The following is a 112,720-nucleotide window of genomic DNA, read 5'->3' as shown; positions in this document are numbered from 1 at the left end:
CCACGGCAATCACCTTCAGCGTACGTCCGAGCGCGCCCGGTTGTAGCGGCTCCGGCTTGTCGACGTACACCACCGCCCAGGCATCGTGCTCATCGCCGTACAGCGTGCGGTCACCGCTCAGCGCACGCATTTCCTCCGCGTTGCGCCACGCGGCCACAGCCTGACTTTCACCCAGCGTCAGCGTCGCGCGCGGATAGCGCTGTGCCAGCGCGGCAAGTTCATGGGCGAGGTAAGCAGCAAACTCCTGCGGCGTCACCCGGCCGCCGCGCTCAATAAACAGCGCCTGCGGCGAGTAACAGCCGGCCTGGTCATAGCGCATCACATCGTAAGCCACCTGACGCGCCAGCGCCGTACCGCGCCGCACGTCCAGCGCCGACCGCGCCACCATGCCAAAACTGATTTTGTGGCCATGCGGCAGAAAGCGCGTGGCTGGCGGCAGACGCCGCTGCATCGCCGTCAGCGCGGTTTCTCCGCCATAAGCCATCACCACGTCTGCCTCGCGGAACCACTGCTGCTCAGTGCGTTCATCACCGCCCTGCCACCATACAACGGCCAGACAGTCGCCCAGCTGCGGATCGATCTCCGCCAGCAGCTGGGCGAACCAGCCCGCCATCAGCGGCTCAGCGCTCGCTACTTTGCCCACGCTTCCCGCCTTCACCAGCAGGCCGGCAATCAGGCTCCACAGCGACAAACCCGGCACATTGCCGGCCCAGATCTGCAGCAACAGCTGCGGACCAAACGCGCGGGCAAAGCCGCCTTTTGGCCGCGGCTGAAAATCGTCCAGCATCTGCACGTTGCCGAAATCCTCCGCCAGAAAACGCCGCAGCTGCGGTTCACGGAAGGTTTTGAGATAGCCGGTTAAACCGAGCCGCAGCATCTCGGCGTCATAGCCGGTAACCAGCGGCAGCAACCGCTCCGCCTGCTGGCGCAACGGGTGCGAACGGTCAAGCAGGCGCGCGATGGCTTCATCAATCAACGCAGTGATGCGCGCTACGCTCAGGGTGTGCAGGTAGCGGCGCGCGTTATCGCGTACGCTGGCCGCCAGCGTGGCAATCTGCGCCTCGGACAGCACCGGCACGCACACTTCCAGCGCGCTGCCCACATGGCCAAAGTGCAGGCTGTGCCACGCCACCTCGCTGTGGCGGATGCCCGGCAGATGGCCGGCATACACTTTCATGCCCGTGCCTGCGCAGCAGCGAGAAACGATTCCATCGCCAGCGAGCAGCCTTTGGCATCCGCGCCTGCGACGCGGCCCAGCAGCTGAAACCCGCCGGGCACCATCACGCCGGCATCTTCGGTCAGAATGGCGGAAACAGAATTGAAATGGGCGAGATCGTGATGCACCAGTACGCCTGTCTCACCTTCCGGCACGTCCGCACCGGTCAGCGGATTGACCACGCGCGTGCGGATCCAGTGCGGTCCGGATTTCACCGGCGGGCAGATTTCATTGCCGGCATCGTAAAACTGCGTGCTGAGTTCAGTCATGCCGTACATATTGATGCAGTGCGAACGCGGCACGCCGAGCGTCTGCTGCAGCGCGCTATAAAACGCTTCCGCCGCAACTTCACGCGACTGGCCCTTAAAACCCCCGGTGTCGAGGATGCGGCTGCCCAGCGGCAGCCTGAAACGCCGCTGCTGACGCGCCAGTTCGTCCAGCAGATGGACAAAACTGTAGCTGGCACCCAGCAGGGCATAGGGTTGGCCGCTGGCCTGCGCCTGCTCCAGCGCGGCGATCAGACGCGGCAGTTTCAGCCCCTGCGCATCAACCATTACTTCGCTGTCTGGCGTGCCGCATTCTTGCATCGCCAGCGTCAGATAATGGGCCAGCGAAGAGTTGGGCAGCTCGCTGCTGTGCGGAAACAGGATCGCCATCGGCAGGCGCGGATATCCGGCCATAAAGCGCTGGCGGAAATTGATCAGCATCGAGCGATCGTAAACCGCCAGCGTCGGGTGATAGCTGCGCCCCCGGCCGGTCCCCGTGGTGCCGCTGGTCATAAAGATATGGGGAATCTCCGCCACCGGACGGCAGCTCAGCGTCAGATCTTTAAACGCCGTAATCGGCACCGCCGGAATCTGCCGCCACTGTTTGACCGTCAGCGGCGTGCGGCCGCGCTGGCGGGCGAAGCGGGCGTAAGGAAGATTGTGTTCGAATTGCCACGCGAACAGCTGCAGCGCCAGCTGGTTGAAATCCGCTTCCGTGGTTTCCTGGCGCTGCATAAACGCCAGCAGCGCGGCAATGATTGACGCTTCGGTCATGAAGGTGCCCTCTTTGGACTGCGGCATAACGGCCAGCCAGGGCCTGAGAAATGCGCAGGATTCGCAGAAAGGCGCAAAGAGGGAATGAGGGCGTGCAGTGACCCCGGTTCCACATCCCTACGCCGGTATTAGCCGGATCAGGTTCAGAGGGTCACTACGTTGCCGGCCGTGACAGCCGCGCGGGTAGAATCTCAGCCCTCTAACAGGGCACCCCTTGGAACAAGCTGCATTCTGGGGTCGGAACGGAGGGCATGTCAAGGCGGGAAGGCGCAGACCCCCCGCTTCAGCAACGCGATTATTAACGTGAAATATCACTCACAGGAGCGCGATCAGCCCGGCTGACGCAGGCAAAGCGATCGCTGAGCAGCGGATAGTTTTGCGCATCCGGCAGTTCAAAGTGCCACCATTCGGTGGGCATCCCGACAAAACCGCCGCCGAGCATGATGGCGTTCAGCAACAGGCGATGGCGCTGCGCCTGCTGCGGCACGTTGGGATGGAACGGGTGCGACTTAGCAGACATGTCGTCAAACCCGGTCCCCATTTCCAGAATGTTGCCCGCCTCATCCACCAGCGTCACATCGATCGCCACGCCACGGCTGTGATTCGAGCCCCGCGCCGGTGGCACCACATAATCCGCGTCGGGACAGGCATCCCACAAGTGCCACTGCGCCTGCTGCGGACGATACGCGTCCAGCACCAGCAGGCGAAATCCCGCCAGCCGGGCGATGTCACTGCTGCGGCGCAGCGCGGCGGCGGCATCCGGATGCAGCAGCGCCTGCGCGTCGCGATAAATAGCATACCCGGCGATGTTATCGGCGGTGGCGTACTTCAGATCAAACATCAGGCCTGGCAAGGTGGCAGCCAAATCGATTAATTCAACGTCCTGCACTGTACATCATCCTGTTAATTGTTAGCCGGCAGCGTAAACGGCTGGCGCGGCAGCGTGGTGAGTCGCTCTGCGCCCTGTGCCGTGACGCGCACGGTTTCACTGAAGGCGAGGCCCTGCGCTGAAATATACATGTGAAATACCATGTTTTCCTCCAGTAACCACGGCGCCTGAGGATGAAAACAGCAGCTGAAATCGCTCGGACGCGGGGTGCGCGTATACAGACCCAGCGCATAACCGGTGATGTTGCTGTAATCCTCACGCAGCCCGGCGCTGAGCACCGCCTCACGCGCGACGGCATCCACCGTGCAGGCCGCAACGCCCGGCTTCATCGCCTGCAGCTGGCGATCCTGAATGGCGATCAGCTGTTGTGCCAGCGCCGCGCGCGCCGCAGAGATTTCACCGACAATCAGCGGACGCATCAGGCGCGCGCTGTAGTGCCGCACTTTTGGGATCAGCTCAACGTGCAGCACATCGCCCGCTTGCAGACGCTGCTCATGGCCGCTGGCATGCAAAAAACCGCTATCGCCGCTGGCGATAACAATCGGTCCGGTTTCACCGCTGTCAGCGCCAAGCCGCAGAAATTGTTCCGCCGCCAGCGCGGCGACATCACGCACGCGCCAGCCGCCCTGCACCTGCGCACTCAGCTGGGCCAGCGTGGCATCGGCAATGCCGGCGGCCTGGCGTAAGCTGGCGATTTCAGCCTGAAATTTAACGCTGCGCAACCGGTCGCTGAGACCGCTGACCTCACACCAGCGCACCCCGGGCAGATGGCGCGCCAGCTGCTGCCAGCTATGCACCGTCATGCCGTAGGATGCATAATCAGCCCCCAGTCGCGCCCGCTGATAGCCGCGCCGCGTCAGGCTTTGCGCCACCGCCAGCCACGGATCGTCTTCATCACGGTACGCGTCAATCGCCAGCTGCGGTGACTGCGCGCGGCACGGCGCGGCATCCAGCTGGCGCAGCACCATCCACGGTTCGTCCTGCAACGGCACCAGACAGGCACGATAACGCGTTTCCGACACGGTAAAACCGGTTAACCATGCCAGCAGTTCGCCATGATCGATCAGCATCACCTCAATGTCGGCGGCGCGCATGGCGCTGCGCAGCCGTGACAGCGCGTCGGCGATCATGACGCCGATTCAACCGGCTGGCAGATGTCGAGGATCGCCAGCAAATAGATACGCACCATATCGAGAAACTCACTGATCTCGACGCGCTCGTCCGGCATGGTGTTGTACTTGCCGCCGGGCCCGCACACGATGCCCTCCATGCCCGCATGCTGATACAGGTGCGCCGCATCGGTACCATAGAAGGCGGGCGGCGTGATCACCCCGGTGGGCTGCGGCGTGCCGCGCACAGTCTGCCAGCCGCGATTGACCGCTTGAACAATCGGCGATTCCGGCGACACCTCAAACGGCAGCATGGTGGGTTTATCGCGCAGGCCGTCATCGAACAGCTGCGCCTGCAGACCCGGATAGCGCTGGCACAGTGCATCCAGCAGGGCCTGCAGGTCGGCCAGCACACCATCCACCGTTTGCCCCGGCGCAAAGCGGGCGGAGCCTTTCAGGCGGACAAAATCCGCGACCTGCGGCGGCCGCCACTCCTGCAAATCACGCCCCAGCGCACCGTGAACGGTGCCAATATGGCCACGGTTAATTTTGCGGTGTTCTGCGCTTTTCGCTCCGCTGAAGGTGATGTTATTGATCTGCGGAATCAGTTCAACCGCCGCCGCAATCGCGTCGACCGCCTCTTCACGCTTTGACAGATGGCGCGTATCGCCGGTCAGTTCAATGGTGAACATCAGCGAGCCGGCATGCATGGTCAGTGCCTGTAAATCCGTGGGTTCGGCATTGATGAAATAGTCGGCGCGTACGCCCTGCTCAATCGCCGCCAGCGTACCGATGCCGCCCTGTAACTCGCCGACCACGTAAGTGAGGATCACGTCGCCCCTGAGCTTCACGCCGGCATCAATCAACGTCTTCAGCGCGCAGAAATAGGCGGCATCGCCCGCTTTCATGTTAGAAACGCCGATGCCGTAAATAAATTGCTCGTCGATTTTTCCCGCCCAGGGATCGACGGTCCAGCCTTCGGTGACCGGGTTAGTATCAAGATGACCGTTGAACAGCAGGCTGTGGCCGCCTCCGCTGCCGGCCAGCCGCCCAATGGCGTTCAGCCGATCGCTGGCCACCGGCTGCAGCTCAGTCTCCAGCCCCAGCTGCGCCATCTGTTCTGCCATATAGCGGGCTAATTCGCGCTCGCCCTCGGTGGCGCTGTAACTTTTGTGCTGCACCATTTTTGCCAGGAAAGCGAGGCAGTATTCACGATCGATGTGATGAATTAACTGTTCAGGGTTCATGCGCTTCTCGTTATGCCACGGATTGGGTCAGATCAGGGATGTGCACGGCATCAAGCAGTGCACGGGTGTAAGGATGCTGTGCCTGCGCCCGCATATTCTCGCCGGGCAGCACTTCCACCACATCACCGCGATACATCACCGCCACGCGATGCGCGATCTGGCGGATGAGATTGAGATCGTGGGTGATGAACAGATATGCCGTGCCGTAGCGACGGCGCAGCTCCAGCAGCAGCTCGATAATGGTGGCCTGCACCGACACATCCAGCGCCGCCGTGATTTCATCGCAAATCACCAGGTCCGGCGGGTTAGCGAAGGCGCGTGCAATCGCCACGCGCTGTTTTTGCCCGCCCGACAGCGCGTGCGGATAGCGGCTGGCAAATTCCGCAGGCAGCCGCACTTCCTGCAGCAGACGCGCCACCGCCTGCGCCTCGCTTTCTCCCGGTGGCAGTCCATACAGCCGCAGCGGACGGGCGATAATTTCGCCGACGGTCATGCGCGGATTGAGTGACGCATCCGGATGCTGAAAAATCATCTGCACGCGGCGGCGATACGCCGGGTCCATCTGCGCGCGGCCATATAACGTCGCGCCGCAGAAGTCGATGCTGCCACTGAACGGCACCAGGCCGGTTATCGCCTTGCCGAGTGAAGATTTACCCGAACCGGACTCGCCGACCACGCCGAGAATTTCGCCCTGATGCACCGTCAGCGAAACCGCATTGGCGGCCCGCGTCGTGTTCGCTTCGCGTTTCAACAGCCGATCGAGCACGCCGTGCTGGCCATAATCAATCGTCATCGCCTGCAGGCTGAGCAGCGGCTGACGGCCGGCCGCATCCGCGACCAGCCGATGCTGCGGATCCGGCACCGCGGCAATCAGTTTGCGCGTATACGGATGCGCGGGCGCGCTGAACAGCGTGCGCGTCGCGGCCTGCTCGACGATGCGGCCCTGCTCCAGTACGCACACGCGGTCGGCCACTTTCGCCACCAGCGCCAGATCGTGTGAGATATACAGCGATGCGACGCCGGTCTCGGCGCGCAGTCGCTCGTAGAGATCGAGGATTTGCGCCGAGCTGATGACGTCCAGCGCCGTGGTCGGCTCATCAAAAATCAGGCAGTCCGGCTGGCAGGCGAAGGCGGTAGCGATCAGGATGCGCTGCTTCTCACCGCCGGAAACCTGATGCGGATAGCGCTGCATCATGCGTGCCGGGTGCTTCAGCTCGACATCGCGCAGCAGCGATTCCCCCAGCTGCTGCGCTTCGCGCGCTGACAGCCCACGATGACGGCGCAGCACTTCGGTGACCTGTTCACCCAGCGTCAGCGTCGGGTTCAGCGATGCGCTGGGATCCTGAAAAATCATGCCAAGCTTTTTACCGCGCAGCGCCATCAGTTGGTGCGCTGGCAACTGCAGCAGGCTTTCGCCGTTCAGCCGGATATCACCCGCCTGCTCGCGTGCGTTACTGGCCAGCCAGCGCATGATCGCCCAGCCAAGGGTGGTCTTGCCGGAGCCAGATTCTCCTACCAGCCCCAGCACTTCGCCCGGCATCACCTGCAGGGTGATATCGCGCAGTACCGGCAGCGAATGGCCGCGCGCTAACGCATAATCGAGGCTGTAATTGTCCACCGACAGCACCGGGTTGTGCGGACTCTTCATTTGTGGCTCCCTGGATTTAGCACATCACGCAGGCCATCGCCCAGCAGGTTGAAGCCAATCGCCACCAGCGCGATAGCCAGACCGGGGATCATCATCATCCACGGTGCTTTAAAGAAATAGCTGCGCGCCTCGGACACCATCAGCCCCCACTCTGGCTCGGGCGGCTGCGCGCCGAGGCCGAGAAAGCTCAGCGTGGCAAACAGCATGATGGCGAATGCCACGCGAATGGTGGCTTCCACGATGATCGGCGCGAGAATGTTCGGCAGCATTTCGCGCAGAATGATGTAGTAACCCGCTTCGCCACGCGCGATGGCGGCGCTGATGTAGTCCTGCTGACGCGCCGCCAGCGCCACGCTGCGCGCAATGCGCACCATGCCCGGCACGAAGGCGATGGTGATGGCCAGCACGGCGTTCATGCTGCTCTGCCCCAGGGTGCTGACAATCAGCAGCGCAAACAGCAGGCTGGGAACCGCCATCACCGCATCCATGGTGCGCATCAGGAATTCATCCACATTGCCGCCCAGATAGGCGCTGGCGGTGCCCAGCACCGAGCCAGTAACCATCGCCAGCGCGGTCGCCAGCAGCGACAGCAAAATGGTGGATCGCGCGCCGACCAGCACCCGGCTGAAAATGTCACGCCCCAGCTGATCGGTGCCGAACCAGTGTTCTGCGCTGGGCGGGCGGTAACGCGTCAGGATGGAGATCGCTTCCGGATCAAACGGCGCCACGTGCGCGCCGCCCGCCACCATCAGCAGCGCCAGCAGCAGAATCAGCACACCCGCCGCACCCTGCGGCGAGCGCAGTAATCGTTTCAGTATTTCAGGCATAGGAAATCCGCTTATCGAGCATGACGTAGGCCAAATCCGCGAGGAAATTCACCACGGCATAGGTTGCCGCGAGGATCATCACGCCGGCCTGAATGGTGGGCAAATCGCGCGCCTGTACCGCGACAATCAGCTCCCGGCCAATACCGGGAATGGCAAAAATCTCCTCCACCACCACAATCCCGCCCAGCAGATAGCCGACGTCGAGCGCCACAATGGTGATGGTGGGCAGCAGGCCATTGCGCAGTGCATGGCGCCACAGGATGCGCCGGCGCGACAGGCCTTTCAGCCACGCGGCGCGAACGTAGTCGGTGTGCAGCACGTCAACCATTTCTGAGCGCACCATGCGTGAAACGTGTGCCACCAGAATCAGCGCAACGGTGATCGACGGCAGAATCAGGTGCTGAATACCGCTGATAAAATTTTCGCTGAGCGGCACGTAGCCGGTGGCGGGCAGAATCTGCCAGACATCGGCAAACAGCAGCAGCACCAGCGTGGCGGTGACGAATTCCGGAAACGAGATACCCATGTACGAGATCACGCTGACCAGCACATCGGCGGTCTTACCGCGCCGCACGGCCGCCCAGATGCCGAGCGGAATAGCGATCACCAGCATCAGTAACAGGGCGCACAGCGCCAGCAGCAGCGAGCGCGACAGCGCCGTCAGCAACGTTGGTCCGACCGCCAGGCCATTGCGCATCGACACGCCAAAGTTGCCCTGCAACGCCTGCGTCAGCCAGTGCCAGTATTGCAGCCAGGCGGGCGCATCCAGCCCAAGCCGCGCCCGCACCGCCGCCAGCGCTTCCGGCGTGGCGTTTTGTCCCAGCAGCGTGACCGCAGCATCGGCGGGCAGCAGCTGAGTGATGCCAAACACCAGCAGCGACACCACCAGCAGCGTGTAAATCATCAGCAGCAGGCGTTTAAGCAGGTAACTTGCTGTCACGGTCGCTCCTTACAGGCTGCGCTTTGGCGCGTTAGCGGTCAGCCAGACATGATCGAGGCGGAACACCGCACCGCGCGGATGCAGATGATAGCCCGCCACGTGCTCACGACTGGCAGCCAGCAAATCAAAGAAGGTCGGGATTAATGAGGGCACCTCGTCGTGCATCAGCTGCTGGGCTTTGCCGTACAGCTGGCTGCGCAGCGTTTCGTCATTGGTTTCGCGCGCCGCCATCACCGCACCGTCGAAAGCCGCATTGTTCCAGCGCGTTTCGTTCCACGCCGCTGTTGAGGTATAGAGCAGAGAAAACACCGCATCCGGCGTCGGCTGCATGTTGTAAAAGCCGACGTAGAAATTGCCCTTCTTCCACACCTGATCGAGATAGGTGCTGTGCGCCATGGTCTGCACATTGATACGGAAACCGCCCGGTTTCGCCATCTCCCGCAGGGCAATCCCCAGCTGGGTGCGGGTTGACGGCTTGTCTGAGGCGATAAGCGTTAAATCCAGCCCATTGGGATAACCGGCCTCCGCCAGCAGCGCTTTGGCTTTGCTGTAGTCCAGCGCTTTTTGCGTCAGCTGCGCGTAATACGGATAAGCGGCGTTGATCGGCGTGTCGTTACCCGGCGATCCCAGACCGTCTGCGACAAAATCCACCGATGCCTGACGATCCACGCACAGCGCCAGCGCCTGGCGGACGCGCACATCATTAAAGGGCTTTTGATCGCAGCCCATGTTGACGTTAAGAAACTGGCCGGACGCCACGCGCAGCGGCAGTACGCCCGCCGATTTGGCTAAGCGGGCGAACTCGCTCGACTGCGCACTCAGCATCAGATCGGTATCGCCGGCGATTAGCGCGGAGCTTTCAGCGATAGCGTCGGGATACACCACCACTTCCACGCCATCCAGATACGGCCGCGTGGCGTCGTAATAGTGCGGGTTGCGTTTCACCACGATTTTGCGTTCCGGATCGTAAGACACCAGCTGGAACGGCCCGGCCCCCAGCGAGGCGCTACTCAGCTTGTCGTACTGCCCCTGCGCGATATGCGCCGGGATAATTTTGGCATCCGGATAGGCCAGCATCACCGGCAGATCGGCATAAGGCGCCTCGGTCTCAATCAGGATGGTGTTGTTGTCTTTGGCGCTTACCGTTTTAATCGGGCCGATGTTGTGCAGCGCCGGTGAGGCGTTTTTTGGGTCCAGCAGTGCCTGCAGGCTGGCGACCACGTCCGCTGCGGTGAGCGGCGAACCGTCGCTGAAGCGCAGATCGGGCCGCAGCGTGAAGGTCCACTGGGTTAAGTCGTCGTTCGGCTGCCAGGACTGCGCCAGATCGCCTTCCGCTTTCATCGCCTGCGTCAGGCGGGTTAAGCCGCTATACAACAGCTCTGCCACCAGATATTCCGGATTAACCCGCACCTGATGGGGATTGAGCACGCTAACCGCCTGGTCAACGCTGATGCGCAATACGCCACCTTTACGCGGCGTGCCGCCCGGGGTCGCGCTGGCAACGGCGGCAGCCGAGGCACTGAATGACCAGGGCAGCAGCGCCGCTCCGGTCAGGGCGGTTGAACTGGCGATAAACTGTCTGCGGTTTAACCCTTTCATGGCGCACATCTTCTGTTCCTCGTTGGTTTATTAATTACCCTGGGTTGGCTGAAAATCATTGGCGAGATACGCCAGAATCGACTGCGAAAGTGCAATAACATCTGCCATCGTGGTGTATTCATCGGCGGCATGAATGCGGTTATCGGGACGGGCAAGTCCGCCCAGCAGAATTTCCTGAATGCCGGCCTGCTGCACCCAGCCCATATCCGAGCTGGTGGCGGATCCCCAGGCTTTGAATTCTGCTGGTGGGAAGCCGAAGCCCTGGCTGAGCGCCGCCTGCCAGCGCGGCCAGTGAGGACCGGTGGGATCGGCGACTGGTGCCAGATGGCCAATCAGCTGCAGCGTGACGTCGCTGGCGGCGCTGCCCTGCATCGCCTTATCCACGCACTGCGTCAGCTCCTGCCACACGTCGGCAAACGGCTCTTCCGGCGCATAACGGCGATTAACCAGCAGCTCGAAGCGTTCCGGAATGGTCGAGCCTTTACTGCCGCCGTGCGCGGCGGCCAGCGTCAGTAAGGCGGTGAGCGGCTGGCCCTGATAGTGCGGCGGCGCGGGCATTGCCGAAACCCGCTGTTCCACTTCACCTTTCAGCTGATACAGCGCATTCATCAGCGGAAGCGCGGCCTCAATGGCGTTAATACCCTGCAGCGGATCGCCGGAGTGCGCCGAGCGGCCGCTGACGATAATTTTGATATCGATACTGCCAAAGCAGCCGGCCCAGATGCGCGGCACCGCGCCGCCGTTGAAGCTGAGCAGGTGACCGTGGAATAACTGCTGCTCCGCCAGATAACGAATACCGGGATAAAGGCCGCCCTCTTCATCGGTACAGAGTAAAAACACCGGGTTATAGCGCAGGCGGAGCTGATAGCGCTGCGCGGCCCGCACCGCAGCCAGCGCGGCCACGATGGTGCCTTTCATGTCCGCGGCACCGCGTCCAAACAGCTTATTTTCCGCCACGCTGAGCGCCAGCGGCGGAAAGCGCCAGCCATCACCGGCCGGAACCGTATCGGTGTGAAAGTAGAGATTGCAGTTTTCAGCCGCGCCGGCATCCAGCGCGGCCAGCAGATTCACCCGCTCGCCCTGCGCGCTGCCGTCCGGCGTCTGCCACAGCACGTCGGGCACCGAAACGCGCTGCAGGTTAAAATGCAGCGGCTGCAGCATCGTACTCAGCAGGTCGGCGAATGCTGCGTAACCCAGTCCGGGCGGGAAGCAGGTATCCACCGCCAGCATGCGTTGCAGATCGTCAAGAATCTGCGCCTGATCGTCGGCGATATGGGTCAAAGCGCGCTGTAGTGATGAATTTTCCTGCATAAACTGTTCACTTATTGTATTTCTATATAGTTTATAGATAATGCAAATGAACAGCTGGGGTCAATCGGTAATCGGAAACATGCAAAAAAACTATGACGCGCACGACGTTCCTCAATTCAGTCGCCTGAACGAAGGCGAAGGCGCTCCGCTGTACGAAGTTGTGAAGCGCCATATCAGTGAATCCATCCTGCAGGGCGAGCTGCCGGCGGGCACCATTTTGCCCAGTGAAAACAGTCTGGCGGCAAAGTTCGGTGTCTCGGTCGGTACGGTGCGCAAGGCGCTGGCGGCGCTCACAACGGAAGGGATGCTGATGCGCCGGCGCAAAACCGGCACGGTGGTGACCGGCTGGGCGCCGCTGCATAACCTCAGCCATTTCTTTCACTATTTTCGTCTGCATGACAAAGCGGGCGGTTTGCTACAGTCGGAAACGCGACTGCTGGAGTATCAGCACAGCCGCGCCAGCGCCGACGAGGCCGATAAGCTGCAGATCGCAGCGGGTGACGCAGTGATTCGCCTGAAACGCCTGCGCCGGGTGAAGGGCATTGCGGCCATGCATGAAACGCTGGTGCTCCCTGCCGCGCGTCTGCCCGACTTTCCGCCGGCGGAACAGCTACCGCAGTTGCTGTATCGTTACCTGTTTGAGCAGTACGATGTGCGTGTTGCGGCAGTACGCGAGCAGATCAGCGCCACGCTCGCTACAGAAGAAGATGCCAGCCTGCTGGAACTTGCTCTGCCGCACGCGGTGATGGTGATCGATGAGGTCTCATTTGATCAAAGCGCCACGCCGGTGATTCTTGCACATCACCGTTTCAGCACTGAACATTTTATGTATGTCAATGAGATACGCTGATTATGTAGACGTTTTACTGTAAAGTGTTTCAGATGCGCATCGACGCGCACCTGATTAATTTGCACCAAAACGCAGCGAACGTTGTGAATAACAACCGCTAAGGTGATCTCACTGAACAGGACATTTCCCATGGCAGGACGGCAGCATCATTACCAGATTCACCTTCGCTGGAGCGGCAATCGCGGCGATGGCACAGCTTCTTATACCGCTTACGATCGTGACAGCGAATTACAGGCACCCGGTAAACCGCCCATTTTGCTGAGTGCCGATCCGGCATTTCGTGGGGATAAAACGCGCTGGAATCCTGAGGAATTGCTGCTGGCGTCTGCGGCGGCCTGCCATAAGCTGTGGTATTTACACCTGTGCGCCGATGCCGGCATTGTGGTGGAGGAGTATGAAGATGCTGCCGAAGGGAACATGGTCGAGGGGGCGCGTGGCCGCTTTACCGATATCACGCTGAAGCCGCGCATTAAACTGCGCGACCCAGCGGATGCCGATCGCGCGCGGGCCTTGCATCATCAGGCACACGAAGCCTGCTTCATCGCTAACTCGCTGAATTTTCCGGTAAACTGCGATCCTGAGTTTTTCTGATTATGATGCGCGGGCCAGCGGCGTTTGCCACAGTCGCACGCCGTTGCGCCCGGCGCGCTTCACTTCATACAGCGCTTCATCCGCATGGCGCAGCCAGTCGCTTATCGATTCGGCGCTGACCGCAGGCGCAATACCGATACTGACCGAGCAGCGGAACTCTGCAGAGGCTGGTAAGCGCAGCTGGGCAATCTTCTCTTTTAGCCTTTCGGCCAGTTCCACCACCGATTCATCGCTGGCCTGATGCACGATGACGCCCAGCTCATCGCCGCCAAAGCGCGCCGGAATGTCCTGCTGCCCGACATAGTTGCGCAGCAGCGTCGAGATCTCGGCCAGCAGAAAATCGCCCGCCTCATGACCCCAGCTATCATTGACCACTTTGAAGTGATCGACATCCAGCAACAGCAGATAGCCGCTGCTATCGCCGCGCCGCGTGCTGAGAAACTCACTCTCCAGCCGCCGCTCAAACAGGCGCCGGTTAGGGATTTTCAGGCCGGGATCCATCAGCGCGATGCGCTCCAGTTCACGGTTGCGGGTGCGTAAATGCCAGGTGAGATTGTAGGAAGCCACGCTGAGTACCAGCATGTAACAGGTGGCCAGCGGCAACGTTAGCCAGACGGTTTGCGTGCTGAACGCCAGATGTACGCTGGTGCCATCCAGCAGCCACACCATAATAAACCCGCACAAAAATGCCTGTATGGCGGCAATCAGCTGCGCGCCGCCGCCAGCGGCATAGCGATCCGATGCCAGCACCGCCATGATGATAAAAGAGGGCATCGGGCTTAACGCCATCAGCGCCACCCATATTCCACCGAAGGCGGCATCCAGCGTCAGATTCTGGCGTTCGGTTCCGGTTGAGTCTTCGGCACGAAGCGCACGCTGATACGCCAGCCATGGCCAGAAAAAGGCGTTCACAAACAGCAGTGCGCTGAATGCCAGTCCGCGCTGCATTTCCAGTAACACTGAAAGAATCGGAAAGAAACAGAGGATCGTGCCGAGCTGACGCATGATGAACATACGACGGACGAAGCGTTTTGACCGGCGCTTCAAATGGTTTTCATCAGGCGAGTAGTAATTCATTCACGGGAAAATTCAGTTCGACAAAAATGGCAGTGTATCGGGAAAAAGTCGCCCTGCGGCGACTTTTTTTAAGAATTTTCGCCTTGCACATTGGCGGGCACGTAAATAACAGCGCTTTGCCGCCAATAGCAGCAGCGGCCAGCAGGTGCAGTTCGCTGCCGCTGCGCGTGTTTTTAGTTTACAGCGCCTTGCAAACGGAACTGGCTGACCAGCCGCTGCAGCATGAATGCCTGCTCTTCCAGCGCCTGTGCGGAATGGGATGACGCGCTGACCAGCGACGCATTTTGCTGGGTAGTACCGTCCAGCTCACCTACTGCGCGCGCGATTTGCTCAATGCCGCGGCTCTGCTCATCAGAAGCAGCCGAGATCTCCGCCATGATTTCATTCACGCGTGCGATGCTACTGACAATCTGCTCCATCGTTTCACCCGCGCGCGCCACCTGCTGATGGCCGTTGCTGATACGCCCTACCGATTCGCCAATCAGTCGTTCAATATCTTTCGCCGCTCCGGCACTGCGCTGGGCCAGATTACGCACTTCGCTGGCGACCACGGCAAAGCCGCGCCCCTGCTCGCCGGCGCGGGCGGCTTCAACCGCCGCGTTGAGCGCCAGGATATTGGTCTGGAAGGCGATGCTGTTGATCACCGCAGTAATCTCGGCAATTTTCTTAGAACTATCAGAAATCTCGCCCATGGTGCTGACGACGTTGTGCACCGCGATACCGCCCTGACTGGCGTTATGCGTCGCTTCCGCCGCGATCTGGCTGGCGAGACGCGCATTGCTGGCATTATTTTTCACCGTGGCGGTCAGCTGCTCCATGCTGGCTGCGGTTTCCACCACCGCAGCCGATTGCTGGGCGGTGCGCGACGACAACTCGAGGTTGCCCTGATTTATGGTGCTGGCAGCCTGCGACACATTGCTGACGCTGTGCAGCACCTCGCCAATCATACCGCGCAATCGCGCATTCATGCGTCCCATGGCAGAGGTGAGCTGTCCCAGCTCGTCCTGGCGATGAGTGACAAACTGCGAGCTGAGGTCGCCGCTGGCAATGCGTTCCGCCAGCGCGAGGTTGTGGAACACCGGGCGCGTAATCTGCCGGATAATGGTCCAGGCCACCAGCACGCCCAGCACTATTGCCAGGCTGCCAATCAGCAGCGAGAGCGCCGCTGACCCGTTAGCCAGTTCATCGTTACGCGCCTTAACCAGGGCGATGATCTGTTTGATCGCCGCGCTGCTGTTATCGCCCGCCACTTTGACGGTGTTTTCCGCGCCGCGCAGCTGGCCGTAAATCGCTGCCGCCTGCAGGCTCAAATCTTTAAAACGTTCAGTATCCTGCCATAGCGCGTTGAATCCGCCCTGCTGCTCCGCTGGCAGCTGGGCCAGTAGCGTGTTCATGTCCTGCCCGGCGCGCTGAAAATCATGTTCCAGTTTATTGCGCAGTGCCTCGCTGACGTTGAAGCGCAGCGCCCAGGCCTCTTCGCGGACATTACTGATGGCAAACAGCAGCTGATAAATCTGGTTGGTGACTTCGGGTGTGCTTACGGGGGTCCGGATTAGCCCGGTATAGCGCGACGTCATGTCCTGCTGGCTCAGCGCATCCAGCTGGCTGCGCAGATCGTTGAGCTGTTGGGTTGCCTGGGTCATGGCGGTGATGCTGTGCTGAAAACGGGCAAGATGGCTGGCGACATCGTTGAGCAACCCTCTGGCGTCCGCCGTCCACGGCAACTGCTGGGCCCGCTGCGTCAATTGCTGAGCGTGCGTGACGTAATCCGTCATGGTGTCGCCCGCTTTGTCCTCGCCATACAGATATTTAAGACGATTGATTTTGGCCTGAAAGACTTCAATGTTGATGTCATAAATCAGATTGGTTTTCTGATAGATGTCGTGGATCTGGTTGAATCGTTGCACGCTGAGCGCTGTGGCCAGCGCCACCAGCAGCAGGACGATGCCGAAGCCCGCCGCCAGTTTGCGCGTGATGCGCACATTCCGTAATCGGGAGACCAGTCCCATGTCTCGCTCCTGTCATTGTTGTTTTTGTTGAGTCTGCAGAAGGAGTTATCGGACCGTAACGGGAATTGTTTACTGTTGCGGGGCGAAAATGTGCTGTGTCATTAAAGCGGTATAGTATTTAGCCAAAAGACTCTTTTAAAGCACTTCTCAAAGCGCTAATATCAGTACCATAAAGTGTTAATACACTTCACCTGTTTTCATTATCTAAGCCTGGATACCTCACCATGCCATTTCAGATCCTGTCAAACACCGCTGCCAGTATTACCGATTTAAAGCGTGATCCCATGGGAACAGTGCGTTCAGCGGAAGGGGAAACCATTGCTATCTTAAACCGCAACGAGCCCGCTTTTTACTGCGTTCCACCGGCTGTTTACCAATATCTGATGGAATTAGCAGAAGATGCAGAACTGGGTCGTATCGCTGATGAACGCATTTCTGAATTAGCGGATGCGAAAGAGATTTCGCTGGATGACTTATAAATTAAAGTTCGTTCCTTCCGCTGAAAAGGAGTGGAAGAAACTGGGTCATCCGGTGCGTGAGCAGTTTAAGAAAAAGCTGGCACAACGGCTGGAAAATCCACGTGTCCCCTCAGCACAACTTCACGGACGGAAAGATCAGTACAAAATAAAACTACGTGCTTCAGGCTATCGCCTGGTGTACCTGGTGCAGGATGAAACCATCACTGTCATGGTATTAGGTGTGGGTAAACGCGAAGGCAGCCAGGTCTATGCGGATACGGAATGCAGATTGCCTGAGTAATCTGTTGATAGCAAAGCCGGCGATTTCAGCCTGAAATCGCCAGCCATGGCAGGGCAATTACCAGCGAGTTGCCAGCATATCAATGACGAAACGGTACTTCACCTCGCCCTTCAGCATACGCGCGAAGGCCGTTTCGATCTCTTCACCGGCGATCAGCTCAATATCTGCCGTGATGTTATGCTCGCCGCAGAAATCCAGCATCTCCTGGGTCTCTTTGATGCTACCGATGGATGAACCGCTGATGCTCAGACGGCGAAACACCAGCGGCGTGACGTTCGGCGACTGATGCGGTTGGTCAGGAATGCCGACCAGCACCAGACGGCCATTGGTCTTCAGCGTCGCGAGGTAAGGATCGAGATCGTGCGGTGCCGCCACGCAGTCAATGATGAAATCAAGCGAGGTCTGGCATGCCGCCATCTGCGCGGCATCACGCGACACCACCACGCGCGTCGCACCAAGACGACGTGCGTCAGCGCCTTTTTCCGGCGAGGTAGTAAACAGGGTAACCTCAGCGCCCAGCGCGCTGGCCAGTTTTACCGCCATGTGGCCCAAACCACCCAGTCCCACTACCCCGACGTTATCGCCGGCTTTAACGCCAAAGTGGCGCAGCGGTGACCACACCGTTACGCCCGCACACAGCAGCGGTGCCACGCCCGCCAGCGCCAGATTTTGCGGGATCGACACGACAAAATGCTGATCGACCACCACATGCTGCGCGTAGCCGCCCCAGGTGCTGTCGCCGGTGTATTTATCGATGCCGTTGTAAGTGGCGGTGAAGCCCGCTTCGCAGTACTGCTCTTCCTGCTGCTGGCAGAAGTGGCAGGCACGGCAGGAATCCACCATCACGCCCACACCGACCACATCACCGGCTTTGAAGCGCGTAACCTGAGTTCCGGTCTCCAGCACGCGTCCAACGATCTCGTGGCCCGGCACCAGCGGATAACGACTGACCGCCCACTCATTGCGCGCCATGTGCAAATCGGAATGGCATACGCCGCAGTAAAGAATTTCAATTTTTACGTCCTGCTGCTGCAGCGGACGCAAGGTAATCTGGCCGGCAGCCAGCGGTTGCGCTGCATCCTGCGCCACCAGTGCGTTAATTTTCATGATGCCTTCCTCAAATTCTGATGTGGGCTGAATGAAGGCGGCAGACTATAATCAACGCGGTGCAGAATTGATAGTAGTCACCTTTTGGTGACCATAAAGGAGAGTGCGATGCCAGCCTGGGTTGATGGCAAACTGGTTTTCTATGCGGATTCGCCACCGCGCCGTCTGATGGATCTGTTTTCGGTGAAGTGGAGCACAATGGTGCTGCACGCGTTATATCACTGGCCGGGACAGCGCGCCCGTACCGGTGAACTGCAGCGTAGCCTGCAGGGGATTTCGAAAAAAATGCTGTTTCAGACACTGAAAGAGCTGGAGCAGCGCGGCTTAATTGCGCGTCAGGTTTACGAAGTGATTCCACCGAAAGTGGATTACCGGCTGACCGCGCTGGGGATGACCTTCGCCCGGCCGATTGAGCAGATGTATCAGTGGGGATTAGAAAACCAGGCGGCACTGGATGAGATGGAAGCTAACCTTCGCGCGGCAGGCGGCACGCCGGCGGAAAACGCCCGCCCTGCAGCGTCATCCGCCAGTGAATAACCACGCGCGGGTCGCACACTGTTCGTCGCGGCGCGATTTATCCCACACTAAATAGCGCCGCGGTTCGTGGATCGATCCGGTGACCGTTAACCAAACGGCGTTTCGCGTGCCAGCAGGCGGGCGATGACGTTGAGAGCGCCCTCGTCGTTATTACTTTCCGTCCGATACCGCGCGACGGCTGCCACCGGTGCAGCGGCGTTGGCCATGGCAAAGCTGTAACAGGCCTGGCGCAGCATTTCGATGTCGTTGGCGCTGTCGCCAATCGCCAGCACTTCACAATCATCAATGCCCCACTTCTCCTGCAGCAGCGCGATGCCGTGCGCCTTATGACAGCCGGGAATGATTAAATCGACAAAGCCAAATCCGCTGGAGACCGGATGCATGATGTTTTCAATCGCGTTCAGTTCGCTGTGCAGACGCGCCAGCAGCGCCTCGACACCTTCGTGTGCCAGATTCAGCGAAAACTTGAAAATGGTATCGTCGATATCGTACAGGCTGTCGCGCTTCTCCAGCCGGCGATAGTGATTGGCCAGCATGGCGACCACCTCATCCGGCATTGACTTGTGCACATAAGCCCCGTTGCGACCGCACACCACGGTGCTGATCTCCGGTTCTTTGGCGAGAATATCCAGCACCTGATGAACACGCTCCGGCGCCAGCTCGCCGCAGAAAATTTCTTCGTTGCTGTCGGACACCCAGGCACCGTTTTCAGCCACGAAGGCGATCTCATCTTTGATAGCGGGAAAATAGTGCTGCAACTGATAATACTGATTGCCGCTGGCGACCACGAAACGGATGCCTTTCTCCTTCAGCAGCGCGTACTGGCGCGCAAAACGCTGCGCGTTGTACTGCTTATTATCATCGAGAAATGTCCCATCCATATCCACCGCAATCATTTTTACTGCCATCATGCTCTCCCGTCTCTGTGTGCCGTCAATCCATCCGGCTTTACCAAGGTTTTATCAAGCTTACTCGCGGTGTGGATTAATGAGAATGTGAATAATGAGTTTGTTAACCGCTTTCAGAGATTTCCAGCCCATTTTTTACTGCAATTCGGCCCCTTTTTCTCTGATCCAGGCACAGAACATGTCTGCCATATCGCGTGCGTAAGCCTGAATTTCTGCTGCGCTGCGCGGCGATTCGGAAAAATGCTTGCCGACGTCACCCAGCGTGCTGTTGATTAAATCCGCCGCCCGCGCCACCTCAGCCGCGTCCCGCTGCGGCAGCAGCTGTTGCAGAAATTCGCACATCACATTCTCGCCATTGGCGCGCGCGGCCTGCACTTCCGGCGCATCCCGGTAAAGCGGCGCGGCATCATTCAGTGCGGTGCGCATCGCCGCCTCTTCACACTCCGAGTGCAGGAACGCCCAGGTCAGCTGATGCAAGCGCTGACGCGGCGTGGATGCGCTGTCGCGCAGAATCGAACCCAGCAGATCGCCGGTTCGCTGCCACTCTTCGCTCTGCAGACGGAAAAGGATAGCGGCCTTGTTGGGGAAATACTGGTACAGCGATCCAATACTGACGCCTGCCCGTTCGGCCACGCGGGCAGTGGTAAAGCGCGTGGCACCTTCCTGCTCCAGAACCTGAGTCGCCGCCTGCAAAATGGCTGCCACCAGCTCACTGGATCGCGCCTGCTGCGGCTTTTTTCTTTCAGAAATCTTAGCGTTACGTTGTGCGGCCATCGTCTGCTCCTGAACGCGAATAGTGAAATGCGAGTAATTAATCGTATTCTGTTCCTGACGCAAAATCCACTTTCTGATGCAGGAACCCCGATGATGAACACCCTGACTTCCGCGCCGCTGGCACCGCTGCTTAACTATCTGTTTGAGCTGGCGGATAACATGGCGCATCCCACCAATGAAGCGTTTCGCGTGATGTCCGATGAGGAGCAAACGCGTCTGCTACAGAGCAAAACCGATTACCGCGAACTTTACGGTCATTTAAAAGATGTGCCGCTGGCGGTTTCAAGGGAAACCGGCAAACTGCTGTATATGCTGGCGCGCAGCAGCCGGGCGCAGCATATCGTTGAGTTTGGTACCTCATTTGGTCTCTCCACCCTGCACCTGGCGGCGGCGGTGCGCGATAACGGCGGCGGCCGCATCATCACCAGCGAGTTTGAACCGGGCAAAGTGGCGCTGGCGCGCAATCATTTTGCCGATGCTGGCGTCAGTGACCTGATTGAAATTCGCGTGGGCGATGCGCTGGACACGCTGAGTCAGGACCTGCCAGCCAGCGTTGATATGCTGGTGCTGGATGGCGCGAAGGCGATCTATCCGGAGATTCTGCAGCTGGTGCAGCCCTGGTTGCGTCCGGGTGCCCTGATTGTGGCCGATGATGCCGATTTCAGCCCGGAGTATCTGGAAATGGTGCACGGCAGCCGCCTCTATACCTCGCTGCCGTTTGCTGATGGCGTCGAAGTTTCAATGTGGCTGGGATCGCCGCATCAAGGCGCTTAACAGCGCCACGTTTATGTTATATCGTTACAATCCCGTGCTCTGATTGAGGTTGCTGCGATGAAGGTTACCGTTCCACTGTTAGTGATTGCTTTTGCTTCGGCGAAAGCGGGAGCATTTCAGGCGAATATCGATCCGTTGAAGCTGGCGCTGAAACCGGCTAACGCACTTGCCAGCACCGATCAGGCGCAGCCGCTGGCGATTGCCGAAGCGCACGCGCGCCTGGCGGCGGCGGTGAGCGGCTGTCAGTGTCCGTTCTGCACCCAGATGCGGCTGGTGAATACCGGGTTATGATGATAGGTGCGTCGCCGCACAGCCCGCTGTGCGGCGACGCATCAGTCAAACCATGGCTGGAACGGATCCGGCAACTGTGTCCAGCCGTCTGGCCCCAGCGACATTTCCTCATCGGTCAGTAACGCATGGTGCAGCTGCTGACGCAGCACGGTTTCATCCATATCGATACCGATGATCACCATCTCCTGCCGCGCATCCCCCGTGCCTTCATGCCAGTTTTCGCGGATGTAATGCAGCGTGTCTGCGTCCTGCGGCCAGCGATCTTCAGGCACGCAGGCCCACCACATCCCGGCCAGCCCCTGCCGCGTAACGCCGCCGGCCTGCGACCAGGATCCGGCGTGACGCGGGCGGGTTGCCAGCCAGAAATATCCTTTTGACCGCACCACGCCTTGCATGTGCTGCGTAATCACCTGGTAAAAACGCTGCGGATGGAAGGGACGACGCGCGCGGAAAACAAAGCTGCGGATGCCGTACTCTTCAGTTTCAGGCGTGTGCTCGCCGCGCAACTCTTTCAGCCAGCCGGGGGCCTGTGCCGCAGCATCGAAGTCAAACAGGCCGGTATTCAGCACCTGATCAAGCGCCACCTGACCAAACTGCGCGCGAATAATCCGCGCACGGGGATTGAGCGAGTGCAGAATCGCGGTCAACCGTGCCTGCTCCGCCGCATCAATCAGGTCGGTTTTGTTGAGAATCAGCACATCGCAAAATTCAATCTGATCGATCAGCAAATCGACCACCGTGCGCTCATCCTCCTCGCCGAGCGATTCACCGCGCGATCGGACGCTTTCACTGGAATCATAGTCACGCAGGAAATTGTAGCCATCCACCACGGTCACCATGGTATCCAGCGCCGCCACGGCGGACAGGCTTTGCCCCTCTTCATCGGCAAACGTAAAGGTTTCCGCCACTGGCAGCGGCTCAGAGATGCCGGTCGATTCAATCACCAGATGATCAAAACACCCCTCTTTCGCCAGCCGGTTGACTTCCAGCAGTAAATCTTCGCGCAGCGTGCAGCAGATGCAGCCGTTGCTCATTTCCACCAGCTTCTCGTCGGTACGTGACAACGCCGCCCCGCCCTCGCGCACCAGCGCGGCATCAATATTCACTTCCGACATATCGTTGACGATCACCGCCACGCGGCGGCCTTCGCGGTTGTTGAGAATATGGTTAAGCAAAGTGGTTTTTCCGGCGCCGAGAAAGCCAGAGAGTACGGTGACCGGCAGCCGCCTGAAGCCGCCGTTGGTGGATAAAGCTGACATAATCTCTCCTGAATAATGACATCACGCGCACCTGAAGGGGTGCTGATATTGATATGTTATAACATAACAATATGCAGTGTCATGATCGTCGTGCACTTTTTGTGGGGATTTTGCCTTTCAGGGAAAGCGAACAGCGGGCCGGGCGCCCGCTGCGGGCAATTACTGGTTGTCCGGATAGCTCAGTTCGATGGCATCGTCCGGCAGTTGAGTGAAGGTTTTCACGAGGGTATGGAAATCCGCCACCGGTTTAAGATCGGCAAACTGCTGCGGATAGAGATCCTTCGCGAGGATTTCCATGCCGATAATGTTGTACGGGTGATTGTAGAAGTGATGATATACCCCATACACGCGCCCCTGCTTCACCGGCGCGATTTGCGCCAGCCCGGTGCGCTGCAATAACGTCTGGAACGTGGCACGTACTTCCTGCGGCTGCACGCCGTAACCAAACGGCAGCACGTTGCTGTTTGGCCGCTTTGAACCGGTCATGATGTAAACGTCCGGTTTCATGGCGATGATTTTTTCCAGCGCGACAAAGCCGGCATTGCCTGGCAGCAGTGCCGAACCAATATTTTTGCCGCCGACCGCTTCTACCAGCCCACCCCAGCCATTATGGCTGTGGGTAAAGCAGCAGTTATCGCTGTTACCGGCAATGGGTTCGATAAATACCGTGGGTTTGTTTTTGACCTTCGCAACGGCTTGGGTGATGCGGTCGAAGCGCTGCTGATAAAAATCGGTGTAGGCTTTGGCTTCGCTTTCGCGGTTCAGCACTTTGCCCAGCAGCGTGACGCTCGGGGCGGTGTTTTGTGCCGGATGCAGTTCATAATCGACGAACAGCACCGGGATGTGCAGGTTGTTCAGCGTGCTCAGCACGCCGGATTGTTCCAGCGCCGGCTTAGCGCGCAGCTGCGCAATCATCAGATCCGGTTTCTGCGCCAGCACGCTTTCCAGATTAACCTGGCCCTGATCGCTGAAACCCATATCGACAATTTTTGTCGCTTCAGGCCAGCGGCGCTTCAGCATATCCCAGGTTTGCGTATCCTGCTTTTTCGGCAGATTGTTCCAGGCCACGACGCGTTTAAACGGATTGTCGCGATCGAGCAGCGCCAGCGTCAACACATCGCGGCCATCCTGCAGAATGATGTGCTGCGGTTCTTTGCTGATGGTTTGCGTGTGACCATCCATGTCGGTGACGGTGAGCGGATAGTCAGTCGCGCAGGCTGCGGTTGAGACCAGAATCCCCATTGCCAGTGACAGGCGCGTTTTCATGCCAAAACTCCGTGGTAAAAGAAATAGTTATTATTATCAATTACCTTAACACAACCTTAATCACGGCAAAATAAACCCGACGGCATGGGGTTGTAAGCGAATAATACGGCGTCGGGAGTCCGCCGCATTACGCTGTGGCGAAGCAACGGCTCAGGTGAAATCAGACAATTTCTGCCCGGACGCGATCAGCTCCTGCAACAGCATCTGTCGGCGTTCCGCCGGGGTATCACGGCTGACCATAAAGCAGATCGCCGCAACCGCCTGGCCGCTGCGCGAGCGAATCGGTGCAGCCATACAGCAGGTAAAGCTTTCGGACAGACCTTCGGTCATGCAGTAGCCCAGCTGGCCGGCACGGTGAATCTCTTCAAGGAAGGTCTGTTTATCGAGAATCTGACCGCTGGCCAGCCGATAATCCTCCTCCGGAATCAGGTCGAGAATGGCGCTGTCCGACCAGTTACTCAGCAGCAAACGACCGGTCGCTGTCCAGGTGATCGGCACGCGCACACCGATATCAGAGGTGATCTTGAACGGATGGGCGTTGCTCTCCGACAGCACCACGGTGTATTTGTTACCTTCCAGCATACACAGCTGCACGGTTTCGCCATGACGCGCCACGATCTCAACCATAAGCTGATGTGCACGACGGATCAGATCATTGTGGGCCATGTAATCCGCACCGTAATAGTGCATTTCACGACCGAAAAACACGGCACCTTCCGCATCAAGCTCAACCAGACCCGCTTCACTCAGCAAACTGACCAGCTCATAAATACTGGAGCGCGGTGCACCGGTCGCTTCGATTAAATCCCGCATCGCCATAGGCTGACGCGCGATATGCAGCTGGCGAAAAATATCAATAACCCGGTCAACACCGCGTGCCCGGGACGTTTTTTCATCCGGCATACGCTCACTCCCCTGTCGTTATGGTGCTACTCATCTGCGTTTAAAAAGAGCTGCATGATACACCCGGCAAACGAAATTACCCATCCCCCGCAATAATAAAAATCTTTCCGGCGACTTTATTTATCATGCGCTATTTTCGGGCCCCATTGTGGCGCATAAAAAGGATGGGACTCGCTGTTAAATTCGATAGCGGTCACATTTCTATTCAAAAAACTTAAGCACTGGATTTTATTTTGCGATCGCACCAGCACGGCAAGAAATTAATTGCCGATTGCCATATTGCAAAAAAACAACAGCTGTGCAAATCTCGTCCTATCCGGTATTGCAGATAGCAGTCTGGTATATCAGACAGAAACGGTAGTGTGCAAAGGAGCAGAAAGACATGACGATCAAACGTTATGGCATTGAGGGCGGTACCGGTACCGGCGGGCAAAAATTGCCGTTCGCCCGCGCCGTGGAGGCCGATGGCTGGCTGTATATCTCAGGCCAGACGCCGATGCGCGACGGCGAAGTAGTAGAGGGCGGCATCATCGAACAGACACAGTTAGCGTTCGACAACTGCCTCACTATCATGCGCGAAGCGGGTTATCGCGTGGAGGATGTGGTCCATGTGACGGCGGTGTTGACCGACGCGCGTTATTTCAGTTCTTTCAACAAAGTATTCAGTGAGATATTCAGTGGTCATCCACCGGCGCGTATTTGTAGCGTGCAGGATTTAGTGGTCGACTGCAAAGTCGAAGTGGACATGAAATGTTTCCGCGCCGACCGTAAATAAGTAATACCGTTCAACCAGGCTGCGATGTTCATTTTCTTCGCCAACACCAGGCCAGCCTGATATTAATTAGTGCATTTGCTTTTTCAAAAAAATAACCCGAAATACGCGGTGCGGCCGCTGCGCTGGCGATCGTCTATTAAACGGGTGATGCGGAATAACGCCGTCTCGTCAAACATTTAAAGAGAGCATAAAGATGAATGCAACATCGCTGAAATTAAGTGCCAAAACCGTGGCCGGTGCGCTGGTCTTGCTGGCGATAGCAGGCTGTACGCCGACCGAAGAGAAAAAAGAGGCTGGCGCCGCGCCACAGTCGGCGCTGCAAACCGTGCTGCAACGCGGCACATTGCGCGTCGGTGACTGCCTGAGCTTCGCACCGTTCGGTTTTTATGACAAAGACGGCAACCCGGATGGTTACGACGTTGACCTGGCGAAAGCGCTGGCCAAAGAGATGGGCGTTAAGCTGGAAATGGTCAACACCACCAGCGCCAACCGCATCCCTAATCTGCAAACCAACAAAGTCGATGTGGTGTTTTGTAACTTCACCCGCAATCTGGAACGCGCCAAAGAGATTGGCTTCACCCATCCGTACGTAGTAGCCAGTGAGGCAATGCTGGTGCGCAAAAACAGCGGCATTCAGTCTGCGCATGACATGGCCGGCAAAACCATTGCCACGGTGAAAGGCTCGACCAATGGCGACGAAGTGCGCAACCTCGGCATCGACGTGAAAATTCAGGAGTACGACTCATCCCAGGCGGCGATTCTGGCCGTCAAACAGGGTCAGGCCGATGCGATGATCGAGGATAACAACTTCCTCGCTTACCAGGCGAAGCTCGATCCGTCACTGGCCGTGACCAACGAAGCGCTGGTACCACTGGAGTACAACGCCTTTGGGGTGAAACAGGGCGACCAGGTATGGACCAATTACCTCAACGAATTCCTGTTTGAAATCAACGCATCCGGTGAGAACGCCCAGCTGTATGAGAAATGGTTCGGCAGCAAACCGCGTTATCCGCTGAATCCGCAATACTGATTGTCCGCCCACGGCGCAGTCGCACAGGCTGCGCCGCCTGAAGGAGTCATACCATGAGTTATCAATGGCTAACCCTGTGGCGTTACGCCGACACCTTTCTGGAGGCCGCGTGGCTCACGCTGCAGGTTACCCTGCTGGCGTTCGCGCTGGCGGTGGCGCTCGGTCTGCTGGCCGCACTCGCGAAATCTTCACCGCTGGCGCCGCTGCGCTGGATCAGCCACTGCTATGTTGAATTCATCCGCAATACACCGGTGCTGCTGCAAATCTTTATCATCTTTTTTGGCCTGCCGTCGCTCGGTATCACCATGAGCGCCTTTACCGCCGGCGTGCTGGCACTGGGGATTAACGTTGGTGCCTATTTGTCGGAAACCTTCCGCGCTGGTATTCAGTCCGTGGCGAAGGGCCAGCTGGAAGCGGCGTATATCCTCGGCATTCCGCGCCACCAGATTTTCCTCAGCGTGGTGCTGCCGCAGGCGGCTCGCGCCGTCTGGCCGGCGATCATTAATAACCTGATTCAGCTGCTGCTCGGTACGTCGCTGCTCTCGGCGATCGCTTTGCCAGAGCTGACCGGCACCGCCACGGTGATCAACGCGCGCACCCTGCTTTATATCCAGACTTTCAGCGTCGTTGCCCTGGTGTATCTGGTGCTAAGCAACCTGTTTTCATGGCTTGGCACCGTGGCCGGACGCCGGCTGTTCCACCCGCCGCTGGTGACGCCGGTAAAAAAGTCCGGCTGGCGGTGGGCAAAAAAATGGCTGATTAATCCAGTGAAACGGGAGAATGCGCTATGAGCGAACTTATCATCAGCTCGCTGCCAATCCTGCTGAAAGGACTGGTCATCACCTTACTGCTGTCCATCGCCGCTATCGCCGGCAGCACCCTGCTCGGTTTACTCGCCGCGGTGCTTCGCACCAGCCGTCTGCCGATCGCCAGAGAGATTGCCGTGCTGTACACCGAGCTGTTCCGCGGCACGCCGGTGCTGATCACCCTGATGTTCATTTACTTCGGCGTGGCCTACTTTGGCTATGAAATCAATTTGTTCGCCGCCGGCATTCTGGGCCTGAGCATTTATCAGGGCGCTTACATTGCTGAAGTGTTCCGGGCCGGCATTGAAGCCGTGCCGAAAGGGCAGTGGGAAGTGTCGTGGATCCTCGGATTATCAAAACGCCAGACGTTTCTCAGCGTAGTGCTGCCACAAACGCGCGGCATCGTGCTGCCACCGCTGGTAGGTCAGTATCTTTCACTGATCAAAGATACGTCGATTGTCAGCATGATCGGCATGTCGGAGCTGATGCACCAGGGGCAGGCGATTGTTGATCGCATTGGCCAGCCGGTGGTGGTTTACGGCCTGGTCGCCCTGCTCTACTTCGCTGTCTGCTTTCCGCTTTCCCGTTGGGTTCAACATCATCAAACCAGGAGCCAGTTATCATGAGCAAATCCGCCATTACGCTGAGCCGTATTACCAAATCCTTTGGCGCAACCCAGGTACTGAAAGAGATCAGCCTGGACGTGTCGCCGGGCGAAGTGCTGGTGCTGATTGGCGCCTCCGGCTCGGGAAAAAGTACCGTGCTGCGCATTATGAGTGGTCTGGAAACCGCCGACGGCGGTGAAATCTGGGTCAATGAAGTACCGCTGCATGACCGTAAACGCAGCAGTGAAATTTGCGGCCACGTCGGCATGGTGTTTCAGCAGTTCAACCTGTTTCCGCATAAAACCGCACTCGGCAACGTGACGCTGGCGCTGATCAAAGCGCAGAAGCTGTCCGAAGCGGAAGCGAACAAACGCGGCATGGCGGCGCTGACGCGCGTTGGCCTGGCGGAGCGCGCGCATCACTATCCGGCTCAGCTGTCCGGCGGCCAGCAACAGCGTGTGGCGATTGCCCGCGCGCTGGCGGTCGAGCCGAAAATCATGTTCTTCGATGAAGCCACCTCCGCGCTCGATCCCGAGCTGGTCGGTGAAGTGATGGAAGTGATGCGCAGTCTGGCACGGGAAGGCATGACCATGGTGGTGGTGACGCATGAGATGGGCTTTGCGCGTAAAACCGCCGATCGCGTGGTGTTTATGGACCAGGGGGTGATCGCCGAACAGGGTTCGCCGGAGCAAATTTTTGTTAATCCGCAGAATCCGCGCACCCAGCAGTTTTTGTCGCGCGTGCTTGAACACTAACAGGAGGCAGGATGTCGATTCACTTCCCTTTGCAGGCCGACGGCGCGCTGGATGCGCTGCAGCCTGCGCCGCGTTATAAATCGGTGGCCGGAACGGGCAATCAGCCGCTGGCTAACGGCACGCCGGTGTTTAACAGCCCTGAGGTTTTTTCACCGCTGATGCTGATGAAACAATCGGCGCTGGAGAATAACCTGCGGCAACTGGCGGCGTTCTGCCAGGAAAACGGCGTGATGCTGGCTGCGCACGGCAAAACCTCGATGTCGCCGGCGATTCTGCGCCGTGCCGTCAGTGAAGGCGGCGCCTGGGGCCTGAGCGCAGCGACGCCGGCCCAGGTGCGCGCGCTGCGCCAGTTTGGCATCCGCAACGTGTTTCTCGCCAATGAACTGGTCGATCCCGCCGGGATCCGCTGGATTGGCCAGTGGCAACAGCAGCATCCCGACCACGGCTTTCTCTGTTATGTGGATTCGCTGCAGGGCGTAAAACTGCTTGAGCAGCATCTCGGCGGCGCACAGATCGCCGTGCTGCTGGAGATGTCGGTCAGCGGCGGTCGCACCGGCTGTCGCTCGCCGCAGGCCGCGCTGGAAATCGCCCATGCAATCCATGACAGCCAATCGCTGCAGCTGGTGGGTGTGGCCGGTTATGAAGGTGCGCTGGGTGCCGGACGCGATGCCGCAGGCGTGCAGCGCGTGAAAGATTACTGCGAGATGATGATCGCGACCGCCGCGCTGCTGGCTGAACACCAGCTGTTTGCCAGCGGGGAGATTATTCTCAGCGCCGGCGGTGGCGCGTGGTTCGATGTGGTCGCGGCCTGCTTCAGCGCGGCACAGTTGCCGCTGCCGGTCACGCCGCTGATTCGATCCGGTGCGTACATGGCACACGACAGCGGCTTGTATGCACGCATTGCCCCCTTTGCGCAGCCGGGAGCAACGCACCATTTCAGCGCCGCACTGGAGATCTGGGGCCGCGTGTTATCGCGTCCGGAGCCGGGGCTGGCCTTTGTCGATTTCGGCCGGCGCGATGTGCCGTTCGATCAGGATCTGCCCAATCCGCTGTGGATTCGTCAGGCGGACGGCAGCGCACCGCGCGCGGCCACGCATTTGCGCATCACCGACGTCAACGATCAGCACGCTTATTTGCAGTTACCGGAGGACGATCCGCTGCAACCGGGCGACTGGATTGGCTGCGGCATTTCCCATCCCTGTACCGCATTTGATAAGTGGCGCTATTTACCGTTGGTGGATGATGACTATTGCGTCACCGATTCACTGGAAACAGCGTTCTGACGCTTTTTCAGCCACAAAAAAGGCTGCCAGTGCTGGCAGCCAGTTCTGGCACATCCCTGTGCGACCATGCGGGTCGGCGTTGTGCCTTCAATGAACACATAATAACACAGCTTATAATTAGCAGGCTAGTTATTTGTTGCCAGCGCCAGCTTCACCGCGTCCTGCGCATGGATTAGTGTGGTATCGAACAGCGGCACCGCCGCATCCTCCGCTTTAACCAGCAGCGTGATTTCGGTACAGCCAAGGATAATGGCTTCAGCCCCTTGTGCCACCAGCTGAGCGATGATGTCACGATACTGCGCGCGTGATTCTTCACGGATCACGCCAAGGCACAGCTCCTGATAAATAATGTCGTGCACCGTTTTACGTCCGGTAGCGTCCGGTACCAGCACCTCGATGTCATATTGCTGCTCAAGGCGGCCTTTATAGAATTCCTGCTCCATTGTGAACGCGGTCGCCAGCAGACCGACGCGTTTCACGCCGGCTTGACGAATGCGTTGTGCCGTGGCGTCAGCGATATGCAGCAGCGGAATGCGGGTGGCCGCGGTGATCTGATCGGCGACTTTGTGCATGGTGTTGGTGCACAGCACAATGAAATCCGCCCCGCCCTTCTCCAGGCTACGGCCGGCTTCGGCCAGGATTTCACCGGCCTGCTGCCATTCACCGGCGACCTGCAATTTCTCAATCTGCTGAAAATCGACGCTGTACATCAGGCTGCGTGCCGAGTGCAGTCCGCCCAGCTGTTGTTTTACCTGTTCATTGATGATGCGGTAATAGAGCGCGGTGGATTCCCAGCTCATGCCGCCAATCAGGCCAATCATTTTCATCAGTTACCGTTCCCCACGGAAATTAGCTCGTCTGGCACTGTACGGTATTCAATGAAGGCATGAAAGCGTCGCGGCGCTGAACCGCATCGCAGGCACAAAAAAGCCCGGGATAACCCGGGCTAAGCACGTTAACGGAGAAAGGGATTGTTATTATTTGTACAGCTCAGCAGTCATGTCCACGCCGTTGTCTGCGCGGGCGCTGGTGATTTTGTAGCTGTCTGCACCACTCGCTTTAGCCTGAGCGGCAACCTGGGCTTCAGCGCTATCCAGGGTGCTGCCGTGAACGGAGATGCTTTCAGCGGCGAAGCTACCGAAAGAGATCATAGAAAGAGCAGCAACAGCAGCGATGGTCAGAGTTTTTACGTTTTTCATGGTCATATTCCTTCAATGTTTGGGTCAGAGCTGAATGCTCTGCATGGGAGTTATAGTAACCATTGTTATTATTACCGACCTAACAAAAAGTGCGATCTTAATCACACTATGTGCGGTTTTGCTCTGCCAGCGGCTGCGGCCAGCGCGCGCCAGGAAAGAGCGACAGACGGATATTGAACAGATGGAACAGCGGCGCAAACAGCGCATTTTCCTGCTGCGCCGCCGCCTCCAGCCGCAGCAGTAACACATCAAGCTCATGCAGCAGCGCCGGCGATGGCGTGCTGTCCAGCGTTTTCAGCCGCTGCTTAAGAAACTGACTCAGCTCGTGAAACATGGCCGCGCTTTCTATCTGGTTCGCCAGCAGCAGGTGCCGATGACGGGTGTAATAGTCATAGCAGTTAGCCCCGAGCCAGGCTTCCGCAACCAGGTTACCGCCCGCCACCAGTTCCGGTGCCGGGTCGACGCGTTTACGCGGCAGAATCACATTAACTCTGTCCAGCGTGCGTGCGACAAATTGCTGCCGCGCCGTCAGCGTGGCGGTGTTCATGCGCAGCGCGGTAATAAACTGTAGAAGATCGCGAATGCCTTTGCGCAGCGCACGCGTGGCCGTCCACGCCGGGCGTTTGTTGCGAATCAGCAGCGTCAGCACCAGCGCAACGGCAATGCCCACCAGCGTGGAGATCATGGCATTCACTATAAGCTGCAAATCGGGTTTGAAATGGTGGCTCATGCCGATCAAACCGGGGATCTGCGTGGCGACGATGAGACCGATCAGGTTGGTGGACGGATTGGCAATCACCAGCCCTAAAGCAAACAATCCCGGCGCGAGGCAAATCACCAGCGCTTCAAACGTCGCCGCCTGCGGGATCAGCAGCGTGACGTAAATCAGGCTGATCGCCATGGAGATCAGTACGCCCTTCAGAAACAGCTTCATCGGCGCGATGGGGCTATCCAGCCCGGCGAAGAACGAACACAGCACCGCCGCCATCATCGGCGCGGTTGAACCATCACGCCAGCCGCTGCCGATCCAGAACAGGCAGCTGGCAAAGGTGGCGATGAAGGCAGTAAAGCACGACAGCAACAGCAGACCTTTATCGACATGTTTGTGCGCGCGTGACGCCTTGCCCGGTTTCACCGCTGGCGTCCAGTCACTGACGCGCTCGCTGACGCTGTGGTAAGCATCAGCAATACGGACAAAATTGAGTAACCGTTCCAGCAGGCCGATGAGCAAAATGCTCTCTTCACTGTTAAGCCGCCCTGCGCGCCAGGCCTGCTGCAGCTGTTCCTGAGCGTCGGTGAGGCGATCGCGCACCGGCTGCTGCGCATCACCGTTCAGCCATTGTAAAAATTGCTGAAAGGCCGTCGCGACATAATCGGGAAAGCGGATCTGCTGCTGTGCCAGCAGATTCAGACGCGATTCAATGGCGGTGAGCGTCGGGATCAGGTACGACAGATGCTGATACTGCACGCTGACCAGCCGCACCAGCCGCCGCGCGGCATCCCCTTCATAGACGCAGTGGGTGATCAGCGTTTCGACGTTAAGTGGATAGTTGGCCATCTGCACCAGAATATCCTCGCGCTCCAGTGATTTTGCCGCGGGCATCGCCGTCATCAGCTCGCTACACAATTTACGCGCGTTCTGATACCACAGCCCGACGCTCTGTTCGAGCAGATGGCGCATCGAAACCGGGAAGATCAGCCGATGCACAAGGCTGCTGCAGACAATCGCCACGGTGATTTCCTCAATGCGGGAAATTACCGTATAGGTAATGGCGCCAGGCGAGGTCACATCGGGAAAGCCCATAATGGCGGCGCTGTAGCCGGCCAGCATAAAGACGTAACTTTTTGGCGTGCGGTCGTGCAGCGAGAGATAGAGGCAGACGGCGACCCAGAGTGAAATACACAGGCTGAACAGCATCGGCGACTGGACCGTAGCCGGATAGATCAACAGAGTAAACAGCCCGCCCAGCACGGTGCCAAAAAAGCGAAACACCGATTTAGACACCGTCGAAGCGGAATAAAGCTGCGAGGCAACATACACGGTGGTCAGTGACCAGGCGGGTTTGTCCAGGTTGAGTTCCAGCGCAAGATAAAAAGCCAGAAAGGCGGCCAGACAGGTTTTGGCAGAGAACAATACGGCGCTTCGGGAAAACCACTTCATAGAACGGGAGCAACCTATAGCAGGCAACGTTATCGCTTATCCTGACAGAAGCCTGTGGCGTTGACATTTTGATTTGTTATACAAATTATTACCGTGCTAATTATCCGGTTCTCTATGCAACTTGCCCATTACAGTGAATGCTGATGCAGGCTGGAATTAGAGTTATAAGGGATATTAAAAAGTTATTTATTGGTTATATAACAACTTTGCCAGGATGGAGGAAAAACCACGAGAGACGCCCCATGAAAGCACAACGTTTTGCCCTGAGCGCACTGGCACTCAGCTTCGGCCTGCTCGCCACGCACGCCTTCGCCGCCAATCCGGAAACCGTCACCATCGGCTATCAGAAAGCCAACATTTTTGCGCTGCTGAAATATCGCGGCACGCTGGATGAGACCTTCAAAAAAGAGGGTATTGCGGTGCGCTGGGTGGAATTCCCCGCCGGCCCGCAAATGCTGGAGGGGCTCAACGTGGGCAGTATCGATCTGGCCGCCACCGGCGATGCGCCACCCGCCTTCGCGCAGGCGGCAAAAGCCGATCTGATTTATCTCGGACATTCACCCGCAAACCCTAAAACCGAAGCCATTGTGGTGCCGAAAGACTCACCCATCAAAAGCGTGGCCGATCTCAAAGGCAAACGCGTTGGCCTGAACAAGGGTTCAGACGTCAATTATCTGCTGGTGAAAGCACTTGAAGATGCCGGGCTGAACTATAAAGATGTCACGCCGGTTTACCTGCCGCCGGCCGATGCGCGCGCCGCCTTCCAGAAGGGCGCAATCGATGCCTGGGTGATCTGGGATCCTTACCTGGCTGAGGTCGAAGCCAACGCCGGCGCGCGTGAAGTGCGCAACGCCGAAGGTCTGGTGCCGCACTACACCTTCTATCTTGCCAGCCGCCCGTTTGCCGAAAACCACCCGCAAACGGCTAAGCAGGTGGTTGACGAGTTGAGCAAGCTGAGCGACTGGGCCAATCAGCATCAGGATGAAGCTGCCGCGATTCTGGCGAAATCCACCGGTCTGGATAAATCCATCTGGCAGACCACGCTGCAACGCCTGCCTTATGGCGCGTCACGCATGTCACCGCAGGTGTTTGCGGAACAGCAGGCGCTGGCGGACACCTTCACCCGCGTCGGCCTGCTGCCGGTGAAGGTTGATGTGCGCAGCGCGACCTGGTCGCTGGATAAGAAATGACCCCTTTAAGTTCTGGCGATTAAACGCCTGGCCTGAAGCGGAGTAAGCCTGTTTTCCACGGCCGGACGGTAAGTTACTGCATCCTGCGGGAAAACGTATCGCCCTCCGCTTAACCTTTCACAAGGAGGGCATGCCGGGTCATCTGATCACATCGACCGGTACCAGACGTTAATTCAGCTGATTTTCAGCTTAAACAGCCGATTCATTGCCACCCGGCCTGAATCGGTTACGTTGACTTCACGGTATCCCTGTATACGCTTTACCCATTCTTTTTCCAGGAAAAGCGTAAACAGGGCTGAGCCCGCGTCACCGCCGAGGTGGAAACGCCTTTCACTCCAGTCCAGACAGGGGCAACAGGGCTTGCGCCGTGTGCGGGAGTTAAGTAAAACGCCCATGTTCTCAAAATGGATTTTGCCGGCTGATGTCAGTCCCGAACCCTCTGCTTCCAGCCAGTTTTCCCGCAGCATAAAGTCATAAATTTCGACAGCAAGCTCGCCGGCCAGATGGTCATAGCAGGTGCGGGCGTAACGCAGATGAAGCGGCGTACTGGAAACGGGGGCCTTAATGGTCCCCATGGAAACCCCCATCAGGTTTTCCAGCAATCCGGCGATAGGGTGGCCAGCCAGACTGTAATAGCGATGACGACCCTGCATCAGGCAAATGACCAGACCGTTGCTGAGGAGTCGGTTCAGATGCCCGCTGGTTGTCGAGGCTGCTATGCCAGCCACTACGCTAAGTTCGGTCGCTGTCCATGCGCGCCCGTCCATCAGCGCGCACAGAATAGCCACCCTTGACGGGTCTGCCAGCGCAGATGCCACCATTGCCATTGATGTTTCAAGGACATTATCCGGCTCACTTTCGCGCATTTGGTTAACAAGGTTCATTCAGAAGCTACTGCCCATTTTCGGGTTACTTCGGCTGCCCGGACATCATCATCCGTAATGAGAATGAGCCGGTTATGGTGGTCGCTGTACTGTACCAGAATATTGATGCCGTTCCGGGCAAGCGTGTCAGCGATTTCGCCCAGCTCTCCGGGACGTTCCTGCGCTAATTTTCTGACCAGAGGACGACATAGGTTGCCGACTTCAAAACCGGCTTCAGTTAATACCGTGCGCGCTTTATAACCGTCTTCAACCAGAAAGTGTGCATGCCCGCCTTCCGGTGTTGTAAATACGCCACCTCCTTCAAGACCCACACCGTTTTTTCCCAACACACTCCCCAGTAAACCCAGCGAGCCCGGGCTATTTTTGAGAATAACGTGAATGTCATGCATGCGGATTGGTTCCCTTATCAGAAGAGTAATCACGGAATACGCTGGCTACCCGTATCCTGTAGAATGAAAAAATCGACTGCCTCCCTTCTTGCTGCGCGGCCTGATGCATCACATTTCGTTTCCATCCGGCGACAGCATCCTCATCCTCCCACCAGGACAAAGAGAGGATCTTGCCGGGCGTGGTCAGGCTCTGGAAGCGTTCTATGGAAATAAATCCGGGCGTGTCGGATAAAAGAGGCTTCAGCTCAGAAGCAAGTTGAAGATATCGCTCCTGAGCTGCTGGCAGGGCTTCTGCCTCAAAAAGTACTGCAATCATGGTCCGCTCCTTCGTTAATTTTCAGACAGCTTAATGAAGACGAAGCCATGTTGCTTCGGCCGGTACCGAAGTGTCTGTGTCAGCGAAGCCATCGGCATGAAAACGCGATAAACAGCAAACGCAGAAGTTAAAAGGCGGGAATATGGAACCACTGGCTATGACCGCTTCTGATACAAAGCGGATTCATATACACTTCGATGTCTGGTATAAGCGAAAAACAGACATTACAAGCAGTTTTGGACTCAAACCCTAATGGCTTCACAATAATGACATCAATACTAAAATTTATGCTTATCCTGGAATGGAGTTATACCTCTGAACATAAATATAAGAACCGCCCAGGCAGCTGATATCGATGGCATGTTTCATGTCAGAATCTCAGTTATCGAGAATCATTTAAGTCGTGAGGAAATGCAGCGAATCGGGATTACCGAAAACGTAGTAGCTGATTTGATTGAAAAGAGTTGCTGTGCATGGGTTGCGACTGATAACGAAAAAATTATTGGTTTTTCTATGATTTTACCTGATGAAGGCTGCCTTTTTGCTGCCTTTGTTCTCCCGGAGTACGAAGGCAGGGGTATAGGCCGCAGGCTTGTTGAAATCGCGGAAAAGGAATTATTCAGGCATCATGAGATTGCCTGGCTTGAAACTGACAAACAAAGTCGTGCAGCAAAATTTTACATACAGCTCGGCTGGGGCAATAAAATTGACATCAATGACACAGATATCAGATTAGAGAAACATCGCTGAGTGAAATCCACAGCAATTTTCATTGATGCCCGCTCCTGGCACAAAGCGCGCCGTCAGGTCGGGTTAGAAACTATTTTGCCCGGTCAATGCTGACCTATAGGCATCCCCCCAAAGCCGACATTCCAGGCTGGACTTGTCTACTTCAAGACAGAGATCGACATCCGCGGCGAATCCACGCTGCATCAGCTCTATTGCAGACGAACACTCCCGTAGAAGCACCAGGTTTTGCTTCTGGTAATGCTGCCAGACAGCCACCGCAGCCTCTGCTTCTGGTGAGCAATTTTGACGTCCCATTGCAGCGATAATTCCGCCAGCAGCCACATAATCCTCAATACTGGGGCGAAGGCTCCCATCGGGCCAGCGTTCTCCGCAGGGAATTACCAGCACACGGCCGAAGGAACGGCAGGCATTCGCGGTCGCAGATATGTTTCTGAAACAGCCGCTCAACACTGCTACTCCTGCATCCCTTGCTTTGAATGAAACGGCTGAACCGTTAGGCGATGGGAGGACCAGTTTTTCACCCTCGCTTATGTTTCTTAGCGAAGCCGGCGATAGGCTGTAACCTTCACCGCTGAATCGTCTGTCCGGACTCGCTGTGCTGGCTCCCATTTTCAAACCATATTCAATAGCAGAAGCATCTTTCCAGGGGTACGGATAGACACAGGCACCATTATTGACAGCCATACTGACGCAAGTTGAGAACGACATAACGTCTACAATGACAACGCAGTCGACCTCCCCGGCAAGATGCTCTACCGCAGGCAGGCCCCACTCAAGACGAACCGCAAATTTTTCCTGACTAAACCATTGCACGAGGCTTTCTCCGTTATTCCCACGCCCTGTTTTGCATCACCACTCTGTACCCGTCGGGATCGACGAAGGTTTTCCCATTCACATCCCAGTAAGGATTGAAAGAATTCGTCCGTTTAAAACCCGCGTCAATCATGGTTTCACATGCCAGCTTCCATGCATTTTCATCCGGATAATAGAGGACGAGGAGATCGTCTTCGGTTGGCGAGGGCTTAACGGGATGTCCCGGGCAGCAGGTGAATTCGAGGTGCCAGTCGAGGTCTTTTCGCCCCAGCATCACGCCATTGAAACCGTCGTGATCGTGGAATTCGGCAATTTTTTGCAGACCCAGTCCCTGACTAAACATCAGAACCGATCGTTCAAGCTGGGAGACGGGTCTGGCAATGCGCATGTGCGTAAACATCTGGCTTGACTCCTGAAAACGTTTTTCTGGGTGTTGTTAACCAGGTAGAGTTTACACATGATCGGGCTGGTCATTTGTCGATGAGAGCCAGCGCAACCTGCCCTGCCCGCGTTGTGCGCGTCTGGCTACAGCACCGCGGCGGTATAACCCGAATGGCAGCAACGGTTTCAGGTTTTCCCGATCGGCACCCTGCGCAGCGGGCGACAAATCACGGTCATGGCAACGGCGCTGCACAGGGGAAACAGCGCCAGCAGTAGCCAGGGATAAACAGCCTGCGTTGAAGGGACAAGCGCGTTGTCCAGCAGCGGTCCAAACATTAAATTTCCGGCCAGCACCGCGAAGCCGCCGGCGGTGGCCAGGGCGCCGTAATGTGCACCCAGCGTCGCGGGGTCGGCAAACCGGGGAATCAAATCTTTGGCCGACGGCACCAGCAGCATCTGGCCGAATGTCAAAAACGTCACCAGACACACCGCAGGGATCAATCGCAGCCAGCCGTCAGGCGGGGTTGTTGACGCGAACAGGGCCACGCTGGCAAACGCGGCGGAGAGCAGCAAAAAACCCACCGGTAAAACTTTTACCGTTCCCACGCGTCGTGCAAAGCGCGCCAGCGGCAGCTGAAAAGCGATGATCAACACCGAGGCCAGCATAAAGAGCGGACCGAGATCTTTCTCGCTGCCGCCTGCCCGCCGGATCTCCACTGGCAACGCCAGATACAGCTGGTTGTAGCTCAAAAGCCACGAGCTGTAAGCCACGATGAAAGCGACAAAACGCGGCTGGCGGAAGGTCATCCACCAGGGGACAATTTTTAGCGCCTGTTTGCTGTTACCTGTAGCAGGCAGAAAAAAGTACAGCACCATCAGCGCGATGACAAAGACCGCGGCCCCTGCCAGCGCCACCTGGCGGAAACCGAATCCGGTCAGCAGTGCGCCAGCCACCGGGCCCAGTACGGCACCGAGTTCGCCGCACACCGCAAACAGCGCAAACCACTCCGCGCGGCCGCGCTTTCCTTGCGCCTCACTTTGCGTTCCCGCTTTGGCCAGCAGCGCTTCAATTGACGGGGAAAACAGCGCACCGCCGATGCCCGTCAGACAGGCACCCAGAATGATCGGCCACAGCGATTGCCCCAGCGCCAGCAACAGATAACCCGCAATCCGGACCAGACAGCCACACAGGATAATGATCTTTGCGCCGTACCGGTCAGAGAGCGCACCGCCCAGCAGAAACATCCCCTGCTGGGAGAACGTGCGTAATCCCAGAATCAGCCCGATAACGCCGCCGGAGAGCAACATATCATCGCGTAAGAATATCGCCAGAAAGGGAACGACCGCGTAAAAGCCAATGTTGAAAACAAACTGGCTGCCCAGCAAAACGCCCGGGCGCAGGGTAGAGACAGGACGCAGCGAGAAAGAAAGCATGCTACCTGGCCCTAAAGAATGAAATGAATGTGCTTCTTGCCATGAAAGCGGGAGATCTCAATTTTGGTTTTCACCCGGAATACCTGCCAAAGCAGCGCCTCGGTCAGGATATCCTGCGGCGTGCCGGTTGCGATGATTTGACCGTTCTGCATCACGATCAGCGAATCACAGAACATCGATGCGTGGTTGAGATCGTGAATGGCGACAATGCTGGTAACCGGTAACTCGCTGATCAGCTGCATTAATTGCATCTGGTGATGGATATCCAGATGGTTGGTCGGTTCGTCCAGCAGAATTTCGCTCGGCGTTTGCGCCAGTGCGCGGGCAATGTGCACACGCTGACGTTCGCCACCGGAGAGACTCAGCCATCCCTGCTCACTTTTCTCCAGCATGTCCACGCGCTGCAGAGCGGCCGTCACGGTCTCGTCATCGTGCGCACTCCAGTTAGAGAATGGCGAATGATGCGGAATGCGGCCCAGTTTCACCACATCGCGCACACGCATGTTGGCGTCAGTCATGCCGTGCTGCTCGACGAATGCCACCCGGCGGCCAAGCTGTTTGCGGGCGATGCGGGCGATATTTTGCCCGTCCAGCGTCACTTTGCCGGCATCCGGGCGCCGCAGGCCGGCAAGGATGCGCAGGAGGGAAGATTTGCCGCAGCCGTTTGGACCAATCAGCCCTACCGTTTCACCACGGGAAATGTGCAGCGATACGTTATCGACGATGACCTTTTTTCCGACTTTCCAGCTAATGTTGTCAGCGGAGATACTCATTATTTATTCCCCGAACGCCAGATAATCACCGCAAAGAATGGTACGCCAACCAGCGCGGTCACCACGCCTACCGGCAGGCTTTGCGGGGCAATCAGCAGGCGCGACGCGATATCTGCCAGCACCATCAGAATGGCACCGGCCAGTGCGCTGGCAATCAGCAACGTGCGATGCAGCGGACCAAAGAAGAAACGCATGACATGCGGCACCACCAGGCCAATAAAACCAATCGAACCGGCCATGCTGACGATGGTGGCGGTGATAAGCGCGGTGGTGATAAAGAGTGCAAGGCGCACCTGAGGCACTGCAATACCCAGCGAGGCAGCCGCATCGTCACCAAAGGTGAACGCATCCAGCGCCCGGGAATAGTAGAGGCAAATGGCCAGTCCGATGGTCACCACCACCAGCACCAGCTGGAGTTCCGGCCAGCGCACGCCACTGAAGCTGCCCAGCAACCAGAACATCACATCGCGCGCCTGCTGCGCACTGGCAGAGGTGCTGATGGTATAAGCGGTGATGGCATTAAACAGCTGGGAAGCCGCAACGCCAGCCAGGATGGTGCGTTCATTACCGCCACGTGCCCCTTTCGTCAGAAAAGCGACAAAGGCAAAGGCAGTGAAGGCGCCGGCGAAGGCTCCCGCCGACAGCGAGACGGCCCCGCTGCCGATGCCCAACACCACGACAGAAACCGCCCCGGTGGAGGCACCGGCAGAGACACCGAGCACATAAGGCTCAGCCAGCGCATTCTTCAGCAGGCTTTGCAAAACGGCACCGCAAATCGCCAATCCGGCGCCACAGCATGCCGCCACCAGCGCCCGGCTCAGGCGAAAGTCCCAAATCACACTTTCGTAGATGCGGCTCAGGGGAACGTGCGTGAGCCCCATTTTATTACTGATGGCATAAAAGACGCTTTTTAGCGGGATCGACAGCTCCCCGACGCTGACACCGGTCGCAATCACCAGCAATAATAACGCCACGGCAGCCACCAGCGAGGCGGTCAGGAACAGCCCCTGTCGCGCCTGAACAACAGCGATGGTCATCAGTTCAGTTCCAGTTTTCTCAGCTGCTCACCCACCTGTTCGGCTCCGTAGATAGTGCGGATGGTCGGGTTCATCGCCTGGCCATCCATCACCACGATGTGGCCTTTTTTTACCGCATCCAGCTGGCTGACGGCAGGATCGCTTTTCAGGAATTTGATTTTCTCTTCGGCTTTATCCAGCGCCCAGCGATTGCGATCGAGACTGGAGACCACGACCACATCCGGATTGGCAGCAATGATGCTCTCCCAGCTGACCGTCGGCCATTCGGTCTCTGACGTGATGGCGTTGTGCCCGCCCAGCACGCTGGCGATGAATCCGGATGGACTGTTTTTACCGCCCACATAGGCATCCGCAGACGGTGACGAGCTTGAGAACCAGAACACGAACGAGAGATCTTTTTTGCTGCTACCAAACTCCTGACGCAGTGCCGCTTCACGTTTTTTGAAATCGGCAATCACCGCCTGGCCACGATCTTCCACGTTGAAAATTTTGGCGAAGTCCTGAATCTCCTGATACAGGTACGTCATATCCCACAGCTGCTGGCGACTGCCATACATATCCCCTGCGGCTTTTTTGGTGGCGCACATCCCTGGCGACACATAACTGTTCACGCCAAGGGTGATTAAATCTTCGCGTTTTGCCACCTTGCTCTCGGGTCCCAGCAGCAGCGGCGTCTGGGCAGGAACGAAGTCCGGATTTTGCGCCAGCACGGATTCGAGGGTGGGGATTTCTACCGTCAGCGTTTTGATTTTTGCATTCTGTTCAGCCAGCTGTGGCAACACTTTAGTTGGCCAGAACGCGCTGGCGATGACCTTATCCTGCAGGCCGAGCAGCAGCAAAATTTCTGCGGTATTTTGCCCCAGCGCCACCACGCGCTCAGGCGGTTTGGTGAAGGTCTCTTTATAGCCGCAGTTTTCAATCGTGAGAGGATAGGTGGTGGCCAGCGCAGAACTAACCGATGCAAACACCAAACATAACGTGCAGATGACCTTTTTCATTAACCCCTATCCCCATTGATATTGTTTTGAGAAGCCCGCGCCGCTTTAATGCAAATGAAACTCATTAACGAAGCGGGCTTTTATACAATGGGCACTTTAAGGTGTCAACGGGAGATTGTTTCCCAGAGTTATCATCGTCATGGACCTGCCAGGATCGCATACCGGACGTTCTGTAAAAGCCTGTCCGCAGCCAGCCGGTCCCCTTCCCCGCTGACGTCACACGTTTAATGCGCAGAGCGTGCCAGGCCAGCATTCGCTTTGCGGCACCGGGTAAGCGGCGTCCACCAATTCAGGCCTGACGCTGACCGCACTCAGCGATGTTTACCGGTTGCCTGCGCTTTTCTGACAGCTGCAGACTGAGCATCGCCAGCAGAATAAAGACCACCGACATGCCGATCAGCCCGTAAAAGCCGGCCAGTGGATATATCCATGATGCGACCGCCGAGCCAAAGCCGATACCGCCAAACATGAAGGCACTGGTCAGCGCCAGCGCAATGCCGCGATGGCGGACTGATGCCAGCTCGACGATCCGGCGCTGCTGGCTGGGCCAGAGCAGATCGGTGGCAAACGCCCAGACCACCAGTGCCGCCAGCAGCACGCCCAGCGCTTTCGGCAGCACGGCGATAAGCGCCGTATCGACGATGAGCAACGTCATGCCGCTCAGCAGCAGCTTCTCAGCGGTAAAGCGTATCGCCGCGCGGGTGACCCAGAGATTGCCCAGCACCCCGGCAACGCCCAGCACGGCCAGCGCTGCGGAGACCGCATGCGTGCCGCCAGTGTAGGTGTCGCGAATGAGCGGCGCGATAAAAGTGTAAAAGCTGTACACGCCGGAAGTAATAAAAAACACCACCAGGAAAGCCGTCAGGTATTTGCCATCGGCCAGCACGCCGGCCATCTCACGCAGGCGGATGCGCGTCCCGGCACTGTCATCCGGCACCGTCAGCAAAATGTTCAGCCCGCTCAGCAGGCTCACCACGCCGACCAGCGCAAACAGGGCTTTCGCGCCCCACAGGCCGGCAACCCATGAAGCAATGGGAATTCCGGCAAGGCTTGCCATCGATACCCCGAGCAGTACCATGCCGATGGCCCGCCCGCGCTGCTGTTCATGCACCAGCTCGGAGCCCAGCGCAACCAGCACCGGACCGATGAACCCGGCGCCGGCCCCCATCAGGATGCGTGAGGCGAGCAGTACGTTGTAGCCCGGCGACAGCACAAACGCGAAGGCGCCCAGGCTAAACAGTGCAATGCCAGTGAGCACCAGCCGGCGACGGCGCAGGTGACCAAACAGCACCTGTACCAGCGGAGCCGCCAGCGCGAAGGTGAGTCCGAAAACACTCAGTAAGCGCGCGCTCTGCGCATCAGTCAGCTGCCAGGCTGCTGAGATGGCCGGCAGACTGCCAGCGACAGACAGCGCGCCGGTAGCCTGTACGAAGTAGGCAATGCTCAGCGCACGCAGCGCGCGGCGCTGGGAAGAGGTGATGACAGCGTTCATTATTTCTCTCCGGCATAAACTTCAGGGGCGCTGCCCCTGAAATGTTTACTGAACAGGAATCGGGTTATCCGCCACAGACTCGTTGAACTGATTCACCAGCGTATGCTCGTTCGCGCCCGGGTTATCGCGCACCGGCAGCACGCGGTCGACAATGGCTTCGATGGTGTCGGTGCATTGGGATTGCGATTCTGAATAAGGGGGCGTTCAGTGCACAGAGACGGGCCGATAGCGTTCAGCCGGCGCGTCGCTGCCGAGGTGCGGCATCATGGCCTGACGCGCCTGCTCATAGCGGGTCCAGAGCGCTTCGTCCTGCAGGGACGGAATGGTAATGAGCTCGCCGCGGGCGAAGCCGGTGAGCGCCGCATCAACCATCTCCTGCGCGCTCATGACGATGTGCGGGTCAAGCTGGTCAACCGGCAGACCGCCGTTATCCCAGAACGGCGTCGCGGTAGCGCCAGGCAGTACGGCCTGCACCTGAATCCCCTTACCGGCCAGTTCATGATGCAGCGACTGACTGAACGCCAGCACGTAAGCCTTGCTGCCGCCGTAAACACCGTTCAGCAGCTCAGGCGCAATGCTGACGATCGAGGCGATGTTGATGATGCCGCCGCGTCCGCGCGCCACCATGCCCGGCACCAGCGCATAGGTCAGGCAGGTCAGCGCGATGACGTTGAGGTTAATCATGGCGTTCATCTGCGTCACGTCGCTGTCCAGCAATGGGGCATGGGTGCCGATGCCGGCGTTATTCACCAGCAGTGTGATGCTCGCGTCCTGACGCAGCTTTTCTTCCAGCGCGTTCAGCTGTGCAGCATCGGCCAGGTCCGCCGTGATGACTTCCACGCTGCGGCCGCTGTCGGTAGTGATGTGTTCAGCCAGCTGGTTCAGGCGGTTGTGATTGCGGGCCACGATGATCAGGTCATAGCCCATGCGTGCCAGGCGGCCGGCGTACAGTGCGCCCATACCGGTAGAGGCACCGGTGACAACGGCAGTGCCGCGGTTGGTGTGTGTTTGCTGCGTCATGATATTCACCTTGTCAGTTATCGGGTTGGTGAATTCATAGTACGCAGTCGCGCACCGGCGCGGCTGACGAGAAAGGTCGTGATTTCGGACAACATGATGACCGGGATTCCGGCCATCGTGATCAGAAGGCGTTCAGGCGGGACAGCGCGCGTCAGGCTTTACCGGTGCGCAGCGACTGCGGCGGGATGCCGTAACCGCGAATGAACACTTCCCGCATATGGCGGCGATCGCGGAAGCCGGATTCTCGGGCTATCACCTCCATCGGCAGCCTGCTCTGCTCGATCAGCAATCGGGCGTTTTCCAGTCGTAATCCCTCAATAGCTTTGGCCGGCGACTTGCCCGTCTCAGAACGGAACAGGCGGCTGAGCTGCCGCGCGCTGAGGTGAACCGCATCCGCAAGGTCTTCGATGGTCAGCGCTTTGCTGAGATTGTTGCGCGCATATTCCAGCGCCGACTGCAGCCGGTCGCTGCGCGGAGACAGCATCAGCATCTCAGAGTGCTGCGTCTGTCCGCCGGAGCGGCGGTGATGCATGACCAGCAGGTGTGCCACGCTGCGCGCCACTTCGGCACCGAGATCTTTCTCCACCATTCCCAGCGCCATATCCAGCCCGGCGGTGAGTCCCGCCGAGGTCCAGATGTGATCGTCAATAATGAAGATGCGGTCTTCTTCTATCCGCGTCGTCGGGTGCAGCAGTTGCAGACTCTGGGCATGTACCCAGTGCGTAGTGGCGCGGCGCTCCGATAACAGACCGGCCTGCCCCAGCACGAATGCGCCGGTACAGATCCCGGCCACCCGGCGGGCCCGGGGCGCGTGCCCCTGCAAAAAATCGACGATGCCCGCTGTGGCCGGCAGTTCCAGCGGCGTCATTACGCCTGCGACCAGCCAGGTATCCATTTCCATCTCTGCTTGGATCGGCTGGCTGTCCACGCCGAAGCCGGAAGAGGACTGCACCGTGCCACCGCGCTCTGAATACACCGTGCAGTGGTAAAACGGTTCGCCGTTTACCTGATTGGCAAACTCAAAAATACTTAGAGTCGATAATCCCAGAACCTGGAAATGATCAGAAATCAGTAAACCTACCCGGTGCATCGTCGTCTCCTTCAGTCGTCCAGCACCGTCTGCCACACTGTGTCCGGTCTGATGTTAAGCAGGGTGAGCCATGACAATACCCGATTTCGCTCAGCGGTATCACCTGTGGAAAAATAAAAAAGGCAATGACACCGACCTGCTGCGGATCTTCTGCGCCGTTTTATGTTAAGAGTACCCGATCGGGCAGTTCGCCAGACATGCGGTTTTAAACAGGCGGCCATTGCCCAGGTCATCAATCAGAGAAAAAACCATGAAAAAATCGATCGTTCCTGAAGAATTTCAGCACTATTACCATGACTGGCACTTCTCTCCCGTTATCGAAGCCGATGGCACCCTGTATCTTTCCGGAGTGACGGCAGCGCGGAAAGACAAACCGATAAGTACCCACCCTGAAGAACAATTCCATGATGCGTTTTATAAGCTGGGTGTGTATTTAAACGCGGCCGGACTGGACTATGAACATATACTGGAGATGACCACCTTTCATATCGATCTTAAAAAACACATCGGGGTATTTTCTAAGGTCAAAGATGTGTATATCAAAGCCCCCTACCCGGCATGGTCTGCCATCGGCGTGTCAGAGTTCATTCCGGAAAATGCCCTGGTGGAAATGCGGATTGTGGCGAAAAGGGTGCTTCAGGCGGATGGGCAAAAATAACCGCAACCGCCGCTTCCGTCACAGGGCTGTGATTACAGCCCTGCTTCTTCCGCATTTATTCGGCTTTTCCCTGCATCAGCTGCCGGTATTTCATGCTGTCGTGGTACATCTCATGGAATACGCGGTATTTACGGTCGTAATACTCTTTGATTTTGTTGGTCTGCGGCGTGATGGTCTTACCGATGCGGCTCATGGCGGCCATCGCTTCGGGTAAAGAGTCGTACGCACCCGCCGCCACGGTGCCCATCATGGCGCTGCCGAGCAACATGGCTTCACTCTCTTCCGGCAACAGCATCGCGCAGCCCGTCGCGTTGGAGTGCTCCTGCACAAAGATGGGATTTTTGGTGCCGCCACCGCTGGCCATAATGGTATCAATGCAGTAACCACTCTGGTTCATGGTTTCAATAATGTGGCGAGTGCCAAGCGCCAGCGCCTGAATGGTGGCGAGATAATGCAGCGCCATGTCTTCCGGCGTGCGTGACAGTTTCAGGCCCGTCAGCGTGCCGGTCAGGGTCGGATTGGCACGCGGTGAGCGGTTGCCGTGGAAATAAGGCAGCATATGAATGTCTTTGGTCAGGAAGGCAATATTCTCGGGTTCACCCGCCATCTTGCGCAGTATGCCGTTGAGCACTTCATAAATGGTTTTGCCGCTGTCTTTGCCCTGCTTGAGCAGATCCTGATAACACGGATGCGACTGAATTACATGGTCAATCAGCGCACCGGTGGTGGATTGTCCGCCTTCGTTCAGCCAGTAATCCGGCAAAATCGCCGAATAGTACGGCCCCCAGATGCCGCCGATATAGCGCGCGCTGCGCGACATCGCCATATGGGCCGTGGACGTGCCGCCAATCAGCGCAATGCGGTTGTCAAAATCCGCTGATTCGCCGGATGCGCCGCTGGCACCGAGAATACCGAGGCTGCCGGCGTGCGCATCAATAATCGAAACGCTGACCGCCGTGCCCGCCATTAACCCCATCTCTGCGGCGGCGCGCTGCGTCAGGCCATGCCCCAGCGGCTCACCCATGGTTTTCACTTCGCTGCCGATCTTTGCCGCGTTGTTTTCCAGTAAATCCTCCAGGCCAATCTGGCGGAAATAGCTCGGATCCCAGCGGTCTTCATGGCCGATATAGGTCCATTTGCAGACGGTAGAACACAAAGAGCGCGTGGTATCCTGGGTGGCGCGCCAGGTGAGGAAATCCGGCAGGTCGAAAAGATGCCCGACGTTGCTCCAGGTGGTCGGCATGTGCTGTTTCAGCCACAGCAGTTTGGGGGTCTGCATTTCCGGCGAGATAATCCCGCCGACAAACTCCAGCACGCGATGGCCGGTGGCATTGATGCGTTCTGCCTGCGTGATAGCGCGGTGATCCATCCAGACAATAATGTTCTGCTCGCTGCGCCCGGTCGGGCTCACGGTCAGCGGTTTGCCTTCTTTATCCAGCACCACCAGCGAACAGGTGGCGTCAAAACCGATGCCTTTCACCTGTATCGGGTTGATATCCGCCTGACTGACCACGTCTTTAATCGCGTTACACACGGACTGCCAGATCTCATCAGAGGATTGCTCAACAAAATCAGCTTTCGGGCGGTAGAGCGTGATCTCCCGGCTGGCCTGGCCGAGCATACGGCCAGTCATGTCGAAGACGCCCGCACGGGCGCTGCCGGTTCCTACGTCGACGCCAATAAAATAACTCGCCATGTTCTTTCCTTTCTTGAAAAGCTTTCGCTTATGATTTTCTGTTTTGCAGAGCGATAAACAGGATCAGGACACAACCCCATAGCGCCATGGTCAGGTAACTACTGACGCCCATCAGGTTCAGGCCGCTTTCCAGCATTTGCAGCACGATGAGCGCCAGCACCAGCCCGATCACCCGGCCAAAACCGCCGTCAGGGTTAATGCCGCCAAGCACCGAGGCCAGAATGGTCACCAGCAAATAGGAGTCGCCGTAGCCAGCCTGTGCCGAGTTAAATTTGGACATCATCAGCAGTGCCGCGCCCCACCCCAGCAGAGCTGAAAGCACGTACACCGCGATAGTGACTTTATGCGTGTTGACCCCACTGAACCGCGTCGCCTGCTCGCTGGAACCCATCAGATACAGGCTGCGGCCGAGCGTAGTGTGTTCCAGAAACACCCACAGCAGCAGCGCCACCAGCAGGAATAACACCAGGGCAACCGGGATACCCAGCAGGCTGCCGTTGCTGAGGTACTGAATTACCGGCGGGAAGCCGGAAATGACCGCGCCGTTGGTCAGCAGAATATTCAGTCCGGCGATCAGCGTCATGGTGCCGAGGGTTGCCAGAATCGGTGAAACCCCGATAAAGGCGATCAGCGCGCCATTGAGCACCCCAATCACCAGCGCCACACCCAGACCCGCAAGCAGCGCCAGTGCGACATATTCCGGCTGGTTCGGATGCGCCACCAGAATCGCCGCCATCACCAGCGAACACGCGTTGGCACCGGCAATGATCGAAAGGTTGATCCCGCCGGTCAGCATGGTAATGCCCATCCCCAGCGCCAGCATGCCCAGAATCGGTAACTGCGAGGAGATCGACTGGAAATTGCCGACGCTGTAGAAGCTGCCACCCAGCGTAAAGGAGAACAGCACGGCAACGGCCACGATGATCAGCAACTGCAAACGGATGATGCGGTCGCCGGGGAAGAATCGGTTTAACGTCGTCATGTCACATCCCCTTCGCCAGTTTGCGTTTTTCGTTCCACGCGGTGCTGCTAATGCTGACCAGAATGATCGCGCCGCTGAACACCTGATGCCAGTAAGATGAAATGCTCAGCAGGGTCATGCCATTTTGCAGGAAGGCCAGCAGCATCACGCCCAGAATGGTGCCGGTTAGCGAGCCGCGCCCGCCGGTCATGCTGGTGCCGCCTAATACCACCGCCGCCAGCACCGTCAGTTCATAACCGAGCAGGGAATTAGGTGCCACCGACTGGGTAATTTGCGCCTGTACCACCGCAGCAATACCCGCCAGCAATCCCATAAAACCGTAAACGTAAAAATGCAGCCGCAGGATGTTCAGACCGAGACGCGATGCGGCGTCACGGTTGCTGCCCATAGCGTAAATCTGGCGGCCCACGCGGGTGCGATTCATCAGGACGCCGGTAACGATGATCACCCCCAGCAGGCAAAGCAGCGGCAGGGTCAGGCCATAGTCGTAACCGTCGGCGGCGGTGAAGGAGAACCAGCTGATCCCGTTCATAAACCAGTCGGGGAAACCGTACAACCAGGTACCGTTAGTCAGATACACCAGCAAACCATAAAACAGGTTCAGCGTCGCGATAGTGATAATGATGGCCGGCACGCGCAGCCAGTACACCAGAAAACCGTTGACCAGGCCGAGCAGCAACCCGATTCCCATCGACATGGCAAACGCCAGCGGAAAGCTGCCGCCGTGATGAATGATATAGCTCGCCATCACGTACTGACCGATGGAGGTGACGGCAGGAAAGGAGATGTCGATGCCGCCGGCAATCAGCACCACAAACAGACCACAGGCCAGAATGCCCAGAATGGCATAGCTGGTGGCGACGTCTGTCAGGTTACCCAGCGTCATAAATTCACTGCTGCTGGCGCTCAGACCCACCACCAGCAGCAGCACCAGTAATCCCAGCCAGAATTCGTGCTGGGTAAACAGTTTCGATAGCGATTTGTTACCCATTAATCACCTCCGCAATCTGCGCTTCGCTGCTCTGGTGCGGCGCGAACTCCGCTACCAGTTCGCCTTTGCGCATCACCAGCACGCGATGGCTGTTGTAATACGCTTCCGGGATTTCATCGCAAATCATCAGCACCGCCATGCCGGATTCCGCCAGATCGCGGGCAATACGGTAAATGCCTTCTTTATTGGCAATATCCACCCCTACCGTTGGTGAATCGAGGATCAGGATATGGGGCCGCGTCGCCACCCATTTGGCGATGGCGATACGTTGCGCATTACCGCCGGAGAGCGTTTTAACCGGTAAACTGCTGTCCGGGACTTTAATGTTCAGGTCACGGATCAGGTCTTTAACCACCGCCGCGGCTTTGCGGTGATCCATCAATCCGGCGCCGGTATGCAGCTTGTCGAAAATCGATACCAGCGTGTTGTCATAAATGGATTGATCCATGATGAGCCCCTGCGTCAGCCGGTCTTCCGACACATAGGCGATGCCGTGACGAATGGCGTCGCGGTTAGAGTGGAATTTCACCACCTTGCCGTTAATGCGGATCTCTCCGCTGTCCGGCTGGCTCATGCCAAACAGGCTCAGACAGAGTTCCGTGCGGCCCGAACCGAGCAGGCCGATAATCGACGTAATTTCTCCCTGGCGCAGCGACAGCGAGATATTGTGATACTGCCCTTTGCGGCTCAGCTGGCTGATTTCCAGCAGTGGCGTCACATCAGCGGGTGCCCGGTGCGGCAGATGGCTATAGGTGAAGCGCTGCCCGGTCATCAGGAACGCCAGTTCATGGCTGTCGAGTTCACTGGCCGGATAGGTGCCGACCAGTTTGCCGTCGCGCATCACGCTGATACGATCGGCCACTTCCATCACTTCATCAAGACGGTGACTGACGAACACCACGCAGATTCCGGCGGCTTTGAGTTCATTCACCACCCGCAGCAAACCATTCACCTCGCTGCGGGTCAGTGACGCTGTCGGTTCATCCATAATCACCAGACTGGCGTCAGCAGCGATGGCACGGCATATTGCCACTAACTGGCGGTCAGCGATCGACAGCTTTTCAACTTTACGATCCGGATCCAGAGCAACGCCGACCCGTTGCATCGCCGCCAGCGCTTTTTTGCGCATTGACTCGCGATGTACCCAGAAATCACCGCCCGGTAAATAGCGGTGAATAACGATATTTTCGGCGACTGACAGATTGGGAAATAACGACAAATCCTGATAAATAACCTGAATGCCGTAATAAGAAGACAGCTGTGGCGTCAGGGTATGAAAGAGTTTTCCGTCCAGCGTGATGGCCGCGCCTTTTTCCGGTTGATAAACCCCGGAAATGACTTTAATTATGGTGCTTTTGCCGCAGCCATTCTGCCCGGCCAGACAATGCACCTCACCTTTATTCAGCGTCAGGCTGACATTATCCAGTGCTAATACGCCGGGGAACTTTTTACTGATTTTTTCGAGGCTGATAAAGGCCTCAGCATTGGCGGGGGACGTGCTGAGCGTATTCATCATAGATCCTTAAGCCTGCCCATCCTATTTCCAGCCGGGTGTTGGCGATGCTCGCTTATCCGAATCATTTATATCTCATCGAATTTCACTGAGTTTCGCCGCGCCTGACGCGAATTATTCAGGGTATATGTTTTCAATCTCTGAGTAGAAGTTCAGATACAGCACAACATACAACGCTGTATCTGTTTCTATTTGCCTGGTGTGGCGCTGGAGATAATCTATCTCCGTTAAATTAAGGTGTTAAACACTCTGATCAGAAGCCAAGTGATTTCGCATTCTCTGGCGTTACTTCGAGAATTTTATTAAAGCGAATCACTTTCTTATCCATATCGACGTCGGCTTTGCCCAGACCTTCAATGCTCAGGTCTTTAGTGACTTCTTTACCCTGCAGCAGCTGATCGGCAACCGAAACCAGGGCGTAACCGGCATCTTTTGGATCCCACAGCAGGACTTTCTTAATGTCACCGCGCATCAGGTATGGCGCAGCCTGTGCTGGCATCGCAATACCGACAACCGCGATTTTATTTTTCGCCCGCTTCTGCTGAACCGCCTGACCGGCACCGATCGGACCGAGCGAGCCGAAACCGATAATCCCTTTCAGATCAGGATAGGTTTTCATTAAATCCAGCGTGGTGGAATATGACTTATCAATATTTTCTGCCACCGGCAGGCGTGACGTGACTTCATGCATGTCCGGGTATTTTTCTTTCTGATATTTGATCGCCGCATTGGCCCACGCATTATGCAATGGCACGGTCAAAGAGCCGACATAAATGGCATAACCGCCTTTGCCACCCATATCTTTTGCCAGCTCGTCCATATTGGCTTCCGCATATTTCTGGCTGTCGATGGTTTCAACATCCCACTGACCAATTTGCTGGTCCGGCGATTCATGGGTTAATACCACGATGCCCTGGTCGCGCGCTTTTTTCAGTACCGGCTCCAGTACTTTGGCATCGTTTGGCACCACAATGATGGCGTCAACTTTTTTGGCAATCAGATCTTCAATCACCTTGACCTGCTGCGCCGGATCGGGCGTCGAGGCGCCAACCTGATAAGCGTTGACATCCAGTTTCTGCGCGGCTTCTTTTACGCCGACTTCCATGCGGGTGAACCACGGAATACCGGTAACTTTGGCCACCACGGCGATATCGTAAGGTTTGGCAGCGAATGAGGGTGTTGTGAATAACATGCACGCTGAAACCACACATGCACTGACTAATGCGAGGTTAAATTTCATTTTGGTACCTTTCTGATGAGGTTCTGGTATAGGGAACAGGCGGTTGCTATTTAATTCACGCTCAGAGATTAACTTACCCGTACATAGGTTTTCGCGCAGATGTGATGGAAATGTGAGCAAAGCCCACAAATGTTAAATTTAATGATTTAATATGTTAAATTATGGTTAATTTTACATCTATTTTTACTCTCTTGGTGGTTGTTGAAGCTCTTAGATGGATTTTAAGAAACAAATTTAGATCACTTATTTAACAATATTTATACATAAACAAACCGCGCCGTTGTTTTTACCTCAGTAAAATCCCGGCACTAAATTTTATTTGCACAGATTGTGAGCAGAATCACCTGAGCAGGCGATGACGCTTTTCACAGCATTCGCTGGCAACTTTGCGCAGTGGGGGTGAGTTCCGGTTTTGGCACCGGGTGACCTGAGCGTTGCGAGGCAAGCTTTGAGCGAGCAGCGGACGTCTCACTTATGACAGCTGAGTGGTTCTAATACGTTGAACATTATTTTCCTTAATCGACTCAAGTTCATATCTATCTTGCCGATGATCACAATGCATTTTGCAAATTTTCTTAGAATCAACGGAGTATTCAATGGCAACGACCATTTAACGGGCTAAATATTTGGATTTAAAGCATGAATGGACAAGTTGTATTGGATATGGATCGCCAGATTACTGCCCAAAATGTCGAAGCCGTCGAATAACAACAAGCTTAATCAGATAAACTAATGGAGTGAAAAATGGACTTTTTGAAGACAGTACTTACTGCAGCTTTGTTTGTCGCAGTGCCCACATGGGCGGGAGATTTGACTGGGCCTCAAAATAATGCGGTTAGATCTGCGAAGCAATATCTCAGTATGGCGGGTTTCTCACGAAACGGACTTATTCAGCAACTTTCATCCGATGCTGGAGATGGTTACGAGATTTCTGACGCTACGGTAGCAGTGGACAGCCTGAACATTGATTGGAACCAGGAGGCGGTGAAATCTGCGAAGCATTATCTCAACATGATGGGCTTCTCATGCAAAGGCCTCATTCAGCAACTCTCCTCAAGTGCCGGAGACAAATACACTGTTGATCAAGCAACCTACGGGGCAAAACAGGCAGGTGGCTGCTAAAAAAACGATGTGGTTTGAGTGACGGTTACACGCGAACCACCGAATTCCCGGCTACAAACTTACGACGTAGACGGTAAATGGTCTATGACCGCAACCTCGGAATCCATCTCTATGCGCGGGTAGTGCTCACGCATCCCTTCTAGCAGTAATGCATCCGGCCATTCCACACTTTTTCCAAGCCTGGCTGCAACGTCAAAAAGCGGCATTTTTTCTACGTGCGTGACACACATCATGACGGTTTCATAGGCATCCTGCGCGTTTACGTACAGCATAGGGCCCGGCACAATCTCACATTCCCGCCATCGGATGGTATGACGCTTCCTGCCTGCGCAAACGTCCGGCAGCAGGCGAGGCACGATTTCAAGATACTGTAATGACATATCACCTCTGGTGACCTGCACTAAGTATTAGATATAACGATCAGTTAGTAATGTCGGTTTTTGACTAATGGGTCGAATGTAGTCTTAAACAAGTTAGTTGAATAACAAAGCAAAGCGTATCTTTTAAAGTCCGCTTCTGACATACAGCCGACATCAATCGCTTTACCCGGCCGGCCATTGAAGATCACGACCCGATCTGTTTCGCAGTTACTCCAAAAAGGCAGCGTCGTACACTATAACAGCGAGACATGCTTCTGCTGTAAAACCATGCGCAGCTCTTTATCAGGTTCGCCATCGACAATCAGCGTACTGGCCAGATCCAGATCCCCAATCGCGAAGGCGGAGGCGGAATTGAGTTTCTCTTTTGACACCATGACAACGGTCTCGGCGGCTCTCCCCGCCAGCGCGCGTTTTATGCCGGCCTCTTCATAGTTGCCGGTCGTGAGGCCGGCGGTTTTATGCACGCCGGTAACGCCCATAAAAAACAGATCAGCATTAATACGCGCAGCTGCCTCATGAACAGCCGATCCCACCGCGACCACCGAGTGGCGATAGAGCAGCCCGCCCAGGGTTATCACTTCTACCCGCGGAAAATCCACCAGCGCAACCGCAATACCGGGGCTGTGGGTGATCGCCGTGAAAGCCAGGTCTGCTGGCAGTAACTGCACCAGTTCTGCTGTGGTGGTTCCGCCGTCAATAATCACCACCTGCCCGGGTTGAATCAGCTTCACCGCCTTTTGCGCCACACTCTGCTTGGAACTCATTTGCACGTTTTTGCGTTTTTCGAAGGATGCCAGCGCGGCTGACACCGGCAGCGCGCCGCCGTGCACGCGCTGTAACAGCCCTTCAGCGGCCAGCTCCCGCAAATCGCGGCGTATTGAGTCCTCGGATATACCAAAACGCTGACTGAGCTCACCTGACATCACCTGATTTTCAGCCGCCAGAATCTTCAGAATCTGTTGTTTACGCTGGCTCGATAGCATAATTACCCGCTCACGTTTTTTCTTGAATTTGCACGATTATGCATGATAGCGTCTGTTTTGTCATCTTCAGGAGGCAAGCTATGCAGCAGAAAATACGCAATATCCGTGAGCAGCTGTTGTCCGACAATTGGTACACCCTGAAAAAATACACCTTTGAATTGCAGCGCCGTGACGGCTTGTGGCAGGAGCAGCAGCGTGAAGCGTATGACCGCGGTAATGGTGCCGTCGTGCTTCTCTATAACCGCCAAAAGCGCAGCGTGGTGCTAACCCGCCAGTTTCGCTTGCCGGTTTTCATTAATGGTCACCACGGTTTTTTGATTGAAGCGGCTGCCGGGCTGCTCGATAACGCTTCGCCGGAAACCCGCATTGTCGCCGAGGCAGAAGAAGAAACCGGTTACCGGGTGCAGCATATTGAAAAAGTCATGGAAGCGTTTATGAGTCCGGGTTCGGTTACCGAGAAACTCTATTTCTTCATCGCCGAATATGCTGACGACGATCGCCAGAGCAAAGGCGGTGGCCTTGCCGATGAGGGCGAGGATATTGAAGTACTGGAATGGCCTTTGACTCAGGCGCTGAGCGCAATTCGCAGCGGGGAAATTATGGATGCGAAAACCATCATGTTACTGCAATACGTTGCCATGAATGTCCATTTTGAGGAGCCAAAACCATGCTGATCCTGATTGCCGGCCCTGTGCGCAGCGGCACCGAAGGAGACCCGGTCTTAATTCACGCCAATATACAAAAATTAGATGAAGCCGCTCTGCAGGTTTATCACAGAGGCCATACGCCGGTGATTGGAGAATGGCTGGCATTACCTCTTGCCGCCGCCGCAGGTTCACAGGCAATCGGTGACGAAATCAGTGAGGCTTATCTTTATCCGGTTGCACATCGGCTGATTCAACATTGCGACGCGATCTTACGTATGCCGGGCGCATCGCACGGCGCCGATAACGATATTCGGATTGGCAGAGAACGCGGGTTAAAAATTTATACTGACATAGATGAGATTCCGATCGGGTGATTATGCTTTCACTGGATGGCGACGATGCCAGCGCGGCCATTCAGGCTTATGGACATTTGGCTTGTCGCCGTCATTCAAACAAGAGTATTTTTCGCGAATAAAACAAACTCATTGATGCTGGGGAAATATGCCAGTATTGCTGATGGCTTTTTCTCTGCATTGTCTGTTGCAGTGATTCATAACATCAGGCGGCCCTATCCGCAGCAGGCTGACAACGACGTGCCAGCCTGAGTCAGGCATCTGAATTAATGCTATCGTGTCTGGCTTAACGCCTCACAGGCATGACAACGATAATTGGTACCAGGATGGAAACAGGCATGCTCATTCCGCGCACACCCTCTTCCGGCTGCGATTGCGATAATGACAGCGCAGCCACTCGTACAGAGTTTTGGCGCGATCCGTCGCTGGATTTTGTCGAAAGTCGTCGCGCGTGTCACAGCCGCGCATGTTACAGACCACACAGTCATCCAACCTTTTCAATTGGCGCAGTTGACGCAGGCGGCAGCCTGTTCACAGGCGCATCCGGTGGTCCCTGTTCTTTAAAACCTGGAATGATGGTTTTTATTCCCGCCGGCGCGGTTCACTCCTGTAATCCATTGCCTCACAAGCAATGGAGCTATCAGATGTTACATATGGATGCCGCGTGGTTAAATGCTTTACTTGCTGAAATGGACGATGTTTCAGGCGGCTTCATCAGTCAAGGTGAAGTTCGGGTGACGAATAATCAGGAGTGCTATCATCGCTTCTGTGAACTGAATAACCTCCTGTTTTCGATTGCCAGTACAGAAGACAAAAATACAGCGCTAATCGAGTTTATTGGCGACAGTAAATATGGCACCGGCCCGGTGAAAGCCTTTCCTGTCATGGCGTCTGACATCAGTCGGGCATTACACAACGTGATTGAAGTATTGCAGCATGCTGAAAAGCAGCCGTGGGCGTTGTCGGAGCTGGCAAGCCTTTCAGGCATGAGTCGTTATCAGCTCATCAGAGCATTTCGCGCTGCGACTGGCATGACACCGCATGCTTATCAGCTTAATTTGTGCATAAACAAAGCCCGTCACTGGCTTCAGTCAGGCTGTGACATTACCGATATCGCTTACCGGCTGGGTTTCGCTGACCAGAGTCATTTTCAGCGCGTATTTAAGGCCCACACTGGCGTGACGCCAGGCTGCTATCGAACCTGAGCAAGTGCAATTTTGTTCAATACAATCCTGCCCGGGAGTTGCACCCTGTTAAAAATTCTTAAGAGGGTAATACCGTGTTGCAGCAATTTCTTATCGTGGCAGCAGCGCATTTTCTGGCGTTGCTGTCGCCCGGCCCGGATTTTTTTCTCGTGGCACGCACCTCAATCAGAGCCGGCTGGCGGCGCGCCGCCAATGTCTGCCTGGGTATAGCCATAGCGAACGGCGTGTTTATACTGGCTGCCTTCAGCGGTATCACGCTTTTCCATCCTGAGAGCATCAGTTTTATCGTTATTCAGCTCGCGGGCTGTGCTTATTTACTCTATGTCGGTCTGCTTTTTATCCGCTTTGCTGGCATGAGCTCATTGTCTGCCTGCAGCGTCAAAACAGCGGAATCAGTAACTCAGCCTGCTGGTGCCTGGAACCATTACCGTGAACTGGGCATGGGTTTTCTCTCCGGAATACTCAATCCCAAGAATGCGCTGTTTTACGTGAGTCTGGCCACGCTTATTGGTGGTGGCGATGCGATGGTGAATGTAAAAGTCGTCTATGGCATATGGATGTTTAGTGTCGTGCTGCTATGGGATTTACTGGTCGCCGCTTTCATTGGCAATCGTCTGGTACTCCAGCACTTTTCCCGGTTATTACCCTGGCTGGAACGTATCTCAGGAATGATGTTGATTGGCCTGGCATTGAGTGTCATCGTGGTTAATTTAATTTCGATAGTCTGACAGACAGTAACGGGGTTCCATTTTTTAATGCACAAACCATTGCCTTTGCTGATGGCAAAGCCACTATCACCTTTTAGATGAAGGCATTATTTATGAGTGATTCTGCATCTACATCCATCGGTCTGCTGCTGTTCCCTGCGCTTACGCAGCTTGACCTGACCGGTCCGTTTGAAGTCTTTGCGCGGGCACCAGACACGAAAGTGCATCTCATCTGGAAAAATCTGGACCTTGTGGTGTCAGACCGGGGGATGGCGATTCAGCCAACCACCACGTTCGACGCGTGTCCCGCGCTGGATATAATATGTATTCCCGGCGGGCCGGGGCAGATAAACCTGATGGAGGATGAAGAAGTCCTGTCGTTTATCCGGGCTAAAAGTAAACAGGCGAAGCTGGTAACGTCAGTATGCACCGGATCGCTTGTGCTGGGCGCGGCCGGGCTTCTGCAGGGATATAAAGCGACGACGCACTGGGCTTCGCTGGATCAGCTGGCGCTATTGGGCGCAGAGCCAGTAAATGAGCGTGTTGTACGCGACCGCAACCGTATAACGGGCGCCGGTGTGACTTCAGGTATCGATTTTGCCCTCAGCGTCGTATCAGAGATGTTCGGACCGGATATCGCGCAAAACATTCAGCTGCATATGGAATATGACCCTGCCCCGCCCTTTGACTGTGGCTCGCCCCGCTCCGCATCTGAAGAACAGCTGAAAAAAGCTCAGCAACAGGTTGCGCCATTTATTGAAAAGCGGCGGCAGGCGACGCTGAAAGCCGCAGCCAGACTACAGAAATAACGGGCCGGCACGGAGCGGACTTCCCCACCGACCGATGTCCTTTATGAGCGAAAAACGGACCTACAGGTAAGAGTGAATGGGTTTCGGTCGTCATTAATTTAGTTTGCATTAACGAACACGCCCTTCAGAAATTACACCGCTAAGTGGCTTGCGATGATAGGGTTACATCCTTGCCACATTAAGAGGAAAAACGAATGATTGTAAGGACCTGGCACGGTTGTGTTCCGCTTAAACACGCTGAAGATTTTGCGAAACACCTTGAGAAGACAGGTGTGGAACATTCACGAAGCATTGCCGGGAATATAGGCGCTTATGTGCGCAGAGAAACACAGGGTGACTGGGAGCATTTCTTTCTGGCAACTTACTGGAAGGATCTGCAGTCAGTAAAGACTTTTGCGGGAGAAAACTATCACGTGGCAGTGACGTATCCGGATGACGAACAATTTGAGTTACTTTCAGATCCATACGTTTTTCAGCACACCGTGGAAACCGTTTTACCGCTTTAGCCCCCTTTTCAGGGCGACTTAACGGTTGTCCTGATTCGTCTCTAAGTTGATTCGAAGCGTCAATGTCCGCTTTGCGCGACGAGCGGACATTTCTCTCAATAGTCACGAGCCGGCAGGTACCCCCCTGGATTCAGAGGCTAAGCAGTGGAATGCCCGCGTTCAGAGTGAGTCCCAGACATGTCCGGCTTATTACATTACTGATATTTCAGAAATGAGGTGATGGTTAAGATTGCCGCCTCGTTCTATATTTCAATAAGTCAATACATACTATTAAGGACATTTGTCATGCTCACGCAACGCACGCTCAAAACAACCTTTGCTCTGATGATTGGTTTCGCCGTTTTTGTTGCACCGGCTTATGCAAACCCTGGCAATGGCAATGGCAATGGCAATGGCAATGGCAATCACGGTAATAATGGCGCGCACGGAAATAAAGAGCAGGGTTACGCATCGTCGAAAAACGAACATGGACATCGCAAGAACGCCCGGCACCCCGATCATGTTCAATCTGATATCAGCTTCTCTCAGGCACGAGCGCTCGCCGTCAACTATGGTTTGGTAGGCTATCAATCTCTGCCGCCGGGAATCGCTAAGAAAGTGGCGCGTGGGAAAGCATTGCCACCGGGTATTGCTAAGAAAAATTTGCCAGCATCCATGATAAATGCGCTGCCTCATTACCCCGGCTACGAGTGGCGCGCGGTGGGAGATGATTTAGTGCTTATTGCGTTGAGCACAGCAGTTGTGACCGCCGTGATTAACGATGTGTTCAACTAACCACAGACTGCAAGCCCGGCTAAAAGAGATCGCCGGCAAAGTCATGTATACGCAAACAACCTGTTTCCCGAATTGCTTGCAAATCAAACGGATGATGCCCGCTTTTCGCTCAAAGCGGACATCGGTCTGTTCGTCAATTCGTTCTATGGCAAAAGCCGATGTTTACGATTATCCGACTCAAATGCCCCCAGACGAAACTCACATACTGCTGTATTTAGCGGCTATTTACTGAGTGGGAAAAGGTGAATCAAATTAGCGGCCAGGGGATAAATACCTAATGATCGCGTTGAAGCCCTGAGGTCGTCAATGGAGGCGCCTTCTTTCGGCATGCTTCCTCCCCACACCGTAATTCCTTCCGAAAGATGTGACGGACGCTGCTGGCTTTCGTCACTAATTTCAACAGTTTCACCATTACTTAATGTGATAATCAAAGACGTAACATCCTGTGTTTCGGATGTTCCATTTTCTTTTTTAAGTGTAATTTTCATTAGCCTTTTCTCCGTCATGATCATTTATATGGCTATAATACCAGGCGTTTGGCTCCCTCGCACGATTATTACTTAAATGTTGTGTTCCCTTCTCGCTCATCGCGGATATTTGCGAATTATAAAAATGATAATTAAAAAAATTTGGTTATTACAAAGTTGAATAATCCGTCATCTCTTTCATGCCTAATAAATAATTTTAGCTGAGGAGGAATGTTGTCAGACGTTGGCCAAAATGCCTCGAAGCTTGATATCCCCCTGTTGTGTCAGGTGATCTTTATGCGGCTTCGTGCCTTGCGAAAGAGATGCTGCGCATGTGCATCAAACTGGATGAGCAGTGGGCAAATCTCTGTCGGAGTTACGCTGATGTATCATAAGCGTGGTAATGCCAGATATAGTCAGCCACAGACAGGCAGTTTTCGTTCTCCCTCTTCCCACCGCCTGAATGTGTCTTAGCTCTTCTGAGTTACCTGACTTTCAGGGTTTCAGAATGACTTTTGTCCAGCCATTATCACGATCATCAAAATGCTTATAGCCTTCGGCAGCGTCTGCCAGTGCGAGACGATGGGAGATGATCTGCGCCGGATTGGCCCTGCCCTGATGGATAAGCCTTGCGAGCTGGCGGTTGTATGCTTTGACATTACACTGACCGGTCTTGATTGACTGACCTTTGAACCAGAAATTCCCAAAATCGAAAGGCACTTTACCCTCTTTGGCCAGGTCGGTTGCGCCTCCGGGATCCTGCGGAACAAAAACGCCGACCGCACCGATGCCGCCCGTGGCCTTAGTTGACGCGACAAGGCTGTTAAGCGTGGCAGAGTTATCCTCGTGGCCATGTTTATTGCAACATTGATACCCCACACACTCGCAACCGCAATCCGTGCCGCGCCCGTCGGTTAACTCGAGAATTTTGTTTACTGCGTCATCGCCCACACCATTGATCGCCACTGCGCCCAGTCGTTCGGCCAGCGCCAGTCTGTCCGGATGGGTATCAACCACAAACACCTGCGATGCGCCTTTAATCATGGCCGAGTGAGCCGCCATCAAGCCGACCGGGCCTGCGCCGTAAATCGCCACACTCTCTCCGGGGCGCAATCCTGCCAGTTCAGTGGCATGCCAGCCGGTGGGGAAGATGTCGGAAAGTAAAACGTAGTCCTCCTCTTTTTCTACCGCATCCGGCGGCAGCACCAGACAGTTAAAGTCAGCATAGGGAACACGCAGTAACTCCGCCTGTCCGCCATCCCATTCGCCCATTTCAGCAAAGCCATAGGCGGCCCCGGCCGTACCCGGATTTGCCGTCAGGCAGTAGCCGGTTAACCCTTTCTCGCAATTTTCACAGAATCCGCAGCCGACATTAAAGGGCAGGCAGACATAATCGCCAACTTTGACCCGCTCAACCGCGCTACCGATTTCAATGACCTGCCCCAGATTTTCATGGCCAAAGATGCGACCCTGTTCGAAGCTGGTTCGTCCTTCGTACATATGCAGATCCGAACCGCAGATATTGGTGGTGGTAATACGGACAAGCACATCGGTAGGGCGAACGATTTTGGGATCCGGAACCTCTTTGACTGAAACGTCAAAAGGTCCGTTATAGACAACTGCTTTCATGGTGTTCTCCTCGCGTGCATGATCAGTTATGAAGGCTGCGGCTGCGTGACGCTTTGCGGTCGCCTCCCTCTCAGTGATGCTGCTTTTTCAATCAAACGGCTTGATTGAATGTGTAAGTGTAGAACAGCTCATGAAGTCACCCGGGAGTATTAATATTATGTAACTCTATGAATTGTAAGCGCCGTTTCGCTAAACGCCCTTTATCTCCCCCTTCTTCCAGGCCCCTGGCGCACCACACCGCTACGCTGACTTAGCCTTGCACTGAATCCCGTAACCGCTATTGCCCGCACCCTCCGCCCGGCTATTTCCTGCTTTTATCCGGCGACCTGGTGCGGCGTTGTCCGGACTGACGTTTATCCTGATGGAAAAGCGCACCTTGCTGAGTGCCACGGCTTACATCATTATTTTTCTGCACTTCATCCTGAGTTCAGTATTTGCCGTGCGTTAATCGTCATTGATTTTTCCTGAACCCCGACGCACTTCCAGCATAAGCAGGCGCTTTTATTACCACATAAAAAAGCCCACTCCAGGGTGGGCTTAAGCGTACACACGGTGACCAGCGTCATGCAATTAATCAAATATACCGGAGGGGCAGTAATTGCCTTCCCATCCAACAATCTTAGCGCCTGGATCCAGATCTCTCACCGATACGCTATCCCCGCCAAATTCTGAGCCAGTGACGACGATATCGTAATCATGATTTGGCTGAGGAATGAATCTGGTGGAGACAGATCGTTCTGTATTTTGGTAGTAGCCCGGCTGAGTCCAGTAATGAATTATACTTATCAGTTGCCCCGGCTTGATAGTAAATTCATTTATGAAAACCCCCTTATTGTTACTTGATTCTGGCATTCCGATTTTTTTATTTCCTGACACAGGAATACCGAGAATAGCCAGACCAGCCGTAACCCGGCGCTCTAAAACTTTTTTATAACAGCCACTCGGTTGTTTTTCGTAAAATTGCAGGGCTGTATTGCCCTCAGATGCAGCACGAACCCTGGCTGCATCTGAACCTTTATAGTCTTCCAGAGAAGGCCTAAACCCAGCCGAACATCCACTCAACAACGTTACTACTATTCCCGTAATGACCAGTTTTCCATACATGCGCATCTCCTTATGTTTCTGTCGCTCCAGTTTTTATCGGCCTGTGGGTGTGAAATCTTTAACAGATATTAAGCCAGCCATCCGGGGATAATCTGTCCCTGAGATACCTGCCTGACACCTGAACAATGTCCGCTCCTGGCACCAAACGGCCCTACCCCCTGCGAATTCCGCTATCAACAACACGCTGCCATCACAGCTAAAGCAAAGCATCAGGTGATTATTGAGACTTAACCTGTTAGTTTAAAACGATGAAAACTTGCTCAGCCCTGTCTTCCGCAATCATTATTATCACCTTGCACGTTCGGGTGGGATAACGTTTGCCATTTTCCCGCCGGTAAGGCGGGCCTTACCGGTAATCAACCAGTGAGGTCAGCCATGAACACCACCGATGTCGCATCACCTGAGAAACCCACGCTTCACCTGTTATGTGGAAAAATTGCGTCGGGTAAATCCACGTTATCCGCAAAATTAGGTGCTGCACCACATACTCTCATTATCAGTGAGGATCGGTGGCTTGCAGCGCTCTATGCCGATGAAATGCACACGGTCGCGGATTACGTGCAGTATTCCTCTAAGCTCAGAAATGCCATGAAACCGCATCTGGTGTCATTACTTAACGCGGGGATGTCGGTAGTCCTGGATTTTCCGGCTAATACACCCGCCAGTCGTGAATGGATGATGAGTATCATCAAAGCATCAGGGGCTGCTAACCAGATGCATTTCCTTAACGTCCCTGATGAGGTGTGTAAGAGCCGATTACGTGCCCGTAACGCAGCAGGCACCCACGATTTTGCCGCTTCAGATGAACAGTTTGAAATCATAAGCCGTTATTTCTCAGCGCCAGCGGCTGATGAAGGTTTCAATATTATTGAATACCGCTCTTAAGCCGCCGGGTTGCGGCTTAAGAGGTGCTAATTCCATGACGCAGCCGGATTCTGCGCCATTAAACGGCGCCCGATAACGGCGCCGTTAGTTCATCAAGGCTGGTACCCCTCTCCCCTGCCGATTTGCCAGATGCCGGTTGGTGGCGTGCCGTTGACTTTCCAGTCACCGATGTCGCGCGCTTTGTAGATCACCGGGTTATGCGACGAGACGGTGCGCGCATTGCGCCAGTGACGATCCAGCGCTTTGCTGACGCGCGTATCCGACGCGCCAAGTGCATTAAACAATTCGGTGGCAGCACGCGGTACCAGCTCGATGGCGATTACCTGCGCCTGTCCGGCCTCGGCTTCCGCCAGGTTGTTGATGGCGGCGATAGCCGCTTCATCGGGACTGACGTGCGCTTCATACGCTGATTGCAGTGAATGGGTAGCGCGAATCACCGTGGCTTCAACGGCAAATGCCAGACTGGTGATCTCGCCCACCACCTGCAGCACCTGCGCATCCTGCCGCGAGGCCGCTCCGTTGCCGTGACTGTAAACGCGGTTGCGTGCGGCAACGGCTGCCGCGCCGTCCCGCGCGACCGCGCGCGCAATGCCCGCCAGCGTCGCCAGCAACACGTGCTGGTAATACGCGGTCTGATAACGGAAGCGCGTGGCAAAATCATATACGTGCTGCGTCTCCACATGCGCGTGCTCGAAGCGCGTCGTGCCGCTGCCGGTCAGGCGCTGGCCAAAACCGTCCCAGTCATCTTCACGCGTGACGCCCGGCTGATGCGTATTCACCAGCGCGATCACGTCACCCTGATTGTCATCGCGGCGCGCGTAAACATCTATCCAGTCGGCGAACAGCGCACCGGTGCTGTAAAACTTCTCGCCATTCAGCGTCCAGCCATTGGCGGCAGGCGTAACGCGGGTGATCACGTCGCCCAGCCTGACGTTGCCAATCTCCGTCCAGCCGCTGCCCACCAGCTCGCCATCAACAAAACGGCGAAACCACGCATCGCGCTCCACATTGTCCGGCTGGTTGAGCCGGTCCTCGACAAAAGCAAAGTGCGCGCGCAGCGCCTGCGGCAGGTTGGAATCTGCTTCCGCCAGCTCAATCAACAGCTGAAACAGCTGCGGCAGCGAGGCGCCCCAGCCACCTTTTTGCTGTGGAATACGCACCGTGCCAAAGCCGGCCTCCTTCAGCCACTGCAGTGGTTCATAAGGCAAGGTACGCGTACGCTCGCGTTCCGCCGCGCCCGCCGCGATGCGGGCAAACAGCGGTCGGAAGTGCGCCGCCAGCGTGTCATAGTCAGTACCGGTAGAGAGAATGCTCATGTTTTACTCCTGAGGGGAAAGGTCGTCGATGTCGTGGCGGGTCGGTTCGTGACGCACCGCCAGCAGGAAAAAGATCGGAATGATGGCGGCCAGCGATACCACCCAGAACATGTTGGTGCCGAGCGCCGCCTGCAGAATCGGCAGAATGAACAGCGCCAGCGCACTGCCGATGCCCGACAGCGCACGACTAAAGCCGACGCCAGTCGCGCGAATCGAGGTGGGATACGAGAGCGCCGGATAGACCATCAGCTGCGCGCCCGGCCCGAATCCTTCAGCGAACAGCCACAGCCCGAGCATCAGCACCGCGAATACGATGCCCACTAGCGCCTGCGGGTGGCCAATCAACGCCAGCGCCACCAGAGCCAAAAACTGCAGCGCAAAGCCAGCGATCGCCACGTGGCGTGACGGATATTTCCACGCCAGGCGCATCCCCAGCAGCCCGCCGGTAAAGGCAAACAGCGCGTTCAGCCCCAGCGAAGCTGAGATGGTCTCGAACACACCGGCACCAAGAAATTGCGCAAGTATCGACGGGAGGAAGAAGGCGATGGCGGTGTACTCAAAAGAAATACAGATATTCATTACGCCGGCAACGATGGTGCGTTCACGCCACGGCTTCTGGAACAGTACGCGAAAACTCACCTTCGGCGCCGCCGCCGCGGGTGGCGTTTCCGGTTCTGCTTCGTGTGCATGAATACCGTACGAATCACGCAGGATACGCACCGCCGAGGTCAGATCGCCCTGATTCGCGGCCCACAACGGTGATTCATTCATGAACTTACTGCGCACCGCGATGATCAACAGCGCAGGTACCGCGCCAAACAGCAGCGAGGCGCGCCACAGCCAGTCGAGATGATCTTTAGGCAGCAGAAAATAGAGGCCAAAAATCAGCAGGAAACACACAGTGGAAGCCGCATACCACATCGGGCACCAGGCCGCGAGCCGTGCGGCTTTGTTGCCTTTGCCGGCAAATTTAGAGAATTCCGCCAGGTAAGACATCGCCACCGGCAGATCGATGCCCACGCCAATGCCCATCAGGAAACGCGCGCCAATCAGCACCCAGACGTTGGGTGCTAAGCCCGCCGCAATCGCCGATACGACAAAAAACAGCATGTCGGCCATGAACACCGAATAGCGGCCGTACTTATCCGTCAGCCAGCCACCAATCAGGTTGCCGACGATGGTGCCGACCATGATGGATGAGGTGACCAGCCCGGTGGTGAACGGCGATAGCTGAAACTCGCGCACCACATCATCGATGCCGTACGACAGTGTGGTCAGGTCGTAGGCGTCGAGGAACACGCCACCCAACGCGAGAAACACAATCATGCGCGCATAGTTGTTTTTGCTACTGCGGGTGTTGATCAGCCTTGCCACATCACTGACCGAACGTACCGGTTGCGAAACCGGCAAGGTGTTTTCTAAAGGAAGAGTACTCATAACGCCTCACGTCTGTTTTTGTTGTGCAGGTGAGGTGGTTATAAGCGCTTTATGCAGGGAACCAAAGCAACAATATTTGCTATTAATTACAATATAATCAATAAGATAATAAAGACACCAACACTAAAACCCGGACGCGCAATGCGGGTCCGGGTAGCGTATTCGGCAGTAAAGTTATTCAGCAGAAACCGGCACCAGTACGCCTTTGACCAGCGGGTCATCGGTGGTTTTTAGCCACTGCTGTACGCGCGGATCGGCAAAAGCCTGTCTGAGTTTGACGATGTTCTCCTGCTCAAGGTAAGGCGTACCGATCACCAGCTGCGAGGCAAAGGTGCGCGGCGCGGGCGGGAACAGAATGCCTTTGTCACGCGGGACTTTACCGGCGTCAAACTGCGACACATAACCAATCGCCGCATCGATCGAATTAAGCGCCCGCGGCATGGTCAGCAGATCCAGCTCTTTGAACACGAAACCGTGCGGATTACCGACAATGTTTTTCAGTTTGGCGGTGCGCGGTTCTACCGTTGGATCGAGGGTGATCAATCCCTGACGCGCCAGCAGCCAGAGCGCCTGGCCCTGATTCGCCCCATCGTCAGGCACCACAATGGTTGCGCCCTGCGGTAAATCAGCCACCGAGTGGTAGCGATCGGAGTAAATACCAAAGGCCCACTGGAACAGAGGCAGGCTGGAAGTGAGCTGGAAGCCGTTAGCATCGACCACCTGCTTCAGCCACCACTGATGCTGATAGACCGTCGCAGCATACTGCCCTTCTGCTACCGCACGGTCCGCCTGCACCGGATCCTGCACACCGACCGCCTCCAGCTTCAGGCCGTAGTCCGGCGCGATATGCTCACCCACATAGTCAATCAGCTTCTGTTCCCCGGCCATTGCCGGCTCATAATGCACTTTCAGCGTGGTGCCAAACACCACCGCCTGCGGCTTCTGGCTGCGCCAGAACCAGCCAGCGGTGGCCAGCAAAATGACCACTATAATCAGCAGCAGCCACGGCCAGCGGCGTGTTTTACGTAACTCAAATTCTTGTGTTGTCATAACGATGTCCCCTGAGGATGGCGCAAGGCCGCAACCAGCCGGTCGCCGGAAAATTGAATGGTCTGAATCAGTGCAATTAACACCACGATGGTGGCGATCATGATGTGGTTATCGAACCGCTGATAGCCATACACCACCGCCAGGTAGCCAATGCCGCCAGCGCCAATTGTGCCGGCGATGGCCGAGTACTCAATCATAGAGATCAGGTTGAGCGTGATGGCTGCGACAATCGCCGGCAGCGCTTCACTCAGCTGGGCGGAGCGGATGATCTGCCAGCGCGAACCGCCGCACACCAGCCCCACGGCAGTAACTTCACCGGGCAGCTCACGTAATGCGTTGTCGACCAGGCGGCCAAAGAAAGGAATCCCGGCGGCGATCATCGGTACCACCGCCGCCGGAATGCCGATGGTGGTGCCGGTGAGCCAGAAGGTAAACGGAATGATGGCCGCCATCAGCACCAGAAACGGTAACGAGCGCCCCATATTGACGATCCAGCTCAGCACCCGATGCACACCGCGCTGCGGAAACAGTCCGCGCGGCGAGGTGTTAAACAGCACCACGCCGACCACGCCACCGAGGCTCACCACAAACAGCATCACGATGCCGACCATCAGCGCGGTTTCACCCAGCGCCGGCAGCATCAGTGCCGGAATTTCAGGCCAGGGTGTGTCCTGGCTTATCACGGATACGCTCATACCGCCTCCCGTAACGGCGGCACGCTGACAGCAACGCTGGCCGCCAGGCCATACTGCTCCAGCTGCGTCAGCAACCGTGCCAGCGGCACCTGCTCCTGCTGAAAATGAATGCCCACCTGCAACCGTCCGGCCTGGATGCCATTGACCCGCTCGACATGCGCACCCAGCAGATCCACCTTTAAAGCGAACTGCTGGCTGATGCGCGAAATCCAGTCGCTGGCCACCGCGACATCGGTACGGTAGCTAAGCTGCAGCACCAGTCCGGCATCACTGACTTGTGCCGTCAGCGGAAGCAGCCGCTGGCCGAGCGCGCTGTCCGGCTGTGCCAGCAGCGCACCGACGGTGCCATACTGCACTATCTCTCCATCGCGAATCTCGGCAACCGCATCCGCCGCCTGACGTACGGCATCCATTTCATGGGTGATTAGCACGATTGCCAGCCGGTAGTCGTCACGCAGTTTTTTCAGCAGCTCAAGGATGGTGACCGTCGCTTCCGGATCGAGGCCGGAGGTGGCTTCGTCGGCCAGCAGTACAGAGGGACGCAGCGCCAGCGCGCGGGCAATACCGATGCGCTGCCGCTGCCCACCGGAGAGTTGGGCGGGAAAGGCGCTGGCTTTGTGGCTCAGCCCGACACTCTCCAGCAGCTCGCCGACGCGGGCGCGGATATCGCGCTCGACCACGCCGAGATAGCGCAGCGGCAGCGCGATATTTTCCCAGGCACTTTTACGCTGCAGCAGCGCGGAAGACTGAAATACCGTGCCGATGGCGCGACGCGCGCGGCGCAGCGCTTCGCCATCCAGCCGGGATAAATCGCTGCCGTTGACCCGGATGCTGCCGCCACTCGGCTGCTCCAGCAGGCTGATGCATTTCGCCAGCGTAGATTTGCCAGCACCGCTCGGTCCGACCACCGCGGTGATGCTGGCTTCCGGCACCTGCAGCGTGATGTTTTTCAGCACGTCGGTGACGCGACCGTCCGGCGCACGGTAGTGCTTACTCAGGCGCTCGATTTCGATCATATGACCTCCTGCTGCTGCGCGCTGCGTACACGATAGCCAGCACCCGGATGCGGCGCGCTGAGCTGCGCCCCGGCGGCAAACAGCTTTTCGCGTAGCGTGCCCGCGGCGTAATCCTGTTTGTAAACGCCGCGTTTTTGCAGCTCCGGAATCAGCAGCTCGACCACATCCTCAAAGGTTTCATGGGTCAGCGCATACGCCAGGTTGAAACCATCCACGTCGGTCTCCTCTACCCAGCTCTGTAGCTCATCCGCCACCGTTGCCGCACTGCCCACCAGCAGCGGGCCAAAACCGCCGATGCCCACCCAGTCGGCCAGCGCTTTCACCGTCCATTGACGATCGGGATCGGCAGTAGAGAAAGTTTCAACCGCTGACTGAATGGCGTTGGTGTGCAGGTATTTCAGCACCTGGTCCGGCTGATATTGTCCAAAGTCGATGCCGGTCCAGCCAGAAACCAGCGCCAGCGCGCCTTCGTAGCTGACCCAGTTTTTATACTCCTGCCACTTCGCCTGCGCCGCCCGATCGGTTTCACCGACAATCACCGTCTGCAGGTTGAAGATCAAAATACTGCGCGGATCGCGACCGGCTTCGGCTGCACGACGCCGGATGTCGGCCACGGTTTTCTTTAACAGCACTTTGGACGGCGCGGCGACAAACACACATTCTGCGTGCTCAGCCGCAAACTGTTTGCCGCGGCTCGATGCACCGGCCTGATACAGCACCGGCGTGCGCTGCGGCGAGGGTTCACACAGATGGATGCCCGGTACGTTAAAGAAGGTACCCTGATGGTTAATCGGATGGATTTTGCTGGGATCGCTGAAAATACGACGCTGACGATCGCGCAGCACCGCATCCTGCTCCCAGCTACCTTCCAGTAGTTTGTAGACCACCTGCAGGTACTCATCGGCATAGTCATACCGGCTGTCATGATCGGTTTGCGCTTTATGACCAATGTTGCGCGCGCCGCTCTCCAGATAGGAGGTAACGATGTTCCAGCCAATGCGGCCTTTGGTCAGATGGTCCAGCGTCGACAAACGGCGCGCGAACGGATAAGGATGCTCAAACGACAGCGAGGCGGTTAAGCCGAAACCGAGATGCTCTGTGACCAGCGCCATCGGCGTAATCAACGCCAGCGGATCGTTCACCGGCACCTGAGTGGCCTGGCGTATCGCCGCGTCACCGTTGCCGTTCAGCACATCGTAAATGCCGAGCACATCGGCTATGAACAGGCCGTCAAACTTGCCGCGCTCCAGCAGGCGCGCCAAATCAACCCAGTATTCCAGATCTTTATACTGCCATGAGCGGTCACGGGGATGGGCCCAGAGTCCGGGCGACTGGTGACCGACACAGTTCATATCAAAGGCATTCAGGCGTATTTCGCGTTGCGATGGCATAGCAATCTCCATAGCGAGGCCGTGATCGTGCAGCGACCCGGCGTTCGTCAGTTAATTTTCAGGATGTTGAGTGTTCAGGAGGCGGAAGGGGGACATCGCTCAGCGTGAGCGACAGGCAATACCTTAAGAATTTCATCCGCTACGGCGGCCGCGTGATCGGCCACCTGCGGCAACCCCATCAGCTCGCCAAAGCGGGCGCGCGCCGCCGGGCCCACGACAAACAGGCGTGCGTTGGGCTGGCCGTGCCGGTTGAGGGTGCGCGAGTGGTGATCCACATCAATGCCGAAGCCGAGTGCATCGGCGCGGATCAGGCCCTGCTCGCTGAGCGATTGCAGCAGCGGCTGGCTGGTCGTCAGCGCTTCATGTCCCGGTCCGGTCGTGACAATCAGTTTATCCAGCACATGGTTTTGCCGGGTGCCATCGCGCTGACGCAGGGTGATTTCCAGCTGCTGCGGGTGAGCGTAAATCGCCACGAGGCGAGCGGCCAATACCTGCAGACTACCTTGCTGCTGTCGCCGGGCGATGACGGCGGCGACCTGTGGGGCAATGCGATAGCGATGCACATCCCACCATGAACGCAGATGACGCGCAAAGCGCTGCTGTTCATGTAGCGGAAGTGACTGCCAGATGGCTTGCCCCTGCACACGCACCTCATCAAGCACACGCTGCCACGGCAGCTGCTGCGCGGCAGCGCGAGCGACTTCATCACGAATATGCCGCAGCCAGCGACGCGCGCTGGGCTGAGATTGCGCGCCCAGTGTCCACTCCGGCCATTCGCCGCTGAGATTGGCGCGTGACAGTTGTCCGCGCCGTGAGAACGCCAGCAGCGGCCCCTGATGCTGACGCGTCGCCAGCGAAGCCACCACGTCAGCCATGCTCAGGCCGGTGCCGACAATCGCCACTGATGCGTCAGGCTCAACGCTATCCAGCACGCCTGGCTGCCACGGGTTGGCAATCAGCGCCGGATGGTCGGCAAACGACTGTAGCATGCGTGGCAGCGACGGCGGTGGATGGCTGATCGCCAGCGCCAGGATGTCGCCAGTCAGGGTTTCACCGTTACTCAACAGCAGTTGTTGCCCTTCCCATGCCAGCGCACGCGCCTGAACGTGACGCAGAGTGACATGCGGATGCGCCTCAGCGGCGGCAGCAAACTGCCGCGCCAGATAGCGGCCAAACAGCGCGCGCTGCGGATACACCGCGCCATCGGCGCAGTGTGCTGCTGAGTCCAGTGAACATTCCGGCTGCTGACGATACCAGCGATCAAAGGCGCCCTGCTCTTCTCCGCTGAGCTGCATACGCGCAGCCGGCACGTTGATGCGGTGTGCCGGTTCCGGCGTGGAATAGGCAACACCGGCGCCGAGGCTGGCGCGCGGTTCGACCACTGTAATCAGTAGCGGCGCGAGCGACGTGCGGGCGAGGTGAATCGCCAGCGCTGTGCCGCTGAAGCCCCCGCCGACAATAATGATGTGCGCTGTTGCCATCGCCTTCTCCTGCATCAGCTGGCGCTCGTCTGTTTCGCCGATGGGCGCTTATCGCCGCCGATGGTTTCACCAAACGGGCCAGTGTTAATGGTACGGGCGCGCTGCTGCTGACCGTGGGCCAGCGGTAACAGCGGCAGCAGCAATTCAGCCACGCGATGCGCCTCTTCCAGATGCGGATAGCCCGAAAGAATGAAGTTAGTCACGCCGAGCGCCTGGTATTCCCGAATGCGTTCAGCGACCTGCTGCGGGCTGCCCACCAGCGCGGTGCCGGCACCGCCGCGCACCAGTCCGACGCCTGCCCACAGATTCGGCGCAATGTAGAGGTTATCACGCGAACCGTTGTGCAGCGCACTCATGCGCGCCTGACCGGCGGAATCCATGCGGGCAAAAATCTTCTGCGCCTGAGCGATGGTGTCGTCATCCAGATGGGCAATCAGTTTATCCGCCGCCGCTCGGGCTTCTTCTTCGGTTTCACGCACAATCACATGCAGGCGGATACCGTATTCGAGTTTCCGGCCGCGTGACTCAGCGCGCTCACGTACGACCGCCAGTTTTTCTGCTACCTGCGCCGGTGGCTCGCCCCAGGTGAGATAGGTGTCAATCTGCTGCGCCGCCACGTCGATCGCTGCTTCTGATGAGCCGCCAAAGTAGAGCGGTGGACCGTTTTCCTGCACCGGTGGAAACAGCACCTCAGCGCCTTCAACCTGAATATGCTCGCCCTGATAATCCACTTTTTCGCCGCGCATCAGCCGGCTATACACATCCAGAAACTCGCGAGTCACTTCATAACGTTCACTGTGGTCGAGGAAGATGCCGTCGCCTTTGTTCTCCACCGGATCGCCGCCGGTGACCACGTTAATCAGCAGACGGCCTTCCGACAGACGATCCAGCGTGGTGGCCATGCGCGCTGCCAGTGTAGGTGGCTGCAATCCCGGGCGGACGGCGACCAGATAGCGCAGCCGGCGCGTCATGGGTGCCAGCGCGGAAGCCACCAGCCAGGAATCCTCACAGCTTTTGCCTGTCGGAATGAGGACGCCGTAAAAGCCCAGATTGTCGGCGGCCAGCGCGACCTGCTGTAAATAGGCTAAATCAACCGGGCGTCCGCCTTCTGTTGTACCCAGGTAACGGCCATCGCCGTGCGTCGGCAGGAACCAGAAGACATTTATGCTCTCGTGCGCAGAATCGGCCATTATGCTTATCCTATATAACTTTATGAGAAAACGTTCATTCTTAACTTTCTATTTGGTTATATAGGCGTAAGCGAAAAGCATGCCAGCTTTTAACGAAACAGAGATTGTGCATTTTCAGTCAGTTAGGTCATCAGAGCGCGTAATGTCTGTTGCAATTGCAACGCAACGCCAACAGCATTTGCTGCATATGCAACTGCTTATGCTTTTTTCCTGCTGTTCATTGCCACTTACCGGGTTTAGCGTGATGGCAGACCTTTACAGGAGCCACCCTCATGCTGACACCTTACAATCAACCGGATTCACCTCGCCTGGTCGACCCGGCATCGCTGGCTTTCCAGTCGCTGCTGGATAAATTCGCACCCACCGACGCCACGGTGCTGATTGTGGGCGAAACCGGCACCGGCAAAGAAGTGGTCGCGCGGTATCTGCATCACCACAGTCCACGCCGGCATGCCCCGTTTCTGGCCGTCAACTGCGGTGCCCTGACAGAAAGCCTGGCAGAAGCTGAATTGTTTGGACATGAGAAAGGAGCCTTTACCGGCGCGACTCAGGCGCACCCTGGCTGGTTTGAAGCGGCGCAGGGCGGCACGCTGCTGCTGGATGAGATCGGTGAACTGAGCCTGCCGCTGCAGGTTAAACTGCTGCGCGTCCTTCAGGAGCGTGAAATTACGCGCGTCGGTTCACGCAAGGCCATTAAAATAGACGTGCGCGTTATCGCCGCAACCCATGTCGATCTGGCGCAGGCCATTCGCGAACGGCGTTTTCGTGAAGATCTGTTTTATCGCCTGAACATCGCCGTTGTTCCCCTGCCACCGCTGCGCCAGCGTCGCGAGGACATCCCGCTGCTGGCACAGCATTTCCTCTCCCTGTACGCACGCCGCCTTGGCCGTCCGGCGCGTCGCCTGTCGCCTGACGCGCTGGAAGCGCTGCGTGACTACAGCTGGCCCGGCAATATTCGTGAGCTGGAGAATACGCTGCACAATGCGGTGCTGCTCAGTCGCGATGAGACATTGACACCGACGCAGCTGCGGCTGGCAGGTTACAGTGAACGTGGATACAGCGAATCGGACGATTCGACGCTGGATAGTTTCCTGCGCCAGCAGATTACGCGCGAACCGCAACAGCTGTTTGATCGGGTGATTCAGAGTCTGATCAGTAACGCACTGGAAATTGCGGACAACAATCAGACGCAGGCCGCCACGCTGCTGGGCATTAGCCGGCACACGCTGCGCACGCATCTGGCACAGATGGGCGTTATAAAAGGGCGGCGCAAGTCTGCCGTCATGGCCTTCGCGCACGTTAGTGGGGCCGCGCGCCCTGAACGCGAGTTGCGCATCGGCTATCAGAAATTTGGCAATCTTGGCGTGTTGAAAGCGCGCCAGACGCTGGAACAGTGCTTCAACCAGCAGGGTATCAGCGTGGTGTGGAGTGAATTCCCCGCCGGTCCGCAACTGTTGTATGCGTTGCAGAATAATGAGATTGATTTCGGCACCACCGGTGAAGTGCCACCTATCTTCGCTCAGGCCAGCGGTAACGCCGTGACTTATATCGCCTGGGAGCCACCCGCGCCGGGCAGCGTCGGGATTGTGGTGCCACGCGACAGTACTATCCACAACCTGGCAGATTTGCGGGGTAAGCGTATCTCGGTCAATAAAGGATCGAATGTTCACTGGCTGTTATTACAGCTGCTGGAGGAAGCCGGCATCGGTCTGGATGAAATTAAAGTGGTGTACACGCCGCCGAAATATCCGCTCACAGCCAGCGATTATCTGGCCGTCGATGCATGGATGATGTGGGATCCGCTGCTGAGTGCCGCAGAAAGCAACGCCGATTTGCGCGTGCTGGAGAAGGGCGAAGGCCGGGTGCGCAACCACCAGTTTTATCTGGCGCGCCATGATTATGTGCAGCAGCATGACGATATCGTGCAGCAGCTGGTAACGAGCCTGCAGCAAACCGGGACCTTTATTGATAATCATCGCCATGAAGCCGCCACTATGCTGGCGCAGGAACTGGGGCTGGAGTTCGCAGCCGTGGAACGTGCCTTATCCCGTCGCAGCCACCAGACCCGGGCCATGGTTTACCACGTCATCAAAGAACAGCAAACTATCGCTGACCGCTTTTATGCGCTCGGTTTAATTCATAAACCGGTGCGCGTGCGTGATGCAGTATGGCAGTCGCCCAGCCAGACTGCGCTTATGGCATAGCGGCTACAGTAAAAGTTATCCACGTTTTCTGTGGATAACACATTGAATATCGTCTGGCTAAATCCCGGTTTTTCTCACGGCAGCATGAAGATTTACTGTGAAATTCGGGCGATTTCAGCCTGAAATCCTGTAGATAAAAATCATATTTTCAAACAGTTAGAGGTGAAATCGCCATGGCGAATGTCGCCTGATCCCGGCAGATTTGGTTAAGGATTCCTCCCGCTGCTTTCACTGTTGCTTTCGCATCCAGCAAAGCTGGCCACCATCAAAGCTTCAACCAGCGATGACGCGGTTTCACCGTATAATATTGAGGGATTGGCGATTTCAGCCTGAAATTCCGGCTAAGGTTGATTTGATTTCATGCACTTAGCGCTGAAATAACGCTGGCGAAGGATGAAATTACGGGGGGGAAATCAGGTGGGTGAGGTAACAATCTGTAGCGGCACGGTTCAGGATGTACGGGATTGTGCTGCTACAGATTGCTTATCATCAGAGGTGAAGCGCTATTACTGATTGAGATACTTATTCAGCGTCTCGGTGATAACGCGATCCAGCTCTTCCTGTAACTCTCTGGACTGACGGTTAAACTCGTAGCTAAACATGCGTCCGCGCGTTTTCTTACGGGCGTAACGGTCTTTATCCGCGAAGGTCCACAGCGGTGTCGCCACCACTTTATCTTTAGCCGGCGCCTGCACCAGTGTCTGGCTGCCGTTACGGACCAGCCGCAGGATGCCATTCTTGACTTCATCTTCCGCCAGACCTTCACGCGCACAGACGCTGTCCACATCCATACCGATAGTTTCAATCAGAGCATCGACCGTCTGACCGGTTTCCTGCAGTTTTTCGTAAGCCTGCAGCAGCGTTTTGTAGTCAGGATAGGTCAACTCTGAATGGTTCGGGAACAGGGTGACCAGTTCCAGCGGCACACTGGCAGCCTGCAGCGCGCGGGTCACTTTTGCCTGAGACAGCCCTTCACTCTGCGCAATCTCTTTTTGCGACAGGCCGCTGTCTTTCAGTGACAGCAAACGCATGCCAACTTCACGCAGATTATGCTCACGCGCGGTCTGGATGTCCTGCGCCAGACGACGGGCTTCTTCGGCAGAGATAGCGACGTCGGTGACCAGCACATCCAGCCCGGTTTTACAGTGCAGCGCGGCCGCCCGACGACGCGAACCATCGAGGATTTCAATCCGATCGCCACGCTTCACGCCAATGGCCGGGAAGAACTGCTGCAGTTTAATGGTACGGATGATATCGCGCAGTGACTCTGGCGTAAGACCGGACTGGTCACGGCCGTTGGTTTCCATCACCACGTACGTACGTTCTTCTATCTCTTTTGCCGTGATGTGTTCCAGGGTGAACAGGGCGCGTTTACCGGTGGAAAGGATAAACGTCTGAGAGTGGCCATCCTCGCTGGGTTCATTTTGTAACGGGCTCTGGCTGAAGGTGCGGCCAATAGTAATTCTTTTTGCGCTCATAATAACCTCAGTTCAGGCGGATAAATTCAATACGATCAAAGACGGCTTTGGCAAAGTCTTCTGCCGCCGAACGCGCGTTTTTCAGGGCTTCGCTGCTGCCGACATAAGTGGAAGGATTAGCGGAGATAACCGTGTCGAACGATTCACCGCAGCGCTCAAAGCCATCCAGTCGCGGCAGCGCCGCATCCAGCATATCGCCTCCAAATATCTCTTTCGCCAGGCTGTGACACATCTTGTGGTCCGCTTTATTCGACAGCTTGGACATAAAGCCAATGTTGCCCTGCAACCGGCAGGTGGCTCCCGACTCTTCGATGATGTCGATAAGCTCGGGCAGGCGCGTCAGATACTTCAGCGTCGAGTGGAAATCAACCTGTGCCGGCGGCACCGGCGTCATCAGCAAATCGGAAGCGGCAATGGCGTTTTTCAGGAAGGCATCCAGATGTGGGCCGCTGTCAATAAAGATGAAGTCGTAATCTTTTTTCAGCTTAGCCACCACGTTTTCATACAGCACCGCATGCACGTTTTGCTGCGGCAGATGCTCTGCACACAGCTCTTCCCAGCGTGAAGCAATGAAAGCGTCATCGATTGAGGCGGGCAGTACGTCAACGCCAGGAATAATCGACGGCACAATAAATTCGCTTTTCAGCTCTTCGCGGCTGACGTTTTGCAGCATCGCCTGAGCTGCGGTGGCTTCAACCAAACCGACCGAACGTTCATGATTCAGGAACATGGTGGCCGAAGACTGCGGATCGAGATCGATAACCAGGATGCGTAAATCTTCGAACAGCAGGTGCGGATGCGCGCGCAGCGCGTGCGCCAGCGATACTGTTGAAACGGTTTTAGACACGCCGCCTTTCAGGTTACCGACAAACAGCGTAAACGCTTCAGGATGGCGATCGCGGTATTTCGGGACGCCGCGATGATGGTAGATGTCGATAATATTTTGGATCGACATCGCGTACTTGGTGGAACTGCCGGCCGCGCGCTTATCAAACGGATAGCCGTTTTCTTCCATCTCGTTAACCGCGTAATCGACACTGGCGCGCGTTAGCTTGGGCAACTTGGCTAACGCCGCTTTGGCATAAACCTGGTAAAAAGTATTCTCGTGCAACTCTTCTTTTTGCGCCTGAATCTGCTCCGTCAGGCTCATCAGCATTCTTTCTGAGCGTTGAGCGACTTTCAGAACCTGCTTCTCATCGTTAGCCATACTTGCTCCACACATGTAGGATTTATGACTTTATACCGAAATCCTGCACATGAGGCAAATCTATCTCATCTGTTCATTATCGGCTCGTGTTGTAAAAAGACCTTTTGCAAGAGAGGCTTAAACGACATGTTCACTGGAGTCAGTAGCGCGCGCTGGTTGATTACCCATCAATTGATGAAAATGTTATCGGTATAAGAGCAGCACTCTGCCACTGTTCACTGTAGTCAGTAACCAACCTGTCTGGCAGAAGCGCTCAATCACAGTGAAATACTGCGCGCCGTTACCTGACAGAGCAGCACGCACGTTCACTATAATCAGCGGGTAACGTAAAGGAATGGATTGCGTTCACTGTACTCAGCATAACATTCACTGCAATCAGTAATCCTGCCGGAAGATTCACTGTAATCAGTAATCCTTTCGCACAGGGACAGCGCTACCCGCGCCAGGGTGAGCCAGTGCGCAAGAGTAAATGTTCACTGTAGTCAGTGATTCTGCGATCATCCGCTCACCAAATGAGCAGGATTCACTGTAGTCAGCACAAGCCCACTACATTCTTCCCTCTGTGACTGCCTGCATAGCACGGTGTGAGGGGGGCCTGCCGGCCAGTGAGAAGGGGAAAAGCTGCGCACGATGAGAATTACGCGGTTTGCGATTGCGGGCTGGCGAGCATCGCCTGCAGGAAGATTGGGCTGCGTCGCGGCGAGCGCCGTACAGTGCAGTGCAGTGCGATGTTCAGGGCCGCCTTCCTTGCGGCAATCTGCCAGCGCATCGATTGATGCAGGTATAAGATTCACTGTAATCAGTAAACTGCGACGTCGATGCAGCGGCATTCACTGTAGTCAGTAAACTATGAATGCCTTTTCGTCAATGTTCACTGTAATCAGTAATGTGACCGTTATCAGATATTCATAACCTGATCGCTGCGGCGCATTCACTGTAGTCAGTAGAAGAAAAAGCGTGTTTAAACCTGAATTGCTGACCTGCCTGACTGAGCATTCACTGTAATCAGTAAACCCGACCATCTTTATCGCGCCAGGTCGAGGGAGGGTCGTGCGGCACAGGGAAGGGCACTCAGCTAGCAACATTCACTGTAATCAGTAGCCGGGTTCGCGCGCGCTGTGCTTTGAGGCAGCAAGACCTGACAAACACGTTCACTGTAATCAGTAAATGCCCGCTTAGCCTCAGCCCGATAACGTTCACTGTAGTCAGTAGCTGGCTTTCCCTTCCATGCAGGCCAGTGCCTGCGGTGAGGGCAGGGGAGTGTTGAGAACGTTCACTGCAATCAGTAACGCAGAGAGCCGTTTCGTCATGAAATGACGTTCACGATAATCGGTAATCCCTCCCACGATTCACTGTAATCAGCGATAGTGACCAACCCTGTCACTTTTACTGGTTACTTTTACAGCATAATTACTGAATACAGTGAATGTATTACTGTATATCGTTTATTACGCTTAATTTACAATCAGATACGATAAAGCGTTCACTGTAATCAGTGAGGTCGTATGCTTACGTGTTCACTGTGGTCAGCAGAATCGCCCGGCAGACCAGACATTCACTGTAATCAGCCAGACGGTCTCTGAAAGCGTAAACGAGATGTCTGTCAACCCACCTGGTAAGTACCCACTATCAATAAAAGCGCTGTTATGCATGAAAAGGAAGGTTTGACGATTTTTACGGAACAGGCGATACCGGCAGCGACCACTGATTACAGTGAATGCTACCAATTACAGTGAACAGATCAGGTTGTGCTGATTACAGTGAATGAGAGGAAAGCGGCAGTGTCACTTTTAGGCTCAGTGACACTGCGGAAAGAGGGTGAACTGATTACAGTGAATGGGTGAAGTCAGTCTTCGAAATCGAGGTCTTCCAGCGAATCGATACTTTCCAGATTGCTGATACCATCGAGTTTGGGTGTCCGGCTGTGAATGATAAAAAATACCGAACGGCCCCGTTTCACTTCGGAGTAATCCAGATAGCCAATCTCTTTCAGCTGCTCCATGGCGCGCCGCACCACATGGTTTTGCGTGGTGGTTTTTGAGCCGAGATTAAGACGCATGCGTAAGCGCGCCAGGGAGATAGGCGCCGGATTAGTGGGCAGGCTTTCCAGGTAGGTATACAGCGCCTGCGCCGACTCCTTACGCTTGAGGCGCGAGATAGCACGCAGCTGCAGCAGCACCTTGTGGTCGAAGTTATACAGCTCAAACAGCTTCGGATCGGCCTGAATGCGCACCAGATCTTTCTCACGATCGTAGTAAGCCGACTGCACCAGGTGCGTGTGGTAGGCTTTACCATTCCCCTCAAACGACAGGGTATTGGTTGCGATACGTCGCAGCGAGGCGTCAAGACGCTTACGCAGCGCCGCGGACGAGTTGGCCGAGGGAATACCGCACATCTTGACGAAGTCGATAAACGGCAGCGTGACGGTGTCGCCCTTCGACGGATAACGCGAGAAAGACTGAATGATGCCGGCCCAGGTTTTGAAATCATTATCCATATCCAGCCGTGCGCCGGTGATGGTAATCTTTTCATAACCTTCCGCTTTCACCAGCGACAGGTTTTTGAGCTCTTTGGTGGCATCGGTTGAAGCCATCGCGCCGGATTTCCCGCGCGCCGTTGACTTTAGGGTAGGAACAAACAGACCCAGGCGCATCAGTGCGACCGGTTGTACGGTGTTATTTTTATTGGGATGAAGCTGAATAACTTCACCACTGTTTTTCGTCACCGACAGAAAAGGTTCAAGTAACGCCTTGTTTTCACTCTCTTTATCTGCCATAGCCTGAGATCTTCATTCTGTGGATGAAAAGGATCGGTATCTGATTACAGTGAACATTAACACTGTTTATAGTGAACATTCTACTGTCTATAGTGAATAAAGTACTGACTATAGTGGATACTTTACTGATTATAGTGAACACGATCACCTTCTCAGCCCTTGTCGGGTGCGGCCTGCCGCGATCGGGGATCTCTTGGGATCTCTTTTAGATCTCTTTATGATCTTTCTTTAAGATCTAATCACTGTATAAGTGGATAACCCGTTGAGGCGACTGATGCTGATAAGCGTAACCTGCAGAATATTCGCTTACGTCTTTAAATCACCCTGTGAGGGTGGAAAATGAAAATCTTCAGGCCTGCGCTGCCTCTCAATTCATTTCAAGTGAACAACTTGCTCTCATCTATTCATTTTTCATCACCTGATGGCTGGCGTAAGGTAGATCTCACTCTGATCAACCCGATTATCTGACGAAGACATCTTATGACTGATCACGTTATTTCACGTAATCCCACCAGCGGCGAAATCATTGCCACTTATCCCCTGCAGAATGCAGCCGAGCTGGAAACGGCTTTACAGCAAAGCGCCAGCGCCTTTGCGCAGTGGCGTAACACAGAGATGGCACAGCGCGTAAAGGTACTGCGTCAGCTGGGTGAGCAGCTGCGCCAGCGTCAGGATCAACTGGCTACGCTCGCCACGCTGGAAATGGGTAAACCCATTGCGCAGGCGCGTGCCGAAGTCCTGAAATGCGCCAGCCTGTGTGACTGGTATGCTGAACACGGACCGGCAATGCTGGCCGATCAGCCCACGCTGGTGGAGAACCAGCAGGCCTGGCAATCGTTTCGTCCTCTCGGTGTGATCCTGGCGGTGATGCCGTGGAATTTTCCTTACTGGCAGGTCCTGCGCGGCGCGGTCAGCATGCTGCTGGCGGGCAACACCTACCTGCTGAAACACGCTCCAAGCGTCATGGGCTGCGCCTGGCTGATGCAGGAACTGTTTGCTGCGACCGATTTGCCGCGCGGCGCATTCAATGTAATCAACGTTGATAACGACGGTGTCTCTGCTGCCATAAAAGATCCGCGCGTCGCAGCCATCGCAGTGACCGGAAGCGTGCGTGCTGGTGGGGCTATCGCCGCTCAGGCCGGTGCGGTACTGAAAAAAACCGTGCTGGAGTTAGGCGGTGCCGATCCTTTTATCGTTCTGGCGGATGCCGATCTGGATGCGGCAGTGGCCTCAGCGGTCACAGGGCGCTACCAGAACAGCGGGCAGGTGTGTATGGCAGCCAAACGCTTCATCATTGAAGAGAGCATCGCAGAGGCGTTTGAGGCGCGTTTCAGCGCAGCCGTGCAGGCACTGAAAGTGGGCGATCCGCTGCAGGAAGAGACTTATATCGGTCCGATGGCACGCTACGATCTGCGTGATGAACTGGATCATCAGGTGCAGGAAACCCTGCAGCAGGGTGCACGTCTGGTGCTGGGCGGCCACAAGATCGAGGGCGTCGGCAACTATTATGCGCCAACCATTCTTGCCGACGTCACGCCCGCGATGACCGCTTTTCGTCAGGAGATCTTCGGGCCGGTGGCGGCGATCACCGTCGCGCGCGATGCGCAACATGCACTGCAGCTGGCGAATGACAGCGAGTTTGGCCTGAGCGCCACCGTGTGGAGCGGCAATGAAGCGCTGGCGCAGGAACTGGCAGAGCAGCTGGAAACCGGCGCGGTGTTTATCAACGGCAACGGCGCCTCAGATCCGCGCGTCGCTATCGGTGGCGTGAAAAAGAGTGGTTATGGCCGCGAACTCTCCAGCTTCGGCGTCCACGAGTTCTGTAACATCCAGACGGTGTGGAAAAACCGTCGCTAACCCGGCCGGGGCGCGCCATACTGTGCGCCCCAACTTTCGGAAGCAATCCTTGTATGCAGACGCCAGGCATTCTTATCCTTGCTGCCGGTCTCGGCAGCCGCTTTCGTCAGGCCGGCGGTACCGGACATAAACTGCTGGCGCCGTATCCTGACGATAATGGCGTGCCTCAGCCGCTGCTGAAGCTGACGCTGCAGCAGGCGCAGCGCAGCGGTTTGCCGCTTCTCCTCATTATCCGGCCGGAAGATGGTGCCATTCAACAGCTGGCACAGCAGTGCGGCGTCGCGACCTGCACTATTGCCAGCGCCGGCAGCGGTGAAAGCATTGCCGCTGGCGTGCGGGCCACCGCCCACTGGCATGGCTGGCTGATCGTACCGGGTGATATGGCGTGGGTGAGGGCGGAGGATCATCAATGCGTTGCGCAGGCGCTGCACAACGGCGCGCCGCAGGTACGGCTCAGCTGGCAAAATCAGCCGGGCCACCCGGTGGGATTTGCCGCGCACTATGGCGCGGCGCTCGCTCAACTGCAGGGCGACAGCGGTGCCCGCGCGCTGCTCGACCCGGCTATTCTCATCACTCTGCCGGCCCATCAGGGCACGATCCGCGACGCGGATCTGCCGCGATCCGGGGCAAGCCGCTGACCGGCAGCACGCCTGACTGGGTCAGTGGCTGCCGGGATTAGCGCGCACCTGCGCCACTTTTTCGCTCAGATTCTGCCACGCCGGTTGGTCAGGTGCGTAGCGCTGGCGCAGCCAGGCGGCAATATCCGCAACCTGCTTATCCGACAAACTGGCGGCAAAGCCGGGCATATAACCGAGCGCATCGGTTGCCGGTTTGTCGATACCGTGCAGCACCACCTGTAACAGATTATCCGGCGTCGCGCTGGTTATGCTGCTGCTGTTGGCCATCGATGGGCTGACGCCAAACAACTGCGGTCCGCCCTCGCTGGCGCTGTGGCAGGCCTGACAGGCGCCTTTAAACAGCCGTTCCCCTGCGGCAGTGTTCCATGCCGGTTTTGCCGCCGGCGCAGCGACAGGGCGCGCTGCCTGACCATTAATGTCTGCCAGATAGCTGGCCATGGCGCGCACGTCGGCTTCCGGCAGGGTGGCGAGATGGCTTACTACCGGAGCCATCGGTCCGGCGGCAACGCCGTGCTGCGCATCGTAACCATTGCGCAGATAGTTATACAGCGACTGCGCGGTCCACGGCTGCGGGGCTTTATTCAGCTGATTGAGCGCGGGCGCTTCCCAGCCGTCGACCCAGCCACCGGCGAGGAAATTATCCCCGCTTTTTTCCGCGCCCAGCAAATTACGCGGCGAGTGGCAGGCACCGCAGTGTCCGGCTCCGTTCACCAGATAGGCACCGCGATTCCATTCGGCGCTTTTGCGGGGGTCAGGCTGATATTCGCCGCGCCCGAGGTAGAGAGCGTTCCAGCCCGCCATCAGGAAGCGCAGGTTATAGGGAAAGCGCATCTGGTTTTCTGGCGGTGCCTGCTGTACCGCCGGCTGCGACATCAGCCAGGCGTACAGCGCCTGCATATCGCCTTCGCTCAGCTGGCGAAAGCTGGTGTAAGGAAATGCCGGATAGAGATGATGACCGTCGCGGCTGATGCCCTCGCGCATGGCGCGATCGAAGGCGTTAAATGACCAGCTGCCGATGCCGGTCTGTTTATCCGGCGTGATGTTGGTGGTGTACAGCGTGCCAAACGGCGTCTCCATCTTCAGGCCGCCGGCATTGGTCGCGCCGCCTTCCGCGGTATGGCATACCGCGCAGTCACCGGCGGCGGCCACCTGACGACCGCGTTCCAGCATCTCTGCCGACCAGCTTCCGGCGGCCGGGGGTGTCACGGGCGCAATCGGTGCGCGCCACGGCAGCGCGTTAATCGCCACGCCAGCGGCGAGGCCGAGCAATCCTGTTACGCCACCCAGCGCCCATTTTCGGCTGCGGCGGCGGGCGGTTTGGGCCGGTGCGGCCAGCTGTGGCTCCGGCTGCGGATCGGGGCCGTTCAGCGCCTGACGCAGTTTGTCAGCGGTAATGGGCAATTCGCGAAAACGGATACCGGTGGCATCAAACACCGCGTTAGCGATGGCCGCGGCGCTGGGCACCGACGCGGATTCCCCCGCGCCGAGCGGCGGTTCGTGCGGGCGCGGCACCATCATCACGTCGATATCCGGCACTTCCGGAAACGTCAGGATCGGGTAGCTGCCCCATTCCTGGCTGGCGATCAGGTTGCTTTCAATCGTCACCTGTTCTTTGAGCACCCGGCTGGTGGACTGAATGACATTGCCGTGAATCTGATGCTTTACCCCTTCCGGGTTGATCATCATGCCGGCATCATGGCCCACGGTGATGCGCGTAACGGCGATCTCGCCGCTCTGCTTATCAATCGCGACATCCGCGACCCAGGCAGCCCAGGCGGCACCGAAGCCGGGAAATTTGCTGTGAATATAGCGTGCGTAGGCAAAACCGCGTCCGCGCAAAATGCCGGGTTCGCTGGCGGTCTGCTGAATGGCGGTGCGCGGCGTCCAGTCTGCGCGCGCAGCGGTGGATCGCATTAGCTCGGCGGCGCGATCGTCCTGAATGTAGCGCAGCCGGTACTCCACCGGATCGACGCCTGCCGCGTGGGCCAGCTCATCCATATAGGATTCATGGGCAAAGGTGTTGGGCAGGGCTGAAACGCCGCGCATCCACGAGGCGCGTACAATCGGCGCCATGTCCTCAATGGTGACGCGCAGATGGGGAAAATCGTAAGGTGGAATGGAGGTGCGATCGCCCATTTCATACGCCAGCGCCACCGGATCGACGCGGCCGGTCAGCAGCAGCGCAAGGGTGGGTGCGCCATTGGACGGATAAGACGTAGTGAAATCGTACACCTGCGGATTGCCCTGCGCGTCCAGCCCGCCGTCCACCTCCATCAGCTGCGCAGTGCCTTTCGGTTCCCACACGTGTTCCTGGGCGCGCGTCAGCTGTACCCGCACAGGCTGGCCTACTGCGCGTGACAGCAGCGCCGCATCGGCGGCCACGTCATCGGCGCAGTTGCGCCCGTAGCAACCGGCGGCTTCCATGCGGTTCACTTCAATGGTCTCTTCCGGCCTCTCCAGCAACCATGCCAGATCGGCGCGCAGCAGGTGCGGGTTCTGCGTGCCGCTCCACACCTGCAGCGAATCAGGCTGATAGTCGGCCACCGCGCAGGAAGGGCCAATCGACGCATGCAGCTGATAGGGCCAGACATAGCTGCGGGTAAAACGCTGCGCGACATTCGCCAGCGCGGCATCCACTTCACCGCTGTCATGCACCACGCGCGAAGTGCGGGGATTATCACGAATAGCCTGTTCGATATCGCGCAGGTCCGGCAGGCTGTGTTCCCATGGCTTCCAGCGCACCTGTAACGCGTCCATCGCGGCGATGGCCTGCTCCTCGCGCTCGGCCACCACGCCGACAAAATCCGCGATCTGCACCACTTTCACGATGCCTTCGAGATGCGCGATCGAGCTTTCGTCAATGCTGAGCAATGAGGTGCCGACAAAGCTACCAGTGTCATAGCCCGCATACGGTGGACGGATGACCCGGCCGTGCAGCATACCGGGCATGCGCAGGTCATGCACCCACGTCAGTTCGCCGGTGGCTTTGGCGGGAATATCCACCCGCGCCGAGCTGGTACCAACCAGGCGATATTCACTGGCGGGCTTGAGTGTTACCTGATGATCAATCGGCACGATGCTGCGCTGCTGCTGCACCAGTTCGGCGAATGACAATTGCACACCGCTGGGGTGCTGCAGGAAACCGCCGTCCAGCGTAATGCTCTCCACCGGCAGCTGCCAGCGCGCGGCGGCCTGTTGTAACAGCCACTGGCGCGCCGTTGCAGCCGCTTTACGCAGTGGTACGGCAGAAATTTGCAACGTGGCGCTGGCGATGGTGGCACCCTGGTTGGGCACGCGCAGCGTATCGCCCAGCACCATTTGTACCTGATCCATGCGCAGACTGAGCTCTTCGGCGACGATTTGCGTCAGCGCGGTTTTCACCCCGGTGCCGAGATCGACATGGCCATTGAAGGCCCAGACGCGGCCGTAACCGTCAATAGCCAGAAACAGTGCCCGCTCTTTGGCTTTCAGCGTTGGCGTCTGGCCTTTGGGCACCAGCCCCGGCGGCGGCTGAATCTCATCGACAATCAACAGGATGTCGCTGGCTGCCAGCAACTGCTGCTGCGTGGGTATGTTAGCCGCACTCATGATGCCGCCTCCGCCTGCTGCAGGCATAAGGTGATGGCACGCTTCACCGCGCACAGAATCTCCTGATGGGTGCCACAGCGGCACAGATTACCGCTTAGCGCCGCACGTATCTGCCGGTCATCAGGGCAGGGCTGAGCGCGCAGCAGCGCGGCGGTGGTCATGATCATGCCGTTAAGGCAGTAACCGCATTGCGCGGCCTGCGCCTCAATAAACGCCTGCTGCACCGGATGCAGCGCTTCGCGGTTGCCCAGGCCTTCCAGCGTGGTGATAGCGCGCTGACGCACGCCATACGCCGGGATGACGCAGGCGCGCGCGGCAACGCCATCGATCAGCACGGTGCAGGCGCCGCATTCGCCCAGGCCGCAGCCATATTTGGGTCCGTTAAGCTGGAGTTGATTACGCAGCACCAGCAGCAGCGAGGTATCGCGATAGCTGCTGATGGAGTGAGTCGCGCCGTTCACCTCAAGGGCGTAATGGCACGTGGATGCAGGTGAAACCGGTGTGGCAGTCTGATGTGCCAGCATTTTCATTATTAACCGCCTTAGCGAGGCGGCTAAGCGCCCCGGGTTAGGGCTGGCTCGTATCGTCCAGCATTTTCTTCAGCAGATAAATCAGCGCGACCCGTTCGGCCGGATTCAGCTGCCCGTAAGTCATTTCGGTGATGCGCATCGCGTTGTCAGTCGTGCTGTCAATCAGGCGGTGGCCTGCATCGGTCAGCATGACAATCACTTTGCGTTTGTCGGTGGGATCGGGACCCAGACTGACCAGATCGCGCGCCTTAAGACGCTCAACCACACCGCGAATGGTGGCCTGATCGACGGCGGTATAGCGCACTAAATCGTTCTGTGCGCTCGGACCGCGATCGCGCAGCGCACAGAGGGTAATAAATTGCACGGCGGTGATCTGTGAATCACCGACGTGTTGCTGAAAAATCGCCGCATGGCGTTGATACACCTTGCGCAACAGATGGCCAACCTGCTCGGTATAGTCATAGCGCTGGTCTGCGCGCGGATCCTGCTGGTGCGACATGCCTTTATCCTTTTTCCCGGAAACTGTCAGGCAGTGTAATGCATTGTCACTGCGCTGGCAGCCGTTCCCTGCGCACGATTAACGCGCGCGTGAGGCCTCCGGTGCCACCACTTCACCTTCCGCCACCACCAGCAAATCGTCCACTTTGATGTCGCAGCGGCGCAGAGCAATGTCCATATGGCACGGCGTTTTGCGCTTACCGCCCACTTCGGTGTTCGGTCCAGTCGAAAACAGGAAGTTGCCGTAAAAGGCGCGCGCGTCCATACACATGCCGTCGTTTTTGTCGTGTAATCCCATCGCTGTCCACTGCGCGCGCGGCTGCAGTCCCCAGCCGATGTGGGAAATACCGTACACTTCCGGATCGTTGAAGTAGCGCATGTAATCGCGCAGATACTCAGCCTCAAAGCCGCCGTGGATGTGGGTGACAAAGCCCTGCTCAATCTCCAGCGTAATACGTTCACGCGCGTAAGATTTAAACGGCAGCAGGATGTCGCCGACGTCCAGCACCAGCACGCCTTCAGCCTGCTCTTCATTCGGCCAGGTGAACAGGAAGCCGCTCGGCCAGTGATCCCAGCGGCCTGGCTCATCCGCGTAGCCATATTCCGTCACCGTGGGGTACTGGCCGAGCGGGGCGCGAAAATCACTGCCGGCCGGCGACTTCACCGTCATCATGCGCGCTTTTTCCAGCACCGCCGCCGCGGCCAGTACCCGCGACTTGTCCTCTTCAGTGGGCAACATTCGTGCCAACACTTCTGGCGGCTCGACGGCCAGCAAAATTCGCGTCCCGGTTTTCAGAATTTGTTCCTGCTCCGGCGAATGCAGCAGCATCATGGTATCGACGATCAGGTCCGCCGCTTCCAGCGCGCGCTGTGCGGCAATGTTGCCAGTAAGCGCGGTATCACCGCAGTAGGCGGTCATGTCGTTACCCATTGCCGTCGGGTGATTGAAGGCCGGCAGCTCAACGCAATACACCTTCGCGCCCAATCGTAGTGCAGCATCAGTGGCGGCCTGCACGGTGCGTGCATCGGAATAGTGACTTTTCAGAATGGCGACGCTCTGGCTGGCGTCGACTTTCGACAGCCGTAAAACCTGCTCGAACATCTGGCCTAACTGGCTCTGATTTACTGCCATAGCGGTTTCCTCTCAGGGTTAGATGTCAGACAATTTGCTGCGCAAAACTTCAGCTATTTATAGCGAACACGCTTTATGTGTTTGTTATAGACGTGTTGCGAAGAACAGTGCAAGCATTTCTTTTTGACATAAGAAAAGCCTATTTAACCTTATCATCAGGCTGTGATTAACATCATGTTATCGAGTTTTCACTGTAAATACGGTTGCTTTTAACAGTGTCATAACCTCAATAATTAAAGTGTATGCACTATAAATTCAGCGTCGGGTTTGATCGTTTATCGGTGTGCATACCTTCAAATCAGCGTCAGTGTGAGAGGAAAATATGAGCAATATGAAACGCATCGCGGTGATCGGCGCCGGGCTGGGCGGGCTTGCCGCCGGCTCGCTGTTACAGAAAGCGGGATTTCATGTCACGGTTTATGAACAAAGCCCGGCTTTCTCCCGTCTGGGTGCCGGCATCCACATGGGGCCGAACGTGCTCAAGGTGTTTCGCCGCATGGGCATCGAACAGCAGCTGGAGGATCTGGCTTCGCATCCCGATTTCTGGTTCAGCCGCGACGGTGAAACCGGGGAGTATTTGTCACGCATTCCGCTGGGCGCTTATGCGCGCAAAGAGTACGGTGCGGCTTATGTCACGGTGCACCGGGGCGATTTGCAGGCCATGCAGATGACCAGTCTGCAGCCGGGCAGCGTCCAGTTCGGCAAGTGCCTGAGCAGCGTCGAAGACAGCGGCAGCGATGTGGTGCTGCGTTTTCAGGACGGCAGCGAAGCGCGCGCGGATATCGTGATTGGCGCAGATGGCATCAACTCAAAGCTGCGTGAACATCTGCTGGGGGTGGAAGCGCCCACTTACAGCGGCTGGGTGGCGCACCGTGCGCTAATCCGTGGCGAACAACTGCGCAAATACAACCTCAGCTTTGAAGATTGCGTCAAGTGGTGGTCTGAAGATCGTCATCTGATGGTTTATTACACCACCAAAGCGCGCGACGAATATTATTACGTCTCCGGGGTGCCGCACCCGGCGTGGGATATCAAAGGCAGCTTCGTTGAAAGTAGTCAGCAGGAGATGCTGGAAACCTTTGGTCACTACCATCCGGTGGTACAGGCGCTGATCGAGTGCAGCGAATCGGTCACCAAATGGCCGCTGCTCAACCGCCAGCCGCTGCCGGTATGGAGCGAAGGGCGCATTGTGCTGCTGGGTGATGCCTGCCATCCTATGAAACCGCACATGGCGCAGGGCGCTGCGATGGCCATTGAAGATGCCGCCATGCTGTCGCGCTGCCTGACGGAAACCGGTCTTGATGATTATCGCACCGCATTCCGCCTGTATGAAGCCAACCGCAAAGAACGTGCGTCGCGCGTGCAGGCCGTCTCTAACGCCAATACTTTCCTGCGCACCCAGGAAGATCCGGCCTGGGTGTACGGCTACGACGTGTTTGCCGCGCCGCTGAAAAGCGAGGTGACTTCATGAGCCGTTTTATGCACGGCGGTCAGGTACAGGCCAACGGCATTCGCCAGCACTATCTGCGCTACGGCGGCAGCGGGCCCGCGCTGATCCTCGTACCGGGTATCACCAGCCCGGCAATCACCTGGGGTTTTGTGGCGGAAGTTTTTGCGCAGTATTTTGATACCTGGGTACTGGACGTGCGCGGTCGCGGGCTCTCCAGCAGCGGTGAAGGGCTGGATTACGGCATGGAGAGCTGCGCCGATGACATCAACGCCTTCGCGGATGCGCTGGGGCTGACGCGCTATCACCTGGTTGGCCATTCGATGGGCGCGCGCTTCATCATGCGTGCGGCGGTGAAACAGCCAGCCGGCGTGCTGTCGCTGTCGCTGATCGATCCGCCAGTTTCCGGGCCGGGCCGGCGTCTCTATCCGGGGCAGTGGCCGTGGTATGAAGATTCCATTCGCGACGCGCAGCGCGGCATGGATGCTGAAGCCATGAAGCAATACTGCCCGGCCTGGAGCGATGACCAGCGCCAGCTGCGCGCCGAGTGGCTGCACACCTGCTATACGCCAGCCATCCGTCGCGCCTACGACGATTTTCACCAGCTCGATATCCACCAATATTTCCCTCAGCTGCCGGCAAAAACTCTGCTGATGGTGGCAGGCAAGGGCGGCGTCATTCAGGCGGAAGATGAAGCCGAAATCCGCGAGCTGTTGCCGACCATTGAGATCAGCCGGGTAGCCGGCGCCGGTCACATGATCCCGTGGGATGATTTTCACGGTTTCTTCAATGCCTTTGGCACCTTCCTTGGCCCCTCACTGACTCCGGAGACGCAGCCATGACGCGTTCGTATCGTATCGGCCAGATTGTGCCGAGTTCCAACATCACCATGGAAACCGAAATTCCCGCCATGCTGCAGGCGCGCCAGCTGATTCGCCCGGAGCGGTTTACCTTCCACTCCAGCCGTATGCGCATGAAGCATGTCAATAAAGATGAGCTGGCGGCGATGGATAAAGAGTCCGACCGCTGTGCGCTGGAGCTGTCCGACGCGCGCGTTGACGTGCTCGGCTATGCCTGTCTGGTGGCGATCATGGCGATGGGCCCGGGCTATCATCGCCAGTCTCAGCAGCGTCTGACGCAGGTCACGCGAGACAACGAGGCGCTGGCACCGGTGATCACCAGTGCCGGCGCGCTGGTCGATGCGCTGCATATCATGGGCGCGAAGAAGATCGCGCTGGTGGCGCCCTACATGAAGCCGCTGACCGAGCTGGTGGTGGATTACATCCAGCGCGAAGGGATTGAGGTAAAGCAGTGGCGCGCACTGGAAATTGCCGATAACCTCGCCGTCGCCCGCCACGACCCGGCCAATTTACCTGGCATCGTGGCGGACATGACGCTGACGGATGTTGATGTGGTGGTGCTGTCGGCCTGCGTGCAGATGCCATCGCTGCCGGCGGTGGCAAAAGTGGAGGCGCAGACCGGCAAGCCGGTAATTACGGCCGCCATTGCCACCACGTATGCTCTGCTGAAGGCGCTGGAGCTGGAGCCGGTGGTGCCGGGCGCGGGCGCACTGCTGTCCGGTGCGTGGTAAGGAGAAAGCATGAGCCAGAGTGTCAGTGATAACTACGCCGGTGTCTGGGGCAACCGCATCGGTTTTGGTCAGCGTCCGGCGCTGCTGATGATCGACTTTCTGCAGGGCTACACCACGCCGGGCGCCGCGCTATTTGCCCCGGGCGTGGTAGAGGCGGTGGCCGCCGCACAGGGCCTGCTGGCGGCGGCGCGCCAGTGCGCGATTCCGGTGATCCATACGCAGATTCGCTACCATCCGCAGCATCAGCAGGACGGCGGGATCTGGGTGCAGAAAGCCCCGGTGATGCGTGACATGGTGGAGGGCAATCCGCTCGCCGCGTTTTGTCCGGCGGTGCAGCCGCTTGCCGCAGAAGTGGTGATCACCAAACAGTATGCCAGCGCGTTTTTTGGCACGTCTCTGGCATCGATGCTGGTGGCGCAGGGCATCGATACGCTGCTGATCGCCGGCTGCTCCACCAGCGGCTGCATCCGCGCCAGCGCAGTGGATGCGTTGCAATACGGCTTTCGCGCCATGGTGGTGCGTGAATGCGTGGGCGATCGCCATGATGCGCCGCACCAGGCCAATTTATTTGATATCGACAGTAAATATGGCGACGTGGTAAGTAAAGCCGCGGCGCTGGAGTATCTCGGGAAGTTCAGCGCCCGTTAAGGGCGCGTTTCACCTGCACGGAGTGCGCACAAACAGTCCGTTTCGGCTGCGGCTGAGACGCATAACAACATCTCCCCGACGACGGGGTTATTGCGCCCGGAGAACACCATGACTGACGTTTCAACCCGTCCTGCTGCGCTGGCAGCCGAAGACACCGCTTCGATTTATCGCAAAATCACCTGGAAGCTGATTCCCTTTCTCTGCCTGTGTTATCTCGCGGCCTACCTTGATCGCATCAATATCGGCCTGGCTAAGCTACAGATGGCGAGCGATCTGGCGCTGAGCGAGACCGCGTTTGGTCTGGGTGCCGGGCTGTTTTTTGTCGGCTATATCCTGTTTGAAGTGCCGAGCAACCTGATTCTGCAGCGGGTCGGCGCAAAGATCTGGATCGCGCGCATTATGATTACCTGGGGCCTGCTCTCGACTGCCACGCTGCTGGTGCAAACGCCGACCCAGTTCTACATCATCCGCTTTTTCCTCGGCGCGGCCGAAGCCGGTTTTCTGCCTGGCGTGCTGTTCTATCTCACCAAATGGTTTCCCTCGTGGCGCCGCAGCCGCATCATTGCGCTGTTTATGATTGGCCTGCCGCTCTCCAGCCTGATTGGCGGACCGCTTTCCGGCTGGATCATGGGGCATTTTCATGAGGTTTACGGCATGCGCGGCTGGCAGTGGCTGTTTCTGCTGGAAGGTCTGCCCAGCGTATTACTGGGTGTGCTTACGTTCTGGCTGCTGCCGAACAGCGTCGAGAGCGCCAGCTGGCTCAGCAGCAGTGAGAAGCAGGCGGTGCTGCGCGAACTGGCGCGCGACGAAGGTGACGCCAAAGGGCTGAAACACAGCCTGCGCGATGGTCTGCTGAATATCCGCGTGGTGATGCTCGGCGGCATCGACTTCTCGATTCTGCTCAGCGCTTACGCCATGGGTTTCTGGATGCCGACCTTTATCAAGAATGCCGGCACCACCGATATCACCACCATTGGCTATCTGACGGCGATCCCCAGTCTGGCGGCGTTGATTGGTATGCTGGCGATCGGTGCCAGCTCAGACCGCCTGCGTGAACGCCGCTGGCACATCATCGTTCCGTTTATTATTGGTGCGGCGGCGATGGGCACCAGCACCTTCTTTGCTCATAACGTAGCGATGACCGTGCTGCTGTTCTCAATTGCGCAGGCGATGATTATCGGGGCGGTGCCGGTGTTTTTCAGCCTGCCCGCTACGTTCCTGAAAGGCACGGCGGCTGCGGCGGGTTTTGCGCTGGCCTGTTCGATCGCCAATATCGCCGGACTGGTGAGTAATTCCGTGATGGGCGTGGCGCTGGATCTCACCGGCAGCAGCAACGGCGCGCTGTGGTTCTTCGCCGTGTGTCTGCTGCTCAGTTCGCTGTTAGTGGTCGCGCTGCCAGCGAAGCTGGTGAACCGGTAGCGAATACCTTACCTATTTTGACGACCGCTGATGGATTGCCATCGATGGTGTAATGCCGAATAGTTCAGAAACTGCAATACGCACAAATTTGTAGCGGCGCGATTCATCGCGCAATAAATTGCGCCGCTACGATAAGTGCAATCATTTATGTACAAATTCAAAAGATAACTGACAAGGATTACGTCATTCATGGCGACCGCCTCACAGCCGCAGGATGCAGCTCCACACCCCGCCAGACCGCAACCCCCATCCGCACCTAATCCTCCTCGCTAATCGGTTATCCATAAGGTAAAAATCTTGTGGGATAGCTCAAACTATCAGCTAAAGGTATTATAAAGGTATCTATTCTGGTGCTAGATTGGTTCTACCAACACCGGGGAGTCTATTTCGATGAAAACTACAATTCCAAAGCTGTCGTTCATGATGTTCTTAGAGTGGTTTATCTGGGGGGCATGGTTCGTGCCGCTGTGGGCGTTTCTCAGCAAAAACGGCTTTTCGCCGGTTGAGATCGCCTGGTGCTACGCCTGTACCTCCATCGCTGCCATCCTGTCACCGATTCTGGTCGGCTCGCTGGCTGACCGTTTCTTCCAGGCACAGAAAGTGTTATCGCTGCTGACCATCGCCGGCGCGATTCTGATGTTCTTTGCCGCACAGCAGACGCACTTCAGCAGCTTCTTTCCGCTGCTGCTGCTGTATGCGCTCACCTATATGCCGACCATTGCGCTGACCAACAGTATTGCGTTTTCTCACGTCGGTGACGTGGAGCGCGACTATCCGCGCATCCGCGTGATGGGCACTATCGGCTGGATCGCCTCCGGCATCGCCTGCGGTTTCCTGCCGCCGCTGCTCGGCTTTGGCGATATCTCTGCCAGCAACGTACCGTTGCTGATCACCGCGGCCAGTTCGCTGCTGCTTGGCCTGTTCGCCCTGACCCTGCCAGCCACTGAACCCAAAAGCACCGGCAAGTTCAGCCTGCGCGTGGCGCTCGGCCTCGACGCACTGCATCTGCTGAAAGATCGCAGCTTCCTCGTATTTTTCGTCTGTTCATTTCTGTTCAGTATGCCGCTGGCGTTCTACTACATCTTCGCTGAGGGATATCTGACCGAAGTCGGTCTGCCACACGCCACCGGCTGGATGACGCTCGGCCAGGTATCAGAAATCTTCTTCCTGCTGGCGCTGCCGTTCTTCATTAAACGCTTTGGCATCGGCAAAGTGCTGCTGCTCGGCCTGGTCACCGCCGCGCTGCGCTACGTGTTCTTTGTGTTCGGCGGCGATCAAAACCTGCTGACCTTCGGCCTGCTGTTTATGGGCATTCTGCTGCACGGCGTCAGCTACGACTTCTACTTCATCACCGCCTACATTTATGTGGATAAGAAAGCGCCGGTGGCGATGCGTAACGCTGCGCAGGGCCTGATCACCCTGGCCTGTCAGGGCATCGGCAGCCTGCTGGGTTACCGCCTCGGCGGCTATCTGATGCAGGAGATGTTCGCGTATGACCAGCCGCGCAACGGCCAGACCTTCAACTGGGCGGGGATGTGGATGTTTGGCAGCGTGATGATTGTCATCATCACCATCGCCTTTATCGTCCTGTTCCGCGACGGCAAAAAACGCAGTGATGAATTAACCGCTTTTGAAAACTCCGCAACCGCTGACAGCCATAAATAAGAGATGTAACCATGACGATGACACACCAGGAAAAACGGATTTTGGGCGCATTTTACGGCCAGGCATTGGGCGATGCGATGGGCATGCCATCGGAACTGTGGCCGCGCAGCCGCGTGAAACAGCACTTTGGCTGGATCGATCGCTTCCTGCCCGGCCCGGCAGAAAACAATGCCGCCTGTTACTTTGGCCGGGCGGCTTTCACTGACGACACCTCAATGGCGCTGGCGCTGGCCGATGCCATTATCAGCCACGACGGCGAAATTGATGCGGAAACCATCGGCGCCAATATTCTGCGCTGGGCGGAAGCGTTTGATGCCTTTAACAAAAATGTGCTCGGGCCGACCTCCAAAATCGCGCTTAACGCGCTGAAAAACGGCACGCCGGTGGCGCAACTGGAAAATAACGGCCTGACCAACGGCGCGGCGATGCGCGTCTCGCCGCTTGGCTGTCTGCTGCCGGCGCGTGACCTGCCGGCTTTTATTGATGCTGTCGCGCTGGCCTCCAGCCCGACACACAAATCCGACGTGGCGATTGCCGGTGCCACCGCGATCGCCTGGGCAATCTCCCGCGCGATTGACGGTAGCGACTGGGCAACGATTCGTGACGAACTGCCGGCGATTGCCCGTGCGGCGCAGGAGCGGCGCGTCACCACTTTCAGTGCGGCAATGGCGGCCCGCATCGAACTGGCGTTGCAGGTGGTCGCGCAGGGCAGGGGCACCGAGTCGACCATGCAGCAGATCTACGATCTGGTCGGTACCGGCACCAGCACCATTGAATCGGTACCGGCGGCGATCGCTATGGTCGAACTGGCAGCCACCGATCCCAACCGCTGCGCCATTCTGTGCGCCAATCTGGGCGGCGATACGGATACCATCGGCGCGATGGCGGTTGCTATCTGCGGCGCGCTGCACGGTATCGACGCAATCGATGCGCAGCTAAAAGCGGAACTGGATGCCGCTAACGCGCTGGATTTCACCCATTACAGCCGCGCGTTTGTCCGTTTCCGCCAGCAGCGCGAGGCCGCTTATGCTGACGCCTGACGATCTGTCCCGACTGGCGGGCCGGTTGCCGGTGTGCGTGGTGGGGGCGGCGGTAGTGGATGTGATTGCCGATGCCTGGACGTTGCCGTATCGCGGCAGCGACATCGAACTGCATCAGCAGGGCGTGAACGTTGGCGGCTGTGCGCTTAACGTCGCCATTGCACTGCATCGTCTCGGCATTCCTTCTATCAACGCGCTGCCGCTGGGGAACGGTATCTGGGCCAGTATCGTGCGACAGAAGCTGGCGGAATACGGTGTGCAGAGCGTACTGGAAAATGCGCACGGTGATAATGGCTGGTGTCTGGCGCTGGTCGAGCCGGATGGCGAGCGCACCTTTCTTTCCGTCAGTGGCGTGGAAAACCAGTGGGACGCCGCGCTGTTGCGCACATTGCCGCAGCCGGCGCAGCGCTGGATCTATCTCTCCGGTTATCAGCTCACCAGCAAAAGCGGCGAAGTGCTGACCGACTGGCTGGAGCAGCAGGCACCGCCGTATCAGCTGCTGGTGGATTTTGGCCCGCGGCTGGCGGACATCGGCGAGGCGCAGTTTGCGCGTATCATGGCGTTGCAGCCACTGATTACAGTGAACAGGCAGGAAGCGGAGCTGCTGTGGCATGAGCGTCTGCGCGCATCTGAACCTTTCGACGCCCATCAGCTGATGGCGCGCTGGCAGCAGCAGTTTGGCGGCGCAATGGTGTTAAGGCTGGACAGCGAAGGTGCCGGATACATCGACGCTGAGGCGCAGGGCTGGGTGCCCGCACTGGCGACAACGGTGGTCGATACTATCGGCGCGGGCGACAGCCATGCTGGCGGATTACTGGCGGGATTAGCGTCCGGCTGGTCACTGGCGGAGAGCGTTGCGCTGGGCAACGCAGTGGCGTCATATGTGGTTTCCCGGCGCGGCGGCGACTGTGCGCCCGATCGCGCCACACTGCGCGCTTACTGGCAGCAACGCCTTACTCAGCAATAAACACGTACATATCGCTGCGGCAGTAGCTGATGCTGTACTCCAGCGGATTGCCCTGTGCGTCGAGTGCCAGCTGCTTAATCACCAGCACCGGCACATTGGCGGGCAGGGCAATTTGCTGCTGAAGGGCTTCGTCCGGCATACGCGCACTGACCCGGCTCTGGGATTTCACCGGCAGGATCTGCTGGCGATGAAAATAGTCATATAGCGAAATACCAATCTCATCGGCATCGGCAATGTAGCGCGCCGGCACCCATGACTCTTCAACCGAGACCGCCTGGCGGTCAACATAGCGAATACGTTTCAGCAGATAGACATCGCTGCCCGTGCTCAGCCCCAGCTTCTCGGCGATCTCTGCGCTGCAGGCAATTTTGCTTTTGTTGATCCACACGGTGTCCGGCGTTTTACCGCGCAGCACCGCCTGCTGCGACAATCCTTTTGGTTCTTTGAGTGAATATTCAAACTGGCTGCAGATCTGCGTGCCGTAGCCGCGGGAACGAAACACGACGCCCTCTTTTTCCAGCTCGTCCATGGCTTTACGCACGGTGATGCGTGAGATGTTCAGCGACTGGCTAAACTCGCGCTCGCCCGGCAGGATCTCCTCGTGCACCAGCGTGCCATCGCGCACCGCCTCTTTAATCGCACTGGCAAAGCGTTTATACAGCGGTGTGCGGCTCTCTATCGCCAGCGTGGTGGTCAACCGCGCCAACAGCGCATTGTGGTCAGTCATAGCGGGCAGGGCACTCACTCGGGTCAGCGGCAGGAACCGCTATAATACTGAATTTTAATGCGGCGCGCAGCCAGCGTCGCGTGACGGTGCGGGTGCTATGCTGCCAGACGGCCCTGGTAGTTCCCTTGTTTATTTCCGGAGACATTATGTTAATCGCTCAGATTTCAGACATCCATGCCGCACCGGACAATGATCACCTGCTGCGCCTGGCGCGCGCGCTGGCGTGGCTCACTCATGTGCAACCGGATGCGCTGGTGTTAACGGGCGATCTTGTTGATGGCGAGTGGCGGCAGGGTTACTGGCAGATAGCTGAGCAACTGCGCCAGCAGCATTACCCTGCATTTATATTGCCGGGCAACGCCGATGATCGACGACTCATGCAAATGACATGGCATGAAGATCACTGGGCGAAAAACACCCCGGCAGACGCGCTGCATTTTGTTCAGGATATGGGCGGTTTGCGTATGCTGGGGCTGGACTCCACGGTGAATAAACAGAATTTTGGCAGCGTCGGGGATCATCTGGAATGGCTGGAAAGACAACTCAGCGATACGCATGGACTGCCAGCACTGCTTTTTCTGCATCATCCGGTTATCGCATCGGGCATACCGACGCTGGATGAATCAATGTGTCGGGGGCTTGATAAGCTGGAGTCGATCCTCAGACGCAGCCGGGTTAGAATACTGGCGATTGCAGCCGGGCATGTGCACCGGCCCGCAGCAGGCATGTTTGCAGGGGTTCCGGCTTACATTTGTGGCTCAATTTGCCCGGCGAACCCGCTGTGGTTCGGCAGCCAGCGGGTTCCTCCGGTGAATGATCTACCGGCACTGATGGTGCACCGTTTCGCCCGCGGCGTTTTGACCAGTCATCATGTTTCTTTATCCTGCTGATAATGAGGCACATCGTCGCGTTCTGTTAGCCACGGCACGGTGTGCGAGTACCAGATATAGGAAACCGGCGTCTGAGCGGGATCGTCGTCCAGCGTGGCCACACGCAGAATCACGTGGCTCTGATGAGGTCTTTCAGCCATCAGATGAGATCCGCAGACTGAACAGAAATAACGCAACTTATCCGGGGAAGAATTAAATGCCGTCAGAAATTCTTCTCCCTGGGTCCACCTGAAATCCTCACGCCGCACGCGCGCTGTGGAGGTATAAGCGGCGGCGTGCGCTTTCCTGCAGGTATGACAGCAGCAATGCGTAATGCTGCCGGCCAGGCGATCGCATTCGTAGCGCACACGTTTACAGAGACAACTTCCATTCATTTTTTCTCCTGATACCTGTGCCGGATTATTGCATCAGCTTCAGATGGAGGAGGGGAAACGGCTTTCCCTCACCATCAACAGAAGACCGTCCCGTCACCTGAAAACCCAGATGCTGATAAAACCCGAGCGCAGCGGTATTTTGTTCGTTAACGTCCACTTTTTTCGCTGAAAGATGACGGATTGCGTAATGGACTAACCGTGCACCGATCCCTTTTTTGTGATGAGCGGGCGAGACGAAAAGCATCTCGATATTCTCATCCTGCACGCCGATGAACCCGACAATGTCATGGTTTTCATCGCTCACTTTTCTTAAAACAACAGCATCAAAATAATTTTCCAGAATAAGCTGTCTGAGCCGCAGGATATCCTGTTCATTCAGGAAATGATGCGTTGCCCGGACGGCAGCCTCCCAGACCTGAATCAGTAAGTGATACTCTTCCTTGCTTACTTCGCTAATTGTCACTATGCCTCCTTAACATGCCAACGCGATGGCTTAACGCAATGCCTGCGCTAATCGCTGGCCAGCCGCGCATAAAGATATTCATCGCCCCACATCCCTTTGAAAAAAATATTCTGTTGGTAGTGCGCTTCACGGCGAAAATTCAGCTTTTCCAGCAGGTTTATGGCGCGAATATTACGTGTGTCTACCACGGCAGTAAGCCGGTGTTTTGCAAACTGCGTGAAAAGCAGAGTAACGATGGCACTCGTTGCTTCAAACGCAAAACCCTGTTTCTGATATCCGGCATCAAATGTCATACCGAGTTCAGCTTGTCTTCCTTCATCAAAAAAATGAATTCCGATGTCCCCTATCGGCCGGTCGTCTTCCTGATGTGCTACGGCAAACTGAAACCAGGTGTTATCGCTGTTGAATGGCAGCGCATCCTGCTGCGCATATAATCTCTCAGCGTCCTGCCGGGAAAATTCTTCCCAGCTTTGATAACGAGCAACGTCTGGCAGATTGCGATAGCGCGACAGATGCGGCAAATCAGCCACTGTCAGCTTGCGCAACACCAGGCGTTGAGTATAAATCGGCAACGTCAGTGCCATATGTTCTCCGCTGCCTGCGTGCAGGCGAGTTAAAGTAAACCGGGAGCGGTGCGTATTGCTTCAAGCCCGACGCGCTGCCCGAAAGACAGCTCCAGCGTATTGCCATCAGGATCGGCAAAAAATACGTAATATCCCACTGGTTCGCCAGCCTCTTCAGCAGCTTTGCGTAACACGCCTTCGGCGACGGCCATCGCTGTTTTACGATCGATCTCTTCGCGTGACGCACAGGCAATGCCTAAGTGTCCAAATTTACCCAGTGGCGTGTCTGACACGTCATCCGCCTGCACCAGAACCAGCGCGAAAGGGCGGGTATGATCGCTCAGCCATGCCACCTTGCGGGCAGCCGGGACGTCAGGTTCACGGGTGTGTATCACCTTCATTCCTGCATAGCGGCGGTAGAAATCCATGCTCTTCTCCAGATCCCTCACCATAAACGCAACGTGGGTAAATCCAACATCGATATCCTTCATCTGCATCCTGTCTCCATTTATTGCCCCCTGACACGATAAAAACTCAAGCCTGCTTAAGGTTAATCGCCATAAAGGGCGTGGTAGCTGATCATTTTTCCGTGTGGAGGCGTGGTGCGTGAAACGGTACTCTCTCTTAAAATTTCAATATAACTCAACAGTTTTAAGATAAAAACGACACGGCAACGCGTGCTATATGCCTATTAATAACGTTGACGGAGCGGAAATAAAAACGATTTAATTTCCGCCTGTTTTTTAGGAAAACTAAACAATGCGAAACAGTCTGCCTTCTCTTAACGCCCTGAAGGCGTTCGAATCCGTTGCCCGGCACCTCAGCATGACCCTTGCAGGCCAGGAGTTGCACGTCACGCCCGGCGCGATCAGCCTGCACATCAGGGAACTGGAACGGCAACTGGGCCTACCCCTGTTTCAGCGAAATGGACGCAAACTGGCGCTGACGGCATCCGGTCAGGGCTATTACTACTCGATTGCTTCAGCTTTCAGCCTGATACGTGAAGCCACTGAAACGCTGGTGCAGGAGACACAAAAAAATACCATCACGCTGGCCTGCACCACCGGATTTGCGACCCACTGGTTACTGCCGCGGCTGGCTGATTTTGAACGTGCCTGTCCGGATATCGACCTGCGCATCAGTGCCACTTCCCGCATTCAGTCTTTCGCCACGGATGGTATCGACCTGGCCGTACGGCATGGCAACGGTTTCTGTGAGGGTTGCGTGAGTGAGAAGTTGATCGACGACGACTACCTTGCAGTCTGCATTCCTGCTGTGGCGCAGCAGCTGGGGGAACCGCCGGCACTTGCCGCACTCGGTCGCGTCACGTTACTGCATGATATGCACCGGGAAGACTGGCAGCGCTGGCTCGCTGAAGCCGGCGTCGGGGATATTGATTCCGGTAAAGGGCCGTTGTATAGCGATGGCAGCGGGGCGTGGCTGGCGATGCTTGCCGGCATGGGCGTAGCGCTGATGCGCAGACGATTTGTTCAGGCCAACCTGGCATCCGGTGAAGTGGTGGCACCGTTTTCAAATACGCTGAATACCGGACACGCGTACTGGCTTATTACGCCTCACGAAGCGCTGCTGCGTTCTGCCGTGGTAAAAGTAAGAGCCTGGCTCATGCAGCAGTCCACAGAATAGAATAGCGTCCGGCATTTCTTCATATCAACAAGACATAGTAAATTTCTGAGCAAGCCGATATAACAGGTTCAGGACATTTCACCTGCAGAGGATATCATGGCGCTTTCACACGAATTAATGCTGATTTACACCACTTATTTTGTGGCAACGGCCAGCCCTGGTCCGAGTAATATGGCGATTATGGGAACGGCGATGAATAAAGGGCGCGGTGCCGCCTTAGCGCTTGCGGGCGGGGTAATTGGCGGCTCAATGCTGTGGGCGCTGCTGGCGGCCTGCGGGGTATTAACCGTGCTGGCGACGTTTGCCCAATTGCTGCTGGTATTGAAAATCGGCGGCGGGTTATATCTGTTGTGGCTGTCATACAAGGCCGGTAAATCTGCGTTAACCCGCACCGCTGCCGATAAAACCGTTATCAGCGATCACCGTGTTGCGTATGGCGCGTTATTTCGTCAGGGAATTTTGATGCACGTCGGTAATCCGAAAGCCATTTTAACCTGGGTCGCGATCATGTCCGTCGCGCTCAAACCGGACGCTGCAGCCTCGACCTTACCGCTGATTATTCTCGGCTGTGCGGCGATTTGCGTCGCGGTATTTTGCGGCTATGCGCTGATATTTTCCACCGCAGCAATGAACGCGTTTTACCGTCGTATCCGCCGGGGATTAGATGCGCTATTAGCCTGCTGTTTTGCCATTGCCGGACTGAAACTGGTGTTGAGTCGTCAATAAAGTAAATTTTTAACCTCAGGTTCGCCCTCCATAGCAACAGGCCGCTCAGTTAAGTAAACCACCATGAGCAGCCTGGTTGTCGCGGCGCCACGCATCGCACCCTGCTTCAGGCCGTCACTCTGGTGTGATAACCGCGCCTAGAGTCTTGATCTCAAATGTGTTTAGATACCTGAACGTTAAAGCCAGTGAATCGTTGCCATGAATCTAAAGGAAACTATCGTCCGCGAGTTCAATGAGTTATCGCCAGAACTACAGCGGGCTGCCGAATTCTCACTGCAGAATGCCAATCAACTGGTGGTGCAATCCATGCGCACCTTTGCGCAGCAGGCCGGGGTGAAACCGGCAACGCTGCTGCGCCTGGCGAAACGGCTGGGCTATAACGGCTGGAGTGAACTCAAAGACGCATTTATTGATGACATCGGCCTGCGCAATGATACCTATGTCTCGAAAGCGGAAAAGCTGGTGGCCGCCGGCACGCAACCGCAGCTGTATGATGCGATGTTTCAGGCCCATCAGACCAACCTGGCCTTTACGCAGAACGAAAACCGCCAGGCAATGGAACAGGCGGTGACCTTACTCGATGCGGCTGACAATGTTTACATCTGCGGCTTCCGCGCCAGCTTTCCGATCGCCTGGTCATTATTTTATGTGTATCGGCTGTTCAATCGTCAGGTATCACTGGTGGATGGTCTGGCGAGCAATATCGAAGTTTTCACGCGTGAACTGACCGCCGCGGATTGCCTGTTACTTACCAGCTTTGCCCCTTATTCACGCGAATCACTTGATGTACTGCGCGCAGCGCAGCAGGCGGGCGCAAAGATCATCGCCATCACCGACTCACCGGTCTCGCCGCTGGCGCAGGCCGCTGATTGCTCGCTCCGTTTTTCACTGGATAGCCCATCGTTCTTCCCGTCAGTCGTCTCTGGCATGGGCCTGGCCGAGTGCCTGCTGGCGATGCTAGTGGCCCGTCATGGACGTGATGCGGTCAGTAAAATTGAAAACGCCGAACGCTATTTAATCGATTCCGGCGCTTACGTGCATGCCGGCAAATCCTGACAGATGATTCATTTGTATCTGTCATAAGAATATTGAATGCGATTGAATCATTATTGCGTTGACGTGATTCAAATGGATCCTGCAAGATACGTTTCAACAACGAAGCGTATTCAGGAGCAGGACCAGCATGAGCCGTATCATTCACCGCAGTCTGCGCAGCGTGCCCGCCGTGGCTACGCGCGCACACGGGGCCTACATTTTTGATGCACAGGGAAAACAGTATCTTGATGCCTGCGGTGGTGCCGCCGTTTCCTGCCTGGGCCACGCCCATCCTGACGTCCTCGCAGCCATGCATCGTCAAATCGATCAACTGGCTTATGCGCATACCAGTTTCTTCACCAGCGATACCGTTGAACAGCTCGCCGAACAGTTAACGCGCACCGCACCGGGCGATCTTAACTATGCCTATTTCGTGTCGGGCGGTTCTGAGGCAGTGGAAACCGCACTGAAACTGGCCCGGCAATACTTTGTTGAGATCGGACAGCCCGCGCGTACCCGTTTCATCGCCCGCAAACAGAGCTACCACGGCAATACGCTGGGCGCGCTGGCGGTGGGTGGCAACGAATGGCGCCGGCGTCAGTTCGCACCCTTGTTAATCGACGTGATTCGCGTTTCAGCCTGCAATGAGTATCGCGATCGCCGTGCCGATGAAACCCAGCAGCAGTATACCCAGCGGCTGTTGAGCGAGCTGGAGCAGGCGATTGTCGATGCGGGCCCGGAAACGATTATTGGCTTCTGCGCGGAGACGGTGGTCGGTGCGACCAGCGGTGCCACGCCGCCGACGCCGGGCTATCTGCAGGGTGTACGTCGCCTGTGCGACAAGTATGGCATTTTGTTTATCGCCGATGAGGTGATGTGCGGAATGGGGCGTACCGGCACACTGCACGCGTTCGAACAGGATGGCGTGGTACCTGATTTGGTCACCATCGCCAAAGGACTGGGTGGCGGTTATCAACCCATCGGCGCGGTGCTGGCCAGTGAGAAGATCGTGTCTGCGCTGCAGGCTGGCAGCGGTCTGTTCCAGCATGGACACACTTATATTTGTCATGCGACAGCCGCTGCGGCGGCGTTAGCAGTACAGCAGGTGATTGAGCGCGACCATCTGCTGGAGGCGGTTCAGCAGCAGGGCGCTTATCTGCACAAGGCGCTTCGCGACGTGCTGGGGGAGTTACCGCACGTCGGTGATACACGCGGCCGCGGCCTGTTTGCCGGTGTGGAGCTGGTGCGTGATAAAGCCACAAAAACCCCGTTCGATCCGGCAGTGAAACTTCACGCAGCCATCAAGGCCAACTGTATGGCGCGCGGTTTGCTGGTCTATCCGATGGGCGGCACGCTGGACGGGCAATATGGCGATCATATTTTAATTGCCCCACCGTTTATCGTCACCCCGCAACAACTGGATTTTGTCGTGGATACGCTGAACACCGTGATACGTGAAGAGACCGGCAAATTATGATCAACCGATTACCGCCGCTGGCCGAGCAGGACTGGGATGAGCAGCAACGTCCGCTCGCGGAAGAGATTATCAACGGGCCACGCGGTGCGCTGCTGCCCCCGTTTGAGCCGCTGCTGCGCAGTCCCGAGTTAATGGCACACGCACAGCGTATGGGGGAATATCTGCGCTATCGCAGTGCGCTGGGCCAGCGGTTATCGGAACTGGCGATTTTAATGACGGCAAGGCACTGGTCACAGCCGGTAGAGTGGGCAATCCATGCGCCGATAGCGCGCGAAAAGGGGATTTCTGCTGCAGCGGTGCAGGCCATCAATGAAAAACGTCAGCCCGCGGATTTGCAGCCTGATGAGTGGGTGATTTATCAGTTTTGCCAGCAGTTACATCAGCAACAGAAAATCAGTGATGCCACCTGGCAGCAAGCCATCGAATTATGGGGCGAGAAGGGCGTGGTGGATTTGATAGGCATTAACGGCTATTACAGTTTTCTCTCGATGATCATGAACGGCGCACAGACGCCGGTACCCTTTACGCAGGATCACTTGCTTCCTGCATAAGTTGTCGCATTACTCCGGGCGTACCTGATGCGCCCATTATATTAACCACCTTCTTTGACCATGTCCGCCGGGTTATTTCGCTGGATGACGATCATTGCACGCTACATTACTGACGCTGAGGGTTATTATGTCTGCATTTTTAAATAAATTAAAGGTTACACTGGCATTGGTTGCCTGTTCCGCCAGTTTTATCGCTGCGGCGCAGGAGAAATTAACCGTCGGGGTTGATACGGCTTTTGTTCCTTTTGAGTTTAAGCAAGGTGATAAATACGTCGGCTTTGACATTGATTTATGGGATGCCATCGCGAAGAAAATGCATGTCAGCTATGAATTACACCCAATGGACTTTGGTGGCCTGATTCCGGGGCTGCAATCACGGAATCTGGACGTCGCGATGGCAGGCATTACCATTACCGATGCGCGTAAGCAGGTGGTGGATTTCAGCAACGGTTATTATGACGCCGACTTATTAATGGCTGTCAAAAGCGATGATAACAGCATTAAGAAATTCAGCGATTTAACCGGCAAGAAGGTGGGCCTGAAACAGGGCACGGCTGCAGCCAGCTTTATGAAAAGTAAATACAAGGCAAATTATGTTGAGTTTCCTAATATCGACAACGCCTATCTGGATTTGCAGGCCGGCAACCTTGATGCGGTGGTCCATGACTCGCCCAATGTGCTGTACTACGTGAAAACGGCGGGCGATGGCAAAGTCAAAGCCAGCGGTGAAAACGACACGATTCTGCCGCAGCAGTATGGCTTTGCCATGCAGAAAAACAGCAGCCTGACGCCTAAGATCAACGCCGCGCTGCAGGCCCTGCGCGCGGATGGCACCTACAGCAAAATCTACGTGAAATGGTTTGCTAAGCAGCCGAAATAATCCTGCCAGGCCGGAGCCCTCCGGCCTTGTTTAGCGTTTACAGGTTAAATTATGAATTTTGACAGTAAATATATTTGGGAATCTCTGCCGCTACTGCTGCAGGGTCTGCAGCTGACCTTGATTATTTCGCTGTCAGGTCTGCTGGGCGGTTTTATTATTGGCTTACTGGCGGGAACCTGCCGTGCTCTGGGTGGCAAAATTGCTAAGACGCTGTCACTTATTTTTGTCGAGCTTATTCGCGGTACGCCCATCATGGTGCAGGTAATGTTTATCTATTTTGCACTGCCGATGGTGTTGCCGATAAGAATTGATCCCGTCACCGCCGCGATCGTGACTATTGTGATTAACTCCGGTGCCTACATTGCTGAAATTACCCGGGGCGCGATCCTCTCAATCAATAAAGGCTTTAAAGAAGCGAGTCTGGCGATGGGCTTATCGCAGCGCAGTACGCTGTGGTATGTCATTATGCCTTTAGCGTTACGCCGCATGATTCCGGCTTTGGGTAACCAGTGGATTATCAGTATTAAAGATACCTCACTGTTTATTGTGATTGGCGTGGCAGAACTGACGCGTCAGGGGCAGGAGATCATTGCGGGTAATTTCCGTGCGCTGGAAGTGTGGACGGCGGTAGCTATGATTTATCTGCTGGTGACGTTATGCCTGAGCTTTTTACTGAAGCAGCTGGAAAAAAGGATCCATATTTTATGAGCATGGTTGAATTTAACGCAGTGTCGAAAAATTTCGGTGCCACGCAGGTCCTGCACAATATCAATTTAAAAATTGAGTCCGGCGAGGTGGTGGTGATTATTGGCCCTTCAGGTTCAGGCAAATCAACGCTGCTACGCTGCATCAACAAACTGGAAGAGATCTCATCCGGGACGCTGCTGGTCGCCGGAATGCACATCACCGATCCGCATGCGAATGAATGTGATATCCGCCGTGAAGCCGGCATGGTGTTTCAGCAGTTTCACCTGTTCCCGCATCTGACTGCACTGGAGAACGTGATGTTCGGCCCGATTCGCGTGCGTCAACAAACGAAAGCCGCGGCGCGCGAGCAGGCGCTGGCGCTGCTGGAGCGCGTTGGCTTGCGCGATCGCGCCAGCCATTATCCATCTGAACTTTCAGGGGGCCAGCAGCAGCGCGTGGCGATTGCCCGGGCACTGGCCGTCAGGCCGAAAATGATGCTGTTCGATGAGCCGACCTCCGCGCTGGATCCGGAGTTACGTCATGAAGTGCTGAAAGTGATGCGCTCGCTGGCTGAAGAGGGCATGACCATGGTGATTGTGACGCATGAGATTGGCTTTGCCCGCGATGTGGCTTCGCGGCTGATCTTTATTGATGGCGGTACCATTGCCGAAGATGGGCCACCTGATATGCTGCTGACTGCCAGCCGTAATCCGCGTCTGAAAGAATTTTTGCAACATGTATCCTGAAATGAAGTGAAATAACGCTATGAAAAAACTCGACTTCCGTGGTTCGGCTTTTGTTATTGGTCAGCAACTCGGTGACTTTGGCCGTGATGGCTGGCATAACAAACTCACGCATACCCGTCTCTGGCAAACGGTCACCGCCATGAAAGATACGCAGCAAATCCGCAATATGCGCGCGCGGGTCCAGCGCCAGTTTCCGCTGATCTGGCAGGAGCTGGAAGGACTGGCTGAAGGATTACAGGCACCGATTGACGAGGTGTTTGCGTGGAACTGCCGGGGCGATCTGGTGCGTTCTACTTCGGATGGTTGCACCACGGTGGCGGGGAAAAGTGCCAGCGGGGAGTTGATCATTGCGCACAACGAAGATGGCTTTCCCCAGCTGCGTGACGACTGTGCGCTGGTCACCGTGACCCCCGATGACGGGCTCGCGTTCACCAGCTTCGCCTATCCGGCATCACTTTGCGGTCACACTTTTGCCGTTAATGAGAAGGGCATCGTTAACACCGTCAATAACATTCGCGCACAGCATCGTCCGGATGGCATGCCACGCCAGATCATCGCCCGCGCGTCGCTGAACGCGACCACGCTGGATGAAGCGATCGCCATACTTAGCGCCACGCCGCGCGCCGGCGCGTTTCATCACACGCTGGGGCAGCAGGGCGATAGCCGCCTGATCAGTATTGAAGCGACAGGCTCAGGCTGTTCAGTGATCCCACTGACTGCGCCTTTCGGGCACGCTAACCATCTTATTCACCCGCAGCTTGCCGCCGTCGAACAGGTGGTCACCGCCAGTTCCGGCTCGCGCCAGCAGCGTCTGGAGACATGGCTGACGACGCAACCGGCGGTAGATGGCGCGGCGGCCAGGGCGATTTTATCGGATCAGCAGGATGCAGCGTTGCCGATTTACCGCCTGTCGCCGCAGGATCCGGATGAGGAAAATACCCTCGCCACGGCTATTTTTACCCTGAGTGACGACGCGGTGACGTGGCAGATCTTCACGCGCGACCGCCAGCGCGCCGCGTTGCAATCTGCTGGTCGTCAATGAGGTGTTATTTTTAATCTCCACCGCCCATCACTGAAGCCGTACAGTGATTGCTGGCAGCGCGCTAACCCGCGCTGCCAGCAATACTGACTATGTTACTCGTGGAAACCCGCTTCTTCGGACATCAGACATCCGTCGCTGAAACTCCAGTCATCGACGGTGTTAAACTGAATAATCACCATCACATCCTGCGGATCGATATCCAGCGATTGCGAGAGTTGCTGACACAATTTGCGACACAGCTTGTGCTTCTGTTCGCGGCTGCGCGGCTTGCCCGCAGTAATCATGAACTGAACAAAATTCTCTGAACGCCCGCGACTTTTATAGTGGCGATCAAACACCCTTAGCCGCGCCGGCAGTTCTTCAACTACCTGAAAGCGGTCGCCGGGTGGAACGGCAAATTCGTCCTCCAGACTCCGTTGCAGGATGTCGGAAATCTGCGTTAATTGCGCGTCGCTATAACCCTGACGCAGTATGATGCGGGTAAAAGGCATGAGGGTTACGCCTCTTCCAGACAGCTTAGCGCTGACACCGCCGCCGGCCAGCCGGCATAAAAGGCCAGATGGGTGAACACTTCGACGATCTCTTCTCGTGCCAGGCCATTCTGTAGCGCGAATTCGATATGCCACGGCAGCTGTTGCACCCGCCCCAGCGCCGTCAGTGCGGCCAGCGTAATCAGGCTGCGTTCGCGCGGCGTAAGCGCGTCACGTTGCCAGATGTCATCGAAAAGAACCTGCTGACTGAGTTCGGCCAGCTTTGGCGCGATGCGCGCCAGCGTTTTACTATCGAGTGTTTTTGCCATGATGTTTCTCCGTATTGACTCAGCCGCGATTGTGGCGAAACATAACCATCCTGAAAATCAAATAAAACACCGTCATTCATCCCATAAATCAGGACGATCATGCAAAAGTTAGCTCAGACGTTGGATCTGGATGCGTTGCGCAGTTTTGTCACCGGCATGGAGTGTGGCAGTTTTGCGCAGGCCGCCGTGCGGCTCTGTCGATCCACTTCGGCGGTCAGCGCCCAGCTAAAAAAGCTGGAGCAGCAATGTGGCAGTAAGCTGGTGGTGAAAAGCGGGCGTCATCTGGCGTTAACCCGTGAGGGGGAAGTGATGATGGGTTATGCCCGTCGTCTGCTGGCATTGAACGACGAAGCACTGTGCACCTTCAGCGGTGTAGGGCTGCAGGGGGAAGTGCGCCTGGGCATGCAGGAAGATTTTGGTGACACCCTGATGCCCGGTATTCTGGGCGAATTTACACGTCACCATCCCGGGCTGCAGATCATCGCCCGCGTGGCGCGTAATCAGGAGCTGCTTGCAGCGCTGGACAGCGATGCTCTTGATATGGCGCTGCTGTGGCAGGCACAACCGCTGCAGCGTAAAGGCGTGTTGATCGGCCAGTTCCCGCTGGAGTGGATCGCCCACCCCGACTGCGACGTCAGCGCGATGATAAGCCAGGGCGAACCGCTGCCGCTGGTGATGTTTGATAATCCCTGCCTGATGCGCTCGCGCGCCATCGACAGTCTGGACCGGGCGGGCATTGCATGGCGAATCGTGTTTGTCAGCCATAGCCTGAGCGGCATCTGGGCGGCGGTGCGGGCCGGTCTGGGGATCACCGTGCGCACGCGGGTCGGCATGCCCGCTAACCTGGTGAGCGCCGGCAATGTTTTGCCGCCGCTGGGCGCGCTGGGCGTTACGCTGGAACAAAAAAGTGGCAGCCAGACTGAGCCGAATGCGCAAAACCTGCTGGCCAGACTGATGGAAAATGCGCTGCGCAGCATAGAGCCGTTACCGGGTCTGCGGCCCGCCTGAATTGCTGCGCTAATCCCTGCGACAGTTACTTCGCAATCAGCAGCGCATCGGCGATATCCAGCATGGCGCGCAGGCGGTCCATGT

Annotated in this window: 114 protein-coding genes and 1 riboswitch (2 of these 115 running past the window's edge); of the genes, 48 read left to right on the top strand and 66 right to left on the bottom strand. The window is 56.7% G+C overall.

What is annotated here, in order from left to right; genetic code table 11:
- The 10 genes from CBW22_RS18965 to CBW22_RS18920 form a co-directional block, all read right to left on the bottom strand.
- On the bottom strand, positions 1-1,177 hold the 5' portion of the coding sequence (locus CBW22_RS18965) for an acyl-CoA reductase (protein WP_088517515.1). It extends 272 nt beyond the left edge of the window; 1,177 of the gene's 1,449 nt are visible here — the first part of the coding sequence; its start codon is at positions 1,175-1,177; its stop codon lies off the left edge, out of view.
- Complete coding sequence (locus CBW22_RS18960) at positions 1,174-2,283, bottom strand: LuxE/PaaK family acyltransferase (RefSeq protein ID WP_088517514.1); 1,110 nt, start codon at positions 2,281-2,283, stop codon at positions 1,174-1,176. The genes CBW22_RS18965 and CBW22_RS18960 overlap by 4 nt, the downstream gene beginning before the upstream one ends.
- 68 nt (positions 2,284-2,351) lie before the next feature.
- Positions 2,352-2,481, bottom strand: a riboswitch (TPP riboswitch).
- A 73-nt stretch (positions 2,482-2,554) separates the two neighbouring features.
- Positions 2,555-3,145 carry a D-alanyl-D-alanine dipeptidase gene (gene ddpX, locus CBW22_RS18955; RefSeq protein WP_088517513.1) on the bottom strand — a complete coding sequence of 197 codons (591 nt, stop codon included), beginning with the start codon at positions 3,143-3,145 and terminating at the stop codon, positions 2,555-2,557.
- Between the two features lie 14 nt (positions 3,146-3,159).
- Complete coding sequence (locus tag CBW22_RS18950) at positions 3,160-4,275, bottom strand: M24 family metallopeptidase (RefSeq protein ID WP_088517512.1); 1,116 nt, start codon at positions 4,273-4,275, stop codon at positions 3,160-3,162.
- Positions 4,272-5,501, bottom strand: coding sequence for a M20 family metallopeptidase (locus tag CBW22_RS18945; RefSeq protein WP_088517511.1), 1,230 nt, complete (start codon positions 5,499-5,501; stop codon positions 4,272-4,274). Before CBW22_RS18945 ends, CBW22_RS18950 begins: the two co-directional genes overlap by 4 nt.
- A gap of 10 nt (positions 5,502-5,511) precedes the next feature.
- Positions 5,512-7,149 (bottom strand): dipeptide ABC transporter ATP-binding protein, encoded by a 1,638-nt coding sequence (locus tag CBW22_RS18940; RefSeq protein ID WP_088517510.1) that lies wholly within the window; start codon positions 7,147-7,149, stop codon positions 5,512-5,514.
- The gene (locus CBW22_RS18935) at positions 7,146-7,976 is read right to left on the bottom strand and encodes an ABC transporter permease (RefSeq protein WP_088517509.1); all 831 of its coding nucleotides are present in this window, start codon (positions 7,974-7,976) and stop codon (positions 7,146-7,148) included. The genes CBW22_RS18940 and CBW22_RS18935 overlap by 4 nt, the downstream gene beginning before the upstream one ends.
- Positions 7,969-8,916: an ABC transporter permease gene (locus CBW22_RS18930; protein WP_021508731.1), complete on the bottom strand. Its 948-nt coding sequence runs from the start codon at positions 8,914-8,916 to the stop codon at positions 7,969-7,971. Before CBW22_RS18930 ends, CBW22_RS18935 begins: the two co-directional genes overlap by 8 nt.
- Before the next feature lie 9 nt (positions 8,917-8,925).
- A complete protein-coding gene (locus CBW22_RS18925) occupies positions 8,926-10,524 on the bottom strand; it encodes an ABC transporter substrate-binding protein (protein ID WP_058758669.1) in 1,599 nt (532 codons plus the stop codon).
- A gap of 21 nt (positions 10,525-10,545) precedes the next feature.
- Positions 10,546-11,826, bottom strand: a complete 1,281-nt coding sequence (locus CBW22_RS18920) for a M20 family metallopeptidase (RefSeq protein WP_088517508.1) — start codon at positions 11,824-11,826, stop codon at positions 10,546-10,548.
- A 79-nt stretch (positions 11,827-11,905) separates the two neighbouring features.
- Between CBW22_RS18920 and CBW22_RS18915 the strand changes: the two genes are divergently transcribed.
- Complete coding sequence (locus tag CBW22_RS18915; protein ID WP_088517507.1) at positions 11,906-12,676, top strand: GntR family transcriptional regulator; 771 nt, start codon at positions 11,906-11,908, stop codon at positions 12,674-12,676.
- Between the two features lie 129 nt (positions 12,677-12,805).
- Complete coding sequence (locus CBW22_RS18910; RefSeq protein WP_088517506.1) at positions 12,806-13,267, top strand: OsmC family protein; 462 nt, start codon at positions 12,806-12,808, stop codon at positions 13,265-13,267.
- Here the strand turns inward: CBW22_RS18910 and CBW22_RS18905 are convergent, their stop codons facing one another.
- A complete protein-coding gene (locus CBW22_RS18905; protein WP_088517505.1) occupies positions 13,268-14,344 on the bottom strand; it encodes a diguanylate cyclase in 1,077 nt (358 codons plus the stop codon).
- 173 nt (positions 14,345-14,517) lie between these two features.
- Complete coding sequence (locus CBW22_RS18900) at positions 14,518-16,353, bottom strand: methyl-accepting chemotaxis protein (protein ID WP_088517504.1); 1,836 nt, start codon at positions 16,351-16,353, stop codon at positions 14,518-14,520.
- A 224-nt stretch (positions 16,354-16,577) separates the two neighbouring features.
- Between CBW22_RS18900 and CBW22_RS18895 the strand changes: the two genes are divergently transcribed.
- Positions 16,578-16,832 (top strand): type II toxin-antitoxin system Phd/YefM family antitoxin, encoded by a 255-nt coding sequence (locus CBW22_RS18895; RefSeq protein WP_058758675.1) that lies wholly within the window; start codon positions 16,578-16,580, stop codon positions 16,830-16,832.
- On the top strand, positions 16,822-17,112 hold the full coding sequence (locus CBW22_RS18890; RefSeq protein WP_088517503.1) for a type II toxin-antitoxin system RelE family toxin: 291 nt from the start codon (positions 16,822-16,824) through the stop codon (positions 17,110-17,112). The genes CBW22_RS18895 and CBW22_RS18890 overlap by 11 nt, the downstream gene beginning before the upstream one ends.
- A gap of 57 nt (positions 17,113-17,169) precedes the next feature.
- Here the strand turns inward: CBW22_RS18890 and CBW22_RS18885 are convergent, their stop codons facing one another.
- Positions 17,170-18,219 (bottom strand): NAD(P)-dependent alcohol dehydrogenase, encoded by a 1,050-nt coding sequence (locus CBW22_RS18885; protein ID WP_088517502.1) that lies wholly within the window; start codon positions 18,217-18,219, stop codon positions 17,170-17,172.
- 108 nt (positions 18,220-18,327) lie between these two features.
- Between CBW22_RS18885 and CBW22_RS18880 the strand changes: the two genes are divergently transcribed.
- Entirely contained in the window at positions 18,328-18,756 is a 429-nt protein-coding gene (locus CBW22_RS18880) for a winged helix-turn-helix transcriptional regulator (protein WP_058770471.1), read from the top strand.
- Positions 18,757-18,842: 86 nt separating this feature from the next.
- Here the strand turns inward: CBW22_RS18880 and CBW22_RS18875 are convergent, their stop codons facing one another.
- On the bottom strand, positions 18,843-19,664 hold the full coding sequence (locus CBW22_RS18875; RefSeq protein ID WP_021508741.1) for a Cof-type HAD-IIB family hydrolase: 822 nt from the start codon (positions 19,662-19,664) through the stop codon (positions 18,843-18,845).
- 135 nt (positions 19,665-19,799) lie between these two features.
- Complete coding sequence (locus CBW22_RS18870; RefSeq protein WP_058775568.1) at positions 19,800-20,438, bottom strand: TetR family transcriptional regulator; 639 nt, start codon at positions 20,436-20,438, stop codon at positions 19,800-19,802.
- A 93-nt stretch (positions 20,439-20,531) separates the two neighbouring features.
- Between CBW22_RS18870 and CBW22_RS18865 the strand changes: the two genes are divergently transcribed.
- Positions 20,532-21,212, top strand: a complete 681-nt coding sequence (locus CBW22_RS18865; RefSeq protein WP_088517579.1) for an O-methyltransferase — start codon at positions 20,532-20,534, stop codon at positions 21,210-21,212.
- Positions 21,213-21,269: 57 nt separating this feature from the next.
- Positions 21,270-21,503, top strand: a complete 234-nt coding sequence (locus tag CBW22_RS18860) for a hypothetical protein (RefSeq protein WP_088517501.1) — start codon at positions 21,270-21,272, stop codon at positions 21,501-21,503.
- A 41-nt stretch (positions 21,504-21,544) separates the two neighbouring features.
- On the opposite strand, the gene zigA is transcribed toward CBW22_RS18860, so the two are convergent.
- From zigA to CBW22_RS18845, 3 genes are all read right to left on the bottom strand, one after another.
- A complete protein-coding gene (gene zigA, locus CBW22_RS18855) occupies positions 21,545-22,762 on the bottom strand; it encodes a zinc metallochaperone GTPase ZigA (protein WP_088517500.1) in 1,218 nt (405 codons plus the stop codon).
- A gap of 159 nt (positions 22,763-22,921) precedes the next feature.
- Positions 22,922-24,028: an ABC transporter substrate-binding protein gene (locus CBW22_RS18850; protein ID WP_088517499.1), complete on the bottom strand. Its 1,107-nt coding sequence runs from the start codon at positions 24,026-24,028 to the stop codon at positions 22,922-22,924.
- Positions 24,029-24,178: 150 nt separating this feature from the next.
- Positions 24,179-24,931, bottom strand: a complete 753-nt coding sequence (locus CBW22_RS18845) for an IclR family transcriptional regulator (protein ID WP_010615761.1) — start codon at positions 24,929-24,931, stop codon at positions 24,179-24,181.
- A gap of 382 nt (positions 24,932-25,313) precedes the next feature.
- Between CBW22_RS18845 and CBW22_RS18840 the strand changes: the two genes are divergently transcribed.
- From CBW22_RS18840 to CBW22_RS18815, 6 genes are all read left to right on the top strand, one after another.
- Complete coding sequence (locus tag CBW22_RS18840; RefSeq protein WP_021508748.1) at positions 25,314-25,706, top strand: RidA family protein; 393 nt, start codon at positions 25,314-25,316, stop codon at positions 25,704-25,706.
- A 193-nt stretch (positions 25,707-25,899) separates the two neighbouring features.
- The gene (locus CBW22_RS18835; RefSeq protein WP_021508749.1) at positions 25,900-26,736 is read left to right on the top strand and encodes an ABC transporter substrate-binding protein; all 837 of its coding nucleotides are present in this window, start codon (positions 25,900-25,902) and stop codon (positions 26,734-26,736) included.
- 53 nt (positions 26,737-26,789) lie between these two features.
- Positions 26,790-27,527, top strand: a complete 738-nt coding sequence (locus CBW22_RS18830) for an amino acid ABC transporter permease (protein ID WP_021508750.1) — start codon at positions 26,790-26,792, stop codon at positions 27,525-27,527.
- On the top strand, positions 27,524-28,168 hold the full coding sequence (locus CBW22_RS18825) for an amino acid ABC transporter permease (protein WP_021508751.1): 645 nt from the start codon (positions 27,524-27,526) through the stop codon (positions 28,166-28,168). Before CBW22_RS18830 ends, CBW22_RS18825 begins: the two co-directional genes overlap by 4 nt.
- Positions 28,165-28,902 carry an amino acid ABC transporter ATP-binding protein gene (locus CBW22_RS18820; protein WP_021508752.1) on the top strand — a complete coding sequence of 246 codons (738 nt, stop codon included), beginning with the start codon at positions 28,165-28,167 and terminating at the stop codon, positions 28,900-28,902. The genes CBW22_RS18825 and CBW22_RS18820 overlap by 4 nt, the downstream gene beginning before the upstream one ends.
- Positions 28,903-28,913: 11 nt before the next feature.
- The gene (locus CBW22_RS18815) at positions 28,914-30,185 is read left to right on the top strand and encodes an alanine racemase (RefSeq protein ID WP_088517498.1); all 1,272 of its coding nucleotides are present in this window, start codon (positions 28,914-28,916) and stop codon (positions 30,183-30,185) included.
- 125 nt (positions 30,186-30,310) lie between these two features.
- Here the strand turns inward: CBW22_RS18815 and CBW22_RS18810 are convergent, their stop codons facing one another.
- The 3 genes from CBW22_RS18810 to CBW22_RS18800 all read right to left on the bottom strand — a co-directional run bounded on the left by CBW22_RS18810 (position 30,311) and on the right by CBW22_RS18800 (position 33,545).
- Positions 30,311-31,012, bottom strand: a complete 702-nt coding sequence (locus CBW22_RS18810; protein ID WP_088517497.1) for an aspartate/glutamate racemase family protein — start codon at positions 31,010-31,012, stop codon at positions 30,311-30,313.
- 150 nt (positions 31,013-31,162) lie between these two features.
- Complete coding sequence (locus tag CBW22_RS18805; protein ID WP_010615756.1) at positions 31,163-31,384, bottom strand: YdgH/BhsA/McbA-like domain containing protein; 222 nt, start codon at positions 31,382-31,384, stop codon at positions 31,163-31,165.
- Between the two features lie 106 nt (positions 31,385-31,490).
- Positions 31,491-33,545 (bottom strand): FUSC family protein, encoded by a 2,055-nt coding sequence (locus CBW22_RS18800; RefSeq protein ID WP_088517496.1) that lies wholly within the window; start codon positions 33,543-33,545, stop codon positions 31,491-31,493.
- 242 nt (positions 33,546-33,787) lie between these two features.
- Here CBW22_RS18800 and CBW22_RS18795 point away from each other — a divergent pair, with 242 nt between their 5' ends.
- On the top strand, positions 33,788-34,735 hold the full coding sequence (locus CBW22_RS18795; RefSeq protein ID WP_058770463.1) for a sulfonate ABC transporter substrate-binding protein: 948 nt from the start codon (positions 33,788-33,790) through the stop codon (positions 34,733-34,735).
- Positions 34,736-34,908: 173 nt separating this feature from the next.
- On the opposite strand, the gene CBW22_RS18790 is transcribed toward CBW22_RS18795, so the two are convergent.
- The 3 genes from CBW22_RS18790 to CBW22_RS18780 are packed head-to-tail and all read right to left on the bottom strand — an operon-like array spanning position 34,909 to position 36,324.
- Entirely contained in the window at positions 34,909-35,619 is a 711-nt protein-coding gene (locus tag CBW22_RS18790) for an ArsR/SmtB family transcription factor (RefSeq protein ID WP_088517495.1), read from the bottom strand.
- Positions 35,616-36,008: an amino acid-binding protein gene (locus tag CBW22_RS18785; protein WP_058781345.1), complete on the bottom strand. Its 393-nt coding sequence runs from the start codon at positions 36,006-36,008 to the stop codon at positions 35,616-35,618. Before CBW22_RS18785 ends, CBW22_RS18790 begins: the two co-directional genes overlap by 4 nt.
- Positions 36,001-36,324, bottom strand: coding sequence for an antibiotic biosynthesis monooxygenase family protein (locus CBW22_RS18780; RefSeq protein WP_058781344.1), 324 nt, complete (start codon positions 36,322-36,324; stop codon positions 36,001-36,003). The genes CBW22_RS18785 and CBW22_RS18780 overlap by 8 nt, the downstream gene beginning before the upstream one ends.
- A gap of 315 nt (positions 36,325-36,639) precedes the next feature.
- Here CBW22_RS18780 and CBW22_RS18775 point away from each other — a divergent pair, with 315 nt between their 5' ends.
- Positions 36,640-37,074, top strand: coding sequence for a GNAT family N-acetyltransferase (locus tag CBW22_RS18775; RefSeq protein ID WP_031279940.1), 435 nt, complete (start codon positions 36,640-36,642; stop codon positions 37,072-37,074).
- Between the two features lie 63 nt (positions 37,075-37,137).
- On the opposite strand, the gene CBW22_RS18770 is transcribed toward CBW22_RS18775, so the two are convergent.
- The 9 genes from CBW22_RS18770 to CBW22_RS18730 all read right to left on the bottom strand — a co-directional run bounded on the left by CBW22_RS18770 (position 37,138) and on the right by CBW22_RS18730 (position 46,112).
- Positions 37,138-37,887 carry a 2-phosphosulfolactate phosphatase gene (locus CBW22_RS18770; protein ID WP_088517494.1) on the bottom strand — a complete coding sequence of 250 codons (750 nt, stop codon included), beginning with the start codon at positions 37,885-37,887 and terminating at the stop codon, positions 37,138-37,140.
- 13 nt (positions 37,888-37,900) lie between these two features.
- The gene (locus CBW22_RS18765) at positions 37,901-38,287 is read right to left on the bottom strand and encodes a VOC family protein (protein ID WP_088517493.1); all 387 of its coding nucleotides are present in this window, start codon (positions 38,285-38,287) and stop codon (positions 37,901-37,903) included.
- Positions 38,288-38,454: 167 nt separating this feature from the next.
- Entirely contained in the window at positions 38,455-39,702 is a 1,248-nt protein-coding gene (locus tag CBW22_RS18760) for an MDR family MFS transporter (RefSeq protein WP_088517492.1), read from the bottom strand.
- Positions 39,703-39,713: 11 nt separating this feature from the next.
- Positions 39,714-40,475, bottom strand: coding sequence for an ABC transporter ATP-binding protein (locus CBW22_RS18755; protein WP_088517491.1), 762 nt, complete (start codon positions 40,473-40,475; stop codon positions 39,714-39,716).
- Positions 40,475-41,512 (bottom strand): FecCD family ABC transporter permease, encoded by a 1,038-nt coding sequence (locus CBW22_RS18750; RefSeq protein ID WP_021508765.1) that lies wholly within the window; start codon positions 41,510-41,512, stop codon positions 40,475-40,477. Before CBW22_RS18750 ends, CBW22_RS18755 begins: the two co-directional genes overlap by 1 nt.
- Positions 41,512-42,510: an ABC transporter substrate-binding protein gene (locus CBW22_RS18745; RefSeq protein WP_088517490.1), complete on the bottom strand. Its 999-nt coding sequence runs from the start codon at positions 42,508-42,510 to the stop codon at positions 41,512-41,514. Before CBW22_RS18745 ends, CBW22_RS18750 begins: the two co-directional genes overlap by 1 nt.
- Positions 42,511-42,799: 289 nt before the next feature.
- A complete protein-coding gene (locus tag CBW22_RS18740; protein ID WP_088517489.1) occupies positions 42,800-44,002 on the bottom strand; it encodes an MFS transporter in 1,203 nt (400 codons plus the stop codon).
- Positions 44,003-44,206: 204 nt separating this feature from the next.
- Complete coding sequence (locus CBW22_RS18735) at positions 44,207-45,022, bottom strand: SDR family NAD(P)-dependent oxidoreductase (protein ID WP_088517488.1); 816 nt, start codon at positions 45,020-45,022, stop codon at positions 44,207-44,209.
- Positions 45,023-45,173: 151 nt separating this feature from the next.
- Entirely contained in the window at positions 45,174-46,112 is a 939-nt protein-coding gene (locus CBW22_RS18730) for a GlxA family transcriptional regulator (RefSeq protein WP_088517487.1), read from the bottom strand.
- Between the two features lie 250 nt (positions 46,113-46,362).
- Between CBW22_RS18730 and CBW22_RS18725 the strand changes: the two genes are divergently transcribed.
- On the top strand, positions 46,363-46,770 hold the full coding sequence (locus tag CBW22_RS18725) for a Rid family hydrolase (protein ID WP_021508771.1): 408 nt from the start codon (positions 46,363-46,365) through the stop codon (positions 46,768-46,770).
- Between the two features lie 55 nt (positions 46,771-46,825).
- On the opposite strand, the gene CBW22_RS18720 is transcribed toward CBW22_RS18725, so the two are convergent.
- The 5 genes from CBW22_RS18720 to CBW22_RS18700 all read right to left on the bottom strand — a co-directional run bounded on the left by CBW22_RS18720 (position 46,826) and on the right by CBW22_RS18700 (position 53,192).
- Positions 46,826-48,466, bottom strand: a complete 1,641-nt coding sequence (locus CBW22_RS18720; protein ID WP_021508772.1) for an FGGY-family carbohydrate kinase — start codon at positions 48,464-48,466, stop codon at positions 46,826-46,828.
- Positions 48,467-48,494: 28 nt separating this feature from the next.
- A complete protein-coding gene (locus CBW22_RS18715) occupies positions 48,495-49,448 on the bottom strand; it encodes an ABC transporter permease (protein WP_058758909.1) in 954 nt (317 codons plus the stop codon).
- A gap of 1 nt (position 49,449) precedes the next feature.
- Positions 49,450-50,439 (bottom strand): ABC transporter permease, encoded by a 990-nt coding sequence (locus CBW22_RS18710; protein ID WP_021508774.1) that lies wholly within the window; start codon positions 50,437-50,439, stop codon positions 49,450-49,452.
- Complete coding sequence (locus CBW22_RS18705) at positions 50,432-51,952, bottom strand: sugar ABC transporter ATP-binding protein (RefSeq protein WP_088517486.1); 1,521 nt, start codon at positions 51,950-51,952, stop codon at positions 50,432-50,434. The genes CBW22_RS18710 and CBW22_RS18705 overlap by 8 nt, the downstream gene beginning before the upstream one ends.
- A gap of 253 nt (positions 51,953-52,205) precedes the next feature.
- Entirely contained in the window at positions 52,206-53,192 is a 987-nt protein-coding gene (locus CBW22_RS18700; RefSeq protein ID WP_031279943.1) for an autoinducer 2 ABC transporter substrate-binding protein, read from the bottom strand.
- Positions 53,193-53,936: 744 nt separating this feature from the next.
- On the opposite strand from CBW22_RS18700, the gene CBW22_RS18695 reads away from it, so the two are divergent.
- Positions 53,937-54,314, top strand: coding sequence for an Ltp family lipoprotein (locus tag CBW22_RS18695; RefSeq protein WP_088517485.1), 378 nt, complete (start codon positions 53,937-53,939; stop codon positions 54,312-54,314).
- Positions 54,315-54,373: 59 nt separating this feature from the next.
- Here CBW22_RS18695 and CBW22_RS18690 read toward each other — a convergent pair whose 3' ends face one another.
- The gene (locus CBW22_RS18690) at positions 54,374-54,694 is read right to left on the bottom strand and encodes a hypothetical protein (protein WP_088517484.1); all 321 of its coding nucleotides are present in this window, start codon (positions 54,692-54,694) and stop codon (positions 54,374-54,376) included.
- A 233-nt stretch (positions 54,695-54,927) separates the two neighbouring features.
- Complete coding sequence (locus CBW22_RS18685) at positions 54,928-55,677, bottom strand: DeoR/GlpR family DNA-binding transcription regulator (RefSeq protein ID WP_088517483.1); 750 nt, start codon at positions 55,675-55,677, stop codon at positions 54,928-54,930.
- Between the two features lie 80 nt (positions 55,678-55,757).
- On the opposite strand from CBW22_RS18685, the gene CBW22_RS18680 reads away from it, so the two are divergent.
- The 8 genes from CBW22_RS18680 (at position 55,758) to CBW22_RS18645 (ending at position 60,678) form a co-directional block, all read left to right on the top strand.
- Positions 55,758-56,351 (top strand): NUDIX domain-containing protein, encoded by a 594-nt coding sequence (locus CBW22_RS18680; RefSeq protein WP_088517482.1) that lies wholly within the window; start codon positions 55,758-55,760, stop codon positions 56,349-56,351.
- A complete protein-coding gene (locus CBW22_RS18675) occupies positions 56,345-56,698 on the top strand; it encodes a hypothetical protein (RefSeq protein WP_058781961.1) in 354 nt (117 codons plus the stop codon). Before CBW22_RS18680 ends, CBW22_RS18675 begins: the two co-directional genes overlap by 7 nt.
- A gap of 24 nt (positions 56,699-56,722) precedes the next feature.
- A complete protein-coding gene (locus CBW22_RS18670; protein WP_088517481.1) occupies positions 56,723-56,929 on the top strand; it encodes a hypothetical protein in 207 nt (68 codons plus the stop codon).
- A gap of 86 nt (positions 56,930-57,015) precedes the next feature.
- Positions 57,016-57,882: an AraC family transcriptional regulator gene (locus tag CBW22_RS18665; RefSeq protein ID WP_088517480.1), complete on the top strand. Its 867-nt coding sequence runs from the start codon at positions 57,016-57,018 to the stop codon at positions 57,880-57,882.
- Between the two features lie 74 nt (positions 57,883-57,956).
- Positions 57,957-58,610 carry a LysE family translocator gene (locus tag CBW22_RS18660; protein WP_254919539.1) on the top strand — a complete coding sequence of 218 codons (654 nt, stop codon included), beginning with the start codon at positions 57,957-57,959 and terminating at the stop codon, positions 58,608-58,610.
- A 92-nt stretch (positions 58,611-58,702) separates the two neighbouring features.
- Positions 58,703-59,398, top strand: a complete 696-nt coding sequence (locus CBW22_RS18655) for a DJ-1/PfpI family protein (RefSeq protein ID WP_088517479.1) — start codon at positions 58,703-58,705, stop codon at positions 59,396-59,398.
- Positions 59,399-59,592: 194 nt separating this feature from the next.
- Positions 59,593-59,904 (top strand): hypothetical protein, encoded by a 312-nt coding sequence (locus CBW22_RS18650; protein WP_088517478.1) that lies wholly within the window; start codon positions 59,593-59,595, stop codon positions 59,902-59,904.
- Between the two features lie 285 nt (positions 59,905-60,189).
- Positions 60,190-60,678: an anti-virulence regulator CigR family protein gene (locus CBW22_RS18645; protein WP_088517577.1), complete on the top strand. Its 489-nt coding sequence runs from the start codon at positions 60,190-60,192 to the stop codon at positions 60,676-60,678.
- 221 nt (positions 60,679-60,899) lie between these two features.
- Here CBW22_RS18645 and CBW22_RS18640 read toward each other — a convergent pair whose 3' ends face one another.
- From CBW22_RS18640 to CBW22_RS18630, 3 genes are all read right to left on the bottom strand, one after another.
- A complete protein-coding gene (locus CBW22_RS18640; protein WP_088517576.1) occupies positions 60,900-61,166 on the bottom strand; it encodes a hypothetical protein in 267 nt (88 codons plus the stop codon).
- Positions 61,167-61,640: 474 nt separating this feature from the next.
- Entirely contained in the window at positions 61,641-62,774 is a 1,134-nt protein-coding gene (locus CBW22_RS18635) for a glutathione-independent formaldehyde dehydrogenase (RefSeq protein ID WP_088517477.1), read from the bottom strand.
- A 570-nt stretch (positions 62,775-63,344) separates the two neighbouring features.
- The gene (locus tag CBW22_RS18630; RefSeq protein ID WP_088517476.1) at positions 63,345-63,878 is read right to left on the bottom strand and encodes a hypothetical protein; all 534 of its coding nucleotides are present in this window, start codon (positions 63,876-63,878) and stop codon (positions 63,345-63,347) included.
- 375 nt (positions 63,879-64,253) lie between these two features.
- Between CBW22_RS18630 and CBW22_RS18625 the strand changes: the two genes are divergently transcribed.
- Positions 64,254-64,763, top strand: a complete 510-nt coding sequence (locus tag CBW22_RS18625; RefSeq protein ID WP_088517475.1) for an AAA family ATPase — start codon at positions 64,254-64,256, stop codon at positions 64,761-64,763.
- A 92-nt stretch (positions 64,764-64,855) separates the two neighbouring features.
- On the opposite strand, the gene CBW22_RS18620 is transcribed toward CBW22_RS18625, so the two are convergent.
- From CBW22_RS18620 to ssuD, 8 genes are all read right to left on the bottom strand, one after another.
- Positions 64,856-66,079, bottom strand: coding sequence for an acyl-CoA dehydrogenase family protein (locus tag CBW22_RS18620; RefSeq protein ID WP_088517474.1), 1,224 nt, complete (start codon positions 66,077-66,079; stop codon positions 64,856-64,858).
- A 3-nt stretch (positions 66,080-66,082) separates the two neighbouring features.
- Complete coding sequence (locus CBW22_RS18615) at positions 66,083-67,516, bottom strand: MFS transporter (protein WP_088517473.1); 1,434 nt, start codon at positions 67,514-67,516, stop codon at positions 66,083-66,085.
- Positions 67,517-67,690: 174 nt separating this feature from the next.
- Positions 67,691-68,566 (bottom strand): MetQ/NlpA family ABC transporter substrate-binding protein, encoded by an 876-nt coding sequence (locus CBW22_RS18610; protein ID WP_088517472.1) that lies wholly within the window; start codon positions 68,564-68,566, stop codon positions 67,691-67,693.
- Entirely contained in the window at positions 68,563-69,261 is a 699-nt protein-coding gene (locus CBW22_RS18605; protein WP_088517471.1) for a methionine ABC transporter permease, read from the bottom strand. The genes CBW22_RS18610 and CBW22_RS18605 overlap by 4 nt, the downstream gene beginning before the upstream one ends.
- Positions 69,258-70,277 carry a methionine ABC transporter ATP-binding protein gene (locus tag CBW22_RS18600; RefSeq protein WP_088517470.1) on the bottom strand — a complete coding sequence of 340 codons (1,020 nt, stop codon included), beginning with the start codon at positions 70,275-70,277 and terminating at the stop codon, positions 69,258-69,260. Before CBW22_RS18600 ends, CBW22_RS18605 begins: the two co-directional genes overlap by 4 nt.
- Positions 70,274-71,668 carry an LLM class flavin-dependent oxidoreductase gene (locus CBW22_RS18595; protein WP_058758929.1) on the bottom strand — a complete coding sequence of 465 codons (1,395 nt, stop codon included), beginning with the start codon at positions 71,666-71,668 and terminating at the stop codon, positions 70,274-70,276. The genes CBW22_RS18600 and CBW22_RS18595 overlap by 4 nt, the downstream gene beginning before the upstream one ends.
- Before the next feature lie 74 nt (positions 71,669-71,742).
- Positions 71,743-73,149 (bottom strand): FAD/NAD(P)-binding protein, encoded by a 1,407-nt coding sequence (locus CBW22_RS18590; protein WP_088517469.1) that lies wholly within the window; start codon positions 73,147-73,149, stop codon positions 71,743-71,745.
- 14 nt (positions 73,150-73,163) lie between these two features.
- Positions 73,164-74,339, bottom strand: coding sequence for an FMNH2-dependent alkanesulfonate monooxygenase (gene ssuD / locus CBW22_RS18585; protein ID WP_088517468.1), 1,176 nt, complete (start codon positions 74,337-74,339; stop codon positions 73,164-73,166).
- Between the two features lie 272 nt (positions 74,340-74,611).
- Between ssuD and CBW22_RS18580 the strand changes: the two genes are divergently transcribed.
- A complete protein-coding gene (locus CBW22_RS18580) occupies positions 74,612-76,543 on the top strand; it encodes a sigma-54-dependent Fis family transcriptional regulator (protein WP_088517467.1) in 1,932 nt (643 codons plus the stop codon).
- 506 nt (positions 76,544-77,049) lie between these two features.
- Here CBW22_RS18580 and CBW22_RS18575 read toward each other — a convergent pair.
- The 3 genes from CBW22_RS18575 to CBW22_RS18565 form a co-directional block, all read right to left on the bottom strand.
- Positions 77,050-78,021 (bottom strand): ParB family protein, encoded by a 972-nt coding sequence (locus CBW22_RS18575; protein ID WP_058780984.1) that lies wholly within the window; start codon positions 78,019-78,021, stop codon positions 77,050-77,052.
- A 7-nt stretch (positions 78,022-78,028) separates the two neighbouring features.
- A complete protein-coding gene (locus CBW22_RS18570; RefSeq protein ID WP_058776156.1) occupies positions 78,029-79,228 on the bottom strand; it encodes an AAA family ATPase in 1,200 nt (399 codons plus the stop codon).
- Positions 79,229-81,074: 1,846 nt separating this feature from the next.
- Positions 81,075-82,004, bottom strand: a complete 930-nt coding sequence (locus tag CBW22_RS18565) for a RepB family plasmid replication initiator protein (protein ID WP_021508802.1) — start codon at positions 82,002-82,004, stop codon at positions 81,075-81,077.
- 480 nt (positions 82,005-82,484) lie between these two features.
- Between CBW22_RS18565 and CBW22_RS18560 the strand changes: the two genes are divergently transcribed.
- Together CBW22_RS18560 and CBW22_RS18555 are read left to right on the top strand one after the other, a co-directional pair.
- Positions 82,485-83,861 (top strand): aldehyde dehydrogenase family protein, encoded by a 1,377-nt coding sequence (locus CBW22_RS18560; protein WP_088517466.1) that lies wholly within the window; start codon positions 82,485-82,487, stop codon positions 83,859-83,861.
- 53 nt (positions 83,862-83,914) lie between these two features.
- Positions 83,915-84,499 carry a nucleotidyltransferase family protein gene (locus tag CBW22_RS18555; protein WP_088517465.1) on the top strand — a complete coding sequence of 195 codons (585 nt, stop codon included), beginning with the start codon at positions 83,915-83,917 and terminating at the stop codon, positions 84,497-84,499.
- A 21-nt stretch (positions 84,500-84,520) separates the two neighbouring features.
- Here CBW22_RS18555 and CBW22_RS18550 read toward each other — a convergent pair whose 3' ends face one another.
- The 4 genes from CBW22_RS18550 to CBW22_RS18535 form a co-directional block, all read right to left on the bottom strand.
- A complete protein-coding gene (locus tag CBW22_RS18550) occupies positions 84,521-88,087 on the bottom strand; it encodes a molybdopterin cofactor-binding domain-containing protein (RefSeq protein WP_088517464.1) in 3,567 nt (1,188 codons plus the stop codon).
- On the bottom strand, positions 88,084-88,611 hold the full coding sequence (locus CBW22_RS18545) for a (2Fe-2S)-binding protein (protein ID WP_374710389.1): 528 nt from the start codon (positions 88,609-88,611) through the stop codon (positions 88,084-88,086). Before CBW22_RS18545 ends, CBW22_RS18550 begins: the two co-directional genes overlap by 4 nt.
- 43 nt (positions 88,612-88,654) lie before the next feature.
- On the bottom strand, positions 88,655-89,116 hold the full coding sequence (locus CBW22_RS18540; protein WP_021508807.1) for a MarR family winged helix-turn-helix transcriptional regulator: 462 nt from the start codon (positions 89,114-89,116) through the stop codon (positions 88,655-88,657).
- 78 nt (positions 89,117-89,194) lie between these two features.
- Positions 89,195-90,247 carry a 2,5-dihydroxypyridine 5,6-dioxygenase gene (locus tag CBW22_RS18535; protein WP_088517463.1) on the bottom strand — a complete coding sequence of 351 codons (1,053 nt, stop codon included), beginning with the start codon at positions 90,245-90,247 and terminating at the stop codon, positions 89,195-89,197.
- A gap of 322 nt (positions 90,248-90,569) precedes the next feature.
- Here CBW22_RS18535 and CBW22_RS18530 point away from each other — a divergent pair, with 322 nt between their 5' ends.
- The 8 genes from CBW22_RS18530 (at position 90,570) to CBW22_RS18495 (ending at position 99,024) form a co-directional block, all read left to right on the top strand.
- A complete protein-coding gene (locus tag CBW22_RS18530; RefSeq protein WP_058780991.1) occupies positions 90,570-91,718 on the top strand; it encodes an FAD-dependent monooxygenase in 1,149 nt (382 codons plus the stop codon).
- Entirely contained in the window at positions 91,715-92,536 is an 822-nt protein-coding gene (locus CBW22_RS18525) for an alpha/beta fold hydrolase (protein ID WP_088517462.1), read from the top strand. The genes CBW22_RS18530 and CBW22_RS18525 overlap by 4 nt, the downstream gene beginning before the upstream one ends.
- Before the next feature lie 47 nt (positions 92,537-92,583).
- Positions 92,584-93,285, top strand: coding sequence for a maleate cis-trans isomerase family protein (locus CBW22_RS18520; protein WP_199188990.1), 702 nt, complete (start codon positions 92,584-92,586; stop codon positions 93,283-93,285).
- Between the two features lie 9 nt (positions 93,286-93,294).
- On the top strand, positions 93,295-93,933 hold the full coding sequence (locus tag CBW22_RS18515) for an isochorismatase family protein (protein ID WP_021508812.1): 639 nt from the start codon (positions 93,295-93,297) through the stop codon (positions 93,931-93,933).
- A 108-nt stretch (positions 93,934-94,041) separates the two neighbouring features.
- On the top strand, positions 94,042-95,352 hold the full coding sequence (locus CBW22_RS18510; RefSeq protein WP_021508813.1) for an MFS transporter: 1,311 nt from the start codon (positions 94,042-94,044) through the stop codon (positions 95,350-95,352).
- A gap of 390 nt (positions 95,353-95,742) precedes the next feature.
- Positions 95,743-97,017, top strand: a complete 1,275-nt coding sequence (locus CBW22_RS18505) for a nucleoside permease (RefSeq protein WP_031279949.1) — start codon at positions 95,743-95,745, stop codon at positions 97,015-97,017.
- A gap of 17 nt (positions 97,018-97,034) precedes the next feature.
- Positions 97,035-98,057, top strand: a complete 1,023-nt coding sequence (locus CBW22_RS18500) for an ADP-ribosylglycohydrolase family protein (RefSeq protein WP_031279951.1) — start codon at positions 97,035-97,037, stop codon at positions 98,055-98,057.
- Positions 98,044-99,024 (top strand): PfkB family carbohydrate kinase, encoded by a 981-nt coding sequence (locus CBW22_RS18495; protein WP_088517461.1) that lies wholly within the window; start codon positions 98,044-98,046, stop codon positions 99,022-99,024. The genes CBW22_RS18500 and CBW22_RS18495 overlap by 14 nt, the downstream gene beginning before the upstream one ends.
- Here CBW22_RS18495 and CBW22_RS18490 read toward each other — a convergent pair.
- On the bottom strand, positions 99,011-99,751 hold the full coding sequence (locus CBW22_RS18490) for a GntR family transcriptional regulator (protein ID WP_088517460.1): 741 nt from the start codon (positions 99,749-99,751) through the stop codon (positions 99,011-99,013). The two genes, CBW22_RS18495 and CBW22_RS18490, sit on opposite strands and share 14 nt — an antisense overlap.
- A gap of 146 nt (positions 99,752-99,897) precedes the next feature.
- Between CBW22_RS18490 and CBW22_RS18485 the strand changes: the two genes are divergently transcribed.
- A complete protein-coding gene (locus tag CBW22_RS18485; protein ID WP_088517459.1) occupies positions 99,898-100,641 on the top strand; it encodes a metallophosphoesterase in 744 nt (247 codons plus the stop codon).
- Here the strand turns inward: CBW22_RS18485 and CBW22_RS18480 are convergent.
- From CBW22_RS18480 to CBW22_RS18465, 4 genes are read right to left on the bottom strand one after another with little or no spacing between them, the layout of a single operon-like run.
- Entirely contained in the window at positions 100,620-101,015 is a 396-nt protein-coding gene (locus tag CBW22_RS18480; RefSeq protein WP_088517458.1) for a GFA family protein, read from the bottom strand. The genes CBW22_RS18485 and CBW22_RS18480 overlap by 22 nt on opposite strands.
- Positions 101,016-101,040: 25 nt before the next feature.
- On the bottom strand, positions 101,041-101,478 hold the full coding sequence (locus CBW22_RS18475) for an acetyltransferase (RefSeq protein WP_088517457.1): 438 nt from the start codon (positions 101,476-101,478) through the stop codon (positions 101,041-101,043).
- 47 nt (positions 101,479-101,525) lie between these two features.
- Positions 101,526-102,056, bottom strand: coding sequence for a GNAT family N-acetyltransferase (locus tag CBW22_RS18470; protein ID WP_088517575.1), 531 nt, complete (start codon positions 102,054-102,056; stop codon positions 101,526-101,528).
- Between the two features lie 35 nt (positions 102,057-102,091).
- The gene (locus CBW22_RS18465) at positions 102,092-102,532 is read right to left on the bottom strand and encodes a VOC family protein (protein WP_088517574.1); all 441 of its coding nucleotides are present in this window, start codon (positions 102,530-102,532) and stop codon (positions 102,092-102,094) included.
- A gap of 268 nt (positions 102,533-102,800) precedes the next feature.
- Between CBW22_RS18465 and gcvA the strand changes: the two genes are divergently transcribed.
- The 9 genes from gcvA (at position 102,801) to CBW22_RS18420 (ending at position 110,829) form a co-directional block, all read left to right on the top strand.
- Positions 102,801-103,685, top strand: coding sequence for a transcriptional regulator GcvA (gcvA, locus tag CBW22_RS18460; RefSeq protein WP_088517456.1), 885 nt, complete (start codon positions 102,801-102,803; stop codon positions 103,683-103,685).
- A gap of 96 nt (positions 103,686-103,781) precedes the next feature.
- The gene (locus CBW22_RS18455; protein WP_058776142.1) at positions 103,782-104,411 is read left to right on the top strand and encodes a LysE family translocator; all 630 of its coding nucleotides are present in this window, start codon (positions 103,782-103,784) and stop codon (positions 104,409-104,411) included.
- Positions 104,412-104,609: 198 nt separating this feature from the next.
- Complete coding sequence (locus CBW22_RS18450) at positions 104,610-105,467, top strand: MurR/RpiR family transcriptional regulator (protein ID WP_088517455.1); 858 nt, start codon at positions 104,610-104,612, stop codon at positions 105,465-105,467.
- A 127-nt stretch (positions 105,468-105,594) separates the two neighbouring features.
- Positions 105,595-106,923: an aspartate aminotransferase family protein gene (locus CBW22_RS18445; protein ID WP_088517454.1), complete on the top strand. Its 1,329-nt coding sequence runs from the start codon at positions 105,595-105,597 to the stop codon at positions 106,921-106,923.
- Positions 106,920-107,474 carry a carboxymuconolactone decarboxylase family protein gene (locus tag CBW22_RS18440; protein WP_176428143.1) on the top strand — a complete coding sequence of 185 codons (555 nt, stop codon included), beginning with the start codon at positions 106,920-106,922 and terminating at the stop codon, positions 107,472-107,474. Before CBW22_RS18445 ends, CBW22_RS18440 begins: the two co-directional genes overlap by 4 nt.
- Before the next feature lie 127 nt (positions 107,475-107,601).
- A complete protein-coding gene (gene glnH, locus CBW22_RS18435; protein ID WP_088517453.1) occupies positions 107,602-108,354 on the top strand; it encodes a glutamine ABC transporter substrate-binding protein GlnH in 753 nt (250 codons plus the stop codon).
- Between the two features lie 51 nt (positions 108,355-108,405).
- The gene (gene glnP / locus CBW22_RS18430; RefSeq protein WP_021508828.1) at positions 108,406-109,062 is read left to right on the top strand and encodes a glutamine ABC transporter permease GlnP; all 657 of its coding nucleotides are present in this window, start codon (positions 108,406-108,408) and stop codon (positions 109,060-109,062) included.
- A gap of 2 nt (positions 109,063-109,064) precedes the next feature.
- Positions 109,065-109,787: a glutamine ABC transporter ATP-binding protein GlnQ gene (gene glnQ / locus CBW22_RS18425; protein ID WP_088517573.1), complete on the top strand. Its 723-nt coding sequence runs from the start codon at positions 109,065-109,067 to the stop codon at positions 109,785-109,787.
- A gap of 19 nt (positions 109,788-109,806) precedes the next feature.
- On the top strand, positions 109,807-110,829 hold the full coding sequence (locus CBW22_RS18420) for a C45 family autoproteolytic acyltransferase/hydolase (protein ID WP_088517452.1): 1,023 nt from the start codon (positions 109,807-109,809) through the stop codon (positions 110,827-110,829).
- A gap of 92 nt (positions 110,830-110,921) precedes the next feature.
- Here the strand turns inward: CBW22_RS18420 and CBW22_RS18415 are convergent, their stop codons facing one another.
- Positions 110,922-111,320, bottom strand: coding sequence for a tautomerase family protein (locus CBW22_RS18415; protein ID WP_088517451.1), 399 nt, complete (start codon positions 111,318-111,320; stop codon positions 110,922-110,924).
- 5 nt (positions 111,321-111,325) lie between these two features.
- Positions 111,326-111,628, bottom strand: coding sequence for a carboxymuconolactone decarboxylase family protein (locus CBW22_RS18410; RefSeq protein WP_088517450.1), 303 nt, complete (start codon positions 111,626-111,628; stop codon positions 111,326-111,328).
- An 87-nt stretch (positions 111,629-111,715) separates the two neighbouring features.
- Between CBW22_RS18410 and CBW22_RS18405 the strand changes: the two genes are divergently transcribed.
- Positions 111,716-112,636 carry a LysR substrate-binding domain-containing protein gene (locus tag CBW22_RS18405; RefSeq protein ID WP_394517718.1) on the top strand — a complete coding sequence of 307 codons (921 nt, stop codon included), beginning with the start codon at positions 111,716-111,718 and terminating at the stop codon, positions 112,634-112,636.
- A 25-nt stretch (positions 112,637-112,661) separates the two neighbouring features.
- Here CBW22_RS18405 and CBW22_RS18400 read toward each other — a convergent pair whose 3' ends face one another.
- Positions 112,662-112,720, bottom strand: partial view of a LysR family transcriptional regulator gene (locus CBW22_RS18400; RefSeq protein ID WP_058758955.1) — the final stretch only. 796 nt of this gene lie beyond the right edge of the window; 59 of the gene's 855 nt are visible here — the last part of the coding sequence; its start codon lies beyond the right edge, outside the window; its stop codon occupies positions 112,662-112,664.

It is taken from the genome of Pantoea sp. VS1 (assembly GCF_002207995.1).
Classification (GTDB): Bacteria; Pseudomonadota; Gammaproteobacteria; order Enterobacterales; family Enterobacteriaceae; genus Pantoea; species Pantoea dispersa.
Note: the sequence above shows the minus strand (reverse complement) of the source record. Positions and strands in the feature narration are given on the sequence as shown.

Excerpts from the sequence above, each read along its gene's own strand:
- glnQ (WP_088517573.1), top strand. The coding sequence starts at position 109,065 with ATGGTTGAATTTAACGCAGTGTCGAAAAATTTCGGTGCCACGCAGGTC.
- CBW22_RS18535 (WP_088517463.1), bottom strand. The coding sequence starts at position 90,247 with ATGGCAGTAAATCAGAGCCAGTTAGGCCAGATGTTCGAGCAGGTTTTA.
- CBW22_RS18440 (WP_176428143.1), top strand. The coding sequence starts at position 106,920 with ATGATCAACCGATTACCGCCGCTGGCCGAGCAGGACTGGGATGAGCAG.
- CBW22_RS18870 (WP_058775568.1), bottom strand. The coding sequence starts at position 20,438 with ATGGCCGCACAACGTAACGCTAAGATTTCTGAAAGAAAAAAGCCGCAG.
- CBW22_RS18590 (WP_088517469.1), bottom strand. The coding sequence starts at position 73,149 with ATGGCAACAGCGCACATCATTATTGTCGGCGGGGGCTTCAGCGGCACA.
- CBW22_RS18560 (WP_088517466.1), top strand. The coding sequence starts at position 82,485 with ATGACTGATCACGTTATTTCACGTAATCCCACCAGCGGCGAAATCATT.
- CBW22_RS18840 (WP_021508748.1), top strand. The coding sequence starts at position 25,314 with ATGACGATCAAACGTTATGGCATTGAGGGCGGTACCGGTACCGGCGGG.
- CBW22_RS18580 (WP_088517467.1), top strand. The coding sequence starts at position 74,612 with ATGCTGACACCTTACAATCAACCGGATTCACCTCGCCTGGTCGACCCG.
- CBW22_RS18805 (WP_010615756.1), bottom strand. The coding sequence starts at position 31,384 with ATGAAAAACGTAAAAACTCTGACCATCGCTGCTGTTGCTGCTCTTTCT.
- CBW22_RS18530 (WP_058780991.1), top strand. The coding sequence starts at position 90,570 with ATGAGCAATATGAAACGCATCGCGGTGATCGGCGCCGGGCTGGGCGGG.
- CBW22_RS18960 (WP_088517514.1), bottom strand. The coding sequence starts at position 2,283 with ATGCCGCAGTCCAAAGAGGGCACCTTCATGACCGAAGCGTCAATCATT.
- CBW22_RS18720 (WP_021508772.1), bottom strand. The coding sequence starts at position 48,466 with ATGGCGAGTTATTTTATTGGCGTCGACGTAGGAACCGGCAGCGCCCGT.
- CBW22_RS18525 (WP_088517462.1), top strand. The coding sequence starts at position 91,715 with ATGAGCCGTTTTATGCACGGCGGTCAGGTACAGGCCAACGGCATTCGC.
- CBW22_RS18760 (WP_088517492.1), bottom strand. The coding sequence starts at position 39,702 with ATGCTTTCTTTCTCGCTGCGTCCTGTCTCTACCCTGCGCCCGGGCGTT.
- CBW22_RS18715 (WP_058758909.1), bottom strand. The coding sequence starts at position 49,448 with ATGACGACGTTAAACCGATTCTTCCCCGGCGACCGCATCATCCGTTTG.
- CBW22_RS18755 (WP_088517491.1), bottom strand. The coding sequence starts at position 40,475 with ATGAGTATCTCCGCTGACAACATTAGCTGGAAAGTCGGAAAAAAGGTC.
- CBW22_RS18620 (WP_088517474.1), bottom strand. The coding sequence starts at position 66,079 with ATGAGCATTCTCTCTACCGGTACTGACTATGACACGCTGGCGGCGCAC.
- CBW22_RS18785 (WP_058781345.1), bottom strand. The coding sequence starts at position 36,008 with ATGCATGACATTCACGTTATTCTCAAAAATAGCCCGGGCTCGCTGGGT.
- CBW22_RS18545 (WP_374710389.1), bottom strand. The coding sequence starts at position 88,611 with ATGCTGGCACATCAGACTGCCACACCGGTTTCACCTGCATCCACGTGC.
- CBW22_RS18645 (WP_088517577.1), top strand. The coding sequence starts at position 60,190 with ATGCTCACGCAACGCACGCTCAAAACAACCTTTGCTCTGATGATTGGT.
- CBW22_RS18910 (WP_088517506.1), top strand. The coding sequence starts at position 12,806 with ATGGCAGGACGGCAGCATCATTACCAGATTCACCTTCGCTGGAGCGGC.
- CBW22_RS18850 (WP_088517499.1), bottom strand. The coding sequence starts at position 24,028 with ATGAAAACGCGCCTGTCACTGGCAATGGGGATTCTGGTCTCAACCGCA.
- CBW22_RS18650 (WP_088517478.1), top strand. The coding sequence starts at position 59,593 with ATGATTGTAAGGACCTGGCACGGTTGTGTTCCGCTTAAACACGCTGAA.
- CBW22_RS18710 (WP_021508774.1), bottom strand. The coding sequence starts at position 50,439 with ATGGGTAACAAATCGCTATCGAAACTGTTTACCCAGCACGAATTCTGG.
- CBW22_RS18875 (WP_021508741.1), bottom strand. The coding sequence starts at position 19,664 with ATGGCAGTAAAAATGATTGCGGTGGATATGGATGGGACATTTCTCGAT.
- CBW22_RS18575 (WP_058780984.1), bottom strand. The coding sequence starts at position 78,021 with ATGAGCGCAAAAAGAATTACTATTGGCCGCACCTTCAGCCAGAGCCCG.
- CBW22_RS18740 (WP_088517489.1), bottom strand. The coding sequence starts at position 44,002 with ATGAACGCTGTCATCACCTCTTCCCAGCGCCGCGCGCTGCGTGCGCTG.
- CBW22_RS18680 (WP_088517482.1), top strand. The coding sequence starts at position 55,758 with ATGCAGCAGAAAATACGCAATATCCGTGAGCAGCTGTTGTCCGACAAT.
- CBW22_RS18890 (WP_088517503.1), top strand. The coding sequence starts at position 16,822 with ATGACTTATAAATTAAAGTTCGTTCCTTCCGCTGAAAAGGAGTGGAAG.
- CBW22_RS18640 (WP_088517576.1), bottom strand. The coding sequence starts at position 61,166 with ATGAAAATTACACTTAAAAAAGAAAATGGAACATCCGAAACACAGGAT.
- CBW22_RS18565 (WP_021508802.1), bottom strand. The coding sequence starts at position 82,004 with ATGGCAGATAAAGAGAGTGAAAACAAGGCGTTACTTGAACCTTTTCTG.
- ssuD (WP_088517468.1), bottom strand. The coding sequence starts at position 74,339 with ATGGCCGATTCTGCGCACGAGAGCATAAATGTCTTCTGGTTCCTGCCG.
- glnH (WP_088517453.1), top strand. The coding sequence starts at position 107,602 with ATGTCTGCATTTTTAAATAAATTAAAGGTTACACTGGCATTGGTTGCC.
- CBW22_RS18905 (WP_088517505.1), bottom strand. The coding sequence starts at position 14,344 with ATGAATTACTACTCGCCTGATGAAAACCATTTGAAGCGCCGGTCAAAA.
- CBW22_RS18625 (WP_088517475.1), top strand. The coding sequence starts at position 64,254 with ATGAACACCACCGATGTCGCATCACCTGAGAAACCCACGCTTCACCTG.
- CBW22_RS18600 (WP_088517470.1), bottom strand. The coding sequence starts at position 70,277 with ATGATCGAAATCGAGCGCCTGAGTAAGCACTACCGTGCGCCGGACGGT.
- CBW22_RS18610 (WP_088517472.1), bottom strand. The coding sequence starts at position 68,566 with ATGACAACACAAGAATTTGAGTTACGTAAAACACGCCGCTGGCCGTGG.
- CBW22_RS18510 (WP_021508813.1), top strand. The coding sequence starts at position 94,042 with ATGACTGACGTTTCAACCCGTCCTGCTGCGCTGGCAGCCGAAGACACC.
- CBW22_RS18675 (WP_058781961.1), top strand. The coding sequence starts at position 56,345 with ATGCTGATCCTGATTGCCGGCCCTGTGCGCAGCGGCACCGAAGGAGAC.
- CBW22_RS18555 (WP_088517465.1), top strand. The coding sequence starts at position 83,915 with ATGCAGACGCCAGGCATTCTTATCCTTGCTGCCGGTCTCGGCAGCCGC.
- CBW22_RS18690 (WP_088517484.1), bottom strand. The coding sequence starts at position 54,694 with ATGTCATTACAGTATCTTGAAATCGTGCCTCGCCTGCTGCCGGACGTT.
- CBW22_RS18490 (WP_088517460.1), bottom strand. The coding sequence starts at position 99,751 with ATGACTGACCACAATGCGCTGTTGGCGCGGTTGACCACCACGCTGGCG.
- CBW22_RS18915 (WP_088517507.1), top strand. The coding sequence starts at position 11,906 with ATGCAAAAAAACTATGACGCGCACGACGTTCCTCAATTCAGTCGCCTG.
- CBW22_RS18815 (WP_088517498.1), top strand. The coding sequence starts at position 28,914 with ATGTCGATTCACTTCCCTTTGCAGGCCGACGGCGCGCTGGATGCGCTG.
- CBW22_RS18790 (WP_088517495.1), bottom strand. The coding sequence starts at position 35,619 with ATGAACCTTGTTAACCAAATGCGCGAAAGTGAGCCGGATAATGTCCTT.
- CBW22_RS18830 (WP_021508750.1), top strand. The coding sequence starts at position 26,790 with ATGAGTTATCAATGGCTAACCCTGTGGCGTTACGCCGACACCTTTCTG.
- CBW22_RS18635 (WP_088517477.1), bottom strand. The coding sequence starts at position 62,774 with ATGAAAGCAGTTGTCTATAACGGACCTTTTGACGTTTCAGTCAAAGAG.
- CBW22_RS18465 (WP_088517574.1), bottom strand. The coding sequence starts at position 102,532 with ATGAAGGATATCGATGTTGGATTTACCCACGTTGCGTTTATGGTGAGG.
- CBW22_RS18765 (WP_088517493.1), bottom strand. The coding sequence starts at position 38,287 with ATGTTTACGCACATGCGCATTGCCAGACCCGTCTCCCAGCTTGAACGA.
- CBW22_RS18700 (WP_031279943.1), bottom strand. The coding sequence starts at position 53,192 with ATGAAATTTAACCTCGCATTAGTCAGTGCATGTGTGGTTTCAGCGTGC.
- CBW22_RS18810 (WP_088517497.1), bottom strand. The coding sequence starts at position 31,012 with ATGAAAATGATTGGCCTGATTGGCGGCATGAGCTGGGAATCCACCGCG.
- CBW22_RS18570 (WP_058776156.1), bottom strand. The coding sequence starts at position 79,228 with ATGGCTAACGATGAGAAGCAGGTTCTGAAAGTCGCTCAACGCTCAGAA.
- CBW22_RS18865 (WP_088517579.1), top strand. The coding sequence starts at position 20,532 with ATGAACACCCTGACTTCCGCGCCGCTGGCACCGCTGCTTAACTATCTG.
- CBW22_RS18835 (WP_021508749.1), top strand. The coding sequence starts at position 25,900 with ATGAATGCAACATCGCTGAAATTAAGTGCCAAAACCGTGGCCGGTGCG.
- gcvA (WP_088517456.1), top strand. The coding sequence starts at position 102,801 with ATGCGAAACAGTCTGCCTTCTCTTAACGCCCTGAAGGCGTTCGAATCC.
- CBW22_RS18780 (WP_058781344.1), bottom strand. The coding sequence starts at position 36,324 with ATGATTGCAGTACTTTTTGAGGCAGAAGCCCTGCCAGCAGCTCAGGAG.
- CBW22_RS18450 (WP_088517455.1), top strand. The coding sequence starts at position 104,610 with ATGAATCTAAAGGAAACTATCGTCCGCGAGTTCAATGAGTTATCGCCA.
- CBW22_RS18940 (WP_088517510.1), bottom strand. The coding sequence starts at position 7,149 with ATGAAGAGTCCGCACAACCCGGTGCTGTCGGTGGACAATTACAGCCTC.
- CBW22_RS18445 (WP_088517454.1), top strand. The coding sequence starts at position 105,595 with ATGAGCCGTATCATTCACCGCAGTCTGCGCAGCGTGCCCGCCGTGGCT.
- CBW22_RS18500 (WP_031279951.1), top strand. The coding sequence starts at position 97,035 with ATGACACACCAGGAAAAACGGATTTTGGGCGCATTTTACGGCCAGGCA.
- CBW22_RS18880 (WP_058770471.1), top strand. The coding sequence starts at position 18,328 with ATGCCAGCCTGGGTTGATGGCAAACTGGTTTTCTATGCGGATTCGCCA.
- CBW22_RS18605 (WP_088517471.1), bottom strand. The coding sequence starts at position 69,261 with ATGAGCGTATCCGTGATAAGCCAGGACACACCCTGGCCTGAAATTCCG.
- CBW22_RS18845 (WP_010615761.1), bottom strand. The coding sequence starts at position 24,931 with ATGCCGGATGAAAAAACGTCCCGGGCACGCGGTGTTGACCGGGTTATT.
- CBW22_RS18800 (WP_088517496.1), bottom strand. The coding sequence starts at position 33,545 with ATGAAGTGGTTTTCCCGAAGCGCCGTATTGTTCTCTGCCAAAACCTGT.
- CBW22_RS18900 (WP_088517504.1), bottom strand. The coding sequence starts at position 16,353 with ATGGGACTGGTCTCCCGATTACGGAATGTGCGCATCACGCGCAAACTG.
- CBW22_RS18705 (WP_088517486.1), bottom strand. The coding sequence starts at position 51,952 with ATGAATACGCTCAGCACGTCCCCCGCCAATGCTGAGGCCTTTATCAGC.
- CBW22_RS18520 (WP_199188990.1), top strand. The coding sequence starts at position 92,584 with ATGGAAACCGAAATTCCCGCCATGCTGCAGGCGCGCCAGCTGATTCGC.
- CBW22_RS18935 (WP_088517509.1), bottom strand. The coding sequence starts at position 7,976 with ATGCCTGAAATACTGAAACGATTACTGCGCTCGCCGCAGGGTGCGGCG.
- CBW22_RS18505 (WP_031279949.1), top strand. The coding sequence starts at position 95,743 with ATGAAAACTACAATTCCAAAGCTGTCGTTCATGATGTTCTTAGAGTGG.
- zigA (WP_088517500.1), bottom strand. The coding sequence starts at position 22,762 with ATGTCAGCTTTATCCACCAACGGCGGCTTCAGGCGGCTGCCGGTCACC.
- CBW22_RS18745 (WP_088517490.1), bottom strand. The coding sequence starts at position 42,510 with ATGAAAAAGGTCATCTGCACGTTATGTTTGGTGTTTGCATCGGTTAGT.
- CBW22_RS18410 (WP_088517450.1), bottom strand. The coding sequence starts at position 111,628 with ATGGCAAAAACACTCGATAGTAAAACGCTGGCGCGCATCGCGCCAAAG.
- CBW22_RS18860 (WP_088517501.1), top strand. The coding sequence starts at position 21,270 with ATGAAGGTTACCGTTCCACTGTTAGTGATTGCTTTTGCTTCGGCGAAA.
- CBW22_RS18595 (WP_058758929.1), bottom strand. The coding sequence starts at position 71,668 with ATGCCATCGCAACGCGAAATACGCCTGAATGCCTTTGATATGAACTGT.
- CBW22_RS18730 (WP_088517487.1), bottom strand. The coding sequence starts at position 46,112 with ATGCACCGGGTAGGTTTACTGATTTCTGATCATTTCCAGGTTCTGGGA.
- CBW22_RS18495 (WP_088517461.1), top strand. The coding sequence starts at position 98,044 with ATGCTGACGCCTGACGATCTGTCCCGACTGGCGGGCCGGTTGCCGGTG.
- CBW22_RS18925 (WP_058758669.1), bottom strand. The coding sequence starts at position 10,524 with ATGTGCGCCATGAAAGGGTTAAACCGCAGACAGTTTATCGCCAGTTCA.
- CBW22_RS18415 (WP_088517451.1), bottom strand. The coding sequence starts at position 111,320 with ATGCCTTTTACCCGCATCATACTGCGTCAGGGTTATAGCGACGCGCAA.
- CBW22_RS18920 (WP_088517508.1), bottom strand. The coding sequence starts at position 11,826 with ATGCAGGAAAATTCATCACTACAGCGCGCTTTGACCCATATCGCCGAC.
- CBW22_RS18695 (WP_088517485.1), top strand. The coding sequence starts at position 53,937 with ATGGACTTTTTGAAGACAGTACTTACTGCAGCTTTGTTTGTCGCAGTG.
- CBW22_RS18795 (WP_058770463.1), top strand. The coding sequence starts at position 33,788 with ATGAAAGCACAACGTTTTGCCCTGAGCGCACTGGCACTCAGCTTCGGC.
- CBW22_RS18895 (WP_058758675.1), top strand. The coding sequence starts at position 16,578 with ATGCCATTTCAGATCCTGTCAAACACCGCTGCCAGTATTACCGATTTA.
- glnP (WP_021508828.1), top strand. The coding sequence starts at position 108,406 with ATGAATTTTGACAGTAAATATATTTGGGAATCTCTGCCGCTACTGCTG.
- CBW22_RS18885 (WP_088517502.1), bottom strand. The coding sequence starts at position 18,219 with ATGAAAATTAACGCACTGGTGGCGCAGGATGCAGCGCAACCGCTGGCT.
- CBW22_RS18655 (WP_088517479.1), top strand. The coding sequence starts at position 58,703 with ATGAGTGATTCTGCATCTACATCCATCGGTCTGCTGCTGTTCCCTGCG.
- CBW22_RS18820 (WP_021508752.1), top strand. The coding sequence starts at position 28,165 with ATGAGCAAATCCGCCATTACGCTGAGCCGTATTACCAAATCCTTTGGC.
- CBW22_RS18485 (WP_088517459.1), top strand. The coding sequence starts at position 99,898 with ATGTTAATCGCTCAGATTTCAGACATCCATGCCGCACCGGACAATGAT.
- CBW22_RS18665 (WP_088517480.1), top strand. The coding sequence starts at position 57,016 with ATGCTCATTCCGCGCACACCCTCTTCCGGCTGCGATTGCGATAATGAC.
- CBW22_RS18825 (WP_021508751.1), top strand. The coding sequence starts at position 27,524 with ATGAGCGAACTTATCATCAGCTCGCTGCCAATCCTGCTGAAAGGACTG.
- CBW22_RS18540 (WP_021508807.1), bottom strand. The coding sequence starts at position 89,116 with ATGTCGCACCAGCAGGATCCGCGCGCAGACCAGCGCTATGACTATACC.
- CBW22_RS18670 (WP_088517481.1), top strand. The coding sequence starts at position 56,723 with ATGCCAGCGCGGCCATTCAGGCTTATGGACATTTGGCTTGTCGCCGTC.
- CBW22_RS18735 (WP_088517488.1), bottom strand. The coding sequence starts at position 45,022 with ATGACGCAGCAAACACACACCAACCGCGGCACTGCCGTTGTCACCGGT.
- CBW22_RS18685 (WP_088517483.1), bottom strand. The coding sequence starts at position 55,677 with ATGCTATCGAGCCAGCGTAAACAACAGATTCTGAAGATTCTGGCGGCT.
- CBW22_RS18420 (WP_088517452.1), top strand. The coding sequence starts at position 109,807 with ATGAAAAAACTCGACTTCCGTGGTTCGGCTTTTGTTATTGGTCAGCAA.
- CBW22_RS18615 (WP_088517473.1), bottom strand. The coding sequence starts at position 67,516 with ATGAGTACTCTTCCTTTAGAAAACACCTTGCCGGTTTCGCAACCGGTA.
- CBW22_RS18945 (WP_088517511.1), bottom strand. The coding sequence starts at position 5,501 with ATGAACCCTGAACAGTTAATTCATCACATCGATCGTGAATACTGCCTC.
- CBW22_RS18950 (WP_088517512.1), bottom strand. The coding sequence starts at position 4,275 with ATGATCGCCGACGCGCTGTCACGGCTGCGCAGCGCCATGCGCGCCGCC.
- CBW22_RS18550 (WP_088517464.1), bottom strand. The coding sequence starts at position 88,087 with ATGAGTGCGGCTAACATACCCACGCAGCAGCAGTTGCTGGCAGCCAGC.
- CBW22_RS18455 (WP_058776142.1), top strand. The coding sequence starts at position 103,782 with ATGGCGCTTTCACACGAATTAATGCTGATTTACACCACTTATTTTGTG.
- CBW22_RS18750 (WP_021508765.1), bottom strand. The coding sequence starts at position 41,512 with ATGACCATCGCTGTTGTTCAGGCGCGACAGGGGCTGTTCCTGACCGCC.
- CBW22_RS18725 (WP_021508771.1), top strand. The coding sequence starts at position 46,363 with ATGAAAAAATCGATCGTTCCTGAAGAATTTCAGCACTATTACCATGAC.
- CBW22_RS18630 (WP_088517476.1), bottom strand. The coding sequence starts at position 63,878 with ATGTATGGAAAACTGGTCATTACGGGAATAGTAGTAACGTTGTTGAGT.
- CBW22_RS18515 (WP_021508812.1), top strand. The coding sequence starts at position 93,295 with ATGAGCCAGAGTGTCAGTGATAACTACGCCGGTGTCTGGGGCAACCGC.
- CBW22_RS18480 (WP_088517458.1), bottom strand. The coding sequence starts at position 101,015 with ATGAATGGAAGTTGTCTCTGTAAACGTGTGCGCTACGAATGCGATCGC.